At 72.4% G+C, this 113,028-nt stretch carries 104 protein-coding genes, 2 tRNA genes and 1 pseudogene (2 of these 107 running past the window's edge); 49 read left to right on the top strand and 58 right to left on the bottom strand.

Annotated elements, in window-relative coordinates; all coding sequences use genetic code 11:
- The 3 genes from ACFYXS_RS30060 to ACFYXS_RS30050 form a co-directional block, all read right to left on the bottom strand.
- Positions 1-305, bottom strand: the 5' end (the start) of a protein-coding gene (locus ACFYXS_RS30060) for a helical backbone metal receptor (protein WP_389253798.1). It extends 430 nt beyond the left edge of the window; the window shows 305 of its 735 coding nt (coding positions 1-305); its start codon is at positions 303-305; its stop codon lies off the left edge, out of view.
- A 132-nt stretch (positions 306-437) separates the two neighbouring features.
- The gene (locus ACFYXS_RS30055) at positions 438-2,240 is read right to left on the bottom strand and encodes an ABC transporter permease/substrate binding protein (protein WP_389253796.1); all 1,803 of its coding nucleotides are present in this window, start codon (positions 2,238-2,240) and stop codon (positions 438-440) included.
- The gene (locus ACFYXS_RS30050) at positions 2,233-3,369 is read right to left on the bottom strand and encodes a glycine betaine/L-proline ABC transporter ATP-binding protein (RefSeq protein WP_389253794.1); all 1,137 of its coding nucleotides are present in this window, start codon (positions 3,367-3,369) and stop codon (positions 2,233-2,235) included. The genes ACFYXS_RS30055 and ACFYXS_RS30050 overlap by 8 nt, the downstream gene beginning before the upstream one ends.
- 184 nt (positions 3,370-3,553) lie before the next feature.
- On the opposite strand from ACFYXS_RS30050, the gene ACFYXS_RS30045 reads away from it, so the two are divergent.
- The gene (locus ACFYXS_RS30045) at positions 3,554-4,471 is read left to right on the top strand and encodes a 5'-3' exonuclease H3TH domain-containing protein (protein WP_389253934.1); all 918 of its coding nucleotides are present in this window, start codon (positions 3,554-3,556) and stop codon (positions 4,469-4,471) included.
- A gap of 102 nt (positions 4,472-4,573) precedes the next feature.
- The gene (locus ACFYXS_RS30040) at positions 4,574-5,428 is read left to right on the top strand and encodes a siderophore-interacting protein (protein ID WP_389253792.1); all 855 of its coding nucleotides are present in this window, start codon (positions 4,574-4,576) and stop codon (positions 5,426-5,428) included.
- Between the two features lie 85 nt (positions 5,429-5,513).
- Here the strand turns inward: ACFYXS_RS30040 and ACFYXS_RS30035 are convergent, their stop codons facing one another.
- The 3 genes from ACFYXS_RS30035 to ACFYXS_RS30025 form a co-directional block, all read right to left on the bottom strand.
- The gene (locus ACFYXS_RS30035) at positions 5,514-6,362 is read right to left on the bottom strand and encodes an ABC transporter permease (protein ID WP_389253790.1); all 849 of its coding nucleotides are present in this window, start codon (positions 6,360-6,362) and stop codon (positions 5,514-5,516) included.
- Positions 6,359-7,390, bottom strand: a complete 1,032-nt coding sequence (locus ACFYXS_RS30030; protein WP_389253788.1) for an ATP-binding cassette domain-containing protein — start codon at positions 7,388-7,390, stop codon at positions 6,359-6,361. Before ACFYXS_RS30030 ends, ACFYXS_RS30035 begins: the two co-directional genes overlap by 4 nt.
- Before the next feature lie 232 nt (positions 7,391-7,622).
- Positions 7,623-8,318 (bottom strand): PadR family transcriptional regulator, encoded by a 696-nt coding sequence (locus ACFYXS_RS30025; protein WP_389253786.1) that lies wholly within the window; start codon positions 8,316-8,318, stop codon positions 7,623-7,625.
- Positions 8,319-8,489: 171 nt separating this feature from the next.
- Between ACFYXS_RS30025 and ACFYXS_RS30020 the strand changes: the two genes are divergently transcribed.
- From ACFYXS_RS30020 to ACFYXS_RS30010, 3 genes are all read left to right on the top strand, one after another.
- Positions 8,490-8,714, top strand: coding sequence for a DUF397 domain-containing protein (locus ACFYXS_RS30020; protein WP_389253784.1), 225 nt, complete (start codon positions 8,490-8,492; stop codon positions 8,712-8,714).
- 486 nt (positions 8,715-9,200) lie between these two features.
- Complete coding sequence (locus tag ACFYXS_RS30015) at positions 9,201-9,530, top strand: hypothetical protein (RefSeq protein WP_389253783.1); 330 nt, start codon at positions 9,201-9,203, stop codon at positions 9,528-9,530.
- A gap of 41 nt (positions 9,531-9,571) precedes the next feature.
- Complete coding sequence (locus tag ACFYXS_RS30010; protein WP_389253932.1) at positions 9,572-10,543, top strand: ADP-ribosylglycohydrolase family protein; 972 nt, start codon at positions 9,572-9,574, stop codon at positions 10,541-10,543.
- Here ACFYXS_RS30010 and ACFYXS_RS30005 read toward each other — a convergent pair.
- Both ACFYXS_RS30005 and ACFYXS_RS30000 read right to left on the bottom strand, forming a co-directional pair.
- Positions 10,497-11,174, bottom strand: coding sequence for a TetR/AcrR family transcriptional regulator (locus tag ACFYXS_RS30005; RefSeq protein WP_389253781.1), 678 nt, complete (start codon positions 11,172-11,174; stop codon positions 10,497-10,499). The two genes, ACFYXS_RS30010 and ACFYXS_RS30005, sit on opposite strands and share 47 nt — an antisense overlap.
- A gap of 121 nt (positions 11,175-11,295) precedes the next feature.
- Entirely contained in the window at positions 11,296-14,130 is a 2,835-nt protein-coding gene (locus tag ACFYXS_RS30000) for a DEAD/DEAH box helicase (RefSeq protein WP_389253779.1), read from the bottom strand.
- Between the two features lie 159 nt (positions 14,131-14,289).
- Here ACFYXS_RS30000 and ACFYXS_RS29995 point away from each other — a divergent pair, with 159 nt between their 5' ends.
- Positions 14,290-16,065, top strand: a complete 1,776-nt coding sequence (locus tag ACFYXS_RS29995) for an MOSC domain-containing protein (protein WP_389253777.1) — start codon at positions 14,290-14,292, stop codon at positions 16,063-16,065.
- A 19-nt stretch (positions 16,066-16,084) separates the two neighbouring features.
- Here the strand turns inward: ACFYXS_RS29995 and ACFYXS_RS29990 are convergent, their stop codons facing one another.
- The 11 genes from ACFYXS_RS29990 to ACFYXS_RS29940 form a co-directional block, all read right to left on the bottom strand.
- Entirely contained in the window at positions 16,085-16,978 is an 894-nt protein-coding gene (locus ACFYXS_RS29990; RefSeq protein ID WP_389253775.1) for a diacylglycerol kinase, read from the bottom strand.
- A 31-nt stretch (positions 16,979-17,009) separates the two neighbouring features.
- Positions 17,010-17,957, bottom strand: coding sequence for a twin-arginine translocase subunit TatC (tatC, locus tag ACFYXS_RS29985; protein WP_389253773.1), 948 nt, complete (start codon positions 17,955-17,957; stop codon positions 17,010-17,012).
- 65 nt (positions 17,958-18,022) lie between these two features.
- Positions 18,023-18,310 carry a Sec-independent protein translocase subunit TatA gene (gene tatA / locus ACFYXS_RS29980; protein WP_389253771.1) on the bottom strand — a complete coding sequence of 96 codons (288 nt, stop codon included), beginning with the start codon at positions 18,308-18,310 and terminating at the stop codon, positions 18,023-18,025.
- A 243-nt stretch (positions 18,311-18,553) separates the two neighbouring features.
- Positions 18,554-18,757 (bottom strand): hypothetical protein, encoded by a 204-nt coding sequence (locus tag ACFYXS_RS29975; RefSeq protein WP_389253769.1) that lies wholly within the window; start codon positions 18,755-18,757, stop codon positions 18,554-18,556.
- Positions 18,758-18,776: 19 nt separating this feature from the next.
- Positions 18,777-19,091, bottom strand: a complete 315-nt coding sequence (locus ACFYXS_RS29970) for a hypothetical protein (protein ID WP_389253767.1) — start codon at positions 19,089-19,091, stop codon at positions 18,777-18,779.
- A 12-nt stretch (positions 19,092-19,103) separates the two neighbouring features.
- Complete coding sequence (locus tag ACFYXS_RS29965) at positions 19,104-20,051, bottom strand: helix-turn-helix transcriptional regulator (RefSeq protein ID WP_389253765.1); 948 nt, start codon at positions 20,049-20,051, stop codon at positions 19,104-19,106.
- Positions 20,052-20,069: 18 nt separating this feature from the next.
- On the bottom strand, positions 20,070-21,056 hold the full coding sequence (locus ACFYXS_RS29960) for a helix-turn-helix transcriptional regulator (RefSeq protein WP_389253763.1): 987 nt from the start codon (positions 21,054-21,056) through the stop codon (positions 20,070-20,072).
- A 189-nt stretch (positions 21,057-21,245) separates the two neighbouring features.
- Positions 21,246-21,617, bottom strand: coding sequence for an FKBP-type peptidyl-prolyl cis-trans isomerase (locus ACFYXS_RS29955; protein WP_319662005.1), 372 nt, complete (start codon positions 21,615-21,617; stop codon positions 21,246-21,248).
- Positions 21,618-21,657: 40 nt separating this feature from the next.
- The gene (locus ACFYXS_RS29950; protein WP_389253761.1) at positions 21,658-22,647 is read right to left on the bottom strand and encodes an FKBP-type peptidyl-prolyl cis-trans isomerase; all 990 of its coding nucleotides are present in this window, start codon (positions 22,645-22,647) and stop codon (positions 21,658-21,660) included.
- Positions 22,648-22,760: 113 nt separating this feature from the next.
- The gene (gene pafA / locus ACFYXS_RS29945) at positions 22,761-24,122 is read right to left on the bottom strand and encodes a Pup--protein ligase (protein ID WP_319662002.1); all 1,362 of its coding nucleotides are present in this window, start codon (positions 24,120-24,122) and stop codon (positions 22,761-22,763) included.
- 9 nt (positions 24,123-24,131) lie between these two features.
- Positions 24,132-25,379, bottom strand: coding sequence for an MFS transporter (locus ACFYXS_RS29940; RefSeq protein ID WP_389253759.1), 1,248 nt, complete (start codon positions 25,377-25,379; stop codon positions 24,132-24,134).
- 123 nt (positions 25,380-25,502) lie between these two features.
- Here ACFYXS_RS29940 and ACFYXS_RS29935 point away from each other — a divergent pair, with 123 nt between their 5' ends.
- Entirely contained in the window at positions 25,503-26,510 is a 1,008-nt protein-coding gene (locus tag ACFYXS_RS29935; protein ID WP_389253757.1) for a LacI family DNA-binding transcriptional regulator, read from the top strand.
- Positions 26,511-26,583: 73 nt separating this feature from the next.
- On the opposite strand, the gene prcA is transcribed toward ACFYXS_RS29935, so the two are convergent.
- The 6 genes from prcA to arc form a co-directional block, all read right to left on the bottom strand.
- Positions 26,584-27,378: a proteasome subunit alpha gene (gene prcA / locus ACFYXS_RS29930; RefSeq protein ID WP_389253755.1), complete on the bottom strand. Its 795-nt coding sequence runs from the start codon at positions 27,376-27,378 to the stop codon at positions 26,584-26,586.
- Between the two features lie 52 nt (positions 27,379-27,430).
- Positions 27,431-28,276, bottom strand: coding sequence for a proteasome subunit beta (gene prcB, locus ACFYXS_RS29925; protein WP_389253753.1), 846 nt, complete (start codon positions 28,274-28,276; stop codon positions 27,431-27,433).
- Positions 28,228-28,740 (bottom strand): endonuclease VII domain-containing protein, encoded by a 513-nt coding sequence (locus ACFYXS_RS29920; protein WP_389253930.1) that lies wholly within the window; start codon positions 28,738-28,740, stop codon positions 28,228-28,230. Before ACFYXS_RS29920 ends, prcB begins: the two co-directional genes overlap by 49 nt.
- A gap of 88 nt (positions 28,741-28,828) precedes the next feature.
- Positions 28,829-29,047 carry a ubiquitin-like protein Pup gene (locus ACFYXS_RS29915; protein ID WP_389253751.1) on the bottom strand — a complete coding sequence of 73 codons (219 nt, stop codon included), beginning with the start codon at positions 29,045-29,047 and terminating at the stop codon, positions 28,829-28,831.
- Positions 29,048-29,182: 135 nt separating this feature from the next.
- The gene (dop, locus tag ACFYXS_RS29910) at positions 29,183-30,694 is read right to left on the bottom strand and encodes a depupylase/deamidase Dop (RefSeq protein ID WP_389253749.1); all 1,512 of its coding nucleotides are present in this window, start codon (positions 30,692-30,694) and stop codon (positions 29,183-29,185) included.
- A 205-nt stretch (positions 30,695-30,899) separates the two neighbouring features.
- Entirely contained in the window at positions 30,900-32,666 is a 1,767-nt protein-coding gene (arc, locus tag ACFYXS_RS29905; protein WP_389253747.1) for a proteasome ATPase, read from the bottom strand.
- A 234-nt stretch (positions 32,667-32,900) separates the two neighbouring features.
- On the opposite strand from arc, the gene ACFYXS_RS29900 reads away from it, so the two are divergent.
- The gene (locus ACFYXS_RS29900; protein WP_389253928.1) at positions 32,901-33,197 is read left to right on the top strand and encodes a ferredoxin; all 297 of its coding nucleotides are present in this window, start codon (positions 32,901-32,903) and stop codon (positions 33,195-33,197) included.
- Positions 33,198-33,201: 4 nt separating this feature from the next.
- Here the strand turns inward: ACFYXS_RS29900 and ACFYXS_RS29895 are convergent, their stop codons facing one another.
- The 3 genes from ACFYXS_RS29895 to ACFYXS_RS29885 all read right to left on the bottom strand — a co-directional run bounded on the left by ACFYXS_RS29895 (position 33,202) and on the right by ACFYXS_RS29885 (position 36,263).
- Positions 33,202-33,783, bottom strand: coding sequence for a hypothetical protein (locus ACFYXS_RS29895; protein WP_389253744.1), 582 nt, complete (start codon positions 33,781-33,783; stop codon positions 33,202-33,204).
- Positions 33,784-33,981: 198 nt separating this feature from the next.
- Positions 33,982-34,965: a tRNA (adenine-N1)-methyltransferase gene (locus ACFYXS_RS29890; protein WP_389253742.1), complete on the bottom strand. Its 984-nt coding sequence runs from the start codon at positions 34,963-34,965 to the stop codon at positions 33,982-33,984.
- Between the two features lie 59 nt (positions 34,966-35,024).
- Entirely contained in the window at positions 35,025-36,263 is a 1,239-nt protein-coding gene (locus ACFYXS_RS29885) for a site-2 protease family protein (RefSeq protein WP_389253740.1), read from the bottom strand.
- A 97-nt stretch (positions 36,264-36,360) separates the two neighbouring features.
- Here ACFYXS_RS29885 and ACFYXS_RS29880 point away from each other — a divergent pair, with 97 nt between their 5' ends.
- Both ACFYXS_RS29880 and ACFYXS_RS29875 read left to right on the top strand, forming a co-directional pair.
- Entirely contained in the window at positions 36,361-37,230 is an 870-nt protein-coding gene (locus ACFYXS_RS29880) for a RecB family exonuclease (RefSeq protein WP_389253738.1), read from the top strand.
- A gap of 14 nt (positions 37,231-37,244) precedes the next feature.
- Positions 37,245-37,916: a response regulator transcription factor gene (locus ACFYXS_RS29875; protein ID WP_319661988.1), complete on the top strand. Its 672-nt coding sequence runs from the start codon at positions 37,245-37,247 to the stop codon at positions 37,914-37,916.
- Between the two features lie 60 nt (positions 37,917-37,976).
- Here the strand turns inward: ACFYXS_RS29875 and ACFYXS_RS29870 are convergent, their stop codons facing one another.
- From ACFYXS_RS29870 to metH, 4 genes are all read right to left on the bottom strand, one after another.
- On the bottom strand, positions 37,977-39,569 hold the full coding sequence (locus ACFYXS_RS29870; RefSeq protein ID WP_389253736.1) for an ABC transporter substrate-binding protein: 1,593 nt from the start codon (positions 39,567-39,569) through the stop codon (positions 37,977-37,979).
- An 83-nt stretch (positions 39,570-39,652) separates the two neighbouring features.
- Positions 39,653-41,245 (bottom strand): ABC transporter substrate-binding protein, encoded by a 1,593-nt coding sequence (locus ACFYXS_RS29865; protein ID WP_389253734.1) that lies wholly within the window; start codon positions 41,243-41,245, stop codon positions 39,653-39,655.
- Between the two features lie 385 nt (positions 41,246-41,630).
- A complete protein-coding gene (locus ACFYXS_RS29860; RefSeq protein WP_389253731.1) occupies positions 41,631-42,332 on the bottom strand; it encodes an HAD family hydrolase in 702 nt (233 codons plus the stop codon).
- A gap of 121 nt (positions 42,333-42,453) precedes the next feature.
- A complete protein-coding gene (gene metH, locus ACFYXS_RS29855) occupies positions 42,454-45,987 on the bottom strand; it encodes a methionine synthase (RefSeq protein WP_389253729.1) in 3,534 nt (1,177 codons plus the stop codon).
- Between the two features lie 220 nt (positions 45,988-46,207).
- Between metH and ACFYXS_RS29850 the strand changes: the two genes are divergently transcribed.
- The 15 genes from ACFYXS_RS29850 to ACFYXS_RS29780 all read left to right on the top strand — a co-directional run bounded on the left by ACFYXS_RS29850 (position 46,208) and on the right by ACFYXS_RS29780 (position 60,455).
- A complete protein-coding gene (locus tag ACFYXS_RS29850; protein WP_389253727.1) occupies positions 46,208-46,975 on the top strand; it encodes an IclR family transcriptional regulator in 768 nt (255 codons plus the stop codon).
- Positions 46,976-47,194: 219 nt separating this feature from the next.
- Positions 47,195-48,004 carry an MIP/aquaporin family protein gene (locus ACFYXS_RS29845; RefSeq protein WP_389253725.1) on the top strand — a complete coding sequence of 270 codons (810 nt, stop codon included), beginning with the start codon at positions 47,195-47,197 and terminating at the stop codon, positions 48,002-48,004.
- A 47-nt stretch (positions 48,005-48,051) separates the two neighbouring features.
- Positions 48,052-49,578: a glycerol kinase GlpK gene (gene glpK / locus ACFYXS_RS29840; protein ID WP_389253723.1), complete on the top strand. Its 1,527-nt coding sequence runs from the start codon at positions 48,052-48,054 to the stop codon at positions 49,576-49,578.
- A 7-nt stretch (positions 49,579-49,585) separates the two neighbouring features.
- Entirely contained in the window at positions 49,586-51,196 is a 1,611-nt protein-coding gene (locus ACFYXS_RS29835) for an FAD-dependent oxidoreductase (RefSeq protein WP_389253721.1), read from the top strand.
- A 195-nt stretch (positions 51,197-51,391) separates the two neighbouring features.
- The gene (locus tag ACFYXS_RS29830) at positions 51,392-51,778 is read left to right on the top strand and encodes a GntR family transcriptional regulator (protein ID WP_319661978.1); all 387 of its coding nucleotides are present in this window, start codon (positions 51,392-51,394) and stop codon (positions 51,776-51,778) included.
- Complete coding sequence (locus ACFYXS_RS29825; RefSeq protein WP_389253718.1) at positions 51,775-52,683, top strand: ABC transporter ATP-binding protein; 909 nt, start codon at positions 51,775-51,777, stop codon at positions 52,681-52,683. The genes ACFYXS_RS29830 and ACFYXS_RS29825 overlap by 4 nt, the downstream gene beginning before the upstream one ends.
- A complete protein-coding gene (locus tag ACFYXS_RS29820; protein WP_389253716.1) occupies positions 52,680-53,603 on the top strand; it encodes an ABC transporter permease in 924 nt (307 codons plus the stop codon). The genes ACFYXS_RS29825 and ACFYXS_RS29820 overlap by 4 nt, the downstream gene beginning before the upstream one ends.
- A gap of 60 nt (positions 53,604-53,663) precedes the next feature.
- On the top strand, positions 53,664-54,431 hold the full coding sequence (locus ACFYXS_RS29815) for a nucleoside phosphorylase (protein ID WP_389253714.1): 768 nt from the start codon (positions 53,664-53,666) through the stop codon (positions 54,429-54,431).
- Positions 54,428-55,747: an amidohydrolase gene (locus tag ACFYXS_RS29810; RefSeq protein WP_389253712.1), complete on the top strand. Its 1,320-nt coding sequence runs from the start codon at positions 54,428-54,430 to the stop codon at positions 55,745-55,747. The genes ACFYXS_RS29815 and ACFYXS_RS29810 overlap by 4 nt, the downstream gene beginning before the upstream one ends.
- 8 nt (positions 55,748-55,755) lie before the next feature.
- Positions 55,756-56,367 carry a sulfite oxidase-like oxidoreductase gene (locus ACFYXS_RS29805; RefSeq protein WP_389253926.1) on the top strand — a complete coding sequence of 204 codons (612 nt, stop codon included), beginning with the start codon at positions 55,756-55,758 and terminating at the stop codon, positions 56,365-56,367.
- Positions 56,360-57,109, top strand: coding sequence for a ferredoxin reductase (locus ACFYXS_RS29800; protein ID WP_389253710.1), 750 nt, complete (start codon positions 56,360-56,362; stop codon positions 57,107-57,109). The genes ACFYXS_RS29805 and ACFYXS_RS29800 overlap by 8 nt, the downstream gene beginning before the upstream one ends.
- 66 nt (positions 57,110-57,175) lie before the next feature.
- Positions 57,176-57,249 (top strand) — tRNA-Pro (locus ACFYXS_RS29795).
- Positions 57,250-57,464: 215 nt separating this feature from the next.
- A complete protein-coding gene (locus ACFYXS_RS29790; RefSeq protein WP_389253708.1) occupies positions 57,465-58,136 on the top strand; it encodes a FadR/GntR family transcriptional regulator in 672 nt (223 codons plus the stop codon).
- Positions 58,137-58,215: 79 nt separating this feature from the next.
- Entirely contained in the window at positions 58,216-59,343 is a 1,128-nt protein-coding gene (locus ACFYXS_RS29785) for a hypothetical protein (protein WP_389253706.1), read from the top strand.
- A gap of 83 nt (positions 59,344-59,426) precedes the next feature.
- Positions 59,427-60,455, top strand: a complete 1,029-nt coding sequence (locus tag ACFYXS_RS29780) for a PAC2 family protein (RefSeq protein ID WP_389253705.1) — start codon at positions 59,427-59,429, stop codon at positions 60,453-60,455.
- Between the two features lie 80 nt (positions 60,456-60,535).
- On the opposite strand, the gene mshC is transcribed toward ACFYXS_RS29780, so the two are convergent.
- The 4 genes from mshC to ACFYXS_RS29760 form a co-directional block, all read right to left on the bottom strand.
- Positions 60,536-61,765, bottom strand: coding sequence for a cysteine--1-D-myo-inosityl 2-amino-2-deoxy-alpha-D-glucopyranoside ligase (mshC, locus tag ACFYXS_RS29775; RefSeq protein ID WP_389253704.1), 1,230 nt, complete (start codon positions 61,763-61,765; stop codon positions 60,536-60,538).
- A 103-nt stretch (positions 61,766-61,868) separates the two neighbouring features.
- The gene (locus ACFYXS_RS29770) at positions 61,869-62,747 is read right to left on the bottom strand and encodes an SCO1664 family protein (protein WP_389253702.1); all 879 of its coding nucleotides are present in this window, start codon (positions 62,745-62,747) and stop codon (positions 61,869-61,871) included.
- The gene (locus ACFYXS_RS29765) at positions 62,705-63,301 is read right to left on the bottom strand and encodes a DUF3090 domain-containing protein (protein ID WP_389253700.1); all 597 of its coding nucleotides are present in this window, start codon (positions 63,299-63,301) and stop codon (positions 62,705-62,707) included. Before ACFYXS_RS29765 ends, ACFYXS_RS29770 begins: the two co-directional genes overlap by 43 nt.
- 58 nt (positions 63,302-63,359) lie before the next feature.
- Positions 63,360-64,058 (bottom strand): histidine phosphatase family protein, encoded by a 699-nt coding sequence (locus ACFYXS_RS29760; protein ID WP_389253698.1) that lies wholly within the window; start codon positions 64,056-64,058, stop codon positions 63,360-63,362.
- A 64-nt stretch (positions 64,059-64,122) separates the two neighbouring features.
- Between ACFYXS_RS29760 and ACFYXS_RS29755 the strand changes: the two genes are divergently transcribed.
- Positions 64,123-65,124: a magnesium and cobalt transport protein CorA gene (locus tag ACFYXS_RS29755; protein WP_389253696.1), complete on the top strand. Its 1,002-nt coding sequence runs from the start codon at positions 64,123-64,125 to the stop codon at positions 65,122-65,124.
- Positions 65,125-65,162: 38 nt separating this feature from the next.
- Here ACFYXS_RS29755 and ACFYXS_RS29750 read toward each other — a convergent pair whose 3' ends face one another.
- On the bottom strand, positions 65,163-65,951 hold the full coding sequence (locus ACFYXS_RS29750) for a ferritin-like domain-containing protein (protein WP_389253694.1): 789 nt from the start codon (positions 65,949-65,951) through the stop codon (positions 65,163-65,165).
- Positions 65,952-66,255: 304 nt separating this feature from the next.
- Between ACFYXS_RS29750 and ACFYXS_RS29745 the strand changes: the two genes are divergently transcribed.
- Positions 66,256-66,861 (top strand): hypothetical protein, encoded by a 606-nt coding sequence (locus ACFYXS_RS29745; RefSeq protein WP_389253692.1) that lies wholly within the window; start codon positions 66,256-66,258, stop codon positions 66,859-66,861.
- Positions 66,862-66,913: 52 nt separating this feature from the next.
- Here the strand turns inward: ACFYXS_RS29745 and ACFYXS_RS29740 are convergent, their stop codons facing one another.
- Entirely contained in the window at positions 66,914-67,966 is a 1,053-nt protein-coding gene (locus ACFYXS_RS29740) for an LLM class F420-dependent oxidoreductase (protein WP_389253690.1), read from the bottom strand.
- 126 nt (positions 67,967-68,092) lie between these two features.
- Here ACFYXS_RS29740 and ACFYXS_RS29735 point away from each other — a divergent pair, with 126 nt between their 5' ends.
- Positions 68,093-69,073 carry an aldo/keto reductase gene (locus ACFYXS_RS29735; RefSeq protein ID WP_389253688.1) on the top strand — a complete coding sequence of 327 codons (981 nt, stop codon included), beginning with the start codon at positions 68,093-68,095 and terminating at the stop codon, positions 69,071-69,073.
- 40 nt (positions 69,074-69,113) lie between these two features.
- Positions 69,114-71,198, top strand: a complete 2,085-nt coding sequence (locus ACFYXS_RS29730) for a helix-hairpin-helix domain-containing protein (RefSeq protein ID WP_389253686.1) — start codon at positions 69,114-69,116, stop codon at positions 71,196-71,198.
- Positions 71,199-71,244: 46 nt separating this feature from the next.
- Here the strand turns inward: ACFYXS_RS29730 and ACFYXS_RS29725 are convergent, their stop codons facing one another.
- Positions 71,245-71,862, bottom strand: coding sequence for a hypothetical protein (locus ACFYXS_RS29725; protein ID WP_389253684.1), 618 nt, complete (start codon positions 71,860-71,862; stop codon positions 71,245-71,247).
- Between the two features lie 47 nt (positions 71,863-71,909).
- On the opposite strand from ACFYXS_RS29725, the gene ACFYXS_RS29720 reads away from it, so the two are divergent.
- Positions 71,910-72,098 carry a DUF5703 family protein gene (locus ACFYXS_RS29720; protein WP_319661956.1) on the top strand — a complete coding sequence of 63 codons (189 nt, stop codon included), beginning with the start codon at positions 71,910-71,912 and terminating at the stop codon, positions 72,096-72,098.
- Between the two features lie 79 nt (positions 72,099-72,177).
- Here ACFYXS_RS29720 and ACFYXS_RS29715 read toward each other — a convergent pair whose 3' ends face one another.
- The 4 genes and pseudogenes from ACFYXS_RS29715 to ACFYXS_RS29700 form a co-directional block, all read right to left on the bottom strand.
- Positions 72,178-73,071: a chaplin gene (locus ACFYXS_RS29715; protein ID WP_389253682.1), complete on the bottom strand. Its 894-nt coding sequence runs from the start codon at positions 73,069-73,071 to the stop codon at positions 72,178-72,180.
- 273 nt (positions 73,072-73,344) lie between these two features.
- A pseudogene (locus ACFYXS_RS29710) lies at positions 73,345-73,596 on the bottom strand (chaplin); the annotation flags it as partial.
- A 177-nt stretch (positions 73,597-73,773) separates the two neighbouring features.
- Positions 73,774-74,007, bottom strand: a complete 234-nt coding sequence (locus ACFYXS_RS29705; protein WP_389253680.1) for a chaplin — start codon at positions 74,005-74,007, stop codon at positions 73,774-73,776.
- Positions 74,008-74,148: 141 nt separating this feature from the next.
- Positions 74,149-75,507: a M20/M25/M40 family metallo-hydrolase gene (locus tag ACFYXS_RS29700; protein WP_389253678.1), complete on the bottom strand. Its 1,359-nt coding sequence runs from the start codon at positions 75,505-75,507 to the stop codon at positions 74,149-74,151.
- Positions 75,508-75,659: 152 nt separating this feature from the next.
- Here ACFYXS_RS29700 and ACFYXS_RS29695 point away from each other — a divergent pair.
- From ACFYXS_RS29695 to ACFYXS_RS29680, 4 genes are all read left to right on the top strand, one after another.
- Positions 75,660-75,747, top strand: a tRNA-Leu gene (locus ACFYXS_RS29695).
- A 150-nt stretch (positions 75,748-75,897) separates the two neighbouring features.
- Positions 75,898-76,302: a hypothetical protein gene (locus ACFYXS_RS29690; protein ID WP_389253676.1), complete on the top strand. Its 405-nt coding sequence runs from the start codon at positions 75,898-75,900 to the stop codon at positions 76,300-76,302.
- A 107-nt stretch (positions 76,303-76,409) separates the two neighbouring features.
- A complete protein-coding gene (locus ACFYXS_RS29685) occupies positions 76,410-76,763 on the top strand; it encodes a hypothetical protein (protein WP_389253674.1) in 354 nt (117 codons plus the stop codon).
- 22 nt (positions 76,764-76,785) lie between these two features.
- Complete coding sequence (locus tag ACFYXS_RS29680) at positions 76,786-78,210, top strand: DUF2252 domain-containing protein (RefSeq protein ID WP_389253924.1); 1,425 nt, start codon at positions 76,786-76,788, stop codon at positions 78,208-78,210.
- On the opposite strand, the gene ACFYXS_RS29675 is transcribed toward ACFYXS_RS29680, so the two are convergent.
- Entirely contained in the window at positions 78,191-79,507 is a 1,317-nt protein-coding gene (locus tag ACFYXS_RS29675; RefSeq protein ID WP_389253922.1) for a chloride channel protein, read from the bottom strand. The two genes, ACFYXS_RS29680 and ACFYXS_RS29675, sit on opposite strands and share 20 nt — an antisense overlap.
- A gap of 199 nt (positions 79,508-79,706) precedes the next feature.
- Here ACFYXS_RS29675 and fahA point away from each other — a divergent pair, with 199 nt between their 5' ends.
- The 3 genes from fahA to ACFYXS_RS29660 all read left to right on the top strand — a co-directional run bounded on the left by fahA (position 79,707) and on the right by ACFYXS_RS29660 (position 83,962).
- Positions 79,707-80,957 carry a fumarylacetoacetase gene (fahA, locus tag ACFYXS_RS29670; protein ID WP_389253672.1) on the top strand — a complete coding sequence of 417 codons (1,251 nt, stop codon included), beginning with the start codon at positions 79,707-79,709 and terminating at the stop codon, positions 80,955-80,957.
- Positions 80,958-81,069: 112 nt separating this feature from the next.
- Positions 81,070-82,494: an MFS transporter gene (locus tag ACFYXS_RS29665; protein WP_389253670.1), complete on the top strand. Its 1,425-nt coding sequence runs from the start codon at positions 81,070-81,072 to the stop codon at positions 82,492-82,494.
- A complete protein-coding gene (locus ACFYXS_RS29660) occupies positions 82,484-83,962 on the top strand; it encodes a pyridoxal phosphate-dependent decarboxylase family protein (RefSeq protein WP_389253668.1) in 1,479 nt (492 codons plus the stop codon). Before ACFYXS_RS29665 ends, ACFYXS_RS29660 begins: the two co-directional genes overlap by 11 nt.
- Positions 83,963-84,648: 686 nt before the next feature.
- On the opposite strand, the gene ACFYXS_RS29655 is transcribed toward ACFYXS_RS29660, so the two are convergent.
- The 4 genes from ACFYXS_RS29655 to ACFYXS_RS29640 form a co-directional block, all read right to left on the bottom strand.
- Positions 84,649-85,620, bottom strand: a complete 972-nt coding sequence (locus ACFYXS_RS29655; RefSeq protein WP_389253666.1) for a pirin family protein — start codon at positions 85,618-85,620, stop codon at positions 84,649-84,651.
- Positions 85,621-85,627: 7 nt separating this feature from the next.
- Positions 85,628-87,388 (bottom strand): acyclic terpene utilization AtuA family protein, encoded by a 1,761-nt coding sequence (locus ACFYXS_RS29650; RefSeq protein ID WP_389253664.1) that lies wholly within the window; start codon positions 87,386-87,388, stop codon positions 85,628-85,630.
- A gap of 92 nt (positions 87,389-87,480) precedes the next feature.
- Entirely contained in the window at positions 87,481-88,842 is a 1,362-nt protein-coding gene (locus ACFYXS_RS29645) for an NAD(P)/FAD-dependent oxidoreductase (protein ID WP_389253662.1), read from the bottom strand.
- Positions 88,843-89,040: 198 nt separating this feature from the next.
- A complete protein-coding gene (locus tag ACFYXS_RS29640; RefSeq protein WP_389253660.1) occupies positions 89,041-89,598 on the bottom strand; it encodes an NUDIX domain-containing protein in 558 nt (185 codons plus the stop codon).
- Between the two features lie 129 nt (positions 89,599-89,727).
- Between ACFYXS_RS29640 and ACFYXS_RS29635 the strand changes: the two genes are divergently transcribed.
- The 3 genes from ACFYXS_RS29635 to ACFYXS_RS29625 all read left to right on the top strand — a co-directional run bounded on the left by ACFYXS_RS29635 (position 89,728) and on the right by ACFYXS_RS29625 (position 91,010).
- A complete protein-coding gene (locus ACFYXS_RS29635) occupies positions 89,728-90,132 on the top strand; it encodes a YidH family protein (protein ID WP_389253658.1) in 405 nt (134 codons plus the stop codon).
- On the top strand, positions 90,132-90,455 hold the full coding sequence (locus ACFYXS_RS29630) for a DUF202 domain-containing protein (protein ID WP_389253656.1): 324 nt from the start codon (positions 90,132-90,134) through the stop codon (positions 90,453-90,455). Before ACFYXS_RS29635 ends, ACFYXS_RS29630 begins: the two co-directional genes overlap by 1 nt.
- An 81-nt stretch (positions 90,456-90,536) precedes the next feature.
- Positions 90,537-91,010 (top strand): MarR family winged helix-turn-helix transcriptional regulator, encoded by a 474-nt coding sequence (locus ACFYXS_RS29625; RefSeq protein ID WP_389253654.1) that lies wholly within the window; start codon positions 90,537-90,539, stop codon positions 91,008-91,010.
- Here ACFYXS_RS29625 and ACFYXS_RS29620 read toward each other — a convergent pair.
- Complete coding sequence (locus ACFYXS_RS29620) at positions 90,956-91,900, bottom strand: hypothetical protein (protein WP_389253652.1); 945 nt, start codon at positions 91,898-91,900, stop codon at positions 90,956-90,958. The genes ACFYXS_RS29625 and ACFYXS_RS29620 overlap by 55 nt on opposite strands.
- A gap of 180 nt (positions 91,901-92,080) precedes the next feature.
- Here ACFYXS_RS29620 and ACFYXS_RS29615 point away from each other — a divergent pair, with 180 nt between their 5' ends.
- Positions 92,081-92,635 (top strand): AAA family ATPase, encoded by a 555-nt coding sequence (locus ACFYXS_RS29615; protein ID WP_389253649.1) that lies wholly within the window; start codon positions 92,081-92,083, stop codon positions 92,633-92,635.
- Positions 92,636-92,660: 25 nt separating this feature from the next.
- Here ACFYXS_RS29615 and ACFYXS_RS29610 read toward each other — a convergent pair whose 3' ends face one another.
- Complete coding sequence (locus ACFYXS_RS29610; protein ID WP_389253646.1) at positions 92,661-93,368, bottom strand: FadR/GntR family transcriptional regulator; 708 nt, start codon at positions 93,366-93,368, stop codon at positions 92,661-92,663.
- 112 nt (positions 93,369-93,480) lie between these two features.
- Here ACFYXS_RS29610 and ACFYXS_RS29605 point away from each other — a divergent pair, with 112 nt between their 5' ends.
- From ACFYXS_RS29605 to ACFYXS_RS29595, 3 genes are all read left to right on the top strand, one after another.
- The gene (locus ACFYXS_RS29605) at positions 93,481-94,002 is read left to right on the top strand and encodes a gluconokinase (RefSeq protein ID WP_389253644.1); all 522 of its coding nucleotides are present in this window, start codon (positions 93,481-93,483) and stop codon (positions 94,000-94,002) included.
- Positions 94,003-94,055: 53 nt separating this feature from the next.
- On the top strand, positions 94,056-95,459 hold the full coding sequence (locus ACFYXS_RS29600; RefSeq protein ID WP_389253642.1) for a gluconate:H+ symporter: 1,404 nt from the start codon (positions 94,056-94,058) through the stop codon (positions 95,457-95,459).
- Positions 95,460-95,545: 86 nt separating this feature from the next.
- The gene (locus ACFYXS_RS29595; RefSeq protein WP_389253640.1) at positions 95,546-96,469 is read left to right on the top strand and encodes an MBL fold metallo-hydrolase; all 924 of its coding nucleotides are present in this window, start codon (positions 95,546-95,548) and stop codon (positions 96,467-96,469) included.
- Between the two features lie 9 nt (positions 96,470-96,478).
- Here ACFYXS_RS29595 and ACFYXS_RS29590 read toward each other — a convergent pair whose 3' ends face one another.
- A complete protein-coding gene (locus ACFYXS_RS29590) occupies positions 96,479-97,777 on the bottom strand; it encodes a glucarate dehydratase family protein (RefSeq protein WP_389253638.1) in 1,299 nt (432 codons plus the stop codon).
- Between the two features lie 80 nt (positions 97,778-97,857).
- The gene (locus ACFYXS_RS29585) at positions 97,858-98,841 is read right to left on the bottom strand and encodes an ADP-ribosylglycohydrolase family protein (protein WP_389253635.1); all 984 of its coding nucleotides are present in this window, start codon (positions 98,839-98,841) and stop codon (positions 97,858-97,860) included.
- Positions 98,842-98,973: 132 nt separating this feature from the next.
- Between ACFYXS_RS29585 and ACFYXS_RS29580 the strand changes: the two genes are divergently transcribed.
- From ACFYXS_RS29580 to ACFYXS_RS29570, 3 genes are all read left to right on the top strand, one after another.
- A complete protein-coding gene (locus ACFYXS_RS29580) occupies positions 98,974-99,999 on the top strand; it encodes a phosphotransferase family protein (protein ID WP_389253634.1) in 1,026 nt (341 codons plus the stop codon).
- Positions 100,000-100,001: 2 nt separating this feature from the next.
- Positions 100,002-101,228 carry an acyl-CoA dehydrogenase family protein gene (locus ACFYXS_RS29575; RefSeq protein WP_389253632.1) on the top strand — a complete coding sequence of 409 codons (1,227 nt, stop codon included), beginning with the start codon at positions 100,002-100,004 and terminating at the stop codon, positions 101,226-101,228.
- 160 nt (positions 101,229-101,388) lie between these two features.
- Positions 101,389-102,207 (top strand): SDR family oxidoreductase, encoded by an 819-nt coding sequence (locus ACFYXS_RS29570; RefSeq protein WP_389253629.1) that lies wholly within the window; start codon positions 101,389-101,391, stop codon positions 102,205-102,207.
- Positions 102,208-102,235: 28 nt separating this feature from the next.
- Here the strand turns inward: ACFYXS_RS29570 and ACFYXS_RS29565 are convergent, their stop codons facing one another.
- The 6 genes from ACFYXS_RS29565 to ACFYXS_RS29540 form a co-directional block, all read right to left on the bottom strand.
- The gene (locus tag ACFYXS_RS29565) at positions 102,236-103,510 is read right to left on the bottom strand and encodes a glycosyltransferase 87 family protein (RefSeq protein ID WP_389253627.1); all 1,275 of its coding nucleotides are present in this window, start codon (positions 103,508-103,510) and stop codon (positions 102,236-102,238) included.
- 80 nt (positions 103,511-103,590) lie between these two features.
- The gene (locus ACFYXS_RS29560; protein ID WP_389253625.1) at positions 103,591-104,577 is read right to left on the bottom strand and encodes an NADPH:quinone oxidoreductase family protein; all 987 of its coding nucleotides are present in this window, start codon (positions 104,575-104,577) and stop codon (positions 103,591-103,593) included.
- A gap of 22 nt (positions 104,578-104,599) precedes the next feature.
- A complete protein-coding gene (locus ACFYXS_RS29555) occupies positions 104,600-105,205 on the bottom strand; it encodes a TetR/AcrR family transcriptional regulator (protein ID WP_389253623.1) in 606 nt (201 codons plus the stop codon).
- A gap of 54 nt (positions 105,206-105,259) precedes the next feature.
- Positions 105,260-106,915 (bottom strand): long-chain fatty acid--CoA ligase, encoded by a 1,656-nt coding sequence (locus tag ACFYXS_RS29550; protein ID WP_389253621.1) that lies wholly within the window; start codon positions 106,913-106,915, stop codon positions 105,260-105,262.
- Positions 106,912-107,679, bottom strand: a complete 768-nt coding sequence (locus ACFYXS_RS29545) for an SDR family oxidoreductase (protein WP_389253619.1) — start codon at positions 107,677-107,679, stop codon at positions 106,912-106,914. Before ACFYXS_RS29545 ends, ACFYXS_RS29550 begins: the two co-directional genes overlap by 4 nt.
- 140 nt (positions 107,680-107,819) lie before the next feature.
- Complete coding sequence (locus ACFYXS_RS29540; RefSeq protein ID WP_389253617.1) at positions 107,820-110,585, bottom strand: penicillin acylase family protein; 2,766 nt, start codon at positions 110,583-110,585, stop codon at positions 107,820-107,822.
- A 186-nt stretch (positions 110,586-110,771) separates the two neighbouring features.
- Here ACFYXS_RS29540 and ACFYXS_RS29535 point away from each other — a divergent pair, with 186 nt between their 5' ends.
- Both ACFYXS_RS29535 and ACFYXS_RS29530 read left to right on the top strand, forming a co-directional pair.
- Entirely contained in the window at positions 110,772-111,374 is a 603-nt protein-coding gene (locus ACFYXS_RS29535) for a hypothetical protein (RefSeq protein ID WP_389253615.1), read from the top strand.
- An 878-nt stretch (positions 111,375-112,252) separates the two neighbouring features.
- Positions 112,253-113,028 carry the 5' portion of an amidase gene (locus ACFYXS_RS29530; RefSeq protein ID WP_389253613.1) on the top strand. Its footprint extends 670 nt past the window's final position, so only the first 776 of its 1,446 coding nucleotides appear in the window; the start codon lies at positions 112,253-112,255; the stop codon falls past the right edge of the window.

The following is a 113,028-nucleotide window of genomic DNA, read 5'->3' as shown; positions in this document are numbered from 1 at the left end:
AAGGCCTGCGGAAGGCTGCGCACCTCCGTGACCAGCACGTCGAGCCCGGCGGACCGGAGCGCGCCCAGGTCGGGCGCGCGGTTCTCCTCCTCATTGGCGATCACCAGGTCCGGGGCGAGCCGGACGATCTCCTCGATGTCGGGGTTCTTGGTCCCCCGGACCCGGGTGACGCGCAGGTCGGGCGGGTGGCTGCACCAGTCGGTCGCGCCCACCAGCAGCGCGGGCGCCGTGGTCGCCACCGCCTCGGTGAGCGAGGGCACGAGGGAGACCACACGCCGTGCCGGGCCGGAGTCGCGACGGGTCATATGCCCACCGTATCGAGCCCCGGCGGGCGAGGACGGCCGGACGGCGCGGCCGCCGGAACTGAGGGAGGGGGATCCGGGTGCCGCGCCGTCCGGGGCGCGTGGGGTCTGCCGTGCGGGGCGGGCCGGGCGGGGTCAGCCGACCGGGGCGAGCCGGTTCTCGGCCGACGGGTTCCTGGCGAGCCAGTCGCGGACGCCGTCCTGCTCGTGGCCCTGGCCGGCGCCGTGGACGGCGGCCTCCAGCCCGTTGAGCTCCTTCTCGCTGAGCTTGAAGTCCTTCAGCCAGCGGGCCACGGCGGGCTCCTTCGCGGCGAAGCCGTCGCGGGCCAGCGTGTGGATGCCGTCGCCCGAGCCCCAGGCGTCGAGCGGGTCCTTCAGCTTCTTCAGGGGGAACTCGCTGTAGGCCCAGTGCGGGGACCACAGGGTGACGACGACGGGCTCCTTGGCCTTGATGGAGCGGTCGAGCTGGGCCAGCATGCTCGCGGTCGAGCCGGTGGTGACCTTGTACTCGCCCTGCAGCCCGTACTTGGCCAGCACGGAGTCGTTGAGCATCTTCATCATCCCGGCGCCGGGCTCGATGCCGATGATCCGTCCGCCGAACCGCTTGCCCTGCCCCTTGAGGTCGGCGAGCGAGTCGACGCCCTTGACGTAGGAGGGGACGGTGAGCTCCAGGGAGGTGGGGCCGTACCAGGAGCCGTAGTCGTCCAGCTGGTTCTTGTACTTCTCCCAGTACGACTGGTGCGTGACGGGCAGCCAGGAGTCGGTCTCGAAGTCGACCCGCCCGGCGGACATGCCCGTGTAGAGCGCGCCGACGTCGTACTGGGTGGCCTTCGGCCGGTAGCCGCGGCGCTCCAGCAGTTCCTTCCACAGGAAGGTGGAGGCGACGCCCTCGTCCCAGGGGATGTAGCCCAGGTCGACCTGCCGGCCCTTGCCGACGTTCTTCGCCCCGGAGACGGCGGGCGTGTCGTCCTCGCCGCCGCCGAGGATGTTCATGCCGCCGGCGACGAGGGCGAGGACGACGACACCGACGACAGCCACGGAGGTGTGCGGACGGTAGGTCCACAGCCGGGACCGGCGCGGGGCGGCGGCCGCGGCGAGCGCGCGCCGGCCGAGCGGCGAGACGCGGCTGCCGAGCGCGCCGGTGACGCGGTCGAGGTACATGGCGAGGATGACCACCGACAGGCCCGCCTCGAAGCCGAGGCCGATGTCGACCTGGCTGATGGCGGTGAAGACGGAGGCGCCCAGCCCGCCGCCGCCGACCATGCCGGAGATGACGACCATGGACAGCGCCAGCATGATCACCTGGTTGACGCCCGCCATGATCGTGGGGAGCGCCAGCGGCAGCTGCACCCGCACCAGGGTGTTGCGCGGGGTGGTGCCGAACGCCTCGGCGGCCTCGACGAGTTCACCGTCGACCTGGCGGATGCCGAGCTCGGTCATCCGCACGCCCGGAGGCAGCGAGAAGACGATGGTGGCGATGATGCCGGGCACCTGGCCGACACCGAAGAAGAAGATGCCGGGGATCAGGTAGACAAAGGCGGGCATCGTCTGCATGAAGTCCAGCACCGGCCGGAGCGCGGCGGAGACGGTGCGGTTGCGCGCCGACCAGATGCCGAGCGGCACGGCCAGCACGATCGTGATGACGGTGGCGACGAGCACCAGGGACAGGGTGTCCATGGCCTCGTCCCACTGCTGGACCGAGACCACGAGAGCCAGGCCCGCGAAGGACAGCACCCCCGCGGTCACGCCGCGCAGCCACAGCGCCAGGACGGCGAGGATGCCGGCGAGCAGCAGCGGCGCGGGGGCCTGCAGGACGGCGTCCAGGCCGTCGTACATGCCGGAGACGACCGCGCTGATGAGGTCGAAGAGCGGACCGAAGTGGTCGCGCAGGAAGGTGACGGCGCTGTCCGTCCAGTCGCCGAGCGGCAGTCTAGGCACGCGCCGCCTCCTTAGGGGCCTGCCCCGGCACTTCGGGCGCGGCTGCTGCGGGTACCACGGGGACCGCCCCGCCGGGCTCCGCCTCGTCGGTGCAGGCCGCGGGCGGGCCGTCGTACGAACCGAGGCAGGCGAGCAGCCGCTCCTGGGCGATCACCCCCACGACGTCGCCGCTGCTGCCGCGCACGGTGACGGGGTGCGGCGTGCGGGCGCTGACCGGGAGCACGTCGACGAGCGGGGTCCGCGGGTCGACGCTCTCGCAGCGGCAGTCGCCGGTGTCCGTGCCGGACGGCGGTTCCATGACGGTGCCCGCGGTCAGCACGCGGGAGCGGTCGACGTCGTGCACGAAGGAGGCGACGTAGTCGTCGGCGGGACGCAGCAGGATGTCCTCCGGCGTGCCGATCTGCACGATGCGGCCGTCGCGCATGACGGCGACGCGGTCGCCGAGGCGCATGGCCTCGTTGAGGTCGTGGGTGATGAAGACGATGGTCTTCTTCAGGGCGCGCTGCAGTTCCAGGAGCTGGTCCTGCATGTCGCGGCGGATGAGCGGGTCGAGGGCGCTGAAGGACTCGTCCATCAGCAGCACGTCGGCGTCGGTGGCCAGCGCGCGGGCCAGACCGACGCGCTGCTGCATGCCGCCGGACAGTTCGTCGGGCCACGACGCGCCCCAGCCGGCCAGCCCGGTCAGCTCCAGCGCCTGCGCGGCGCGCTCCTCGCGCTCCTTGCGGCCGACGCCCTGCACCTCCAGGCCGTAGGCGGCGTTCTCCAGCACGTTGCGGTGCGGGAAGAGCGCGAAGTGCTGGAAGACCATGCTGATGCCGTGCGAGCGCACGCGGCGCAGTTCGCGCGGAGAGAGTGCGGTGAGGTCGCGGCCGTCGAAGAGCACCCGCCCCGAGGTCGGGGGGAGCAGCCCGTTGAGCGTGCGCAGCAGGGTGGACTTCCCGGAGCCCGACAGACCCATGACGACGAAGATCTCACCCTCGTGGACGTCGAAGCCCGCGTCGATCACCGCCGCGGTCGTGCCGCTCTCGCGCAGCTCGTCGCGTCCGGCGCCGTCCCGCAGACGGCGTACGCCGTCCTCCGGGTCGGGACCGAACACCTTGTACAGATGCTCTGCCTGCAGCCTGTACACATACACCTCTCGGGTCGTGCGGAGAACGACCTGCTGCCCCCGCACCCAGGTCGTGGAGCGTTCCTGGCCCGCTCCGGGACGGCGGGTGCCCCGACACAAGCGGAGCAAACCGTTCCGTGACGGAGGTCACGGTGTCTCCGGTGTCCGAGGTCTGCGGCATCATCGGCGTGTGACTCGACGCCTGATGCTCCTCGACACCGCCAGCCTCTACTTCCGCGCGTACTTCGGGGTGCCCGACTCGGTGCGCGCCCCGGACGGCACGCCGGTCAACGCCGTGCGCGGGCTGCTGGACTTCATCGCCCGCCTGGTCGCCGACCACTCCCCCGGCGACCTGGTGGCGTGCATGGACGCCGACTGGCGCCCGCAGTGGCGGGTGGACCTGATCCCCTCGTACAAGGCGCACCGCGTCGCCGAGGCGGTCCCGCAGGGCTCGGACATCGAGGAGGTGCCGGACACGCTGTCGCCGCAGGTGCCGGTGATCGAGGCGGTGCTGGACGCGCTCGGCATCGCCCGGGTCGGTGTCGCGGGGTACGAGGCCGACGACGTGATCGGGACCCTGGCGGGGGCGGCGGCCGGACCGGTGGACATCGTCACCGGCGACCGCGACCTGTTCCAGCTCGTGGACGACGCGCGCGGGGTGCGCGTGCTGTACCCGGTGAAGGGCGTGGGCGCGCTGGACGTGGTCGACGAGGCGTGGCTGCGCGCCAAGTACGGGGTGGACGGCCCCGGTTACGCCGACCTCGCGACGCTGCGCGGCGACCCGAGCGACGGCCTGCCGGGCGTGCCGGGCATCGGCGAGAAGACCGCGGCCAAGCTGCTGGACGCGTACGGCGACCTGGCGGGCATCATGGCCGCCGCCCACGACCCCGCCTCGAGGATCACCCCGGCGCAGCGCAAGCGCCTTCAGGAGGCGGCGGACTACGTCGCCGTCGCGCCCAAGGTCGTCCATGTCGCCGGCGACGTGCCGATGCCCGCCTTCGACCCGCGGCTCCCGCGCGAGCCGCGCCACCCGCAGGAGCTGTCGGCGCTGGCCGGGCGCTGGGGCCTGGGCGGCGCGCTCCAGCGGCTGCTCACGGTGCTGGGGGCCGCGCAGGCCGGCTGAGGCGGGGCGGGCGCCCGCCGGAACGCATGACGTTTCCCGGAGTCATCGCATTCCGGGGGCACAATCGGTTAGCCTTGCCTAACCATCGTGAGGAGTGTGTTCATGGCAGACCGTCCGGTGCGCAGGAAGCCGCAGCTCAACCGCGCGCAGGTGCAGCACGTGGAACGGCTGACCCCGCACATGATCCGCGTGGTGCTCGGCGGCGGTTCGCTCCAGGGCTTTCCCGTGGGCGAATGCAGCGACCACTACATCAAGCTGCTCTTCCCGGCCGAGGGTGTGACCTACCCGGAACCCTTCGACATCCAGGCGATCCGCGCGGAGTTCCCGCGCGAGCACTGGCCGCGCACCCGGACGTACACCGTGCGCCACTGGGACGCCGAGTCGTGCGAGCTGACCGTCGACTTCGTCCTGCACGGCGACGAGGGCCTGGCCGGCCCGTGGGCCGCCCGCGTCCAGCCCGGCGAGGAGATCCTCTTCCTCGGCCCCGGCGGCGCCTATGCCCCGGACGCGGCCGCCGACTGGCATCTGCTGGTGGGCGACGAGAGCGCGCTGCCCGCCATCGCCGCGTCGCTGGAACGGCTGCCCGAGGGCGCCCGCGCCCATGTGTTCGTGGAGGTCGCGGGGCCCGAGGAGGAGCAGAAGCTCCCCACCGCCGGTGACGCCGAGATCACCTGGGTGCACCGCGGCAGCGGCCGGGTCGGCGAGGCCCTGCTCCGCGCGGTGCACGCGCTGGAGTTCCCCGCCGGGGACCTGCAGGCCTTCGTCCACGGCGAGGCCGGATTCGTCAAGCAGCTGCGCCGGCTGCTGCGCGTCGAGCACGGGGTGCCGCGCGAGCGGCTGTCGATCTCCGGCTACTGGCGCGCCGGCCACGACGAGGACGGCTGGCAGGCCTCCAAGGCGGACTGGAACCGCCGGGTGGAGGAGGAGCAGGAAGCCCCCAGGGCCCTGGCCTCCTGACGCCGCCGGCCACCTGCCCGCGTACGGAACGCACGAGGCGTGACCCCTTGGCGGGATCACGCCTCGCTGTCGTCCCGGTGCGGGCTCAGACCGACTTCTGGTACGAGCGGAAGGTGCGGGTCGACAGCCACACCGCGGCGACCGCGACGACGACCAGCGCGCCGCCCCGGCTGAGCACGCCGCCCCAGTCCGGGGTGTCGGCCATCGCCGAACGCCCGGCGACCAGCGCCCAGTTCACCGGGTTGAAGTCCGCGACGTGCCGCATCCAGGGCGGCATCAGCGCGGGCGCCATGAAGGCGGACGACAGGAACGTCAGCGGCAGCAGCAGGAAGGTGTTGATGCCGATGATGCTCTCGCGCTGCCGCACCAGCATCCCCATGGCGTTGGAGAACGCCCCCACCAGGGTGCCCAGCAGCACCGACGCCACGAACAGCACCAGCAGTCCGACGACCCCGCCGGGGTAGTCGGCGCCGCCCAGCCTGCCCAGCGCCACGATGACGACCGACTGCAGGGCGGTGCTCAGCCCCTGCGAGACCACGTTGCCGTTGATCAGGGCCGCCCGGCTGACCGGCGTGGTCAGGAAGCGGTTGAGGGTGCCGCGCTCGATCTCCTCCAACGTGCCCATCCCGGCCCACATGTTGGAGGACAGCGCGCTCATCACGACCACGCCGGGCACGAGGTAGTCCAGGTACGAGGCCCCGCCGAATCCGGGCAGCTCCACGACGCGGCGGAAGAGCCCGCCGAAGAGGAAGAGCCAGATCACCGGCTGCACCAGGGTGATGAGCAGGTAGGCGGGCTGGCGCCAGACCGCCATCAACTGACGTTGCGTCATGTACCAGGTCTGGGTGAGGGCGGCGCCCGGCGCGGCCGGCGCGGCCTTCACGGTTGCCCCGGCAGTCCCGGTTGTCCCGGTCTTCGGGCTGATCGCGCTCATCGCGCACCCCCGGCGTTCGCGTGGACGGTGGTGGTGCCGGTGGCCGCGGAGGAGCCGGCGTCGGCATCCGCGAAGCGACGTCCGGCATAGCGCAGATACACGTCGTCCAGGGACGGGCGGGCGACGGTGACGGAGGCGACGGAGGCGCCCTCGCGCTCCAGGACCGCGAGCACCTGCGGCACCGCGGCGCCCCCGTCGTCGGCACGGGCGCTGAGCCGGCGCCCGTCGAGCACCGCCTCCCGCACGCCCGCGAACTCGGTGAGCGCGGTCTCCAGCAGATGCGCGTCGACCGGATGGGCCGGCTCGCGCAGCTCCACGTGCACGGCGTCGCCGCGCAGTTCGCCCTTGAGCCCGTCGGGCGTGCCCTCCGCCACCACCCGGCCGCGGTCGACGATCGCGATGCGCTCGGCGAGCCGGTCGGCCTCCTCCAGGTAATGAGTGGTGAGCAGAATGGTCAGCCCGTCGTCGCCGGCGAGCCGGGTGATCTCCTCCCACATGGCGGTGCGCGCCTCCGGGTCGAGGCCGGTGGTCGGCTCGTCGAGGAAGAGCACCTCGGGACGGTGGACCAGGCCGAGCGCGACGTCCAGACGCCGCTGCATCCCCCCGGAGTAGGTCTTGACCTGGCGCTTGGCGGCGTCGACGAGGTCGAAGCGGGCGAGGAGTTCGGCGACCCGCCCGGTGAGGGCGGCGCCTCGCAGGCCGTACAGCCGGCCCTGCAGCAGCAGGTTCTCCGCGCCGGTGGCGACCGGGTCGGCGCCGGACTTCTGGGCGACGACGCCGATGGCGCGCCGCACCCGGTCCGGGTGGCGCTGCGCGTCGTGACCGGCCACGACGGCGGTCCCCGAGTCGGGCCGGGCCAGCGTGGTCAGGATCTTGACGGTGGTGGACTTGCCGGCGCCGTTGGGGCCCAGCAGTCCGAAGACGGTGCCGGGCTCCACGGTGATGCCCATGCCGTCCAAGGCCCGGACGTCGCCGGGATAGGTCTTGACGAGGTCGTGCGCCACGATCGCGGGCGCGCGGGTACTCATGACAGATTCCTCCGCCTGTCTGTGTCGATATGTCGATGTGCCGAATGCGCTCGGAGTACTGACTGCACCGAGGCGCGTCGGCGTGCTGCGACGGACCGATCGACAGGAGGAGTGCCGGGCTACTCTGGGTGTGCCGCACCTCGAGCGCCAGGCATCCGTTCCCGCGGGTGTCCGGTCCGGGGTTCCGCCCCCGGTGGGCCGCTGTTCCCGCAGCGGCCCACCGGGGGTTCTCTCATGTCGGGGGTGTGAGCTTGTCCAGTTCCTCCCTGAAGTGGCGGGCGGCCGCGCCGTCGCGGGTGAGCTCGTCGATCCCGGTCCAGGTGTCCGGCATCTCGCCGGTCGCCTGCCACCGCCGCCACTCGGCGGCGCCGGAGACGGCACCCTTGTCGAGGTCGTCCAGGAAGCCGCGGATCCAGGCCGCCTCGGCCTCGATCATGTGCACCTGGTACTCGGTCTCCAGCAGGAACACCCGGGGCAGGTCGCGGCGGAGCCGGGCGAGCACGCCGTGGACGGCGGCCGCCTGGACCTCCAGCTTGGCCACCCGCTCCGTGAGCAGCCCGACCACCTCGTCGGCGGGGAGCACGAGCAGCAGCGACAGGGCGGCCTCGAACGACGGGTACTCGCGGACGGGGACGGCGACCAGGTCGGACAGCCAGTCGTGCATCTCCTCGCGACCGGCGTCGGTGAGGCCGTACAGCGTGCGCTCGGGGCGGTTGCCCTGTCGCTGAACGCCGGTGACCTCGACGAATCCATGTTTCTCCAGGTTCTGCACCACGGTGTAGAGCGAGCCGTAATTGATCTTGATGCTCTGCTCCTTGCCCCGCTGCCGGAGCACCTGGGCGATCTCGTACGGGTGCATGGGCCGCTCGCCGAGCGTCGCCATCACCGCCAGTGCCAGCGGATTGCCGAGCTTGCGCCGCGTCGCCATGTCCGTACACCTCGCTCCCGTATATCCGTAGCCGAACATATCGCGAGTGTCCCGTCTCCACAAGCGCGATACATCGCGAATTTCGGTACCCATCCGCCAGTTGCGAAGGGGGACGTACAGGACAAGGGTGAGAAAGGGGAAGATCCGATCGAATCTCGAACGGAGTTTCTGATGGAAGCGCGAAAGAGCGACCTGTACGCACGCGACCTGACGGAAGCGCGCTGGACCAAGAGCAGCAAGAGCCCCTACCGCGAGACCTGCGTCGAGGTGGCGGACCTCGGCGGCGGAGCCGTCGCGCTCCGCGACTCGAACAACACCGACCTGCCGCCGCTGCGGTTCACCGCGGGAGAGTGGGAAGCGTTCCGGGACGGCGTGCGCGAGGGTGAGTTCGGCTAGGACCCTCACGCGCCACCCCGCGCTTGGCGGGCCCGCCCACGAATCGACTGAAACGGTCCGCGGGCGGGCCCCCGAGTACCGCGACTGCCCCCCCATGTTGACGTACCGACAGAAGGCCTCTGGAGACACGTCCAGGGGCCGTTCCATGCCCGCCCGGAGCACGGGAGGCTCCACGCCCCGGCCCGCGCCGCCCGACGCGGTGCCCGGCGACGGTCCGCGGGGTCGGGCTCCGAGCGGCCCGGAGCCACAACCCACCTGCCCCACCAGTCAATTCGCCCACAAGTGGACACATCACACCCGTCTCGCTACGGTCGAAGAACGGACAGCACCGAGGGTGACCCGGCCACGCAGAGCACGGCTCCGGCACGGCTCCTGACGATGGCGCACCTCGGCTTCTCCACCGCGTCCGCCCGGCCGGCCGCCGCATCGGCCGCCTCGCCAGGACGGCGCGTCGACTGCGCGTTCCGGCTTCCGGAAGGGGACATCATGCGCGCACAGCAGTTTTTGGCCCTGCTCGTTGCCCCGGTGGCGGCAGGCGCCGTGGCGTTCCTGCCTGCGGCGGCGTCACAGGCGGCCGCGGCCGCACCGACGGCCGCCGTCGCGACACCGTCCTCCGGCACCGTCGCCCCCCAGTCGTCACGCGACCGGTACCAGCGGGGCTTCAGGGACGGCTACGACGACGGGCGTTACGACTCCCGCCACTCCCGGCCGCGCTGCCGCGACTACCGGGACTCCTACGATCCCCGGCGCGACGACCGTGACTACCGGCAGGGTTACCGCGACGGGTACCGCGCGGGCTGGAACCGCTACTGCTGAACGGAATACCCCGCCCCGACGACCCGTAGCCTGACGACGTGATGGAACGCGACGCAAGAGCGGCCGGCGCCGTCGTGGGTTCGGCGGTCGGTGACGCACTGGGCGCGCCCTTCGAGTTCGGTCCGGAGGGCGCGTTCGGCGCGCGCTTCCCGCGGGCGGGCGGCGGGGGCGAGATGTGCGGGGGCGGCGGCTGGGACCCCGGCGAGGCCACGGACGACACGCAGATGGCCGTGCTGGTCGCGGACTCGCTGCTGGAACGGGGAACCCTCGACCTGCCCGACCTCTTCGCACGGTTCCGGCGCTGGTCGGCCGCGGACCCCAAGGACATCGGGCTGCAGACCGAGGCCGTCCTCACCTCGGGCGATCCCTGGGACCTGGCCGCCGCCCTGCATTTCCAGACGCATACCCGGGCGGCCGGCAACGGCGCCCTGATGCGCGCCGCCCCCGCCGCCGTCCACTTCGCCGGGCACGGACGGGCGGCCTCGCTCGACGCGGCCCGCCGGATCGCCGCCCTCACCCACGGCGACCGTGCCGCCTGGGAGGGCAGCGCGATCCTGCACGACCTCGTGCGCGTCGCCCTCGACGGCGGGGACCCCGTCGCCCCCGCGGTGGTGGCCGACGCCCTGGCACAGGTGGCGGAGCCCTTCCGGGAACGGTGGTCCGCCGTGCTCGCGCCGGACTGGCACCCGAGCCTGGCCACGGAGTTCAACGGCGCCGTCTGGCCCTGCCTCGGCTCCGCGCTCTGGGCGGTGCGGACGACCGGCTCCTACGAGGACGCGGTGCGCGCCGCGATCGACCTCGGCGGCGACACCGACACGGTCGCCGCGGTCACCGGCACCCTGGCCGGCGCGGTGCACGGACTCGGCGCCGTCCCGCCGCGGTGGACCGAACCCCTGCACGTGCCGATGCCCGGGTGGCCGGGACGGGTGCTGCGCCTGGCGGACCTGGTGGACCTGGCCGCGCGGCTCACGGGGACAGCAGCGCCTCGCCCTCCCGGTGCAGCCGGGCCATGACGTCCTCGGGGCAGCCTGCCACCCGCAGCGCGGCGTCGGCGGTGGCGCGGGCGAAGGCCGGGGCGTCGGGGATCGCCGCCTCACGGCGGATCAGGATCACGCCCTCGATGAGGCCGAACACGAGGTCGGCGCGGACGGCGAACGCCGCGGGCGGCAGTCGCGCACCGGCCGCCGTGGCGGCCAGCAGCGCGGCGTAGGCGGCCTTGAGCTCGTCCCGTACCGCGCGGAACCCGGCGAAGCGCTCGGCCCGCACCTCGGGAAGCAGATAGAGCACGCCCAGATTGTGCGGGCCGCCGCAGAGCAGTGCCACGTCCGCACGGCACAGCGCCCACAGCCGTACCTCGCCCGGCACGTCGTCCCGGCGGGTCAGCGCGCCGGCCAGTTCGAGGGAGGGGCGTACGGTGCCCTCCAGCAGCGCGGCCAGCAGGTCCTCCTTGCCGGCGAAGTAGTGGTACATCGAGGCCTGCCGCATACCGGCGAGGTCCGCGACCGCGCGGGTCGTGGTGGCCGCGTAGCCCCGCGTGGTGAACAGCTCGGCCGCCGCTCCCAGCAGTTCCTCGCGGGTGGACAGCCCGGTCTCCGGCCGCACCTGCGCCCGCGGCCGCCCGACCCGCCGTCCCGTGCCGCTCATCCTCCGATCCTCGCACAGCGCTCCCGGCCCCGCCCGGAGCCGGCGGGGACCCGGCGAACTCCTCGCGCCGGGCGCCCGCTTGCCCCGTACGACCGGAATCGCCGCCGGGTCCGGGAGGGGCTCAGCCCACCGAGGAGTAGGCCACGACGCCGCGCAGCAGCCCGTCGACCGCCTTGCGGGCGTTGCGCCGCACCTGGCCGCCCTCCGGGGCCGCGCCGGCGATCTGGCCGAGCACGTCGATGAGTTGCTTGGTCCACCGCACGAAGTCACCGGCCGGCATCTCCGCGTCGCGCAGCACCGCGTCGAGGCCGTGGCCGGAGGCCCAGCGGTAGGCGGACCAGGCGAAGCCGAGGTCGGGCTCGCGCTGGCCGACGCCCTCGGCCTGGTTGATGCGGTGCTCCTCCTCCAGCGCGTCCAGCCGGCCCCAGATGCGGACCATCTCGCCGAGCGCCTCCTTGGCATTGCCGGAGGGCAGCCGCGGCGGCAGCGCGTCGTCGGCGGACCGCGACTCGTAGACCAGGGCCGAGGCACAGGCGGCGAGTTCGGCGGGGTCGAGGCCCTCCCACACGCCGTCGCGCAGGCATTCGCTGGCGAGCAGGTCGAGTTCGCCGTAGAGCCGGCCGAGCCGGCGTCCGTCGGGGGTGACCTGGTCGCCCTCCAGGTAGCCCAGGTCGGTCAGCAGAGCGCAGATGCGGTCGAAGGTGCGGGCGATGGTGTTCGTACGCCCCTCGATGCGCCGCTCCAACTGCTTGGTGTCGCGCGCGAGTCGCTGGTAGCGCTCGGACCAGCGGGCGTGGTCCTCACGCTCGTCGCAGCCGTGGCAGGGGTGCGCGCGAATGGCGGTGCGCAGCCGGGCGATCTCGGTGTCGTCCGCGGCGGCGGAGCGCTCGCGGCGCGGCCGCTGCGGCGCGATGCCGGCCGTTCCTGCCTTGGAGCGCATGGCGGACGCGAGGTCGCGCCGGGACTGCGGGCTGCGCGGGTTGAAGGACTTCGGGATGCGCATCCGCTCCAGCGGTTCGACCGGCACCGGGAAGTCCATCTGCGCGAGCCGTTTGACCTGGCGTTCGGCGGTCAGCACCAGCGGGCGCGGCCCGTCCTGGTGGAAATGGTCGTGCCGGTCGTGGTGGCCGGGGCTGCGGCCGGCCGGCACCCCGGGGTCCAGCACGAGGGCCAGGCCCGCGAACTTGCCGGACGGGACGTGGATGATGTCGCCGGGCTTGAGCTTCTCCAGCGCCTCCGCGGCGGCCGCCCGGCGCTGGTTGGCCCCGTGGCGGGAGATTTCGGCCTCGCGGTCCTTCAGCTGCCGGCGCAGCGACATGTACTCGTCGAAGTCGCCGAGGTGGCAGGTCATGGAGGCCTTGTAGCCCTCCAGTCCCTCCTCGTTGCGCTGCACCTGCCGGGAGATGCCGACCACCGAGCGGTCCGCCTGGAACTGCGCGAAGGAGGTCTCCAGCAGCTCCCGCGAGCGGTGCCGCCCGAACTGGCCGACCAGGTTGACGGCCATGTTGTAGGAGGGCTTGAAGGACGACCGCAGCGGATACGTGCGCGTGCCGGCGAGCCCCGCCAGGTGCGCCGGGTCGAAGGCGCGCTGCCACAGCACGACGGCGTGGCCCTCGACATCGATGCCGCGCCGCCCGGCGCGTCCGGTGAGCTGGGTGTACTCGCCGGGGGTGATGTCGGCGTGGGTCTCGCCGTTCCACTTGACGAGCTTCTCCATGACGACGGAACGGGCGGGCATGTTGATGCCCAGCGCGAGCGTCTCGGTGGCGAAGACCGCCTTGACCAGCCCCTTGACGAAGAGTTCCTCGACGACCTCCTTGAAGGTCGGCAGCATGCCCGCGTGGTGCGCGGCGATGCCCCGCTCCAGGCCCTCCAGCCACTCGAAGTAGCCGAGGACGTGCAGGTCCTCGTCGGGGATGGACTTCGTGCGCTCCTCGACGATGGCCCGGACCCTGGCCCGGTTCTCCTCGCTGTTGAGCCGGAGCCCGGCGTACAGGCACTGCTGGACGGCGGATTCGCAGCCGGCCCGGCTGAAGATGAACGTGATCGCGGGGAGCAGCCCCTCGGCGTCCAGCCGCTCGATGACCTCGACCCGGCTGGGCGTCCAGACCCGGCGCTGCTGGCGCCGGTCCCGCTCGCGGTCGGCCTCGCGCACCTTGCCGCCGCGGCGGTCGCGGCCGTTGAAGGAGCGCTGGTTCTCCATGCGGGCCAGGCGCACCAGGTCCGGGTTGACCGCGCGCTGGGGGGCCGGGCCGGCGGCGTCCTGCCGTTCCTCGAAGAGGTCGTACATCTGGCGGCCGGCCAGTACGTGCTGCCACAGCGGCACAGGACGGTGCTCGGAGACGATGACCTCGGTGTCGCCGCGCACGGTGTCCAGCCAGTCGCCGAACTCCTCGGCGTTGGAGACGGTGGCGGAGAGCGACACCAGCGTCACGGACTGCGGGAGGTGGATGATGACCTCCTCCCAGACCGCGCCGCGGAAGCGGTCGGAGAGGTAGTGCACCTCGTCCATGACCACGTAGCCGAGGCCGTCGAGCGCCTGGGAGCCCGCGTACAGCATGTTGCGGAGCACCTCGGTGGTCATGACCACGATCGGCGCATCGCCGTTGACGCTGTTGTCACCGGTGAGCAGGCCGACGCGCTCGGCGCCGTAGCGCTTGACCATGTCGGTGAACTTCTGGTTCGACAGCGCCTTGATGGGCGTGGTGTAGAAGCACTTGCGGCCCTCGCGCAGGGCCAGGTGGACCGCGAACTCGCCCACGATGGTCTTGCCCGAGCCGGTGGGCGCCGCCACCAGCACGCCCTTGCCCTCCTCCAGCGCCCGGCAGGCGTCGATCTGGAAGGGGTCCAGGGCGAAGTCGTACAGCTCGCGGAAGCCCGCGAGTGCGGTGGCCTGCTCGGCGGCCCGGACCTTGGCCGCCGCGTAGCGCTCGGCGGGAGACATCTCGTCGTTCATCTTGAAAACGAGACTACCCGGCGGCACTGACAGTCGACTGATCTTTTACCGCTCGCACACCCGGACCGCCGCACCGGGCCGCCTCGTGTCCGGTTTGCGAAGAATCCGGCCGCCACTAGCGTGGCAGGGACGTATCCCCGCCCCGGCAAGGAAGAGGACATGGCCACCCTGGTCTCCGTGAACGTCGGACTGCCCAAGGACGTCGAGTGGCGCGGCCGGATCACGCACACCGGCGTCTGGAAGCGGCCCGTCACGGGCCGGCGCAGGGTGCGGCGGCTCAATCTGGACGGCGACGGCCAGGGCGACCTCGCCGGGCACGGCGGCGAGCAGCGGGCGGTGCTGGTCTACCAGCTCGACTCCTACCGGCACTGGCAGGAGCAGCTGAAGCGGGACGACTTGTCCTACGGGCAGTTCGGCGAGAACTTCACCGTGGACGGACTGCCGGACGACGAGGTGTGCATCGGCGACCGCTACCGCATCGGCAGCGCGGAGTTCGAGGTGACCCAGCCCCGGGTGACCTGCTACCGGGTGGGCCTGCGGATGGAGGAGCCGCGGATGGCGGCGCTGCTGGTCTCGCACGCCCGGCCCGGCTTCTACTTCCGTGTGCTGACCGAGGGCGAGGTGGCGGCGGGCGACGAGATCGTCAAGATCGCCTCGGGCCCCGAGGCGATGACCGTCGCGGAGATCGACGCGGTGCTCTACCTGCCGGGCCACGAGCGCACCCAGGTGGAACGGGCCCTGCGCATCCCGGCGCTCAGCCCCGGCTGGCAGGGCTCGATGCGGGCGCTGCTCTCGGCCGGGGAGGACGTGACGGAGGGGGCCGGGGGCAACGCCGGGCTGACCGCGGGAAGCGTCGGCCCGCCGCCCGCGTGGCCCGGCTTCCGCTCGCTGCGGGTGGCGGCCATCGCCCCGGAGAGCGACGGCATCTTCTCCGTGACGCTGGCCGCGCCCGACGGCCGGCCGGTACCGGCGGGGCTGCCCGGCCAGTTCCTCACCGTGCGGATGCGCCCCCGTCCGGACGTGCCGCCGGTGATCCGCAGCTACTCGCTGTCGGGCCGGCCGGGCGCGGAGGCGTACCGGATCAGCGTGAAGCAGGAACCGCACGGCGTGGCGAGCACCTATGTGCACGAGCACCTGAGGGTGGACGACGTGCTCGAAGTGGCCGCGCCCCGCGGCGCCTTCACCCTGGCCGAGGGCGGGACGCCGGTCCTGCTGGTGTCCGCGGGCGTGGGGGCGACGCCGGTGCTGGCGATGCTGCACGCGCTGGCCGACGCGGACACCTCGCGGCCGGTGTGGTGGGTGCACGGCGCCCGGGACGGGCTCCACCATCCCTTCGCGGCCGAGGCGCGCGACCTGCTGGCCGAGCTGCCCGGCAGCCGCGCGTTCATCGCCTACAGCAGGCCGCGCGCGCAGGACCGCCCGGGGGCCGACTACACCGTGGCGGGACGGCTGACGGCGGACGTGCTGCGCGGACTGGCCCCGCCGGCCGACGCCGAGGCCTACATCTGCGGCCCCGACACCTTCATGGCGGACATGACCGAGGCCCTGCGCGCCTGCGGGCTCGCCGCCGGAAGCATCCGCACGGAGGCCTTCGGCGCGCAGTCCGCGATCACCCCGGGCATCGCTCAGGGACCGGCGAAGGCCCCGCACCAGCCCGCACGGCCGCCCGGCCCGGCCACCGGGCCCACGGTGTCCTTCGCCCGCAGCGGCCTCGACGTGCCGTGGGACCCCGGCTACGGGACGCTCCTGGAGCTCGCCGAGGCCTGCGACGTGCCCACGCGCTGGTCGTGCCGCACCGGTGTCTGCCACACCTGCGAGACCGCGCTGCTGTCGGGGCGCGTCGTCTACGAGCCCGACCCGGTCGACGCGCCCGGCGACGGCAACGTCCTCATCTGCTGCTCGCAGCCGCCCGACGACCTCGTCCTGGACCTGTGATGCGACCGGCCGGAAGGGCCTACGCCCCGGTGAGCAGGCGTGCCGCGCCGGGCACCGTGACCGCGGTCAGCGGCAGCGGCCCGAGGCGCTCCCCGTCCGCGTAGCCCGTCAGGTCCGCGGCGGCGAGCGTCACCTTGGCGGCGCGGTGCACGGTGACCACGGGGTGCGTGGTGTGGGTGCCCCGGAAGACCCGGGGGAAGACCCGCAGCAGCGTGCCGCGGGAGCAGGGGCCCACCACGCAGATGTCGAAGAGGCCGTCGTCCATGGCGGCCTCCGGGCAGATCCGCATGCCGCCGCCGTACGAGGAGCCGTTGCCCACCGCTATCAGCGTCGCCTCGATCTCCTGCTCCGGGCCGTCGTCGAGAGCGATCCGGTACCGGATGGGCCGCAGGGTCGCCAACTCGGCGAGCATCGCCACGTCGTAGCGCAGCCGGCCCGCCGGGTAGCGCATGCGGTTGCCCCGGTCGTTGACGCGGGAGTCGAAGCCGGAGGCCAGGACCGTGCCGAACCACCGCTCGCCCACCTGTCCGAGGTCGATCTCCCGGGTCCGCCCCTCCGCCAGCGCCCGCGCGATCAGCCGCCCGGCCGCCGCGGGGTCGCCCAGCGGCAGCCCGGCCGCGCGCGCGAAGTCGTTGCCGGTGCCCGCGGGGACCACGCCGATGGGGGTGCCGGTCCCGGCCACCGCACGCAGCGCCAGGGACACCATGCCGTCGCCACCGGCGGCGACCAGGGCGCCGGTGCCGCCCTCCACCGCCTTGCGGGCCTTGAGCAGGGCGTCCGCGGCGTCGGCGCCGGTCACCGTGCGGACGGTGTGGCCGGCGTCCCGCAACGCGCGGACGGCCGGCGACGCGGCGTGCGCGCCCCGGCCGCGGCCCGCGGTGGGATTGACGATGAGGGTGATCTCGCTGGTCACGCGCGGACCCTACCGCGCGTGACCGTCCCTGTCAGGTGGCGTCGTCGAACCCGCGTCCGCTCGGCCGGATGTCGTCGTCGACCGGCGACGCCTGCTCGGGCACCGGAGCCCCGACGGGCTCGGGCGTGAGGTCGAGCTCGGACGCCTCGTCGTCGTCCAGGTCGGCGTCGGGGTTCGCCCGGCGCTTGCGCCGGTCGTTGAGGAGCGAGACCGCGACCGCGAGGAAGTACAGCACCCAGATCGGGCCCGCCAGCGCCATCATCGTCAGCGGGTCGGTGCTGGGGGTGGCGACCGCCGCGAAGACGGTGATGCCGACGATCATCGCGCGCCACCAACTGAGCATCCGCCGCCCGGTGATCACGCCACCGAAGTTCAGCAGCACCAGCAGCAGCGGCATCTCGAAGGCGAGGCCGAAGACGATGACCATCCGCGTGACGAGGTCGAGCAGGTCGTCCAGGGGAAGCAGGTTGTCGACGCCGCCCGGCGTGAAGTCGATCAGCACCCGGGCGGTGGTGGGCAGCACCTTGTAGGCGAAGAAGCCGCCGCCGAGGAAGAGCGGGAAACCCGCGCCGACGAAGGAGAGCGCGTACTTCTTCTCGTGCCGGTGCAGGCCGGGCGCCAGGAACGCCCAGAGCTGGTACAGCCAGATCGGCGAGGCAAGCACCACGCCCGCCATCAGCGAGACCTTCAGTGCCAGGGTGAACGGCGTCAGCAGACCGTTGATGGTGATCCGGGCACAGGTGCCCTGCGTCTGCTTGGCCAGCTCGGTGAACGAGCTGGCGCAGCCGACCGACTCCAGCACCGGCTTGGTGAAGAACTCGATGATCTCGTTGTAGAAGAAGGCCGCGACGACCGTGACGACGATGATCGCGAGCAGCGCCTTGGAGAGCCTGTTGCGCAGTTCACGCAGGTGCTCCACAAGGGGCATGCGCCCCTCGGGGTCCCTCTCCTGCTCCTGCTTGCGGGCGGACTTGAGCAACCCACGTCCTCAATTCGGGCGGTCGCCGCCGTCGCGGTCGGCTTCCGCATACCTGTGCCGTGCGGTCAGCTCTGGGTGTGCTGCGTCTGCTGCTGCGGCGTCTCGTTCACCGGGCGGGCGCTGGAGACGTCGCCGGGTGCCGCCTGGATCGTACGCGGCGCGGCCTGCGGGGCGTCCGCCGGCTGCTCGGCGGGGGGCGCGTCGTCGTTCTTCATCGCCTTGGCCTCGCTCTTGAGGATGCGCATCGACTTGCCGAGGCCGCGCGCCATGTCCGGCAGCCGCTTGGCGCCGAAGAGCAGCAGGATGACGACGAGAATGAGAATGATCTCGGTGGGGCCGAGCCGTCCGAACATGTGCGTCTACCTTCTCACCGAGGCGGCATGGGTACCTGTCTGTGACCTGCGGGCGCAATACGCCCGCCGACCACTCTGCCAGCGATCGTAACGTGCGGGAGTAAACGTGTGGCAATCACCCGGCATCCGTACAGTTGCTGCCCCCGCCGCGCTCTTGTGGGGCCGCGATCTGCAGCGTACCTCCCGGGACCGCTGAGAACGAGAGCCCGTCGGAGGGGGTACTGCCCGGCGACCGCCCGGAGTTCACGGCCGGGAGAGCTCCCCGGCGTCCCTGGCCAGCGGATCGGCCGCACGCTGCAACTCGTCGGCGGCGCGCGTCAGATCGGCGCTGCTGCGCCCCACCTGACGGGCGAGGCCGACCACCTCGGCGTACACACGGATGCCGAGGACGCCGAGCACGAGGATGCCGGCGGTCGCGAGGCCGACGTAGAGGTAGAGCCACCACATGGCAGCCGAGCGTAGCGCTTCAGCCCAGGTGGAGCCGCATCGTGCGCACGCCGCCGTCGGTGAGCAGCTCCACTATGCGGTCGCCCGCGGGCTTGCGCACCGAGATGCCGCAGTCGGGGCAGATGAAGGAGTAGAAGGTCGTCCGGTGGCTGCCGCCGATGGCCAGCCGCAGGTCGCCCGCGGTGAGCTCGAAGCTCGCCCGGCACTCGGTGCAGGAGGCCCGGAAGACCGCCTCTGGCGCCGGATCGCCGTCGGGGACGGGATCGTCCGCGCCGGAGGTGCCGGGTGCGTCCGCCCGGTCCGCCCGGTCGGCCGTGTCCGCGGTGTCCGTCATCGGTGCTCCCCGTCACTCACCGTAGGCCGCGAGGGCCTGGGAGGCCGCGTCCCGGGCGCTGGTGACCAGGTCGGCCGGGGAGACGATACGGCCGTCCCGGCCGAGCCGCAGCGCCAGCCGGCGCAGCGAACCCGGGTCGGGGGTGCGCAGGGTGATCCTCAGGCCGCCGTCGGGCAGTTCCTCGGCACGGTCGTGCGGGTAGTACTCGGCGACCCAGCGGCCGCCGGGCCCGACCTCGGCCACGACCTCCGGGTCGTCGCCCGCCGGCTGCACCAGACCCTGGGACAGGTCCCGGGGCTCGATGCGCGGCGGGTCGCTGGCCTCGTCCAGCAGCCGGATCTCGGCGACCCGGTCCAGCCGAAAAGTGCGCCGGTCCTCCGACAGGCGGCACCAGCCCTCGAAGTAGGTGTGGCCCACGGCGAAGAGCCGGATCGGGTCGACCTCGCGCTCGGTGAGCTCGTCCCGGGCCGGCGAGTAGTAGCGGATCCACAGCCTGCGGCGCTCGGCGATGGCCCGGTCGACGTCGGCGAAGACGCTGCCCTCGGACTCGAAGGTCACCGAGAGCCGTGACGAGGCACCGGCGGCCTCGCCCGCCGCTCCCTCGATCTTGGCGGTGGCACGCAGCAGCGCCTGCCGGTCGCTCTCGCGCAGCCCGGGCAGGTTGGCGACGGCGCGGGCGGCCACCAGCAGCGCGGCGGCCTCGTCGGCGGCCAGCCGCAGCGGCTGGGCGACGTCGTCCACGTTGTGCCACCAGATGCGCTCGCCGTCGGTGTCGATGTCGAGCAGGTCCCCGCCCCGGAAGCTGGTCCCGCACAGCGGGAGCACGTTGAGGTCGCCGATCAGCTCGGCCTCGGTGACCCCGAACGCACGGGCCACGTCGCTCACCCGGGCGCCGGGGCGCTCGCGCAGATACGTGACCAGGGACAGCATCCGGCGCGTCTGGTCGATCGCGTTCGCCATCTCGTCCTTCTCCCCCGCTCAGCCCTTGGCGACGGCGCGCAGCCGGTCCACCACGTCGGCCCGCAGCTCGGCGGGCTCCAGTACGACCACGTCCGGGCCGAACTCCACCAGCCAGGCGTCCAGTCCGTGTCCGTACGGGATCTCCAGCTCGTCCCAGTCCGCGTCCACCGGCAGCGTCTCCACCGCACGGGCCCGCAGCGGGTAGCCCGAGTCGCGGCGCAGCCGGATCCGGGCGGTCGCGGTCGCGCCCTCGCCGGCCCAGCTGGCCACGGCGGCCCGCACGTCCACGTGGTCGGGCACCTCGGCGGTGAAGGTACCGCTGCGGGTGCGCACCCGGCCGGTGATCCGGGAGAGCCGGAACACCCGGACGTCGCTGCGGTCGCGGTCCCAGCCGGCCAGGTACCAGTGGCCGCGCCAGCACTCCAGCGCCCAGGGCTCGACCTGGCGGGGCTCGGGGCGGACCGCGTTGGCCTTGCGGTAGTCGAAGGCGACCGGGCGGCGGTCGCGGGTGGCCAGCATCAGCGGCTCGAACGCCGGCTCGGGGGCCGGGATGCGCGGCTCCAGGGCGCTGTGCCCGGAGACGGCGGGATCGCGCGAGCCGGCGGCCGCGTCGGCGTCGGTGTCGTCGAAGGGCACTCCGGCGGCGCGCAGCTTCTGCAGGGCGCCACTGGCGGCCTCCGCGAGCCGGGCCTGCTGCCACACCTTGGCGGCCAGGCTCAGCGCGGCGGCCTCCTCGGCGTCCAGGGCGATCTCCGGAAGGCGGTTGCGGTCCCTGCGGGCGAGGTAGCCGATCTCGCCGTCGACGCTCTCCACGGTCTCGATGACCATGCCGAGTTCACGCAGGTCGTCCTTGTCCCGCTCGAACATGCGGTTGAACGCCTCGTCGGAACCGATCTCGTGATAGGCCTCGATGGAAGCGCGCAGCTCCCGCTTGCTGACCGGGCGCCGGGTGTTCATCAGGCACAGCGCCAGGTTCATCAGCCGCTCGGCCTTGGCAATGGCCACTCGACGCAACCTTCTTCCTGTTCGGCTCTCGATCGAGACCGTACCGCGACGGCGCCGCCCGGCAAAAGCGAATGCGGCCTGCTCGCCGGGGGTCCCGGGGGAACGGACGGGGACACGGCGGAGCCCCCGCGGCACCGGCAGTGCCGGCGCGGCGGGGGCTCCACTGCGCGAAGGACGCCCTACGGTCCGTCAGACGGAGAGCAGGTCCACGACGAAGATCAGGGTCTCGCCCGGCTTGATGGCCGGCGTCGGGCTCTGGTTGCCGTAGGCGAGGTGCGCCGGGATCGTCAGCTGACGACGGCCGCCGACCTTCATGCCCTGCACGCCCTGGTCCCAGCCCTTGATGACGCGGCCGCCACCGAGGGGGAAGGTGAAGGGCGAGTTGCGGTTCCAGCTGGCGTCGAACTCCTCGCCGGTGCTGAAGGCGACGCCCACGTAGTGGACCGTGACGTTCTGTCCGGACTTGGCCTCGGCGCCGTCGCCCTCCCAGATGTCCTTGATCTCCAGGTCGGCCGGGGGCTCGCCGCCCGGGAAGTCGATCTCGGGCTTGTCGATGCTCACGTACGTGCTCCTCTTGATATTGCGGACAACCTGCACAGTCTTACACCACGGCGAGGATGTCGACCGCGAAGACCAGCGTGGAGTTGGCGGGAATCCCGCTCTGCGCCTTGTTGCCGTACCCCAGGTCCGGCGGCACGACGAGCAGCACGCGGCTGCCGGTCTTCTTGCCGACCAGGCCCTGCTGCCAGCCCTTGATGACCTGCTGGAGCGAGAACGAGGCGAGCTGGCTGCGGGAGTACGTGGAGTCGAACTCCTTGCCGCCGTCCCACAGGACGCCCTTGTACTGCACGAGCAGGTTGTCGGCGGCCTTCACCGCGGGGCCGGTGCCCTCGATGACGTAGTCGGACACCAGCTTGGCCGGCGCGGCGCCCTTGGGGACGTCGATCGACGGCGCCTGGCCGTCGGTGTTGGTTCCGACCTTCGGCAGCGCGGCGTCGCTCTGCGGCACGGCCTTGCCCTGCGCGGAGCTCTTGGCGCCGAAGGTGTTCACCACGTCGACGACGAAGACGAGGGTGTCGGTGCCCTTGATGCCGGCCTGGGAGTTGCCCTGGGCGCCGTAGCCGAGGGCCGGCGGGATGGCCAGCTCGACGCGGTCGCCGACCTTCTTGCCCACCAGGGCCTTGTCCCAGCCGGGGATGACCTGCCCGACGCCGATCGGGAAGACGGCCGGCGCGCCGCGGTCGTAGGAGTTGTCGAAGACCTTGGCGGTGCTCCAGATCTGGCCGAGATAGTTCGCCTGGAGGTAGTCGCCGCTGGCGACCACGGCGCCGGTGCCCTGGATGACGGTCTTGACCGCCAGGTCGCTGCTCGGGTTGCCGGACCCCTTGGCGACGGTCGGCTTCTCGCCGAACTTCGTGCCGGCGGTGATGTCCGGCACCGGACCGCTGACGATCTTGACGTCCGCCGCGGGGGCCGAGGCGGAACCCGATGGGGAGGCGCCGGGCTTGACCTTGTCGGACTTGTCGTCACCGCAGCCCGCGAGCGTGAGCAGGCCGGCGGGCACGGCGAGGAGGAGAGAACGTCGGCGCACAGGGATCCCCATCAGGTCGATCTTGTGTATCTGGCGTGCGCGCCACTCTACGGCGTGCGTGGGGCCCCGTACGAACACCGACGGGGCCCCGCGCCTGCCTTCACGCTCTTGTGCTACATCCCGGCGATCAGCTTCTCCACCCGGTCGTCGACGGACCGGAAGGGGTCCTTGCACAGCACCGTGCGCTGCGCCTGGTCGTTGAGCTTCAGGTGCACCCAGTCGACCGTGAAGTCGCGCCGCTGCTCCTGGGCGCGGCGGATGAAGTCGCCGCGCAGCCGGGCCCGGGTGGTCTGCGGGGGCACCGACTTGGCCTCGAAGATCTTGAGGTCGTTGCAGATCCGCTTGGCCTGACCCCGCTTCTCCAGCAGGTAGTAGAGCCCGCGGCGACGGTGGATGTCGTGGTAGGCGAGGTCTATCTGCGCGATGCGCGGATGCGACATGGTGATGTTGTCGCGGGCCCGGTACCGCTCGATCAGGCGGTACTTCATCACCCAGTCGATCTCGGTGCCGATCCGGTCCAGATCACCGCTGCCGATCGACTCCAGGGCGCGTCCCCACAGTTCGAGGACCTGCTCGATGACGCCGCTGCGGATGCCGCGACGCTCGCAGAAGTCCACCGCCTTGGAGTAGTACTCCTCCTGGATCTCCAGGGCGGAGGCCTCCCGGCCGGAGGCGAGGCGCACCTTGCGCTGTCCCGTTATGTCGTGGGAGACCTCGCGGATCGCCCGGATCGGGTTCTCCAGCGTGAGGTCCCGCATGACGGTGCCCGCCTCGATCATGCGCAGCACCAGGTCGGTCGCGCCGACCTTGAGCAGCATGGTCGTCTCGGACATGTTGGAGTCGCCGACGATGACGTGCAGGCGCCGGTAGCGCTCGGCGTCGGCGTGCGGCTCGTCCCGGGTGTTGATGATGGGCCGGGAGCGCGTGGTGGCGGAGCTGACGCCCTCCCAGATGTGCTCGGCGCGCTGGCTGACGCAGAAGACCGCGCCGCGCGGGGTCTGCAGCACCTTGCCGGCGCCGCAGATCAGCTGCCGGGTGACCAGGAAGGGGATGAGGATGTCCGCGAGGCGGGAGAACTCCCCGTGGCGGGCGACGAGATAGTTCTCGTGGCAGCCGTAGGAGTTGCCGGCGGAGTCGGTGTTGTTCTTGAAGAGGTAGACATCGCCCGCGATGCCCTCCTCGTGCAGGCGCCGTTCGGCGTCCACGAGGAGCCCTTCGAGAATGCGCTCACCCGCCTTGTCGTGGGTGACCAGTTCCGTCACGTTGTCACACTCGGGAGTGGCGTACTCCGGGTGGGACCCCACGTCGAGGTAGAGGCGGGCGCCATTGCGGAGGAAGACGTTGCTGCTGCGACCCCATGACACGACACGGCGGAAGAGGTACCGCGCCACCTCGTCCGGGGACAGACGCCGCTGTCCCCGGAACGTGCACGTGACGCCGTACTCGTTCTCCAGCCCGAAAATGCGGCGGTCCATGCTGAGACCTTACGCCTGATGCGTGGAGCTCAAACCGTCTTGGGCCGCGGCGATTCGATCTTTTTCTGTCCCGCTTGCCGGGTTTGGAAGGCGCAACGGGCGGCCGCCGGCCAGCAGGACCGCCAGCGCGGCCAGTCCGCCCGCCCCCGCGACCGTGAACGCCGCCACGGCTCCGCCGTACTGGGCGGCCGGTCCCGAGGCTGCGGTGCCGACCGCCGCGCCGACACCGAACGCGGTGACGATCCATGAGAACGCCTCGGTGACGGTGCCCGCCGGGGCGTGCCGGTCCACGACCACGAACGCACAGGCCAGCGAGGGCGCCAGGAACAGTCCGGACAGCGCCGCGAGGGCGGTCAGCGAAGCCACCCCGGGCACCAGGGCGAGCGGCAGGTAGCCGACCGCCAGGCCCGCCATCAGCAGCCGCAGCCTGCGCTCGGGCACCCCCGGCCACTGCCGGGCGCCGTACACGACGCCACCCACCAGGGCACCGAATCCGGTGCCGGACAGCACATAGCTGGAGACCATCCCGCCGCCGTGGTCGTCGGCGTAGGCGACGGCGGCCACCGCGATGGAACCGAGCGCCAGGCCGACGAAGAAGAAGGAGGCGACCAGCACGACGATGCCGCGCGAGCGCAACGGCCCGAGCCAGTCCGGGACCCGCGGCTGCGAGCGCCACGCCCGCGAGGGCGGCGAGACGACCACGCTGACCGCCCCCGCCACACCCACGGCCGCGATCCACAACAGCGCGGCCGCCTCGGAGAAGCCGGCCACCAGCAGGGTCACCAGCAGCGGCCCGACCGCGAACATGACCTCCTGCGCGGCGGCGTCGAGGGCGTAGGCCGCGTGGACCCGGTCGGGCCGCTCGAGCACCCCGGGCCACAGCGCCCGCAGTCCGCCCTCCAGCGGCGGGGTGAAGAAGCCGGCGACGAGCATGGCGACGTAGGCCAGGGGCAGCGGGCGGAGCCCGGCCAGCGCGAAGACGGCCATCCCGGCGGCCGAGGCGAGCGCGGCGGGCAGCATCACGCGGGGCTGACCGAGCCGGTCGACGGCCCTGCCCAGCAGCGGCTGGCCGACGGCGTTGGCGATTCCGTAGACCGCGGACAGCGCGCCGGCGAGGGCGAAGTCAGCGCCCTGGGACCGGGTGAGGAGCACGATCCCCAGCGCGGCCGTGGCGTTGGGCAGGCGGCCGACGAGGGTACCGGCCAGCAGCCGCATCGCGTGCGGCGCGCGCAGCAGGTCCGCGTAACCCGTCGCCATGGGCGCCCCCTCGTCTAGTTGTACGTATAACGTCCTGGGTCATACGTACCATGGCCGCAGTCCGCGGGTCCAGCCGTGGCACCGGTCGAGCAAGGCGAGCAAAGAACGAGAGGGGCCCCCACGGTGACCGACACAGCGCGTCCGACCTCCCGGGACGTCGCGCGGGCCGCGGGGGTCTCACAGGCCACGGTCTCCCTCGTACTCGGCGGCAAATGGCGCGGCCGGGTCTCCGAGCGCACCGCCGACACCGTCCGCGCGCACGCCCGCGAGCTCGGCTACCGGCCCAACATCGCCGCGCGCAACCTGCGCCTGGGCCGGACCCGGACCGCCCTGCTGGTCGTGCCCTCGATCACCAACGAGTACTTCGCGCGGATCTACACCGGCGCCGCCCGCGTGGCCGAGGAGAACGGCTTCGGCGTCGTGCTCTACCCCTCCCCCGAGGGCGTCGGCCCGGCCCGGGACCCCTTCGGCTCGGCCCAGGCCGCGCTGGACGGCATCATCGCCTCCTCCATGGCCGCCGACGCGCTCGCCGCGATCGGGGAGGGCGGACTGCCCCTGGTCATGCTGGACGCGGACCCCGCGGAACCCGGGCCCGCCGCCACCGTCAACCTCGCCATCGCCGACGGGATGCGGCAGATCGCCCACCACGTAAGGGCCCTCGGCCACCGCCCGGAACGGGTCGCCCACCTCGCCGCCGCGATCGACACCTGGACCTTCCGGGTCCGTGCCCAGGCCCTCGCCGAAGTCCTCGGGACCACTCCCGCCACCGAGCACTCCGCCCTGGACCCCGAGGCCGCCCGGCAGGCCACCGAGCGCCTGCTCGCCCGCCCCGGCGCCCCTCCGACCATGGTGGTCTGCGACGACGACGTCCTCGCGGTCGGCGCCTGCAAGGCCCTGCGGCGCCTCGGGCTGCGGGTCCCCGACGACGTCTCGGTGACCGGCTACGACGACTTCGCGCTGGCCACCGCGATCGAACCGGAACTCACCACGGTCCGGCTGCCCGCCGAGGCGGTCGGCGCCGGCGGTATGACCGCCCTGCTGGACGCCCTGGCGGGCCGCCCGGCCACCGGCGCCGAACTCCCCGTCCGGTTGGTCGTCCGCGGGTCCACCGCCCCTCCACGGGACGCCTGAGGGCGCGCACGCGAACGCCCCGGCCACCGCTGGGCGGCCGGGGCGTTCGGCGAGGCGCGGGGACGTACGGACTTCACACGTCCTCGTCGAGCTCCGGAAGGTCGTCGTCATCGTCGGTCGTGGTGGCGGGCGCGGCCTTGTCGGACGTGCCGGCCGTACCGCTTGCGCCGTCCTCCTCCAGCAACCGCGACAGCTGCCGGCCGAGGATGCGCTTGAACTTGCGCTGCTGCGGCCGCGTGCGGTCCAGCACCGCCACTTCCAGCTGCTCCGCCGTGAGCTGCCGGTCGCTGCCGTTGTTGTCCCGGCTCAGGGACTCCACCGCCAGCTTCAGCGCCTCCGCGAGGGTCATGCCGTCACGGTGCCGCTGGTCGAGATAGGTGCCGATCTGGTCGGAGTTGCCGCCGACCGCCACGGCACCGTGCTCGTCGACGATCGAGCCGTCGTGCGGCAGCCGGTAGATCTGGTCCTCGGAGGGGTCGGAACCCACCTCCGCGACGATCAGCTCCACCTCGTACGGCTTCTCGCCGACGCTGGAGAAGATGGTGCCCAGGGTCTGGGCGTACACGTTCGCCAGGCCGCGGGCGGTCACGTCGTCACGGTCGTAGGTGTAACCGCGCAGATCGGCGTAGCGCACCCCGCCGATCCGCAGGTTCTCGAACTCGTTGTACTTGCCCACCGCGGCGAAGGCGATGCGGTCGTAGATCTCGCTGACCTTGTGCAGTGCGCGGGACGGGTTCTCGGCGATGAAGACGATGCCGTCGGTGTACTGCAGAACGACGACGCTGCGCCCGCGCGCGATGCCCTTGCGGGCGAACTCGGCGCGGTCGGCCATGGCCTGCTGGGGTGAGACATAGAACGGCGTCGACACCGGCTATCCGTCCCTTTCTGTCGAGTGCGGGTGCATCTGAGGACGTCCGGGCTCAGAGCAGCTCGGCGCGCGGGCCGTCGGGCTGCTCCATCCGCCGCTCATGGACGGCGCGGACGATCTCCTGGCTCTCGGAGTCGGTGAGCCTGCGGAAGCCGTCCTCGGTGATGACCGTGACGATCGGGTAGATGCGGCGTGCCAGATCGGGACCACCGGTCGCCGAGTCGTCGTCCGCCGCGTCGTAGAGCGCCTGGACGACCAGGGTGGTGGCCTGGTCGGCGGTGAGGTCGGACTTGTAGAGCTTCTTCAGCGCACCGCGGGCGAAGACCGAGCCGGAACCGGTGGCGGCGAAGCCGTGCTCCTCGGAGCGGCCGCCGGTCACGTCGTAGGAGAAGATCCGGCCCTTCTCGCGGTCGGTGTCGTACCCGGCGAAGAGCGGCACCACGGCCAGGCCCTGGAGCGCCATGCCGAGGTTGCTCCGGATCATGGTCGACAGGCGGTTCGCCTTGCCCTCCAGGGAGAGGACGTCGCCCTCGATCTTCTCGTAGTGCTCCAGCTCGAGCTGGAAGAGCTTGACCATCTCCACGGCCAGGCCCGCCGTGCCCGCGATGCCCACCGCCGAGTACTCGTCGGCGGGGAACACCTTCTCGATGTCGCGCTGCGCGATGATGTTGCCCATGGTGGCGCGCCGGTCACCGGCGAGCACCACGCCGCCGGCGAACGTCGCCGCGACGATCGTGGTGCCGTGCGGCAGCTCGATGGCTCCCTGCACGGGCGGCAGCGGACGGTTGCCCGGGAGCAGCGCCGGCGAGTGCGCGTCCAGGAAATCCACGAACGACGACGAACCGGGCGTCAGGAAGGCAGCTGGTAGACGCCCGGTGCTACGAGTGTTGGCTTCCACACGTTTCCTTCCACGTAGGCGGCCGCCCGCCGTATGACGTCGGGCCGATCCTTCAACTGCCCCAGCGCGGCATTGCAGCTGAAGCACAGTACGCCACGGACCCTACCCGTCCCGTGGTCGTGATCCACATGTTCCGCCGGGGCATCCAGACAAATACAGCAGATCCCGAACTGCTCGACGACCATGGCGTCCCGCTCTGCCTCGGTCATCCCGTACTTTTTCCTGAGGTGCCGCACTCGACCCTCCGCCGCACGGCATGTCTTGCAGTAAGTGGTCAAACCGTCGGCGGCGCTGCTGTTGCGCGTCCATTCCGAATGCGGCTTGGCCTCCTCGCACCGGGGACAACGCTTGTGGCCCAGCGGCACCTTGTGTTTCTCGCGAACAGTGCGACCCCGGGCCTCCTGGCGCTGCCGGTAGTACTCCGCTGAGCACTCCCGGCAGTACGCCTGGAGCCCGTCCCGCATGGACCTATTGCCGGCAAAGGCGTCCCTCGACAATATCCGCTTGCACCGCGAGCACTTTTTCGCCTGATGCAATTCGGACATTTAAGGACTACTCGCCACCCTTCTGAACAAAGCTCCGCACGAAATCCTCGGCATTCTCTTCGAGCACATCATCGATTTCGTCGAGCACGGAGTCCACGTCGTCCGACAGCTTCTCCTGCCGGTCCTTGAGGTCGGAGGTGCCCTGCGCGTCCTGCGCGGTCTCCTCGACCTCCTCGGTCGAACGCGTGGCCTTCTGCTGTCCGCCGCCGGTGTCCTTGGTAGCCATGTGTCCCTCACCCCGCTCGGTTCCATGTCCTACAAGATCAGACCCTACAAGGAGGGCCTGACATCGGCCCCTGGTATTGGGCAACGTCCGGGGGCCACCCCGATGATTCCCGGTTCGGGAGGATTTCAGCCCTGCTCAGCCGCCCGACAGGATCCGCACCAGCTCCTCCGCCGTGCGGCAGCGGTCCAGCAGTTCCTTGACGTGGTTGCGCGTGCCGCGCAGCGGCTCCAGGGTGGGCACCCGCTGCAGGGAGTCACGACCGGGCAGGTCGAAGATCACCGAGTCCCAGGAGGCCGCGGCGACGTCGTCCGCGTACTGTTCGAGGCAGCGCCCGCGGAAGTAGGCCCGTGTGTCCTCCGGGGGCTTGCCCACGGCCCGGTCGACCTCTTCGTCGGTCAGCAGCCGCTGGATGCGTCCGCGCGCGGCCAGACGGTTGTACAGGCCCTTCTCGGGGCGCACGTCCGCGTACTGCAGGTCGACCAGGTGCAGGCGCGCCGCGTCCCACTCCAGGTTGTCCCGGCGGCGGTAGCCCTCCATGAGTTCCCGCTTGGCGACCCAGTCCAGCTCGCGGGACAGGCTCATCGGGTCGCTCTCGAGCCGGTTGAGCACGTCCTCCCACCGGCCGAGGACGTCCTTGGTCTGCTCGTCGGCGTCCGTGCCGAAGCGGTCCTCGACGTACTTGCGGGCGAGCTCGCAGTACTCCATCTGGAGCTGGACCGCGGTGAGGGTGCGGCCGCTGCGCAGCGTGACCAGCCGGCGCAGCGTGGGGTCGTGGCTGACCTGGTGCAGGGTGCGGACCGGCTGGTCGACGGCGAGGTCGACGTTGATGAAGCCGTCCTCGATCATCGACAGCACCAGGGCGGTGGTGCCGAGCTTGAGGTAGGTCGAGAGCTCCGCGAGGTTGGCGTCGCCGATGATCACGTGGAGCCGGCGGTACTTCTCGGCGTCGGCGTGCGGCTCGTCCCGGGTGTTGATGATCGGCCGTTTGAGGGTGGTCTCCAGGCCGACCTCGACCTCGAAGTAGTCCGCGCGCTGGCTGATCTGGAAGCCGTGGTCGTGGCCGTCCTGTCCGATGCCGACCCGTCCGGCGCCGGTGACCACCTGGCGCGAGACGAAGAAGGGCGTCAGGTGGCGCACGATGTCCGAGAAGGGGGTCTCCCGCTTCATCAGGTAGTTCTCGTGCGTGCCGTAGGACGCGCCCTTGTTGTCGGTGTTGTTCTTGTACAGATGGATGGGCTGGGCGCCGGGAAGCTGGGCGGCCCGCTCGGCGGCCTCGGCCATGATGCGCTCGCCGGCCTTGTCCCACAGCACCGCGTCGCGGGGGTTGGTGACCTCCGGCGAGCTGTACTCCGGGTGGGCGTGGTCGACGTAGAGCCGGGCACCGTTGGTGAGGATCACATTGGCCAGGCCGATGTCCTCGTCGGTGAGCTGGCTGGAGTCCGCGGCCTCGCGGGCAAGGTCGAAGCCGCGGGCGTCCCGCAGTGGATTCTCCTCCTCGAAGTCCCAGCGGGCGCGGCGCGCCCGGTGCATCGCCGCCGCGTAGGCGTTGACGACCTGGGACGAGGTGAGCATGGCATTGGCGTTCGGGTGGCCCGGGACGGAGATCCCGTACTCCGTCTCGATGCCCATTACTCGCCGTACGGTCATGCGGCCCTCCTTGCCCGGCTCCGGGCCGTGCCGGCCCGGTCGCTCAAGTACCGCCCCGCACATGGCCCTCGGGCGGTACCGATGAGCCTAGAACGCGATGACGGTGGTGGGGAGATCATTACGCGCTTTCTTGGGTTATGCCGGGGTGAAACACTCCGGCTGCGGGTGCCCCTGCGTGGGCACCCGCAGCCGGAGGGTGGTCGCGTTACAGGTACTGACCCGTATTGGCGACGGTGTCGATGGAGCGACCGGTGTCGGCGCCCTGCTTGCCGGTGACGAGCGTGCGGATGAAGACGATCCGCTCGCCCTTCTTTCCGGAGATGCGGGCCCAGTCGTCCGGGTTGGTGGTGTTGGGCAGGTCCTCGTTCTCCTTGAACTCGTCCACGCAGGCGGCGAGCAGGTGGGAGACGCGCAGGCCCCGCTGGTTGTGGTCGAGGAAGGCCTTGATCGCCATCTTCTTGGCCCGGTCCACGATGTTCTGGATCATGGCGCCGGAGTTGAAGTCCTTGAAGTACAGGACCTCCTTGTCACCGTTGGCGTAGGTGACCTCCAGGAAGCGGTTCTCCTCGGACTCCGAGTACATCCGCTCCACCACCGACTGGATCATGGCGTCGACGGTGGCCTCGGCGGACTCGCCGTGCTCCGACAGGTCCTCCCCGTGCAGCGGCAGGGTCGCGACCAGGTACTTGGAGAAGATGTCCTTGGCCGCCTCGGCGTCCGGCCGCTCGATCTTGATCTTCACGTCCAGGCGGCCGGGCCGCAGGATCGCGGGGTCGATCATGTCCTCGCGGTTGGAGGCGCCGATGACGATGACGTTCTCCAGCCCCTCGACGCCGTCGATCTCGGCGAGCAGCTGCGGGACGATGGTGTTCTCCACGTCCGAGCTGACACCGGACCCACGGGTCCGGAACAGCGACTCCATCTCGTCGAAGAAGACGATGACGGGGGTGCCCTCGCTGGCCTTCTCCCTCGCACGCTGGAAGACCAGGCGGATCTGCCGCTCGGTCTCGCCGACGTACTTGTTCAGCAGCTCGGGGCCCTTGATGTTCAGGAAGTAGCTCTTGCCCTGGGGCTGCCCGGTGACCTCGGCGACCTTCTTGGCAAGGGAGTTGGCGACCGCCTTGGCGATCAGGGTCTTCCCGCAGCCGGGGGGGCCGTAGAGGAGCACGCCCTTGGGCGGGCGGAGCTCGTACTCCTTGAACAGCTCGGCGTGCAGGTAGGGCAGTTCGACCGCGTCCCGGATCTGCTCGATCTGGTTCCGCAGGCCGCCGATCTGGCGGTAGTCGATGTCGGGGACCTCTTCGAGGACGAGCTCCTCGACCTCGCTCTTGGGCACCCGCTCGTAGACGTATCCCGAGCGCGGTTCGAGCAGCAGGGCGTCGCCGGCCCGCAGGGCGCCGTCGAGCAGCGGCTCGGCGAGCCGCACCACCCGCTCCTCGTCCGTGTGCCCGATGACCAGGGCCCGCTCGCCGTCCTCGAGGATCTCCTTGAGGGTGACGATGTCTCCGACGCGCTCGAACTCCATGGCCTCGACCACGTTGAGCGCCTCGTTGAGCATGAGTTCCTGGCCGCGCCGGAGGTCCTCCAGCTCGACCGACGGACTGACGTTCACCCGCAGCTTGCGGCCGCCGGTGAAGATGTCCGCCGTCCCGTCGTCGTTCGCCTGCAGGAACACGCCGAATCCGGCGGGGGGCTGTGCCAGCCGGTCCACCTCTTCCTTGAGGGCCACGATCTGGTCGCGGGCCTCGCGGAGGGTGTTGGCCAGCCGCTCGTTCTGAGCGGAGACACCCGCAAGATTGGTCTGCAGCTCGACGATCCGCTCCTCGAGAATCCTCGTGTGCCGCGGAGAGTCGGCGAGCTTACGTCGCAGGACGGCGATCTCCTGCTCAAGAAAGGCGACCTGGCTCATGGGGTCTTCCGATCCACGAGCGGGTCGGCCGCCACGGTTGATGTCGTCGTCGTGGGCCGCCACGGTCCTCACCTCCTCCAAGGGGAGCTGGACGCTTCCAGACCCTACCTGGGCCAGTAGGGGTTGAAACCCCTAGATCACAAAGACGTCCGGAGTGTGTCCGATCTTCACCCTTGCGCACGTCCTCGTGCCAGGGAGATACCCAGCCATCACCATCCGAAAGCGGCCGGTTGTATCGTCGGTTCGGTCAACGCCCGTCAGGGGCGGTCCCTTCCCGAACGATGAACGGCAGGCGAGATACCCGTGAGCGACGAAGTCGTCGAGGCGCTTGAGGTCTGGATCGATCAGGACCTGTGCACCGGTGACGGCATCTGTGTGCAGTACGCGCCCGAGGTCTTCGAGCTGGACATCGACGGGCTCGCCTACGTCAAGGGTGATGACAACGAGCTGCGTCAGGCCCCTGGGGCCTCCGCCCCGGTGCCCCTGCCGTTGCTGACCGATGTGGTGGATTCGGCCAGGGAATGTCCTGGCGAATGTATTCATGTACGTCGGGTTTCGGACAGTGTAGAGCTGTACGGACCCGCCGCGGAGTGATCTGTCACACGCTGTTCGCCGGCGGTCCCGGGACCTCGTAGTAGGTGCCGGACCGCCACTCCCAGCTGTAGTCCCGCGTCTGGTCGGGGCAGCAGCGCGGGATGTCGTCCGAGGAGTAGCCGAGGACCGTGGCGCGAACCTTTCGGCCCTCGATCCGCAGGTCCTTGAAGGACCGCTGCTCCTTGGGGTCGACCAGGGTCTCCACGATCCGCGGCGCGGCACCGGCCGCGGCGTCCGGCCCGAGCACGTACAGACCGCTGGGCGGCGTACCCGTCTCGGAGTGGCAGCGCGCGACCGCGACCGTCTCCGGGCGCCCGTCCCCGTCCAGGTCGCCGGAGGCCCGGCCGACCACGTCCACCGGCGCGCCCGCGCAGTTCATCGGGTAATGGGCGGCCTTCGGGTCGGGCGGGAGCACGGTCGCGACGCCGGCCTTGGCACCGACGACCGGCCGCTTCGCGGTGGAGGCCCCGGCGGGCTGCACCACCGCGGCGCTGCCTATGACGGCGGCGATGACCGCGGCCGTGGTGATCCAGTGCACCGAACGGGCCCGGGTGTGCGGAAGGGCCTGCCCTGCGGTTGGCTGCACGCGCCTGTCTCCTGTGGAGTTGGTCGAGCGGGGTGGCCAGCATGCTGCCACAGCGCACACGGCGCCGGTACGACCGGGTCCCGTGTGTCGCGGATCTCTTATCGGTACGTCATATGACGTATGTGACAGGAGACAACAGCGGGGACACGAAAAGCGCCGCCGCCGGAATCCCGGCGGCGGCGCTCTCGTGGTGTGCGGTCACTCTGTCGTGTCGGCTGCCTCGGCTGTCTCGGCTGCCTGGCCCGGCTCGACGGCCTCGGTCGCCTCAGCGGCCTTGGCGGCGCGGCCCGCCGCGCGCCCGGCGCCCGGGCCGGTGTAGTCCTCGCCGTACGCGCCCGGCGCGGGGCGCCTGCGCCGGAGCGGGGGCTCCACTCCGTCCGCCAGCCGGCGGGCGGTCAGCAGGAACCCGGTGTGCCCGATCATCCGGTGGTCCGGACGCACCGCGAGGCCCTCGACGTGCCAGGTGCGCACCATCGTCTCCCAGGCGGACGGCTCGTTGAACGTGCCGTGCTCGCGGATCGCCTCGACGGTGCGGGCCAGCTGCGTGGTCGTCGCGACGTAGGCGCACAGGATGCCGCCGGGCACCAGGGCCTTGGAGACGGCCTCGAGGCACTCCCAGGGAGCGAGCATGTCCAGGATGACGCGGTCGACGTCGACGTCGCTGAGGTTGTCCTGCAGATCGCCGACGGTGAGCTGCCACGCGGGGTGCGGGCCGCCGAAGTAGCGCTCCACGTTCTGCGTCGCGATCTCGGCGAAGTCGGCGCGGCGCTCGTACGAGTGCAGCATCCCCTCGTCACCGACGGCCCGCAGCAGGAACATGCTGAGCGAGCCGGAGCCCACGCCGGCCTCCACGACGCGCGCGCCGGTGAAGATGTCGGCCATGGACAGGATCTGCCCCGCGTCCTTGGGGTAGACCACGGCGGCGCCGCGGGGCATGGACAGGACGTAGTCGGGGAGCAGGGGGCGCAGCGCGAGGTAGGCGACGTTTCCCGTGGTTCGGACCACACTGCCCTCGGGGGCGCCGATCAGCTCGTCGTGCGGGAACGACCCCTTGTGGGTGTGGAAGTTCTTCCCGGCTTCGAGCGTGAACGTGTAGTGGCGTCCCTTGGGATCGGTGAGCTGGACCTGGTCCCCGACCTTGAAGGGCCCGCGACGGCGGGCGGCACCGGTCGGTTCGGACATGCGCCCCAGCCTACCGGTCTTTTCCGGGGGCTCCGTTCGCCTCCGCGGCGCCCCGTGCCTCAGGCCGACGCGGTGGGCCGGGCCATGGCGGCGAGGAACGCCTTCTCGACGTCCGCGGTGGACAGCACGCCGTAGATCTCACCGGAGTTCTCCACCACCAGGTACTCCGTGGCCGGCGTCGCCCTCAGTGTGTCCAGCAGGTCCTCCCCCGCGAGTTCCGCGGAAACCTTCATGCCCGGCTTGATGTCCTGCGCGAGCCCCGAGACGGCGACCCAGGGGCGCCGGTGCTCGGGCACGCCGACGATCGCGGCCTCGCGGACCACGGCGGTGGGGGTGCCGTGGCCGTCCACGACGACGAGCGCGCGGGCCCCGGCCTCGTTGGCACGTCGCAGGGCTTCGGAGAGCGGGGTGTCGGAGGCCACGGGCAGGGCGCGCCGGGTGAGCGTCCGCGCCTGGAGCTCGGGGAGGTGCTCGCGCAGCCGGGCCATGCGCAGGGCGTTGCCCGCGCCGGTCCAGATGATCGCGGCGAGGATGGCGGCGAGCAGCGCGTCGGTGAGGGAGTCGAACCCGGTGGCGTCGCCGGTGCCGTCGCTGAGGCCGCCCGCGTACGACAGCAGGGGCAGCCCGACCAGGACCGCGAGGGCGAGGAAGCGCCCGATCCACGCGGCGGCGACGGTGCCGGTCATGGGCTTGCCGGTGATCTTCCAGACCACCGCGCGCAGCATGCGTCCGCCGTCCAGCGGGAGCCCCGGCAGCAGGTTGAACGCCGCGACGAGGAGGTTGCTGATCATCAGCCCGGCGAGCAGCACGCCCGGCACCGTGCCCGGGTCCACGCCCTGCATGCCGAGGTAGAACACCCCGGCCAGGACGAGCGAGAGCAGCGGCCCGATGAAGGCGAGGACGAACTCCCGCCCCGGGGTGTCGGACTCCTTCTCGATCTCCGAGACGCCGCCGAAGAACTGGAGCTGGATGCGGCGCACCGGCAGTCCGAAGCGGAGCGCCGCGACGGTGTGGGCGAGTTCGTGCACCAGGACGGAGGCGTAGAAGGCCACCGCGAAGAAGAGCGAGACGAGGTAGCGGACGGCGCCGAGTTCGGGCAGGACGCGGTCGAGTTGACCGCCGAAGACCCAGGTGATCAGGGCCGCGACCAGGAACCAGCTCGGGGCGACGTACACGGGCACACCGAAGATGCGGCCCATGAGGATGCCGCCGCCGGGGCCGGCGGGGCGTTTGCCGGTGCCGCCGTCGGCTCCGGGAGTCTGCTCGCCGCCGTCAGGCGGCTGCTGGCTCTCGCTCACTGGTTCCCCTCGTTTTGCTGTCGGTCCGACGTCGATGGTATTGCCCGGCTGCCCGGAGCCGACACCGGCTGTCGGTGCGACCCCATAGGGTCCTGCCATGGGCACCAGCATCGAACCCGTTCCGCCGACGCCGCCGAGGCCGCCGGCCGCTCCTTCGTCGTTGTCGCCGTCGCGCGCCGCCGACTTCATGCGGTGCCCCCTGCTGTACCGGCTGCGCGTGATCGACAAGCTGCCGGAGAAGCCGAGTCCGGCCGCCGCGCGGGGCACGGTGGTGCACGCGGTGCTGGAGCGGCTCTTCGACACACCGGCCCCCGAGCGCACGGCCGAGCGGGCGCGGGCGATGGTGCCCGGGCAGTGGCAGCGGCTGCTGGAGGAGCGCCCCGAGCTGTCGGAGCTGTTCTCCGCCGAGGAGGAGCAGCAGCTGGCGGAGTGGCTGGAGGGGGCCGCCGGGCTGGTGGAGCGCTGGTTCTCGCTGGAGGACCCGACGCGGCTGGAGCCCGCCGAGCGCGAGCTGTACGTGGAGACCGAGCTGGAGTCGGGGCTGACGCTGCGCGGCTACATCGACCGGCTCGACGTGGCCCCGGCCTCCGGCGACCTGCGGGTGGTGGACTACAAGACCGGCAAGGCCCCGCGCCCGGAGTACGCGGACGAGGCGCTGTTCCAGATGAAGTTCTACGCGCTGGTGCTGTGGCGGCTGCGCGGGGTGGTGCCGCGCCGGCTGCAGCTGGTGTACCTCGGCAGCGGCGAGGTGATGACGTACGACCCGTCGGAGGAGGACCTGCTGGCGGTGGGGCGCAAGCTGGAGGCGCTGTGGCAGGCGATCCGGCGGGCCACCGAGTCCGGCGACTGGCGTCCGCGTCCGAGCCGGCTGTGCGACTGGTGCGACCACCAGGCGATCTGCCCGTCGTTCGGCGGCACTCCCCCGCCGTACCCGCTGGCGGTGGTGGGGAAGAATGGGGATTCCTGAGCTGAGGAGATCACGTGGCCATTCGCGTTCTGCTGGTCGATGACCAGCCGCTGCTGCGCACCGGTTTCCGGATGATCCTGGAGGCGGAGCCGGAACTCGCGGTGGTGGGCGAGGCGGGGGACGGGCAGCAGGCGCTGGAGCAGGTGCGGGCACTGCAGCCGGACGTCGTGCTGATGGACATCCGCATGCCGCGGATGGACGGGGTGGAGGCCACCCGCCAGATCACCGGACCCGGCCGGGACGGCCCGGCGAAGGTGCTGGTGCTGACCACCTTCGACCTGGACGAGTACGTGGTCGAGGCGCTGCGCGCGGGTGCCAGCGGCTTTCTGCTGAAGGACGCCCCGGCGCACGAACTGGTGCAGGCGATCCGGGTCGTCGCGGCGGGCGAGGCGATGCTCGCGCCGAGTATCACGCGGCGGCTGCTGGACAAGTACGCGGGCCGGCTGCCGTCGGGCGAGGAGCCTGTGCCGCAGGCGCTGCACACGCTGACCGACCGTGAGGTCGAGGTGCTGAAGCTGGTCGCGCGGGGGCTGTCGAACGCCGAGATCGCGGCGGAGCTGTTCGTGAGCGAGACGACGGTCAAGACCCATGTGGGCCACGTGCTGACGAAGCTGGCGCTGCGCGACCGGGTGCAGGCGGCGGTGTACGCGTACGAAAGCGGTCTGGTGCGCCCCGGGGCGCAGTAGTCGTCCCCCGGATGGGGCGGGGGACGTCCGGTCTGTCGGGGACCGGAGGTGCCGGACGGGTCAGCCGGCCTGCGCGACCTTCTGGATCTCCCAGAAGCGGAAGACGGTGGACGGGTCGAGCGTCCACTCCAGGCCGTTCACGGTGTCCTTCGCGGCCACGTACTGCTTGCCCTGCCACAGCGGGATGATCGGCACGTCGTCGGCGACCGTGTCCTGCAGCTCTTCGAAGTCCGTGGTGGTGGAGGCGCGGGCGGCCTCGGCAGCGGTGCGCGGGATGAGTTGGCCGCTGATCCGCTCGTTCACGTAGTTGTTGGACAGCACGTTGCCGTCGCCGAAGAAGGGGGCGGTGAAGTTGTCGGGGTCCGGGTAGTCGGGGACCCAGCCGCGGACGTAGACCGCGTACTTGCCCTCGGCGATGTCCTTGGCGTACTGGTCGGCGTCGGTGGTCTTGACGTCGACGTCGAACAGGCCGCTGGAGTTGAGCTGTTGGGCGATCTCGGTCAGCTCGGGCACGGTGCCGGGTCCGTAGCGGACGGGCGTGCCCCAGAGGGTGAAGCGGACCTTGTCCGTGATGCCGGCCCCGGTGAGCGCGGCCTGGGCGGCGGCCTTGTCGTCGCCCTCGCCGTAGCGGTCGAAGAACGCGGTGTTGTGGCCGGTGATGCCCTGCGGCACGATCGAGTACAGCGGGCTGGCGGTGCGGTCGTAGACGTCGCGGATGATGGCCTTGCGGTCGATCAGGGCGGCCACGGCGCGGCGGACCGCCTTGCTGGCGACGACGGGGTCCTTGACGTTGAAGACCAGGTGCTGGACCTCGGCGCCGGTGCCCTCGACGACCTTCATGCCGCTGTCCCCGGAGGCGGCCTTCTGCTGCAGGGCGGCGATGTCCTTGGCCGCCAGACCGCGGTAGGCGAGGTCGACGCTGCCGCTCTCGAGGGCCTGCTTCAGGCCGTTCTCCTCCGCGAAGAACTTCATGGTCATACCGGAGTTGCGGACCTCCGCGGTGCCCTGGTACCGGTCGTTGACCGAGAAGACGGCCCGGTCCCCGGGGGCGTACGTGTCCAGCCGGTACGGGCCGCTGCCTGTCGCCTTGTCGTCCTCGCGGAGCTTGTCCGCCGGGTACTCGCGGTGGTCCACGATGGAGCCGGCGCCGGAGGCGATCTTCATGGGGAAGGTCGCGTCGGAGTACTTCAGGTGGAAGACGACGCGGGCGGCGGAGGGGGTGTCGATCGTCTTGATCGAGTCGAGGAGGACGGCGGGGCCGTTCTCGTCGTTGATCTTGAGGGTGCGCTCGAAGGAGTACTTGACGTCCTGCGAGGTGAGATCGTCGCCGTTGCTGAACTTCAGCCCCGACCGCAGGGTGCAGTCGAAGGTCCGGCTGGCCGAGTCCGTGAACGTGCAGTTCTCGGCGGCCTCGGGTTCGGGCTTGGTGGCGCCCTTGGGGAAGCTCATCAGGGACTGGAAGACGTTGTTGAAGACGATCCAGGAACCGACGTCGTAACCGGAGGCGGGATCAACGGCGGTGACCTTGTCCGTGATCCCCATCGTGACGGGTTTTCCCCCGCCACCTCCGTCGCCGCCGCCGCTTCCGCAGCCGGCGGCCAGGATCGCGGTCGCGGAGAGTGGGAGAGCCAGTATCTGGACTCGTTTCCTCACGGGTACCTCAAAGCGTCGTGGTGCGGATGGGCCCGGCTGCTACGGATCCGGGCGTTGTGCCCGGATCCGTACCAGCCGGCGGCTCATCCTGCCACGCCGCGCCCGAGCTCCCAGAACTGGGCCGTGGAGGAGGAATTCAGCAGCCACTCGGCGCCGGTGATGTTGTCACGCGTGGTGACGTACTGCTTGTCCTGGTACAGCGGGATCACCGGCAGGTCCCGGGCCAGGATGTCCTGCATCTGGAGGAAGTCCTTGTCCGTCTGACCGCGGTCGGCGGTCTGACGGGTGCTGGGCAGCAGCGAGTTCTTGATGTCGCCGCCGGGGTAGTTGAGGTTGAGGAAGCCCTCGGCGAAGAACGGCGCGATGTAGGTGTCCGGGTCCGGGAAGTCGGGGAGCCAGCTCAGGTCGTACATCGCCCACTGGCCCTTGACCGCGCCCGGAAGGAACTTCTTCCACGGCATGCCCTTGAGGGTCACGTCGAACAGGCCGCTGCCGTTGAGCTGCTTCTGCAGGGCCACCGCCTCTTCCTTGTTCGGCGTGGCCGGCCGGTCCGTGGGGTACGAGAACGTCAGCTTGACCGGGGTGCTGATACCGGCGGCGGACAGGGCCCCGGCGGCCTTGTCGCGGCTGGGCTGCCCGTAGGTGTTGAAGTACGCGTTGCTGTGCCCGACGATGCCGGTGGGCACCGCGCCGAACAGCGGCGTCGCGGTGCGGTGGGTCACGTCCCGGGTGAGCGCGTCACGGTCGACGAGGCGGGCTATCGCCTCACGCACGGCCTTGTCCTTCACCGTCGGGTCGTCGACGTTGAAGAACATGTAGCGCACGGAGGGGCTGGAGGCCTCCGTCAGCTTGATGTTCGGCTCCTTGCCCTGCTGGATGCCGGCGATCTGGTCGGAGGTGAAGGTGCGGTTCACCATGTCGATGCCGCCGTCGGCGAGCGCCTTCTCCATGTCGGCCGCGGTCTCGAAGAAACGGACCTCGACCTTGCTGTTGTTGAGCTTGCCGACCAGGCCCTTGTAGTTCGGGTTGGCGCTCAGCACGGCCTTGTCGCCGTCCCACGAGTCCAGCTTGTAGGGGCCGGAGCCGACCATCTGCAGGCCGTCCAGCGGCTTGTCGGCGGGGTACACCTCGCTGTCGACGATGGCCGCGGCCGGGGTCGCCAGCTTGTACGGGAAGGTGGCGTCGGAGGCCTTGAGGTGGAAGACGACGGTCTTGTCGTCCGGGGCCTCGACGGACTGGATGTTCGACAGGAGGCTGACCGGGCCGTAGTCGCTCTTGATCTTGATGACGCGGTCGATGGAGAACTTGACGTCCTCGGAGGTCAGCGCGTGCCCGTTGGAGAACGTCAGCCCGTCGCGCAGCGTGCAGCGGTAGGTCTCGGACTTGGTGTCGGAGAACTCGCAGGACTTCGCCGCGTCCGGGGACGGGATGGTCGCGCTGCGCTCGTAACCCAGCAGCATCTGGAAGGTGTTGTTGAAGAAGGTGTACGTGCCACCGTCGTACGAGGTGGCCGGGTCCACGGGAGAGGGCAGTTCCTTGGACACCGCTATGTGGTCGGTGGTGCCGATGACGATCGAGTCGCCGCCACCGCTTCCCGCGTTCGAGTCACCGCATCCGGCGAGTACGGGCGCGGCGAGGCCCATCACGGCCGGCAGCACCAGCAGCTTGCGATTCATCCTCGTTGTTCTCCCTCTTCCGGCCCTCGGCCGCGCAGTCTCGAGCGGGGCGACGATACCCGGAATTGCCGGTGCCCGGCATTCCGGCCGACCGCCCCCTGACACGGAGAAGTTGAGCCCGCGTCACAGGCGGATAACAGGGAGTGGTGCACCGATATCCGGACAGCGGAACGAACAGCCCTCCACGTCCCAATACGGACACAACAGCACTACGCGTACCGTCAATTGACGGGCCGAAGCACGCCCGGACGGTGTTGTCGACGCCCGTCGACGTGAAAAGTATCACGCCGACCGAGGGCCGCCGGTAAAGAATTCGGCACCCGCGAAACGTCACGGAAAATGAGCGGACGGGCGCCCAGAGTTTCCGCTCTATTTATGGCGACGCTCAGTGAACGGCCGTAATCAGAGAGCGCAGAAATGGCACGTCGACCGCTTCGAGGGAGGCGACGACGGCCCGCCCGGGCCCGGGCTCGATCGGGGCGATCGAGGGCACCGCCACCACCTGGCACCCGGCCGCCTCCGCGGCGCGGACCCCGGTCGGGGTGTCCTCGACGACCACGCAGCGCGCCGGGTCGGCGCCCAGGCGCGCGGCGGCGTGCAGATAGGACTCGGGGTGCGGCTTGCCCTGGACCACTTCGTCCCCGGCGACGGAGAACGCGAAGTGCTCGGGCCCGATGGAGAGCATGACGGCGTCGATGATGCGGCGGTGGGAGGCGGAGACCAGGGCGGCGGGCACACCGTGCGCCGCCAGCTCGGTGAGCAGGCGCCGCGCGCCCGGCATGAGCGGTACTCCCCGGCCGATGAGCTCGACGAAACGCAGATTGATCAGCGCGGACAGCTCGGCGAGCGTGGCATCCGTCCCGGTGACCGAGATCAGGTGTCCCAGGCTGCGGGCCATCGGGCCGCCGACGACCACCTCGCGGTGCGTGTCGTCCAGGACGTGACCGAGCTGCGCGAAGACCTCGACCTCGGCGTTCCACCAGAAGCCTTCGGTGTCGACCAGCGTGCCGTCCATGTCCAGGAGGACGGCCTGCAGGCCTGCGTCCCGGGCCGGCCGGGTCTCGGTGACGGGAATACCGCTGGTCATGCGCCCCACATCCTTCACAGTCCAGGGGGCACAAAGGCCGGTCGCCTCGCGCCCCATGGTGGTGGGGGCGTGGGACCGGCCAGGTGCCGTTCGGATCGTCCAGTGTACGACGTATGACCCGTTACCGCGCGTTGAAGTACTTCGCCTCCGGATGATGGATGACGATGGCGTCGGTCGACTGCTCCGGGTGGAGCTGGAACTCCTCCGACAGCCGCACGCCGATCCGCTCGGGCTCCAGCAGCTGCGCGATCTTGGCCCGGTCCTCCAGGTCGGGGCAGGCCCCGTAGCCGAGGGAGAAGCGGGCACCGCGGTACTTCAGCGCGAACATGTCCTCCATGGCCCCCGGGTCCTCACCGGAGAAGCCCAGCTCGGCGCGGACCCGCGCGTGCCAGTACTCGGCGAGCGCCTCGGCGAGCTGGACGGACAGGCCGTGCAGCTCCAGGTAGTCGCGGTAGGCGTCGGCGGCGAAGAGCTCGTTGGCGGCCTCGGAGACCCGGTTGCCGACCGTGACCACCTGGAGGCCGACCACGTCGGTCTCGCCGGACTCCTCCGGGCGGAAGAAGTCGGCGAGGCACAGCCGGCGGCCGCGGCGCTGGCGCGGGAAGGTGAAGCGGGTCCGCTCCGCGCCGTCCTCGCCGAGGATGATCAGGTCGTCGCCCTTGGAGACGCAGCGGAAGTAGCCGTAGACGACCGCCGCCTCCAGCAGGCCCTCGCTCTGCATGCGGTCCAGCAGGCCGCGCAGCCGCGGCCGGCCCTCGGTCTCCACCAGTTCCTCGTAGTCGGGACCACCGGCGCGGGACTGCTTCAGGCCCCACTGGCCCTTGAACAGCGCGCCCTCGTCGAGCCAGGACGCGTAGTCCTTGAGCGGGATGCCCTTGACGATCCGCGAGCCCCAGAACGGCGGGGCGGGGACGGGGTTGTCGGTGGCCACGTCCGAGCGGATCTGGCCGCGGTTCTCCTCGGCCTCCTGCGCCGCGTTGTCGCCCGTCTGCCCCTCGCGGCGGGCCACGCGGCGCTGCCGGAGTTCGGGGAGCGTGGCGCCGGGGACGCCGCGCTTGACGGCGATGAGCGCGTCCATCAGCCGCAGGCCCTCGAAGGCGTCCCGGGCGTAGCGGACTTCGCCCTCGTAGATCTCGTGGAGGTCCTGCTCGACATACGCGCGGGTCAGGGCCGCGCCGCCGAGGATGACCGGGAACCGGGCGGCCAGGCCGCGCTGGTTGAGCTCCTCCAGGTTCTCCTTCATGATCACCGTGGACTTCACCAGCAGGCCCGACATGCCGATGACGTCCGCCGCGTGCTCCTGGGCGGCGTCGAGGATCGCCGAGACCGGCTGCTTGATGCCCAGGTTGACCACGTTGTAGCCGTTGTTGGACAGGATGATGTCCACGAGGTTCTTGCCGATGTCGTGCACGTCGCCGCGGACGGTGGCCAACACGATGGTGCCCTTGCCGGAGGCGTCGGACTTCTCCATGTGCGGCTCGAGGTGGGCGACGGCGGTCTTCATCACCTCGGCGGACTGCAGGACGAAGGGCAACTGCATCTGGCCGGAGCCGAAGAGCTCGCCGACGACCTTCATGCCCTCCAGCAGGGTCTCGTTGACGATGTCGAGGGCCGGACGTGCCCTCAGCGCCTCGTCGAGGTCCGCCTCCAGGCCGTTCTTCTCGCCGTCGATGATGCGCCGTTGCAGCCGCTCGTCCAGCGGCAGCGCGGCGAGTTCCTCGGCGCGGCCGGCCCTGACGGACTTGGTGTCGACGCCCTCGAACAGCTCCAGGAAACGCTGCAGCGGGTCGTAGCCCTCGCGGCGGCGGTCGTGGACGAGGTCGAGGGCGACCTCGCGCTGCTCCTCCGGGATGCGGGCGATGGGCACGATCTTGGAGGCGTGCACGATCGCCGAGTCCAGGCCGGCTTCCACGCACTCGTGCAGGAAGACCGAGTTGAGCACGATGCGGGCGGCCGGGTTGAGGCCGAAGGAGATGTTGGACAGGCCGAGCGTGGTCTGCACGGCCGGGTGGCGGCGCTTGAGTTCGCGGATCGCCTCGATGGTGGCGACACCGTCCCCGCGCGACTCCTCCTGGCCGGTGGCGATGGTGAACGTCAGGCAGTCGACGATGATGTCGCTCTCGGCGATGCCCCAGTTGCCGGTCAGGTCCGCGATGAGGCGCTCGGCGACCGCGACCTTGGCCTCCGGCGTGCGGGCCTGGCCCTCCTCGTCGATGGTGAGGGCGATCAGGGCCGCGCCGTGCTCCACGGCGAGCCGGGTGGTGCGGGCGAAGCGGGATTCGGGACCGTCGCCGTCCTCGTAGTTGACCGAGTTGATCACCGCGCGTCCGCCGAGCTTCTCCAGGCCCGCCCGGAGCACCTCGGGCTCGGTGGAGTCCAGCACGATCGGCAGGGTGGACGCGGTGGCGAGCCGGCCGGCGATCTCGTTCATGTCGGCGACGCCGTCGCGGCCGACGTAGTCGACGCACAGGTCCAGGAAGTGGGCGCCCTCGCGGATCTGCTCGCGGGCCATCTCCACGCAGTCGTCCCAGCGGCCGTCCAGCATGGCCTCGCGGAACTTCTTGGAGCCGTTGGCGTTGGTGCGCTCGCCGATGGCGAGGTAGGCGGTGTCCTGGCGGAAGGGGACCGTCTGGTACAGCGAGGACGCGCCCGGCTCGGGGCGCGGCTGCCGGGCGGCGACCTCGTGCCCGCGCACCCGCTCGACGACCTGCCGCAGGTGCTCGGGGGTGGTGCCGCAGCAGCCGCCGACCAGGGACAGCCCGTACTCGCGGACGAAGACCTCCTGCGCGTCGGCGAGTTCACCGGGGGTCAGCGGGTAGTGCGCGCCGTCCTTGCCGAGGATGGGCAGGCCCGCGTTGGGCATGCAGGACAGCTGGATGCCGGCGTGCCGGGCGAGGTAGCGCAGGTGCTCGCTCATCTCGGCGGGGCCGGTGGCGCAGTTGAGGCCGATCATGTCGATGCCGAGCGGCTCCAGCGCGGTGAGCGCGGCGCCGATCTCGGAGCCCAGCAGCATGGTGCCGGTGGTCTCGACGGTGACGGAGCAGATGAGCGGCGCGACGGAGTGGGCCGCGTCCAGGGCCCGCCGGGCGCCGATCAGGGCGGCCTTGGTCTGCAGCAGGTCCTGGGTGGTCTCCACGATCACCGCGTCGGCGCCGCCGGCGAGCAGGCCCGCGGCGCTCTGCTCGTAGGCGTCGCGCAGCGTCCCGTACGCGACATGGCCGAGGGTGGGGAGCTTGGTGCCAGGGCCCATGGAACCGAGCACCCAGCGGGGGCGGTCGGGGGTGGCGTAGGCGTCGGCGACCTCGCGGGCGACCCGGGCGCCGGCCTCGGCGACCTCGTGGACGCGCTCCTCGATGCCGTACTCCAGGAGGCCGGCGTAGTTGGCGCTGAAGGTGTTGGTCTCCACACAGTCGACGCCGGCGTCGAAGTAGGCCTCGTGCACCGCGCGCACGATGTCGGGGCGGGAGATGTTGAGGATGTCGTTCAGGCCCTCGTGGCCCTGGAAGTCGTCCATCGTCGGATTCTTCGACTGGAGCATGGTGCCCATGGCCCCGTCGGCGACCACGACCCGTTGGGCGAGGGACTCCCGGAGCGCCGCTGCGCGGGCGTGTGCCGGGGAGGTCCCCTTGGAGGAATGCGAGGACGGCTGGGCCATGGATGTGCTCCCTGAGTGCGACGGCTGTCGGCTTGGTGCGCACCCGCTCTCGCTGGTACGCACCAGGCCAGCGTAGCCGGGAGAGCGGAATCCGCCTCCGGCATTCCGAAGGGCGGACCGTGGTGCCACACTCATCTCTGGGATGATGATGGTCGGCATGGTCTGACAGCGTTCAGCATTGTCGACTCGTTCATGATCGTTCCTGACAGAGGGGTTGTTCATGCCAGGTCCCATCCAGTCGCTCAGCCGCGCGGCTGCGATCCTGCGGCTGCTGGCCGGCGGGGAGCGCAGGCTCGGCCTGTCGGACGTGGCCTCCTCGCTGGGCCTGGCCAAGGGAACCGCGCACGGCATCCTGCGCACGCTGCAGCAGGAGGGCTTCGTCGAGCAGGACCCGGTCTCCGGCCGCTACCAGCTGGGGGCGGAACTGCTGCGGCTCGGCAACAGCTACCTGGACGTGCACGAACTGCGCGCCCGCGCCCTGGTGTGGACCGACGACCTGGCGCGCTCCAGCGGCGAGGCCGTCTACCTGGGCGTCCTCCACCAGCAGGGCGTGCTCATCGTCCACCACGTCTTCCGCCCCGACGACAGCCGCCAGGTGCTCGAGGTCGGCGCCATGCACCCGCTGCACAGCAGCGCGCTGGGCAAGGTGCTGTCCGCGTACGACCCGGTCGCGCACGGCGAGGTGACCGAGATGGAGCGTGAGGCGCTGACCCCGCGCACGGTCACCGGGGCCGCGGAGTTCGAGGGAGTGCTCGATCTCACACGGGCCCGCGGCTGGGGGGCCGACCTGGAGGAGACCTGGGACGGCGTGGCCTCGATCGCGGCGCCCATCCACGACCGGCACCGCATGCCGGTCGGCGCGGTCGCCGTCACCGGCGCGGTGGAGCGGGTCTGCGACGACGACGGCGGCATCAGGGCCCAACTGGTCGCCGCGGTGCGGGACTGCGCCCGCGCGGTCTCCCGCGACCTGGGCGCCGGCCGGTTCTGAGCGGGCTCGGCGAACCGTTCAGAACCTGTCGAACTCTTGACGCATCCGGTCACGCAGGAGAACACTCTCGTTCGGCGGTCGACATTGTCGAACGGAAGCCGACGGAGTCGGTACGGTGTAGCTGGCCGTGGGACCGCCGGGGGGCCTGGTGACAGGCCCGCGAACCCATGACGGGACGAGGGTTCGCCTTCCCCTGGACGAAGGACAAAGGAGTCGCACGTGTCCAGTGAGCACATCTTTCTCGGCGAGACCATCGGTACCGCCATATTGATCCTCCTCGGCGGCGGCGTCTGCGCGGCCGTCACGCTCAAGAGCTCCAAGGCCCGCAACGCCGGCTGGCTCGCCATCACCTTCGGCTGGGGCTTCGCGGTCCTGACCGGTGCCTACATCTCGGGCAGCCTCTCCGGCGCCCACCTGAACCCGGCCGTGACCATCGGCCTCGCCGTCGACAGCGGCGAGTGGAGCAAGGTCCCGGTCTACCTGGCCGGCCAGATGCTCGGCGCGATGATCGGCGCCGCCCTCGTGTGGGCCGCCTACGCGGGACAGTTCCAGGCCCACCTGACCGACAGCGAGATCACCGGCGCCATCGAGGGCCCCCACGCCGCTGCCACCGACGGCACCGACGCCACCGCCCCCGGACAGCGGCGGGCCTCCGCACCCGGCCCGGTGCTGGGCATCTTCTCCACCGGTCCCGAGATCCGCAACGTCGTGCAGAACCTGGCCACCGAGATCATCGGCACCTTCGTCCTCGTGCTGTTCATCCTGACCCTCGGCCTCACCAAGGGCCTCAGCGTCTCCGGCACCGGCACCCTGATGGTGGCCCTGGTCGTCGTCGGCATAGGCCTCTCGCTCGGTGGCCCGACCGGTTACGCCATCAACCCCGCGCGCGACCTCGGCCCGCGCATCGTGCACGCGCTCCTGCCGCTGCCGAACAAGGGCGGATCGGACTGGAGCTACGCCTGGATACCGGTTGTCGGCCCGATCGTGGGCGCGGTCCTCGCAGCCGGCCTCCACAGGATCGCATTCTGAGCAGTAGCACCGACGACCCACCGGACTTTGGACTTGAGGAGCACACCGTGACCAACGCCCACACCGAAGGCCCCTTCATCGCGGCGATCGACCAGGGCACCACGTCGTCGCGCTGCATCATCTTCGACAGGGACGGCCGCATCGTCTCGGTCGGGCAGAAGGAGCACGAGCAGATCTTCCCGAAGCCGGGATGGGTCGAGCACAATGCCGCGGAGATCTGGACCAACGTCCAGGAGGTCGTCGCCGAGGCCGTCTCCAAGGCGGGCATCACCGCCGCCGACGTCAAGGCGATCGGCATCACCAACCAGCGCGAGACCACACTGCTGTGGGACAAGGCGACCGGCGAGCCGGTGCACAACGCCCTCGTCTGGCAGGACACCCGCACCGACGCCCTGTGCCGTGAGCTCGGCCGCAACGTCGGCCAGGACCGCTTCCGCCGTGAGACCGGACTGCCGCTGGCCTCCTACTTCTCCGGCCCGAAGATCCGCTGGCTGCTGGACAACGTCGAGGGCCTGCGCGAGCGCGCCGAGGCCGGCGAGATCCTCTTCGGCACCATGGACAGCTGGGTGATCTGGAACCTCACCGGCGGAGTCAACGGCGGACGGCACGTCACCGACGTCACCAACGCCTCGCGCACGCTGCTGATGAACCTGCACACCCTGGACTGGGACGACAAGATCGTCTCGTCCCTCGGCATCCCGGCCGCGATCCTCCCGGAGATCCGCTCCTCCGCCGAGGTGTACGGCGAGGCGGCCTCCGGCGCCCTGGCGGGCGTGCCGGTCGCCTCCGCGCTCGGCGACCAGCAGGCCGCCCTGTTCGGCCAGACGTGCTACTCCGAGGGCGAGGCCAAGTCCACCTACGGCACGGGCACCTTCCTGCTGATGAACACCGGCGACAAGCCGATCAACAGCTACAACGGCCTGATCACCACCGTCGGCTACCGCATCGGCGACCAGAAGCCGGTGTACGCCCTGGAGGGCTCGATCGCCGTCACCGGTTCGCTGGTGCAGTGGATGCGCGACCAGATGGGCCTGATCAAGACGGCGGCCGAGATCGAGACGCTGGCCATGTCGGTCGAGGACAACGGCGGCGCCTACTTCGTGCCGGCCTTCTCCGGTCTGTTCGCACCGTACTGGCGCTCCGACGCCCGCGGTGTGATCGCCGGCCTCACCCGGTACGTGACCAAGGCGCACATCGCCCGCGCCGTGCTGGAGGCGACCGCCTGGCAGACCCGCGAGATCGTCGACGCGATGACCAAGGACTCGGGCGTGGAGCTCACCGCGCTCAAGGTCGACGGCGGCATGACCGCCAACAACCTGCTGATGCAGACCCTCGCCGACTTCCTGGACGCGCCCGTCGTGCGCCCCCTGGTCGCCGAGACCACCTGCCTGGGCGCGGCCTACGCCGCCGGTCTGGCGGTGGGCTTCTGGTCGGACACCGACGAGCTGCGCGCCAACTGGCGCCGCGCCGCCGAATGGACCCCGCGGATGGACGCCGACGTCCGCGACCGCGAGTACAAGAGCTGGCTCAAGGCCGTCGAGCGGACCATGGGCTGGATCGAAGAGGAGAAGTGAACCGATCATGACCACCCTGCAGCACGTCCCGGGCCTCGGGACGCATCCGATCGCCGGCCGGAACCCGGGCCGCGCCGAGACCCGGGAACTGCTGAGCCGCGCCGGCTACGACCTGCTGGTCATCGGCGGCGGCATCCTGGGCACCTCCGTGGCCTGGCACGCCGCGCAGTCGGGGCTGCGGGTGGCGATGGTGGACGCCGGTGACTTCGCCGGCGCCACCAGTTCGGCCTCCTCCAAGCTCGTCCACGGCGGTCTGCGCTACCTGCAGACCGGCGCGGTCAAGCTGGTGGCGGAGAACCACATGGAGCGCCGGGTGCTGGCCAAGGACGTGGCCCCGCACCTGGTGAACCCGCTCACCTTCTACCTGCCGGTCTACAAGGGCGGCCCGGTCGGGGCCGCCAAGCTCGGTGCGGGCGTCTTCGCCTACTCGGCGCTGTCCGCCTTCGGCGACGGGGTGGGCAGGATCATCTCCCCGTCCCGGGCGGCTGCCGCCAACCCCGCGCTGCGCACGGACGACCTGAAGGCGGTGGCCGTCTACTACGACCACCAGATGAACGACTCCCGGATGGCGGTCATGACGGTGCGCGCGGCCGTCGAGGCGGGCGCGGTCGTCCTCAACCACGCGGAGGTCACCGGGCTGCGCTTCACCCACGGCCGGGTCACCGGCGCCGACCTCAAGGACCGTCTGGACGGTACCGAGTTCGGTGTCGACGCCCGGCTGGTGCTCAACGCCACCGGCCCGTGGGTCGACCACCTGCGGCAGATGGAGGACAAGGGCGCCGCGCCCAGCATCCGGCTGTCCAAGGGTGCCCACATCGTCCTGAAGCGCAAGGCGCCGTGGCGGGCGGCCATGGCGACGCCGATCGACAAGTACCGCATCACCTTCGCGCTGCCGTGGGAGGACCAGTTGCTGCTGGGCACCACGGACGAGGAGTACACCGGGGACCCGGCCGACGTACGGGCGACCGAGGCCGACACCCGGCAGATCCTGGACGAGGCCGCCCACTCCGTGCGGGACGAGCACCTGTCCCCCGACCTGATCACCTACGCCTTCGCGGGCCTGCGGGTGCTGCCGGGCGGCCCCGGCGGCGTGGAGAAGGCGAAGCGCGAGACGGTGGTGTCCGAGGGCAGCGGCGGCATGCTGTCGGTCGCGGGCGGCAAGTGGACCACGTACCGGCACATCGGGCGCACCGTCATGGCCAAACTCGCCAAGCTGCCCGGCACCCCGCTGAACGAGGACATGGAGCCGCTGGACCAGCTGCCGCGCCGGGTGCCGCTGCCGGGGGTCGCCAACCCGAACGCGGTCGCCCACCGGCTGCTCGTGGACCGCGACCCGGGCCACCGCATCGATCCGCTGACGGCCCGTCACCTGGCCACGCACTACGGCGCGCTGGCCTTCGACATCGCCCGCATGGTGAACGAGGACCCCGCGCTCGGCGAGCGCATCCACCCCGGCGGCCCGGAGATATGGGCCCAGGTCGTCTACGCCCGTGACCACGAGTGGGCGCGGACCGCGGACGACGTGCTGCGCCGGCGCACCACCTTGACGGTGCGGGGACTGGACACCGCGGAGGTCCGTACGCGCGTGGAGGCGGTGCTGGCCGACCGGCGCGACTGACCCTCTCGCCACGGGCCCGGGTGGGCTGTGCGACCGAGCCGAACGGCTGGTCCGCACAGCCCACCCGGGCCTTTCGCGTTCCCGCGCCACGGTCCGACAACCCGCCCCGCGACAGGACGGGTTGGCGCCGGGTTGACATCGGCGCCTTCCTGAAACACTCTTTAACTACTTGATTAGTTAAAGGGGGGTTGTCGCATGGTCGAGTTCCGCATCGACCGGCGCAGTGGGGTCGCCACCTACCTGCAGATCGTCCATCAGACCAAGCAGGCCCTGCGGCTCGGGCTGCTCCGGCCCGGCGACCAGCTGCCCACCGCCCGCCAAGTGGTCGAGACGGCCGTCGTCAATCCGAACACCGTGCTGAAGGCCTACCGCGAACTGGAGCGGGAGGGGCTGGTGGTGGCCCGCCGCGGCCTCGGCACCTTCGTGCAGAAGTCGCTCGGCGCCGCGCCCGCGGACTCTCCGCTCGCCGCGGAACTGGCCGCGTGGATGCGCCGGGCACGCGAGGGCGGACTCGACCGTGAGGACGCCTCCGCGCTGTTCACCTCCGTGCTTGACCAGGAGTTCTCCGAGGGGGAGAAATGAACGAGGAAACGGCCGCCGTCGAGGCGTCCGGGCTCACCGTGGGATATCCGTGGCGCCGCGAGCCCGTCCTGCGGGACTGCGCCTTCCGGCTGCCCGCGGGCCGGATCTGCGCACTCGTCGGGCCCAACGGCACCGGCAAGTCGACGCTGCTCGCAGTGGCCGCGGGACTGCTCCGGCCCGCCGAAGGCGAGCTGCGGGTGCTGGGCACGGCGCCGGCCGCGGCACGCGCCCGCGTCGCGTACGTCGCCCAGGACAAACCCCTGTACCCGCACCTCACCGTCGCCGCGACGCTGCGCCTCGGCGCCGAACTGAACCCGGACCGCTGGCACCACGAGGCGGCGACGCGCATCGTGGAGGCCGGCGGCCTGTCCCCGAAGACGCGGATCCGCTCGCTGTCCGGCGGCCAGCGCACCCGCGTCGCCCTCGCCCTGGCGCTCGGCAAACGGCCCGACCTGCTCCTGCTCGACGAGCCGATGTCCGGGCTCGACCCGCAGGCCCGGCACGAACTGACCGGCGCGCTCCTGGCCGAGGCGGTGGAGCACGGCACGACCGTCGTGATGAGCTCCCACATCGTCTCGGAACTGGAGGACTCCTGCGACCACCTGCTGCTGCTCGGCGGCGGCCAGGTCCGGCTGGCGGGCGGGATCGAGGAACTGCTGGCGGCCCACTGCCTGCTCACCGGTGTCGGCGAGGACCACGGAACCCACACCGTCGTCGAGGAGCGCGCCTCGGGCCGGGGACGCACGGCGCTGGTCCGGCCCGGCGGGGCCATCGACGGCGACCGCTGGCTGGTGGAGAACCCCGGTCTGGAAGAGCTGGTCCTCGCCCACCTGCGCAATCCCGGGGCACCCGCCCTCGTCATCGACAGCAGCGTTCCCACGTCCCGGCAGGAGGCCACCGCATGACCGCCCTGACGCTCCCCCCGCGCCGCCTGCGCGATCCGCACGGCCTGACCTGGTCGGTGCTGCGGGTGCACCGTACGGCCCTGTGGGTCTGGGCCGCCGTCGTGGCCGCCGGGGTCGGCGGACTCCTGTGGTCGTACCGGCAGGCCACGGGGAACGCCGGGGACGGCCTCCCCCTCGACGACTTCGCCGGCCTCCGCCTGGCCGGCAGCGCGATCCTCCTCCTGCCGCCGGTCGTCGCCGCCTTCGCGGGCGGCGCGCTGATCGGCCGTGAGCTCGAGAACGGCACCGCCGCACTCGCCTGGACCCAGTCGGTCAGCCCGGCCCGCTGGCTCGCCGCCAAACTCGCCGTGCCCGCCGTGGCGCTCACGGCGGGCATGACCGTCCTGACGCTGCTCTTCCGCTGGGTCTGGACGTCCGGTACGAGCGGCGCGGCACCCGGTTGGTACGAGAAGGACGTCTTCTTCGCCGGCGGCCCGGTCGGGCTCGCGTACGTCCTGCTCGGGCTGGCACTGGGCGCGCTGAGCGGCCTGCTGATGCGGCGGACGCTCAGCGGTCTCGGCTTCGCCTCCTTCGCGACCGTCCTCGTCCACTTCACCCTCGTCACGTTCCGGTCCCGTCTGTGGCCGACGACCCGGTGGACCGGCTTCGAGGCGGCCCGGCTGCCCGCCAGTGCCGACCGGATCGAGGTCGGCCTCGTCACGGCCGCCGGGAAACCCCTGTCCGGGACCCAGTGCAATATGGACGCGCCGAGGGAGTTCGAGCAGTGCCTGCGGGACATGGGCGCCGCGGACGCCTACGCCGTGGTCCACCCCGCCTCGCACTACTGGCCGCTCCAGTTCGTCGAGTCGGGGATCGTCCTGGCCCTGGCCGCCCTCGCCTGCGTCGCGGCCTTCGCGCTGCTGCGCCGCAGGGCCGCCTGAGGCGGGCGGGCGCGTCCGTGTAGCGTCCGGGACCATCACCGACCCGTGCCTGGAGGCCCGATGACCACCGATCCGCAGCCCATCACCCGCGTCCCCCGCTCGGGGCTGCCCGCGCACGCGGTCGTGGTGGGGGACCCGGCGCGGGCGGCGGAGGTCGCCGGGATGCTGGCGCAGGCGCGGGAGGTGGCGCACCACCGCGAGTACCGCACGTTCACGGGGACGTGGAAGGGCACGGACGTGGTGGTGGCCTCGCACGGCGTGGGCGCCCCGGGGGCGCTGCTGCTGTTCCAGGAGCTGGCGGACGCCGGGGTGCGCACGATCCTGCGGCTGGGCACCGCCGGGGCGATCGCGGCCGGGATCGGCGACGGCGACCTGGTGATCGCCGAGGCGGCCGTGCGCGACGACGGGGTCACGCAGCAGCTTCTGCCGCCGGAGTACCCGGCGTTCGCCACGCCTGAGGCGGTCCTGGCCCTGCAGCGCGCGGCCCGGGCGCTGGACGCGCCGCACCACCGCGGGGTGGTCTGGACGCGGGCCGCCTTCCAGCCGGGCTTCCTGCCGCTGCCGGGCGAGGCGTACACGGCGGCCGGGATCGCGGCCATCGAGATGGAGCTGTCGGCGCTGCTGGTGCTCGCCTCCACCCGGGGCCTGGTCGCGGGCGGCGCGCTGGTCGTGGACGGGGCGAACGCGGACGAGCTGGTCGACGTCGAGGCGACCGGCGGCTACGACCCGCACCGGGCGGTGGTCGCCGAGGGAGTGGCCCGCGGCAGCCGGGTAACGTTGGACGCCTTGCATCTGCTGGCCACCGATGACGAAAGCGACGTGGAGTGAGCGTTCAGGACGCCGATCTGCTGGTGCACGGCGGCGCTGTGCTGACCGTCGACGCGACGGGCACCGTCGTGCCGGACGGCGCGGTCGCGGTGCGCGGCGGCGCGATCGTGGCCGTCGGCCCGGCGGCGGAGGTCCGCGCCGCGTACCGGGCCGCCGAGGAGATCGACGCGACGGGCTGCCTGGTGCTGCCCGGCCTGATCAACACGCACACCCACCTGGCGATGACCCTGCTGCGGGGCTGCGCCGACGACGTGGACCTGCAGGAGTTCCTGGCCCGGGTGATCCCCCGCGAGGCGGAACTGCTCTCGCCGCCTGCGGTGGCGGCCGGGGTGCGGGTCGCGGTGGCGGAGAGCGTGCGCGCGGGCGTCACCACCGGACTGGACATGTACTGGTTCCACGAGGCCGCCGAGGAGGCCGCCCGGGAGGCGGGCTGGCGGCTGCTGGCCGGCCCGACCTTCATGGACGTCCCCGGCCCGCCGGACGGCCGCGCCTACGGGGACCGCATGCCCTGGGCCGCCGCCGACCTGGCGGCACGCGCGTCCCACGCGCCGGGCACCCGCCCCGTGCTCTTCGCGCACAGCGCGTACACCCTGGACCCCGACCAGCTGGTGGCGATCAGCGCCCTCGCCCGCGAGCACGGCGCGCTGCTGCACGTCCACGCGGCGGAGAACGCCGCCGAGGTCGCCATGGTCGTCGAACGCCACGGCAAGCGCCCGGTGGAACTGCTGGACTCGCTCGGGGTGCTCGGCCCCGACGTGCTCCTCGCGCACGCGGTGGATCTGTCGGACGGCGAGATCGCCGCGCTGGCCAGGACCGGCACGGCGGTCGCGCACTGCCCGGTCTCCAATCTGAAGCTGGGCTGCGGCATCGCCCGTGTCCCGGACCTGCTGGCCGCCGGTGTGACCGTCGGCCTCGGCACCGACGGCGTGGTCAGCTCCAACACCCTCGACGTGCTCGGCGCGGTGCGCGCCGCCGCGCTGGTCCACAAGGCGGGCGGCGACCCCACCGCCGTGAGCGCCGAGCAGGCGGTGCGGATGGCGACGATCGAGTCCGCCCGCGCGCTGGGCCTGGACGCCCACCTCGGCTCCCTGGAGCCCGGCAAGCGCGCCGACCTCGTCGTCCTCGACCTGGGCGGGCCGCACCTGGCCCCGCGTCACGACCCGTGGTCGATGCTCGCGTACGCCGCCGCGGCCGCCGACGTGCGCGACACCGTCGTGGACGGCCGCGTCCTGATGCGCGACCGCGCCCTGCTCACCCTGGACGAACCGGCCGCGCTGCGCGCGCTGGAGGCGCTGGAGCAGGAGCACCCGGCATGACCTCCGCGCTGGAAACCACCCGCGGTTTCACCGGCCGCGCCCGGGCCGCCGACCGCGACCCGCGGCTGCCGCCCGGTCAGTACGACGCGCGCGACGAGTGGCCGGTGCTTTCCGCCGAGGTCACCCCGCGGCTCACCGCGGCGCAGTGGACGTTCCGCGTCGACGGCCTGGTGACGGCGCCGCGCACCTGGACCTGGGACGAGGCGGCGGCCCTGCCCCGGTCCTCCTACCGCGGTGACATCCACTGCGTGACCGGGTGGTCCAAGTTCGGCGTGCACTTCGGCGGGGTGTCACTGGACGCCTTCCTGGAAGCGGTGCGCCCCTCCCCCGCCGCGACGCACGTCGTGGCGTACGCGCACACCGGCTACGCCGCGGGCCTGCCGCTCGCGGACGTCACCGGCGGCCGGGCCTGGATCGCCTTCGAGCACGACGGCGCGCCGCTCACCCCCGAGCACGGCGGCCCGGCCCGGCTGGTCGTGCCGCACCTGTACTTCTGGAAGAGCACCAAGTGGATCGCGGGCATCCGGCTGCTCGACCACGACGAGGCCGGCTTCTGGGAGCAGAACGGCTACCACCCCCGCGGCAACCCGTGGCAGGAACAGCGTTACGCCCATGACTGACCTGGCCGCACCCGCCTTCGTCCCGCCGACCCGCTTCGCCGTGCCCGGCCGCGTCGCGGTGAGCGGGGCCGCCGCCGCGGTGTGGCGGCGCGCCACGCTCACCGAGGTCCGCCGCGAGACCCCGCGCGCCGCCACGTTCCGGTTCGCGGTGCCCGGCTGGGCCGGGCACCAGCCGGGCCAGTACCTCACACTGCGGCTGACGGCGGCCGACGGCTACACGGCCCAGCGCAACTACTCCCTCGCCTCCGCGCCGGACGACTCCGGCCACATCGAGCTCACCCTCGACCACGTCCCGGACGGCGAGGTCTCCGGGCATCTGCACACCGTCGCGGGGCCCGGCGACGCCTTCGAGGTGCGCGGCCCGCACAGCGGCTTCTTCGCCTGGTCCGGCGACCGGCCCGCGCTGCTGCTCGGCGCCGGTTCCGGGGTCGTGCCGCTGATGTCGATGATCCGCCACCGCCGGCTGCGCGGGCTGGACGTGCCGTTGCGCCTGATCGTCTCCGCCCGTACGCCCGAGGACCTGATCTACGCCCGCGAGTACGGCGCGGAGACCACCGTCGTCCTCACCCGCTCCCAGGGCCGGCTCACCGCCGCGCATCTGGCCCCCTACCTGGGCGATCCGCCGCAGGGCGGCTGGGAGGCGTACGTGTGCGGCGGCAACGGCTTCGCGGAGCACGCCTCCCGCCTCCTGGTGGACGGCGGGCAGCCGGTCGGCCGGATCCGTATCGAGCGATTCGGCTGATCAGCGACCTTCGGGTATCCTCCTCTTTACGTGATCTTCCGGGGCAGCGCTCCGGCCGATCCGCACCGGGACGTGGCGCAGCTTGGTAGCGCACTTGACTGGGGGTCAAGGGGTCGCAGGTTCAAATCCTGTCGTCCCGACAGCGTGACGAACGTTGTCGCAGTTCAGGGGCCGTTTCTCGAATCCGGGAGACGGCCTTTGGCGTGTCCGGGCGCGCTCCGCCGCGGTGCCCGGGACGCCGCCGCCGGACCTTCGGCGCACACCCGGGAGATCGCGGCCGACGGCAGGGCTCCCGAATCGCCGTCGCACGGCATAATGGCCCGATACATCGGATGTCCTGGAGGCGAGGGCGGTCATGGCGGTCACCGACGAGGCGATCGAGAAGATCAAGGGGATGATCGTCTCCGGTGCGCTGCGCCCGGGCGACCGGCTCCCCAAGGAGAGCGAACTGGCGGCCGACCTCGGTCTGTCGCGCAACTCGCTGCGCGAGGCGGTGCGCGCGCTCTCGCTGATCCGCATCCTGGACGTGCGGCAGGGCGACGGCACGTACGTCACCAGCCTCGACCCCCAACTCCTGCTGGAGGCAATGAGTTTCGTCGTGGACTTCCACCGCGACGACACCGTACTGGAGTTCCTGGCCGTACGGCGCATACTGGAGCCCGCCGCGACCGCGATGGCCGCCGCGATCATCCCCGAGACGCAGCTGGACGCCCTGGAGGCCCAGTTGGCGGCGCTGGGGACGGAGCCTTCGGTCGAGGAACTGGTCGCGTGCGACCTGGAGTTCCACCGCGGCATCGTGCAGGCGGCCGGCAACTCCGTGCTGTGCTCGCTGCTCGACGGGCTGTCCGGGCCCACCACGCGGGCGCGGATCTGGCGCGGGCTGACCCAGGAGGACGCGGTCAGCCGCACCCTGCACGAGCACCGGGCGATCATCGGCGCGCTGCGCGATCGCGACGCGGAGGCGGCACGGTCGTGGGCGACGGTGCATGTCGCCAGCGTGGAGCAGTGGCTGCGCTCGACCCTCTGAACCGCCGGCCCGCGGGCGAACCGGGCACGGCGTCCCGTGCGTCCGATCTCTCGAAGAAGTGATCGAGAAAAGGGATCGGATGAATTCACGCCCAGACCCACGGCGCCGTCGCCTGTTCCGCTTCCGCCGCCCCTCCGCCCGTACGCTGCGGCGCGGCGCCCTCGCGGTCGCCCTCGTCGTCCTGCTGCCGGTGCTGGCGGCCGGCGTCGCCCTGCGCCTGGAGTACGTGGGCGACCCCTCCGGCGCGGGCGCCGACCGCGGCCGGAACGCGGTCTGGCTGGGCCACGCCTGGGTAGACGGCCGCCGGGACGCGGCCGATCTGGCCGGGCTCGGCCGGGAGCTGCGCGGCAGCGGCACCCGGGACCTGTACGTGCACACCGGCCCGATGGAGTTCGACGGCAGTCTCGATCCGGCGCTGTACCCCGCCGCCGCGTCGCTGCTGCGGGAGGCGCACCGCGCGCTGCCCGGGGTGCGCGTGCAGGCGTGGCTGGGGCAGGTGGTCTCGCACCACGGCGACGAGGGCCTGCACCTGGACGACCCGGCGACGCGGTCCCGGATCGCGGCGAGCGCCGGGCAGGCGCTGGCGGCGGGTTTCGACGGCGTGCACCTGGACCTGGAGCCGATGTACTCCGGCGACCGCGGTTTCCTGGACGTCCTGGACTCCGTCCACGCGCTGACGGCCGGGCGCGGCGCGGTCCTCTCCGTCGCGACGCACCAGATCGATCCGCTGCCGTCGCTGCACGTACCGGCGGGCGCGCTGTTCCACCATCCCAAGTGGTGGTCGCAGGCCTACTTCGGGGACGTCGCCCGGCGCGTCGACCAGGTCGCGGTGATGGCCTACGACACGGCTCAGCCGCTGGAGAGCCTGTTCGGCGGCTACGTCGCCCAGCAGACCGCGCTGGCCCTGGAGGTGACCCCGCCGGGTACGGACCTGCTGATGGGGCTGCCCGGATACCACACGAACAACCTGGGCCACCACGCGTGGGCGGAGACCGTCGCCGCCGCCGCCCGCGGGGCCCGGCTGGGGCTCGCCCGGACCGATCCCGGCCGCGAGCGCTTCGGGCTCGCCCTCTACGTCGACTTCCACGCCACCGCGCAGGACTGGGCCGCGTACCGCTCCGCGTGGGGGCCGGTGGACGACGGGACGCGTACGTCCCGTGACGCTGGGGATCATCCCCCTACGAAGGCGGCGGCACCCGCCCCGTGAAGCCGTAGGCTGGTGCCGCACGCGAAGGAACGGCAGCCGGCGGGGGTGACACCATCCCCCTTCCGGCCGGAAGGAGGCGCTGGGTGATCGAGCTCGAGGGAGTTCCCGAGCTGATCGACCCGGTCATGGTGGCCGCGTTCGAGGGCTGGAACGACGCCGGGGACGCCGCCTCCGCCGCGGTCGGGCATCTGGACCGGGAGTTCAAGGGCGAGGTGTTCGCGGCGCTCGACGCCGAGGACTACTACGACTTCCAGGTCAACCGTCCCACGGTGTGGATGGACGGCGGCGTACGCCAGATCACCTGGCCCACGACCCGGCTGTCCGTCGTCCGCATCGAGACCCCCAAGCCGCGCGACCTGGTCCTGATCCGGGGCATCGAACCCAGCATGCGCTGGCGCTCGTTCTGCAACGAGATCCTGGGCTTCGCCCACGAGCTCGGCGTCGAGATGGTCGTGGTCATGGGGGCGCTGCTCGGCGACACGCCGCACACCCGTCCCGTCCCGGTCACCGCGGTGACCTCGGACCCGGATCTGGCGACCGCGCTCAGCCTGGAGGAGTCCCGCTACGAGGGCCCGACCGGCATCGTGGGCATCCTGCAGGAGGCCTGCACGCACGCGGGGATCCCGGCGGTGAGCCTGTGGGCCGCCGTGCCGCACTACGTGTCGCAGCCGCCCAACCCTAAGGCCACCCTGGCCCTGCTCAACCGGCTGGAGGACCTGCTGGACCTGCGCATCCCGCTCGGCGAGCTCCCCGAGGACGCCCGCGCGTGGCAGGTCGGGGTGGACGAGCTCGCGGCCGAGGACAGCGAGGTCTCCGAGTACGTGCAGACCCTGGAGGAGGCACGCGACACGGCCGAGCTGCCGGAGGCCTCCGGCGAGGCCATCGCCCGCGAGTTCGAGCGCTATCTGCGGCGCCGCGACCCGCAGGCGGGCGACCAGGACGCGAGCCCCTACCTGCGGGACACGTCCCCGAAGCCGGAGACCGGCACCGCGGGGCAGGGCAACGTGGCCAGGCCCGACAAGGACGCGCCGGAGCAGGACGGCACCGCCGACACCGACACCGACGGCGCGGAGAGCACCGAGAACACCGAGAACACCGACAAGGACGAATGAGCCGCTGACGGACGGCCAGGGCCGCGCCCCCCCGCGGGGGGCAGCGGCCTTCGCCGTCCGTCAGCCCAGGTCGGGCCGGCTCAGAGCGCCACGCCGAGCAGCGCGTTCACCGCGCGCGACACCAGCCCGGGGGCCCCGGTGTCGGTACCGCCCTCGGCGGCCTGGAGGGCCGCCCAGCGGTCCACCGCTGCGAGCGCCGCGGGCGCGTCGAGGTCGTCGGCCAGCGCCTCGCGGATCTCCTCGACCAGGGCTTCGGCGGGCGGTCCGTCCGGCCGCGACACGGCCGCGCGCCAGCTGCCGAGCCGCTCCACGGCCCGCTCCAGCACGGCGTCCGTCCACTCCCAGTCGGAGCGGTAGTGGTGGGCCAGCAGGCTGAGCCGTATGGCCGCAGGGTCGACGCCGTCCCGGCGCAGCTGCGAGACGAAGACCAGGTTGCCCTTCGACTTGGACATCTTCTCGCCGTGCAGCGCCACCATGCCCGCGTGCACGTAGGCCTTGGCCATCGGGAACTCGCCGGTCAGCACCTGGGCGTGCGAGGCGCCCATCTCGTGGTGCGGGAAGGCGAGGTCGGAGCCGCCGCCCTGGACGTCGAAGCCCATGCCGAGGTGGTCCAGCGCGATCGCGACACACTCGATGTGCCACCCGGGCCGTCCCGGGCCGAGGCTGCCGCCGTCCCAGCTGGGCTCGCCCTCGCGGGCCGAGAGCCACAGGATCGGGTCGAGGGGGTTCTTCTTGCCGGGGCGCTCCGGGTCGCCGCCGCGCTCGGCGGACAGCACGCGCATGGCGACCGCGTCGAGGTGGGAGACGCTGCCGAAGTGCGGGTCGGCGTCGACGTGGAAGTAGATGTCGCCGTCGAGCTCGTAGGCGGCGCCCGCCTCGCGCAGCCGCTCGACCAGCGGGACGATCCCGGGGATGGCCTCGACCGCGCCGATGTAGTGGGCGGGCGGCAGCATCCGCAGGGCGGTCATGTCCTCGCGGAACAGCGTGGTCTCGCGCTCGGCGAGGGCCGTCCAGTCCTGGCCGGTGGCCTCGGCCCGCTCCAGCAGCGGGTCGTCGACGTCGGTGACGTTCTGGACGTAGTGGACCTGGCGCTTCGTGTCGAGCCACACGCGCTGCACGAGGTCGAACGCGTTGTAGGTGGCCGCGTGCCCCATGTGGGTGGCGTCGTAGGGGGTGATCCCGCAGACGTAGATGCGGGCGACCGGACCGGGGTCCAGGGTTACGGGTCCACCGGTCGCGGTGTCGTGGAGACGAAGGTCGCGTCCCTTGCCCGGGAGGGCGGGGACGTCGGAAGCGGGCCAGGCATGCATGTCATGAGATTAACCGCCCGCGTGATCGGCAAACGACCGGCGGGGGCCTCCGGGACTGTGCCGTCGCCCACTGCGGGGCCCGCCGGCATGCCGTCCGGAACGCTCAGATCGGGGGCCAGGGGATGGCCGGCCACTCCCCTGACGGCTCCGGGTGCCGCCCCGTGCGCAGCAGGTCCGCCACGCGCTCGCGCAGTGCGGTGAGTTCCGCGACGGTGATGAGCTCGGCCAGCCGAGCCCCGAGGCCACCGTCGCCGAGCTCCGTCCCCAGCTTGCCGAGCACCTCCACGGCCTCCTCGGTCAGCGGCTCCCCCGCCCACCCCCACAGCAGCGTCCGCAGCTTGTTCTCCGCGTTGAACGTCACACCGTGGTCGATGGCGTAGAGATCGCCCCGCGCCGTCGGCAGCAGGTGGCCGCCCTTGCGGTCGGCGTTGTTGATCACGGCGTCGAGCACCGCGAGCCGCCGGAGCCGCTCGTCGTCCGCGTGCACCAGCAGCGCGGTACGGCCCTCGCCGACCTCCGCGAAGCCGACCGCCTTCCAGCCGGGCGCCGGCTCCTCGGCGTCGACCAGGGCGAGCAGGCCGTCGCCGCCGTCCTCCCCCTCCTCGGGGGTGTCGATCCACAGCTGGCACATGCCCTCGCCGTACGGTCCGTCCCGCAGCACGGTGGGCGGCACGAGGCCCCACCCGGTGGTCTCGGACACCAGGTACGCGGCGACCTCGCGCTGGGCGAGCGTGCCGTCGGGGAAGTCCCACAGCGGCCGCTCCCCGGCGACCGGCTTGTAGACGCAGTGGGCGGTGACGCCCTCGTGGGCGATCTCGCAGTAGAGCACGGCGTTCGAGGCGTCGCGCAGCCGTCCGAGCACCGTCAGTTCGCCGTGCGTGAGCAGTTCGGCCCCGGCTATGCCGCCGTCGGCTCCGTCGCGGGCCGGCATGTCGCCGCTCAGGCCGTCGCCGACCGCCGGTACCCGTTCTGACGCGGGCATACGTGTCCTTCCGGGTCCAGGGGCAGACTGCACAGCGGGCACGGGGGCCGGCCGGCGGCCACGACGTCGAGGGCGCGCTTGGCGAAGGTGCGGGCCTGGGCGCCGGTCAGGCGCACCCGCAGCAGGGGCGGGCCGTTCTCGTCGTCCTGGAGGAGCATCTCCTCCGCGGCCTCCAGGTCCTCCTCGTCGTCCGCCTCGATCTCGACGAGGGCCTGCGCCTCGAGGATCATGCGCTCCTCGGCGCCGTCCCAGGCGAGGGCCATGGTGCCGACGCGGAACTCCTCCTCGACCGGGGCCTGCAGGGGGGCGTTGTCCGCCAGCTCGCTGGGGGCCACGGCGGGGACGGGCGCGGAGCCGCCGGTGCGCCGCACGACCTCGTCCAGGAGTTCGTCGATACGTTCCGCCAGCGCCTCCACCTGGGTCTTCTCCAGGGCGACACTGGTGGTCCGGCCGGCCGCGCTGGCCTGCAGGAAGAAGGTGCGTTGTCCTGGCTGGCCAACGGTGCCTGCGACAAAGCGATCGGGCTTGTCGTAGAGGAACACCTGACGAGGCACGTCCTGCTCCGTTTGCTCGGTGTCTTCGAGGTCCGGTCCACCCTACTGCGGAAGCTGATCACGGTGCGCCCGCACCACCACCGACCTCCGCGTCCCCCGACGCGGCCGTGGGCTGCTCACGCGGGCGGAGCCCGTCGAGGCCGCCGGTGTCCCCGAGACGGAGCAGGAAGGGCCGTTCCGGGGTGTAGCGGATGGCCGTCACCGAGCAGGGGTCGACGGCGATGCGCTGGAAGAGGTCGAGGTGCATGCCGAGCGCGTCCGCCACGACCGACTTGATGACGTCGCCGTGCGAGCACATGACCCACAGCGCGTCGGGGCCGTGGGCCTCCTCCATGCGGGCGTTCCACTCGCGCACGGCCTCGACCGCGCGGTTCTGCATGGCGCGCACCGACTCGCCGCCCTCGCCGGGGAAGACGGCACCCGACGGGTAGCGCTGCACGACTCCCCACAACGGCTCGTCGGCGAGCTCGGCGAGCTTGCGGCCGCTCCAGTCGCCGTAGGCGCACTCCGTGATCCGTTCCTCGACGTGCAGGGGCACGTCGGGCAGCACGTCCAGCAGCGGCTGGACCGTCTCGCGGCAGCGCTGCAGCGGGCTGGTGACCACGGCGGCGGGCGGCAGGACGGCGAGCCGCGCGGCGAGGTCCGTGGCCTGGTCGCGGCCGGTCTCGTCGAGGGCGACTCCGGGGAGCCGTCCGGCCAGCACGTTCTCGGTATTGGCGGTGGACCGGCCGTGCCGGACCAGGATCACGGTGGACATGACCGCCACCATACGGCGCGCCCGGGACCGGTGTGTCGGCGGCGATACGCGGAAAGAGACATACGTGATCGTGGACTGTGCCGTGTACCGCGACGGCGAGCGCACGGCGACGCCCACCGACGTGGCCGAGGCACTGGAGGCCGCGCGGGCGGTGGACGGTGCCTTCGTGTGGATCGGGCTGTACGAGCCCACCGAGAAGGAGTTCGACCTCGTCAGCCGGGAGTTCACGCTGCACCCGCTGGCGGTGGAGGACGCCCTCAGCGCCCATCAGCGCCCCAAGCTGGAGGTCTACGAGGGCTCGCTCTTCCTCGTGCTCAAGCCGGTGGCCTACGACGACGCGCGGGACACGGTCACCGCGAGCGAGCTGATGGTCTTCGTCGGGAACGACTTCGTCGTCACCGTGCGCCACGGCGAGGCCATCGCGCCCGGGGAGATCCGGCACCGCCTGGAGGCCGAGCACGAGGTGCTCAAGCACGGCCCGGGCGCCGTGATGTACGCCATCAGCGACACCGTGGTGGACGACTACATCGTGGTGGCGGCCGATCTTCAGGCCGATCTGGAGGAACTGGAGGCGGAGGTGTTCGCCCCCGAGCCGCGGCGTGCGGCCGCCAGGCGCGGCGCGGAGAGCACGGCCAGCCGGATCTACGCGTTCAAGCGCCAGTTGCTGGAGTTCCGCCGGGCGGCCTCGCCCCTGATGCAGCCGATGATCCGGCTGTCCGCGGGCACGGTGCCGCACGTGGCGTCCAGCACCCAGCCGTTCTTCCGGGACGTCGCCGACCACCTCACCCGGGCCAACGAACTGGTGGACGGCCTCGACCGGCTGCTCAGCGACATCCTGGGCGCGCATCTGACCCAGGTCGGCGTGCGGCAGAACGACGACATGCGCAAGATCTCCGCCTGGGCCGCCATGGCCGCCGTGCCGACGATGCTCACCGGCGTGTACGGCATGAACTTCGAGCACATGCCGGAACTGCGCCAGGTCTGGGGCTATCCCGCGGTGCTGGCGGTCATCGTGGTGGCCGAGATCCTGCTGTACCGGACGTTCAAACGGCACGACTGGCTGTAGCCGGCCGTGCCGTCGTGCCGGTGCGCGCCCACCCGTCGCTACACCGCCGCCTCGGCCGCGGTGGCCGGCCCGCCGAGCGCGTCGCGCCGCTGCGGCATCGACAGGCGGACCATGCGCCGCCAGCCGCCCACGCGCTCGTAGACGTACACGGCGTGGATGCCCGCGCGCAGCAGCGCGGACCGGCCCCGCGACCAGCCGAGGACGCGTCCCATGTGCGCCATGACGGCCAGGCTGACGTCGCGGTAGACGCGGACCTCGGCCAGCGCGCACGTGCGCAGGGTGTGCCGGATGGCGCGGCCGTGCCCGGCGGAGGTGAAGCGCAGCAGTTCCTCGTGGCAGTAGGCGAGGTGGTTGTCCTCGTCCTGGGAGATCATGCGGACGGCGCGGCCGATGTCGGGATGGTCCGCGAAGTGCCTGACGAGCAGGGCCATCTGCTCGGAGGCGCGCTGCTCGGTGACCCGGCTGTGGGCGAGGTAGGTGACCACGTCCTGGACGGTCAGCGGCTCGTCGCGGCGGAGCTTGTCGTGGGCCAGGCCGATGCCGCCGCGTTCCAGCAGCATCGTGTAGTCGGTGTCCGGGGGCACGGGGACGGGCTCCAGGCCGCGCTTGCGCAGCAGGGCGTTGAAGATCCGCCCGTGCTTGTCCTCGTCGGCGCCGTGCCGGGCGATCTTGGGGGCGAGGCCGCGCTCCGGCTCGGGGACCAGGGCGGCGATGCGGCCGTTCTCCCAGCCTCCCTGTGCCTCGCCGCTGGCGGCGATCGAGCAGAAGAGCCGGAAGGAGTCGTCGTGGTCGAGGATCTCCTGGAACAGACTCCGGGCGGAGAGCATGTCGGAACCTCCTGCGCGAACCGGATGGACCACCGGATAACTCAATAAATCAGCCGTGCGTAAATGAAGAGTCAAATGCCCCGGAAAGCCCCTGGCAACAGGCCCGCGCGTCAACTCGGCCGAACGGATGAGGACGATCGGGTGAGGGGTGCGTAACCCTTGGCGCTTCCCGGCGTTGAGTTTGGTGACGGCCGTGGCGGGGAAGACCCCCGAGCCCCCACCACGGCCGCGGAAACCGAGGGGTCCTGCGGCCGGCCCGGGCGCTCGTGATTTCATAGCCCCTCGGAGGGGTCACTACCTAGACATGTTCAGCAAGGCGACGCGGAGCCGCTCGACGGTGCGTCCAGCGGGCCCCGCGGGTTCTGACTGGGCTCCTTACGCGCGCCTGGACGACGCGGCCCACGCCTATTTCCTGCACGCCGAGGTGGCCCTGGAGGCGATCGGCGGAGTCATGGGCCGGCGCCGGGTGCGCGGCTTCACCCTCGAACGCGTGGTGGACCTCACGGAGGCCGGGACGTCGGTGTGGCAGGAGGCCGCGGTCTGCGACGGGCGGCGGCTGATCCTCTGGCACAGCGAGGAGGTCGCCGACGAGGACGCCCCCGGCGGCCGCGTCCTGGACTCCTCCGTGCAGGTGCTGCCCCTGGAGACCATCGGCCACGTCGGGATGCGCACCCTGGTGGGCCACGACGAGCAGGGCCGGCGGGTCGACCGCGGGGTGTACGTGGTGCTGGCGACCGCCATGCCGCACGAGTTGAGCGCGGTGCGCGGGGACGCGGAAGGGGCGATCGCCTCGGCCCGGTTCCGGCCGGAGGCCTTCCGGTTCAGCAAGTCCCTGGAGGACGGCGGCCCCGGGCAGATAGCGCGGCTGATCGCCTTCGGACGGCTGCTGGGGCGGCTGGTCCCGGGCTGAGCCGGGACCGGCCGCCGCCGCGCTGTGCGGTGCGGTGCCTTGCGGTGAGGGCCTATTCGGCCAGCCCCGCCCGCTCCAGGGCCTCGGCGCCGGTGCGCAGGGCCGTGATCCGCTCGTCCAGGGTGAAGCCCGCCGGGGAGAGGGTCAGCGTGGTCACGCCGGCCGCGGCGTACGCCTGCATGCGGTCGGCGATGCGCTCCACCGTGCCGAGCAGCGTGGTGGAGTCGATCAGCTCGCGCGGGATCGCGGCCGCGGCGCCGTCCTTGTCGCCGGACAGGTACTTGTCCTGGATCTCGGCGGCCTCCTTCTCGTACCCCATGCGCTGCGCGAGCTTGTTGTAGAAGTTCTGCTTGCGACTGCCCATGCCGCCGACGTACAGGGCGGTGTAGGGACGGAAGAGGTCGGCCAGCGCGTCGACGTCCTCACCGATGGCGATCGGGACGGTCGGGCAGACGTCGAAGCCCTCCATCGTCTTCCCGGCCTTCTCGCGGCCCGCCCGGATGTGGCGGAGCGCGGTCTCCTCCAGGTGCGCGGCGGAGGGGAAGATCAGCAGCGCGCCGTCGGCCAGTTCGCCGGTCTGCTCCAGGTTCTTGGGGCCGATGGCCGCGATGTACAGCGGGATGTACTCGCGCACGGGGTGCACGGTCAGCTTGAGCGCCTTGCCCGGGCCGTCCGGCAGCGGCAGCGTCCAGTGCTCGCCCTCGTGCGTCAGCCGCTCGCGGGACATCGCCTTGCGGACGATCTCCACGTACTCACGGGTGCGGGCCAGCGGCTTGTCGAACCTGACGCCGTACCAGCCCTCGGAGACCTGGGGGCCGGAGACGCCGAGGCCGAGACGGAAGCGGCCGCCCGACAGCGAGTCGAGGGTGGCCGCGGTCATGGCGGTCATCGCGGGCGTGCGGGCCGGGATCTGGAAGATTGCGGAGCCGACGTCGATGCGCTCGGTCTGCGCGGCGACCCAGGACAGGACGGTGGGCGCGTCCGAGCCGTAGGCCTCGGCCGCCCAGCACACCGAGTAGCCGAGGCGGTCCGCCTCCTGCGCGACGGCGAGGTTGTCCGAGTCCATTCCGGCGCCCCAGTAGCCGAGGTTGATCCCGAGCCGCATAGCGCTCCCCTTACCAGTCAGTAACGTCCTTGTTCTGCGGACCATATCGTCCCCACGGCGGCACGGCGCCCGTCTGGTACGTCACACGCGCCCAAATACCGCCGTTGACCAGTAATGTCAGCCGTCATGGAGCAAAGGCACCTCGGCCGTACCGGACTGCGTGTGTCCCGGCTCGGGCTCGGCACGCTGACGTGGGGGCGCGACACCGGCGAACTCGACGCCGCGGACCAGCTCAAGGCGTTCTGGGAGGCCGGTGGAACGCTGGTCGACACGGCCGACGTGTACGGCGACGGCGGCGCGGAGTACCTGCTCGGACGGCTGGTCGAGGACCTGGTGCCGCGCTCGGACCTGGTGATCGCCACCAAGGCCGGCAGCGTGCCCGACCCCGACCGGCGCTTCGACGCCTCCCGCGGCCACCTGCTCGCTGCCCTGGACGCCTCGTTGCAGCGGCTCGGTACCGACTACGTGGACCTGTGGCAGGTGCACGCTTACGACCCCACCACACCGCTCGACGAGACGCTGCAGGCGCTCGACCTCGCCGTCACCTCGGGCCGCGCGCGTTACGTCGGTGTCTCCAACTTCTGCGGCTGGCAGCTCGCCAAGGCCGCCACCTGGCAGCGCGCCGTTCAGACGCGGACGCCGCTGTCCAGTACGCAGATGGAGTACTCGCTGCTGCAGCGCGGCATCGAGCGCGAGGTGCTGCCCGCCGCCCTGGACCTCGGGGTGGGTCTGCTGCCCTCCTCCCCGCTCGGGAGGGGCGTGCTCACCGGCAAGTACCGGCACGGCACCCCGGCCGACTCGCGGGGCGGCTCCGACGACATGGCACCCTTCGTCGCGCCCTACCTCGACGAGACGGCCCGGCTCATCGTGGACGCGCTGGCCATAGCGGCCGACGGGCTGGCCACTTCGCCGCTCCAGGTCGCCCTGGCCTGGGTGCGGGACCGCCCCGGGGTCGCCGCGCCGATCGTCGGGGCGCGCAACGCCCAGCAGCTGGCGGCGGCGTTGTCAGTGGAGGCCCTTAGTCTTCCCGAAGAGATCTGCCAGGCGCTGGACGACGTTTCGGCGCCGCTGCACCGCTATCCGGACCACGACTGGAGCACGCTGTGAGCGTCCTCCGGCAGTAGTCCGCCCTACTACGGAGGCCACCGTGACCGAGGACCGCGACGACCGCGACCGCGAGGACCCCAGCGCAGCCGAGGCGGCGCCCGCTGCGGACGCGGCGCCGGCGCAGTCCGCCGGAGCCGCGGAAGACACCGGCGAGGACACGCCGCCGCCCCGCCGCCCGCGCCCGTCCACCGAAGGCGTCGGCTCGCAGCTGCCCGAGGAACTGACGGACCTGGCGGCCGCGGTGCGGGCGATCGAGCGCGGCGAACGGCCGGCGGCCGTGCCCAGGGGCCGCACCGCCCCGGCACGCCCCGCTCCCGAGCGTCCGTCGGTGCCCGCGCCCTCCCCCGCAGCGGTGGCCCCGGCTCCCGTTCCCGCCCTGCTGAGCGGGGACGCGGTGGCCGCCGCGCGCACGGTGCTCGCCGCGGGCGGCGCGCCGGAGGGGCTCGCGGAGGCGGCCGTCGCGGCGCTCGGCGAGCGGGCCGGCGAGGCGCTGCGGGAGGACCCGTGGCAGGTGCTGTCCGTGCCGGGCGTGCGGGTGGACCAGGCCGACGGCTTCGCGAAGGCGCTGCTGGGCGGCGCGGCCGGTCCGGAGGACGAGCGCCGGGTGCGCGCCCTGGTCGTCCGGCTGCTGGAACAGGCGGCCGAGCAGGGGCACACGGCGGTCGAATGGCCCGTGCTCGCCGCGGCCCTGGGCCGGCACGCGGTCACCGCGGCCGACGACGCGCTCAAGGCGGCCGTCACCGACGGCCTGGCGCTGCTCTTCCACGTCGCCGACGAGAACGCCGGACCCGCGCAGCCCGCGGGCGCCGACGACGACGAGGACGCCGAGCGGCCGGTACGGCTGCTGCTCGGCCTGGACCGGTGGGCGATGGCGGAGGAGAGCCTCGCCGACGGCCTGATGCGGCTGCTCAACACCTTCTCCCCCGACGAGGGACAGGAGGGAGGACCGGACTGGGAGGCCGCGGCCGCCGCGGCGCCCTCCTCGTCCGCCGGGGCCCTCGTGCGCGCGGCCGCGGGAAGCGGTCTCGTCGTCCACCAGGGCGCCGAGGAGGCCCGTGCCGAACCCGCCGCCCTGGTGGCGGCCGCGCGGGCGCTCGGTCTGCGCGCCTACGCCGCCGCGGCCACCGAGGACGGCCGCAGGCGGCTGGCCGCGGCGGGCGCGGGCGAGGACGCGGTGGCCACCGTCGCGGGCCTGCTCGCCGGGCACGAGGGACCGGGACGGGACGAGGACGGGACGCTGGCGCTGGACCTGCTGGCGGTCCTGGACGCGCCGCAGTTGGACGTGGAGGCGGCGGCCACCCTCGTGGAGGCCGTGCCCGACAGCGCGCGCCTGGTCCTTTCCGGCGACCCGATGGCGCTGTGGTCGGCCGGTCCCGGGCGGGTCTTCGCCGACCTGGCGGCCGCCAAGGTGTGCCCGCAGGCCGTCTCGCGCACGCCGGACCCGGGGCCGATCGGTGAACTCGTCTCGGGGATCGGCATCGGCGAGCTCGCGCAGGTGGAGGCGCCGGAGAAGGAGGTCGTGATCGTCCCGGTGCGGGACGCCGGGGAGGCGGTGCACCGCACGGTGCAGCTGGTCGCGGACTCCGTGCCCCGGGTCATCGGGGTGCCCGCCGCGAGCACCCAGGTCATCACCCCGGGCCACGGCGGCGCCGCCGGTACCCGGGTGCTCAACGCGGCGCTCAAGGAACGGCTGAATCCCGGCCCCGGCCGGTTCGGCGGCTTCGACCCCGGGGACCGGGTGCTCCTGACCCCCGCCCCCGGCAGGACCGTGCCGGGCACCGTGACCTCCGGCGGCGACGAGGGCCTGCGCGTGGACTGCGACGGGGCCTCCGTCGTCGTCCCGCCCGAGGCCGTCGCCGGGCAGGTGCGCCACGGCTGGGCGGTCACCGCCCATCAGGCCGCCGGCCGGCGCTGGCCGGCCGCCGTCGTCGTGCTGCCCGGTGACGCGGCGCAGACCCTGACCCGGGCCTGGGTCTACACCGCCTTCGGCCGGGGCGAGCGGCATCTGTCCGTCGTCCAGGGCGTCGACCAGGCGCTGCCCCGCGCCGTCGCGGAGATCCCGGCCAGGGACCGCACCACGCGGCTGCGCGACATCCTCCGCGAGCAGGCGGCGTCGGCGCAGTGACGCACGGAGCGGGGGCCCGGGCGTGCCCGGGCCCCCGCTCGGTACGTCATGCCTCGCTGCGGTCCTCGCCGAGCACGTCGCTCTCCTCGTCGAAGACCGCGCTCACGTCGAACCGGCAGATCAGGTGCCGCGGATCGACCTGCTCGAAGGGGCTGGCCAGCCACTCCCCCGGCTCGGCAGGCTCCACCGCGGTCACCCAGACCGTGGAGTCGCCCTCCACCAGGCCGAACTCCTTGTGCCGCTCGGCGATCTCGTCGGGCTCGTACTCCCCGAACAGGACCCCGATCGCGGCCGCGACGTCCGGGCCGCCCTCGGGGCCGGTGTCGGACACGCGTTCCGCCTGCTGCACCAGGCGCTGCGAGTCGCCCACGGTGTAGTCGCGGCGGATCAGGACGCTGACCGCGCTCGGCTGCTCGGGCCCGTCGTACTCGGGCAGCGTGTCCCCGAGCGGCACCTCGAAGGGGGTGACCTCGTCGTAGGTGTCGTAGAGCAGCTCGTCGTAGGCCTCGGCCGCCGAGGCCAGGGCCTCGAAGGCCTGGTAGACCGCGGGATCGTCCTCCCCGGTGCGGTGCTCGACCGCGGCCAGGTGGCGGTCCAGAGCGGCCTTCACCGCCTCGACGGCGGCTCGTACCTCGGCAACAGTGGGCTGCGCGACATCAGACATGCGGAAGACGCTATCCGTACTGGGGCGCTCCCCGCACAATAGATGCGATGCCTGAATACGAATTCAGAGATGTGTACGTGCCACGGGGCGTCTCCCGCAAGGAGGCCCAGCGGCTGCTGACCGACCATGCGGAGTACGGGCACTGGGAGTTGGACCGTCTCCGCCTCTACCCGGACGGCAGTCGCCGGGTTCGGCTGCGCCGAAGAATCATCCGCCAGGTCCGCGCCACATGGTGAGGTACGCCACATGAAGCGGGGCCCCGCGTCGGCGGGGCCCCTTTCCTCACATGCCGCCCCACGGGGGAGACGGAGGCGTTCAGCGACGCGCCGCGCGGGCGCGGCGGAAGAGCACCGCACCGCCGAGCAGCAGTCCGGCGCTGGTGAGCAGCGCGGTGCCGACGTCCTCGGTACCGGTCTGGGCCAGGCTGGGGCCGCCACCGCCCGGGACGCCCGCGGGCTCCGGGTAGTTGTGCTCCGGGTAGTCGTCGTGGCCGCGCGGGATGTTGCGGTGCGGGCGCGGGTGGTGCCCGTGACCCTTGCCGCCGCCGTAGTGGCCGCCGTAGCCGCCGGCGTTCACACAGGTGTTGCCGACCGCCGGGTTGAGCAGGCCGACCACGTTGACCGAGTTGCCACAGGCGTTGACCGGGATGTTCACCGGCGCCTGGATGGCGTTCCCGGACAGGATGCCGGGCGAGCCGACCGCGGCCGCGTGGGCCGAGGCGCCACCGTGGCCGAAGCCGCCGCCGTCGCGGTCACCGCCGAACCCGCCGCCGAAGCCGCGTCCGTGGTCGCCGCCGCCGAAGCCGCGGCCGCCGTCGTTGCCCCGGCTGCCGAAGGCGGAGTCGACGCCGCGGACGGAACGGCCCGGGCCGCCGTCCTTGTCGGCGTAGCCGTCCTTGTCGCGGTAGCCGCCGACGGGCTTGTGGAAGCCCTTCTTGTAGACGCGGACCTCGCGGCGCTCGGGGGAACCGTTGACGCAGGTGTTGCCGGCCGCCGGGTTGAGCAGGCCGATCACGTTGATGGTGTTGCCGCAGACGTTCACCGGGATGTTCACCGGCACCTGGATCGCGTTGCCGGACGCGATGCCCGGCGAGCCGGCGGCGACGCCGGACGCGTTGGAGTCCGCGTAGGCGGCCATACCGCCGGTCACGGCGAGCACGCCGCCGGTCGCGACCGCGGTGAGAAGCCCCTTTTTCGCGACTTGTCGCATGGAATGTCCCTGCCTTGCTTTTCCAGATACGGAAACCGGCGGGCAATGCCCGCCGGGGGAATGGTCGCCCCCCCGGACGTCAGAACCTTTGCCTCCCCCACCGGGGCGGCCCCGGAAGCGCACAGGGCATTTCCGGGGCCGACCGGTTTCAGGCCTCGGAAGAGGCCTGAGAGAACGTCACTTGCCGTCCTTGTCGGCGTAGCCGTCCTTGTCGCGGTATCCACCGATGGGCTTGTGGAAGCCGCCACCCTTCTTGTACACGCGGACCTCGCGGTGACCGAAGGACCCGTTGATGCAGACGTTGCCCGCCGCCGGGTTGAGGAGGCCCACCACGTTGATGGTGTTGCCGCAGAGGTTGATCGGGATGTTGACCGGGACCTGGATCAGGTTCCCGGACAGGACGCCCGGAGATCCGGCGGCGACGCCCGACGCGTGCGAGTCCGCGTGGGCCATGCCGCCGGTGACGACGAGCACGCCGCCGGTCGCGACCGCAGTGAGCAGCGCCTTCTTTGCAACCTGTCGCATTGAGTTTCCTTGCCTTGCTTTTCCGGATACGGAAACCGGCGGGCGATACCCGCCGGGGGAATGGATGACCCCCCGGAATGGAAAACCGGCGCTCCCCCAGCCGGGGCGGCCCCGAAGCCCTCACGGGGCTTCACGGGGCCGGCCAGGATCGGGCCTTCTACGAGGCCCGAAGCGTTGTCAGCTGTTGAAGCAGACGTTGCCGACGGCGGGGTTCAGCAGGCCCACGATGTTGATCGTGTTACCGCACAGGTTGATCGGGATGTTCACCGGAACCTGGATCACGTTGCCCGACAGCACACCCGGGGAACCGACCGCGGCACCCTGGGCGCCGGAGTCGGCGACGGCCACGCCGGCACCCGCAGCCACGAGCCCACCGGTGACCACGGCAGCAGCGACGACCTTCTTGATCATTTTTCCTCCTCGTTGGCAAAACGGCCCCAACTTCGGACCGCACAGGAACCAACGAGTGGACACAAGGCGCGCTACTGCCGCTGGGATTCATTCACTCTTTTCGGCTAAGCGGCAGGAAATGTCGATAATTGGCGAGTCGTTTCAACTGCTCGCGAGGAAGCGGTCGAGCACCCGCACGCCGAACTTCAGACCGTCCACCGGTACCCGCTCGTCGACGCCGTGGAACATCCCGGCGAAATCGAGGTCGGGCGGCAGCTGCAGCGGCGCGAAGCCGAAGCATCGGATGCCCAGGTCGTCGAAGGACTTGGCGTCGGTCCCGCCGGACAGGCAGTACGGCACGGCGCGGGCGATCGGGTCCTCGGCCTTGAGCGCGGCGCGCATGGCCTCGACGAGCGCCCCGTCGAACGTCGTCTCCAGGGCCTTGTCGGAGTGCACGTCCTCGCGCCTGACCCGGGGACCGAGGATGCGGTCCAGGTCGGCCAGGAACTCCTCCTCGTAACCGGGCAGGAAGCGCCCGTCCACGTGCGCGGTGGCCTGGCCGGGGATCACGTTGACCTTGTAGCCGGCGCCCAGCATGGTCGGCGCGGCGGTGTTGCGCAGCGTGGCACCGATGAGCTTGGCGATGCCGCCGAGCTTGGCCAGCGTCGTCTCCATGTCCTCGGGATCGAGATCGGTCCCGAGGGCGTCGCCGAGCTCGTCGAGGAAGCCGCGGACGGACTTGGTGACGCGCACCGGGAACTGGTGCCGTCCGAGCCGGCCGACCGCCTCGCACAGCTCGGTGATCGCGTTGTCGTTGTTGGTCATGGAGCCGTGGCCGGCGGTGCCGTCCACGGTGAGCCGCATCCAGTGCATGCCCTTCTGGGCGGTCTCGATCAGGTAGAGCCGCACGTCCTCGTTGACCGTGAAGGAGAAGCCGCCGACCTCGCCGATCGCCTCCGTGACGCCCTCGAAGAGCTCCGGGTGCTTGTCGACCAGGAAGCGGGCCCCGTAGACGCCGCCGGCCTCCTCGTCGGCGAGGAAGGCGAGCACGATGTCGCGCGGCGGGCGGCGCCCGCTGCGCAGCATGTCGCGCACGACCGCCAGGGTCATGGCGTCCATGTCCTTCATGTCGACCGCGCCGCGGCCCCACACGCAGCCGTCGGCGATCTCGCCGGAGAACGGGTGGTGGGTCCAGTCGTCGGCGTTGGCGGGCACGACGTCGGTGTGGCCGTGGATGAGCAGGGCGGGCCGCGAGGGGTCCTCGCCGGCGATGCGGGCGACGGTGGAGGCCCGGCCCTGGTGCGACTCGAAGATCTGCGGTTCCAGGCCGACCTCGGCGAGCTTCTCGGCGATGTACTCGGCGGCGGCCCGCTCGCCGGGACCCGAGTGGTCGCCGTAGTTGCTGGTGTCGATCCGGATGAGGTCACGGCAGAGGCCGGCGACCTCGTCCTCGCCGGTGGTCGTACGGGCGGCCGAGCTCGACTCGCTCACGCTGTCTCCTTCGTTCGTCGATCTCCCCATCCTCCCCCGCCTCCCCACCGGGCCGCGAGGCCCCCCGCACCCCTTCCTGCGGCCGTTGCGAGGGCCCCGGCGGGCGGGTTGATCGAGGGGCCCCGGATGTTTGCTATTGTTTTCCACGTCGCCGGGCCCACGAGCCGGGTGGCGGACACCTTGTCCGGGTGGCGGAATGGCAGACGCGCTAGCTTGAGGTGCTAGTGCCCTTTATCGGGCGTGGGGGTTCAAGTCCCCCCTCGGACACCATGTGAAGCCTGTGGGCGGTACGGCCGGATTCCGGCGATACCGCCCACAGACGTTTCCCCCCGGAATCCCCGCCCCCGCAGACCCGGCCCGCTCCGCATGCCGTCCACCGCGGACCGTGGCACGCTGGTTCCGAAGAGTAAGGAGCCCACCATGACCACTCCGCGAACGGAAGGCTCCGCGGCTTCCGGATGGATCGTCTTCGCCGCCGTCCTGATGATCTTCGGTGGCATCTCCGCGATCCTCCAGGGCGTCGCCGCGATCGCCAAGGACAGCGTCTTCGTCGTGACCGGCAACTACACCTTCCGGTTCGACCTGAGCGCCTGGGGATGGATCCACCTCGTCCTCGGCGTGCTGGTCGTCCTCGTCGGACTGCTGCTCCTGCGGGGCGCGCTGTGGGCGCGCACGGTGGGCGCGGTGATCGTCGGCCTGTCGATGCTGGCGAACTTCATGTGGCTGCCGTACATCCCCTTCTGGGCCCTGGCGATGATCCTCCTCGACGGCGTCGTCATCTGGGCCCTGTGCACCGCCCCCGGGCGCAGGCCCGCGGCGGTGTAGGACCGCCGCCGATTCAGCCGACTGGTCGCGCTGCGGGTGACAGGGTCCGGCGCACGCGGCAGCGTTGCCCTCAGTACCGGTCCCCCGTACAGACGAGGACGCTCACCATGGCCGCTCTCCGCCGGCCCGGCCTTCACGCCGGCGCCCTGCTCCTGCTCCTCGGCACCGCGGCGTGCTCCGGTATGACCCACCAGGCCGTGGGCAACCTGGTCTACACGACCACGGACGGCAAGCCGCAGCAGATCGACAGCCCCTCGGTCGACGGGTGCCACCCGCTGACGGCCCCCGGGGCGAAGAGCGTCGACAACAACACCGTCAACGACGTGGTCCTCTACACGCAGGAGGACTGCCACAACGCCGCGGGAACCAGCAAGTTCTACCTGCCCTCGCAGACCAGCGACCCGGGTGTGCCCGGCCAGGCCCCCTGGAAGAGCTTCACGGTGGTCGGCGGAAGCCACTAGGGACGGTGCCGCCGTGGCCGCCATGACCGACGAGCAGGACGAGCCGGCGGCGCCCGACCCGCGGGAGCACGTCACGCCGCGGGAACGGGCCGCGCTGGGCAGGGCGGCCCGGCGGACCGCGCCCCGGTCGGACCACGCGCACTGGGCGCCCCCGCCGGACCGGGCCGACCCGGTCGACGTGATCGAGGAGCAGTCCGCGCGCCGGGTGCCCGAGCTGGTGCCGATCCGGTACGGCCGGATGGCCGAGTCGCCGTTCCGCTTCTACCGGGGCGCGGCGGCGGTCATGGCGGCGGACCTCGCGGGCACGCCGGTGACGGGGCTGCGCGCGCAGCTGTGCGGGGACGCGCACATGCTCAACTTCCGCTTGCTGGCCTCGCCCGAGCGGCGGCTGATGTTCGACATCAACGACTTCGACGAGACGCTGCCCGGGCCCTGGGAGTGGGACGTCAAGCGCCTGGCCGCCAGTCTCGTCATCGCGGGCCGGGCGGCCGGTTTCTCCGGCCGGGAGCGTGCGGCGACCGTCCTGGCCGCCGTCGGGGGCTATCGCGAGCACATGCGCCGCTTCGCCCGGATGGGCAATCTCGACGTCTGGTACGCCCACTTCGAGGCGGAGCGGCTGCAGGAGCGGTTCGCCCCCCTGCTCGGCGCGCGGGACCGGGCGCGCTGGGAGCGTTCGCAGGAGCGGGCGCGTTCGCACGACACGCTGCAGGCGTTCGTCAAGCTCACGGATGTCGTGGACGGTGAGCGGCGGATCGTGCCGGATCCGCCGCTGCTGACGCCGCTGCGCGACCTGCCCGAGGCCGCGGACTCCGGGGTGGAGCGCGAACTGGGGCGGCTGATGGAGCGCTACGGCCACACCCTGCAGTCCGACCGCCGCACCCTGCTGGAGCAGTACCGGGTCGCCGACATCGCACGCAAGGTCGTCGGGGTGGGCAGTGTGGGGACCCGCTGCTGGATCGTGCTGCTGCTCGGCAAGGACGACGAGGACCCGCTGTTCCTGCAGGCCAAGGAGGCCGACGAGTCGGTGCTGGCCCGCCATGTGGGCGCCTGCCTGCAACGGACGCAGGGCGAGCGGGTGGTGGCCGGGCAGCGGCTGATGCAGGCCACGAGCGACATCTTCCTGGGCTGGGAACGCGTCCACGGCATCGACGGCCGGCGGCGGGACTTCTACGTGCGCCAGTTGCGCGACTGGAAGGGCATCGTGGTGGCCGAGACGATGTCACCGCAGGTGATGGGCATCTTCGGCCGGATGTGCGGGGCGACGCTGGCCCGTGCGCACGCGCGCTCGGGGGACCGGATCGCGATCGCCGCCTATCTGGGCCGGGGTGATGTCTTCGACCGGGCGCTGGCGGAGTTCGCCGAGCTGTACGCCGACCAGAACGAGCGCGACCACCAGGCGCTCCTGGAGGCCGTACGTACCGGCCGGGTCACCGCGCGGGGGGCCTGACGTCCGGGGCTGCCGCGGACTCCGCTTCCCCGGCGCGGCCGAAGGCGGGGATGCCGGGGCCCTGGGGCAGCAGTTCGGTGGTGACGAAGGCGACCACGGCCGCCAGTACGACCACCGGCACCGTCTCGGCGTTGCCCAGCAGCAGGACGACGAGCAGGACCGTGCTGACCGGCAGCCGCATCGCCGCGGCGCACGAGGCCGCCATCCCCGCGGCCATGGCGGGCACGAGGCCGAAGCCCGGCAGCGGGGCCGCGAGCACACCGCAGGCCCCGCCGAGGAAGAGGGCCGGGAAGATCGGGCCGCCGCGCAGGCTGCCCAGGGACAGGGCGTACGCCAGGGACTTGAAGACCAGTACGGCGACCAGGGCGGTGACCGGCCAGGTGTGCGGGTCGGAGGCGAGCTGGGGCAGGGTGCTCTGCCCGGACAGCGCCGCCTCGGCCGGTGAACGCCCGGTCGCCAGGGCGTAGGCGGCCACGCAGACGCCCGCGGCGACCGCGCAGACGACGGTGTTGCGCAGCGGGCTGCGGGAGACGAGGACCGCCGTGTACCGGCCGCCGACGACGATCCAGTGCACGACGACGCCCACGACCAGGCCCATGAGGACGCCCCACACGACGTCGCCGACGTCGAGGGCGGACGGCCGCGGCAGGCCGATGTCCAGGCCGCCGGTCTTCAGGCCGGTCCAGTGCCCGAACCCGGTGAAGACGATGTCGCCGACCCCGCTGGACAGCAGGGCAGGCAGCATGACGGCGAACAACTGCGGGCCGCCGACGCCCGCGACCTCCATCAGCAGCACCGCCGCCACGAGCGGATTGCCGAAGATCGTCGCGATCGCCGCCGCGGCACCGGCGGCGCCCAGCAGCACGTTGCTGCTGGGGGTGGGGGACGCGCGGACCAGGTTGCGGAAGACCAGCGCGATGCCGCCGCCGAAGGCGATCAGCGGCGCCTCGGGGCCGAGGACGGCACCGAGCGGCAGGCTCGCCACGGCCGCCACGACGACCCCGGGCACCGCCGCGGCGGTGGCACCGCCCGAGTGCAGTCCCGACGCCGGGATGTGGCCGCCGCCGCCCGCGAGGCGCGTGACGACCAGGCCGACGACCAGACCGGCGACGGCCAGCAGCGGGATCGGCCACCACCAGGGCGGCTGAGCGTGCCCCAGGTGCCGCGGCCAGTCCTGCCAGATCAGTCTCTGCAGTTCGTGGATGCCGACGAGGAACCAGAAGGCGAGGAAGGACACGGGGATGCCGAGCACGGCGGAGGCCAACAGCGCCTTACGGTAGTACGGCTGACGCAGCATGTTCCGCAACTGGTCGGCTTCCTGAGGCTGGTTCGCGGTCCCGGAGATCGCCTTCCCCTCTCGTCGCGGCGCACCATTCGCGACAAGTGCGACTTTCGCGACATTACCGACGCGAGCCGTCCGGGGGCCTCAGCCACGCTGGACGCTAGGGTGGGCCGACCGCGCGAGCAGGCGCGGCGCTGACGCGTATGGAGGTGCCATGGCCGCCCCCACCTGGGTCGCCGTGCCGGACGACTCCCCCTTCGGCGTGCACAACCTGCCGTACGGGGTGTTCACCACCGCGGACCGGCCCCACGCGCGGCGGATCGGCGTGGCCGTCGGGGAGTACGTGCTCGACGCCGGAGCCGTGGCGGCGACGGCCGGGGACCTCGCGGCAACCACCGCCGCCCTGCTGTCGGCGCCGACGCTCAACCCGCTGCTGGCGGCGGGGCGGCCGGTGTGGACTGCGGTCCGCGCGCTGCTCACCGCCTGGCTCACCGACCCGGCGCACCGCCCGGCGGTCGAGCCGCACCTGCTGCCGCGGACGGCGGTCGCACTGCACCTCCCCTTCGAGGTGGCGGACTACGTCGACTTCTACGCCTCCGAGCACCACGCCACCAACGTCGGCCGCATCTTCCGGCCCGACGGCGCGGCGCTGCCGCCCAACTGGAAGCACCTGCCGATCGGTTACCACGGCCGCAGCGGCACGGTGGTGGTCTCGGGCACACCCGTGGTGCGGCCGAGCGGGCAGCGCCGGGCGCCGGGCGAGGCCGCCCCGGACTTCGGGCCGTCGCGACGGCTGGACATCGAGGCGGAGATCGGTTTCGTCGTCGGCGGCCCCACCGCGCAGGGCACGCCCGTGCCGCTCGCCGACGCGGAGGACCACGTCTTCGGCGTCTGCCTGGTCAACGACTGGTCGGCCCGCGACATCCAGGCCTGGGAGTACGTGCCGCTGGGCCCGTTCCTCGGCAAGTCCTTCGCGACCTCGGTCTCGCCCTGGGTGGTCCCCCTCGACGCGCTCGACGCGGCCCGTGTCGCCCCGCCGGCCCGCGACGCGGCGCTGCTGCCGTACCTCGACGACCAGGACGGCTCCGCCCCGCCGCGCGGCCTGGACATCGCGCTGGAGATGCGGCTGCGCGGCGAGGTGGTCTCGCGGCCGCCGTTCGCCACGATGTACTGGACGTACGCGCAGATGCTCGCCCACATGACCGTGAACGGCGCCTCGTTGCGGGCCGGGGACCTCTTCGCCTCCGGCACGGTCAGCGGCCCGGAACGGGCGCAGCGCGGTGCGCTCATCGAGCTGACCTGGAACGGCGAGGAGCCGCTGGTGCTCGCCGACGGGACGCGGCGGTCGTACCTGGAGGACGGCGACGAGGTCGTGATCACGGCGACCGCGCCCGGCCCGGACGGCACGCGGATCGGCTTCGGCGAGGTCGCGGGCCGGGTGGTGGCCGCACGCGCGCAGGCGTGAGCCGCCGCGGTACGCACGGGAATCGGGCCGTTCCCGGATCTGTCGGTGCGCCGCGCCGTTGTGATCTCCTGATCCTGTCGCTCCGCCGTCCGCCCCGGCCCGCAGGGAACCCATGCCCGAGACGCTGCCCTCCGCCCCTCCCGGGGACCCCGGCCGCGCGCCCGCCGCGCCGCTGCCGCGCGCGGTGCGGATCGGGTACGGCCTGGGGTCGCTGGGCACGGGCGCGTTCGGCACGGTGCCGGGGCTGATCCTGCTCTACTACCTGACGAACGTGCTGGCCGTACCGGCGGCCGTCGCGGGCGCGGCGGTCTTCCTGCCCAAGGCGTGGGACGTGCTGATCAACCCTCTGGTGGGGGCGGCCGCCGACCGCAGCCGGCTGCAAGGGGGTTCGCGGCGGCCGTTCCTGCTGGCCGGGGCGCTGACCCTGCCGCCGCTGTTCGCGCTGGTCTTCGCGGCGCCGCCGCTGCGGGGCGCGGCCGCGGCCGGCTACGTGGCCGTGTTCTTCCTGCTCGCCGCGACCGCCTACGCGGTCTTCCAGGTCCCGTACGTGACGATGCCCGCCGAGATGACCGAGGACACCGGCGAACGGGCCCGCGTACTGGGCTGGCGGGTGGGGTTCCTGGGGGTGGCGATCCTGCTGTCGGGCGCGCTGGCCCCCGCGATCGCGCACGAGAGGGGCGACACCCCCGGGAGCTACCGGCAGATGGGCGTCGTCGTGGCGCTGATCCTCCTGGCCGGGACACTCGGGGCCTGGCACTTCACCCGGCGGGCCCCGTCGGTCGCCCGCAGCGAGTCCGAGCCGTCCCTGCGGGCGCAGTTGGCCGCCGCCCGGGAGAACCCGGCCTTCCTCTTCCTGGTGGCCATGTGGGGGCTGCAGGCCCTCGCCGTCGGGATCATGCTGGCCGGGGTGCAGTACTTCGCCACGTACACCCTCGGCGCGGCGGGAGCGGTCACCCCGCTGTTCGCCTGCATGATCGGCCCGTTGGTGCTGGTGATGCCGCTGTGGAACCGGCTGGCCCGGACGCGCGGCCCCAAGTACGCGCAGTGGTGCGCCTCGTCGCTGTTCGTCGCGGCTGCCGCGCTGCTCGGGCTCACGCCGTTCGCGGGGGCCGCGCTCGGCTACCCGGCCGTGGCGGCCGTCGGGATCGCCTACGCGGGGCTGCAGTTGCTGCCGCTGACGATGCTCGCCGACACCCTGGCCGCCGACGCGGTACGGACCGGGCGGCGCCGGGCGGCGACCTTCACCGGGCTGTGGACCGCCGCCGAGACCCTGGCGCTCGCGCTGGGCGCCGGGGTCTTCGCCCTGGTCCTGGCCGTGACCGGGTTCCGTTCCTCGGACGCCGCGCACCATGTCGACCAGCCCGGCGCCGCCCTGACCGGCATCGCGTCCGGCATGAGCCTGCTGCCCGCCGTGCTCGCCGCGGCGAGCCTGTGGCTGCTGCACCGCTACCGGGAGGACGTCCCGGTCCCGGCGGCGGCCGCACCCGACCCCGAAGCCACCGACCCATCCGAGGACACGAACGACCATGCCCACTGAGCCCGTTCCCTCCCCCGCACTCCCCCACGGCCGGCCGGCCGAGGAGGTGCTGTCCGAGCTGCGGGCCCTGCGCGCGCAGGACGCCCCGACCCGCGGCGGGCGCACCTTCGCCTACGTCTACGACTCCGGGCTCGCCGGGGTGGACGAGCTGGCCACCGCCGCGTACACGGAGTTCGCCGCCGTCAACGGCCTGGACATGACCGTCTTCCCCAGCGTGGCCCGCCTGGAGAACGACGTCGTGGCCGCGGCCGTGGCGCTGCTGGGCGCGCCCGGAGCGCAGGGCACCTTCACCAGCGGGGGCACCGAGTCGATCCTGCTCGCCGTGAAGACCGCCCGCGACCACGCCCGCGCGGTGCGCGGGGTGACGGAGCCCCAGCTCCTGCTGCCCTCGACCGCGCACGCCGCGTTCCACAAGGCGGCCTCCTACCTGGGCCTGGAGACGGTGACCGTTGCGGTGGACCGGGAGAGCCTGCGGGCGGACGCGGCCGCCATGGCGGCCGCGATCACCGGCCGTACCGCGCTCGTCGTCGCCTCCGCGCCCTCGTACGCGCACGGGGTGATCGACCCGGTGACGGAGATCGCCGCCGCGGCGGCCGCGCGCGGGGTGCTCTGCCACGTGGACGCCTGCATCGGCGGCTGGCTCCTGCCCCATCTGCGGCAGGCGGGGCGGGACGTACCGCCGTTCGACCTGTCGGTGCCCGGGGTGACCTCGCTGTCGGTGGACCTCCACAAGTACGGCTACGCCGACAAGGGCGCCTCCGTGGTGCTGTACCGGGACGCGGAGCTCCGCCGCCACCAGTACTTCGCGCACGCGGGCTGGCCGGGCTACCCGGTGGTCAACCCGACCGTGCAGGGCACCAAGTCGGCCGGGCTGCTGGCCCAGGCGTGGGCGGTGCAGCGCCACATCGGCGAGGACGGCTACCGCGAACTCGCCGAGCGGACCGCCGGGGCGGCCGACCGGCTGCTGGCGGGGCTGCGCGCCGTGGAGGGCGTACGCGTGCTGGGCGACCCGGGGGCCGGACTGGTCGCGTTCACACTGCTCGGGACGGACGGCGCGCCGGATCTGAGCCTGCTGCTGCACCTGGCCGACGAGATGCGCGAACGCGGCTGGTACCTCCAGCCCCAGCTGTCCTTCGACGGGCTCCCGCCGAATCTGCACCTCACCCTGACCCCCGCGTCGGCCGGGCTGGTCGACGCCCTGCTCGCCGACCTGGACGCGTCCCTGAAGGCCGCGCGGACCCTGGCGCCGGTCACCGTCGACCCCGCGCTCGCGCAGTTCGCCGCCGGGCTCGACCCCGACACCCTGGGGCCGGAGGAGGTCGCGGGGGTGCTGGCCTTCGCGGGCCTCGGCGGCGGATCGGAACTGCCGCGCCGGATGGCCCCCGTACTGACGCTGCTCGACGCCCTGCCGGGCCGCCTCAAGGAAGGCCTGCTGACGGAGTTCGTCGGCTCGGTCTTCCGGGTCTGAGGCCCCGCGGGGGCGGGGGCGGGTGCGGGGCCCGTCGGTCGCGGCGGTGCGGGCACCTGTTGGACGGTGACGCCGTCGAGGGCGAACGACGTCGCGTGCGGGGATTTCCCGGCCGTGCGGCCCGGCGGCTCGACGGCCCTACGCGGAGTGCAGCGCCGAGTCGTCCCGCGTCGCCGGCCCCCCGCACCCGGCCGCTCCGCGAACGTAAGCCGGGTCAGCCTTCGCGGGCCCGGCACTTGAGCGCGGAGACGGGTGACTCCCTGGGGGGCGATGGCGCTCGCCGTCCTACCCGTGCACCGAGCGGAAACGCCTCCGGCGGTGCGCGGCCGGGCGGACCCGCGATCCTGTGGCCCCGCGGTCGGTGACGGGCAACACCAGGGCAAGCTGCCGTCCTGGTCAGGGACCGAGCGCACATGCCCGCCGGACGACCCGACCGCACCGGCAACAACGCGCACTCCGCGCCGGGGGACGCACCCGACAAGCCCCCGGCATTTGAGGCTCGCCCTCTCAGCCGCCCACCGCGCAGAAACGCCTCCGGCGCTGCCCGGCCGGGCGAGCCCGCCGCCCCGGGTTCCTCGCATGGTGAGGGGCAATACGCGGCGAGGCACCGGACGCCGTCCGCGTCGCGGACCGCGCAGGCAAGCCCGGCGACCGGCGACCGCCCATCCGACGAGCCGCCGGCGGGCTCAGCGTTCGCGGCCCCGGGGCTTGAGCGCCGTCGCGGGCAGGTCCGGGGCCAGGAGCCGGGCGCCGGCGTAGCCGTGGACCGTGCCGAAGGCGGTGCCGGTGTTCCATTCCTCGCGGGCCCGGGCGATCTCCTCGCCCGAACGGGCCACGAAGTTCCACCACATGACGAGCTTCTCCTCGAACGGCTCGCCGCCCAGCAGCATGACCGAGCCGTCGCTGTCCGCCCGCAGCGGCAACTCGGTGCGCCCGCAGCCCAGATAGAGCATCGAGCCCGGCTCGACGGGCACCCCGTCGACGTCGATCCGGCCGGCCATGGCCAGTACGGCGTACTCGAAGTCGCGCTCAAGCGGCAGCGAGACGTCCGTGCCCTCGGTGAGGGCCAGGTCCGCGCCGACGAGGGGGGTGAAGGTGGAGCCGGGCGAGACGGCGGTGTCGAGGGCCCCGAGCAGGACGGTGGCGCGCAGCCCGCCGTGCCCGCCGGTGACGAGCGGGAGGTCGGCGTAGTGCTCGAAGGACGGCTCGCGGTGCCGCTGCGTGTCGGGAAGGGCCACCCACAACTGCGCGCCGTGCAGCAGGCGGGCGTGGTCGCGGGGGGACTCCTCGGAGTGCGCGATCGCGCGGCCGGAGGTCATGAGGCCGAGTTCGCGGGGCCGCACCGTCCGCAGGCTGCCCAGGCTGTCGCGGTGCAGCACCTCGCCCTCGTGCAGCCAGCTGACGGTCTGCAGGCCGATGTGCGGGTGCGGTGGCACCTGCATGCCGGGCTCGTCCGCGATGTCGTCGGGTCCGTAGTGGTCGACGAAGCACCAGGCGCCGACCATGCGGCGGCCCAGGTTGGGCAGCAGCCGGCGCACCTGACTGCTCTCGCCCAGGGGCACGACGCGGCCGGTCAGCAGGTCGCGCACGGGCGCGGCGGACACGTCCTCCCGTCCGCCGCACGCGGTGGGCCGGGGACGCACGTCGAGATTGCTCATGGGGTGGTCACACCTCGGTGCGCGGGGCAGGGAGCAGGGCGGCGGGGATGTCGGCCTCCAGCCCGCGCAACTGCTCCCCGAGCCCCTTGGCCTGCGGGTCGGGACGGGTGGACGCGGCCACGCCCTCGCCGAGCAGGCCGTGCACGACGAAGTTGAGGGCGCGCAGGTTGGCGAGTTCGTAGCGGCTCACGCGGAGCTTGGCTGCCTCCGGTACGAGCGCGCGCAGCCGTTCGACGTCCAGCCAGTCCCGCAGCCAGGCGTACGCGGCGTCGCTGCGGGCCCACAGGCCGACGTTGGCGTCGCCGCCCTTGTCACCGGACCGGGCGCCGACGACCAGGCCCAGCGGGGCGCGCACGGTGGGCCCGCCCGGCGCGGGCGCAGTGGACTCGGGGACGGACGCGGGGACGGGCGCCTCGGCGGCCGCCGGTGCACGCGGCACGGGCACGCGGGTGCCGTCGTGGAGCACGACCTCGTGCCGGACCACCTCGGCCGGGACCAGGGCGGGCCAGTGCACGCCGTACTCGGTGGCCTTCGGCGAGAAGTGCTCCATGTGCAGGCCGGGTGCCGTCGACAGGCCCGTGCCGACCACGGCGGAGAACAGGGCGCGGCCGGCCTTGTCCTTGTCGGCGTCCTTGACGGTGAGGGTGAGCCGGGCACCGGACGCGGTCGGCTCCAGGTGGACGTCGTACGTCCCGAACCGCCCGGGCCCGCCGGTGGCGTCCAGCAGGGACGCCTCGGCGAACCGGGCCTTGGCCTCGATGTCGGGACCGGTCAGCACGAAGGTCGCCGTGTTGCGGTAGCCGCCGTGGTGGTTGAGGCACACCTTGAGGGTGTCGGGGGCGGGCTCGCCGCGGGCGCCGCTGACCAGGACCCGGTCGGGGCCGAGTTGTTCGAGGGTGACGGTGTCGAAGCGGGTGACGACGTCCGGGTTGAGGTAGGCGGGCCGGTCGATCTCGTAAAGAAGTTGGGCGGTGACGGTCTCGACGGTGACCGCGCCGGCGGTGCCGTCGTGCTTGGTGATGACGGCGGACCCGTCGGGGTGCATCTCCGCGAGGGGGAAGCCGGGGTGCACGGGGCGCTCGATCTCGGTGAAGAAGGAGTAGTTGCCGCCGGTCGCCTGGGCGCCGCACTCGATGATGTGCCCCGCGGTGACGGCCCCGGCCAGACGGTCCCAGTCGTCCGGCGCCCAGTCGAAGGCCCACGCCGCGGGGCCGACCACCAGGGAGGCGTCCGTGACGCGCCCGCAGATCACCACGTCGGCGCCGGCGCGCAGCGCCCGCGTGATCCCCCACGCGCCGAGGTAGGCGTTGGCGGTGACGGGCCGCACGTCGGCGTCGGCGAGGGTGCGGCCGGTCGCGAGGTGCGCGAAGTGGTGCCCCTGCGCCTGGAGTTCGGGGAGCCGCTCGATGAGGTCGTCGCCCTCGACGTACGCCACCGACGGGCTCAGCCCGGCGAGGGCCGCCAGTTCGCCGAGTTTGGCGGCCAGTCCGGCCGGGTTGAGGCCGCCGGCGTTGACGACGACCTTGATGCCGCGTTCCAGGCACGTACCGAGCACGTCGCCCATCTGGGCGAGGAACGAGACCGCGTACCCCGCGCCCGGGTCCCGTTGCCGGGCCTTCCACAGCAGCAGCATGGTGAGCTCGGCGAGGTAGTCGCCGGTCAGCACGTCGATGGGGCCGCCCTCGACCATCTCGCGGGCGGCCGAGAGGCGGTCCCCGTAGAAGCCTGAGCAGTTGGCGATCCGCAGGGTGTCTCGTCGCTGGGTCATGTCCCTCGCCGTCGGCGGTGTCGGTCTTCAGCTGTGGTGGTGCGGTGAAGCCGTGGTGCGGTGTGGTGCGGTGTGGTGCGGGCCGCCCGGTGTCAGACGGAGGTCGCGCGCAGGGAGTCCACGTGGCGGCGGATCTCCTCCGGCGAGAGGTAGATGTCGGTGACCTCGAAGTCCTTGAGGGCGGCCGGCCTGCGTGCCTGGAACCCGGTGCGCACGAAGTCGTCGCCCGCGACGGCGTTGAGGAACCAGCCCGCCGCCGCCCGGAAGCGCGCGGGGAAGGTGCGCAGCGCGCCGAGGTGGTAGCCGCGGGCCACGATCTGCGCGGGCAGGCCGCTGAGCGGGATGCCGAGCGGCTTGGAGACCGCCTCGACGCCGCCGAGGTCCACGACCAGCCCCAGGTCCTTGTGCCGGTACTCCTCCAACGGGCGGCCGCGCAGGGCGGCGACCACGTTCTCGGCGACGGCCTTGCCCTGCCGCATGGCGTGCTGGGCGGTGGGCGGGCACACGGCGCCGCCACCGGTCGCGAGGTCCGGGACCGCGGCGGAGTCGCCGAGCGCGAACACCCCGTCGGCGCCGGGGATGCGCATCTCGGCGTCGGTGACGAGACGGCCCTTGACGGTCTCGGTGCCGAGCGTGGTCACCAGCGGGCTGGAGACGACACCGGCGGTCCAGATCAGGGTCCGGCAGGGCAGCTTGCGGCCGTCGGTGAACGTGACGGTGTCGGGGGTGACCTCGGCGACGGAGACGCCGAGCGACACGTCGACGCCGCGTTCCCGCATGATCTGCAGCGCCTTCAGGCCGAGCTTCTCGCCGAGTTCCGGCATGAGGCGGGGCGCGATGTCGATCAGGTGCCACTTGATCAGCGCCGGGTCCAGCCGCGGGTAGCGCTTGGCGGCGGCCGTGGTCAGCCGTTGCAGGACGGCGGCGGTCTCGGTGCCGGCGTAGCCGCCGCCCACGACCACGAACTGCAGCCGGGACTCGCGCTCGGCCTGGTCGGTGGTGGCGGAGGCCAGGTCCAGCTGCGCGATGACGTGGTCGCGGATGTACGCCGCCTCGGCGAGGGTCTTCATGCCCCGGCCGTACTCGGTGAGTCCGGGGATGTCGAAGGTGCGGGTGACGCTGCCGGGGGCCAGGACGAGGTAGTCGTACTCCTCGACCTGCTCCTCGTCGGTGATCTTCCTGACGACCACCGCCTTGGCCGCCGGGTCCACGCCGATCGCCCGACCGGGTATCACCGCGGTGCGGTGCAGCATGCGGCGCAGCGGGACCGCGACGGCCTGCGGGGTGAGGACACCGGCGGCGACGTGCGGCAGCAGGGGCAGATAGAGCTGGTGGCTCCAGGGCGTCACCAGGCTGATGTCGGCCTCGTCCGGCGCCAGCCGGCGCTCAAGGCGGTGCGCGCACTCCATGCCCGCGAAGCCACCGCCGACGACCAGGATCCTGGGTCGGTTCATCACTCGCCTCCCGTGGGACCGTTCGGGCCCGATTCCCTACCCGCGGCGTGTGCGGATACGCCTCCGGCCACGCTCGCACAGGCCCCGTCGCGGCGCGAACGGAACACCGGGGCGCGCGAGCGGCACGCTACCGGCCGTGCCCCGCCGAGCAGAAGAGCCGGGACGGGGGCCGGACGGCACGTGCCCGCGCGGCGGTGGTCAGCGCGCGGTGCGGCGCCGGGCGAGCAGCCGGTGGTAGGCCTCCAGTCCGTCGGGGACCCACGCGCGGCGCGGGAGCTCGTCCTCCAGCTCCCGCTCGGTGAGGAAGGCGTGCCAGGCCACTTCCTCCGCCTGCGGCGCGACCGGCAGGTCGCAGCGCACCTCGTAGACCCGCGACCACCAGGTGTGGCCGGCGGCCGCGCCGGTCCCCTCGTACAGGAAGCCGAACAGCGGGGTGGGCTGCGGCAGCCCGCTGACGCCGAGTTCCTCCTCGGCCTCGCGCAGGGCGGCGGCGTCGTACGCCTCGCCCGCGCCTACGACACCGCCGACGAACATGTCGTACAGGGAGGGGAAGACCAGTTTCCCGGCCGTCCTGCGGTGCACGAAGACCCGGCCGTCGGCGTCCCTGGCCAGGATGAACACGCACCGGTGCCGCAGTCCGCGGGCGGTCGCCTCGCCGCGGCGGGCCTGGCCGACGACCCGGTCCTGCTCGTCCACGATGTCCAGCAGCTCGTCCGCCGGGCGTGCCGCCCCGTCCGTGCCGTCCATGCCGTCCATGCCGCGCCTCCGCCGTCCGGTCGCCGGTGATCCCCGTACGGTGCCACGGCCGCGGGCGTCACGCACCTCTCCCCCGGGCGGCAGCCGGTGGACGCCGGGGGTTGTCCTGGCGTGGGTAGGGTGAACCGTGTGATCGACGCTGTCCGGAACACCGCGCGGGCGGTCGGCCTGTGGTTCGCCCCGGAACGGGTGCGGACGGAGGGCACGACACCCGACTACCGCTTCTCGCTGGCGAACGAGCGGACGTTCCTGGCCTGGCTGCGCACGGCGCTGGCGCTGGTGGGCGGCGGTTTCGCCGTGGACCAGTTCCTGCGGGACCTGCAACGTCCGGTCCGGGTGACGCTGGCGGTCGTGCTGGTCGTGGGCGGGGCGATGTGCGCGGTGCGGGCGGTCAACCACTGGGTGCGCTGCGAGCGGGCGATGCGCCGCGGGGAGGACCTGCCGGTCTCGCGGTTCCCGGCGCTGCTGGCGGTGGTGGTGGCCGCGATGGCGGTGGTGCTGCTGCTCACCGCCGTGCTGGGGCGGGCCGGCTGATGGACGCCGGCGGGACCCCGCCGCGCGATCCCGGGCTGCAGCCGGAACGGACCCGGCTGGCGTGGCGGCGGACGACCCTGTCCTTCGCGGTGGCGGCGCTGCTGGCCGGGCGCGAGGCGCTGCTGCAGGGGGTGTCGGCGGTCGCGATCTGCGCGGTGGCCGTGTGCGCGCTGGTGTGGCTGGCCTTCACGGCGGTCGCGCAGCGCAGGATCGCCGTGCTGGACGACGTCCGGCCGCCGGTGCTGACCGGGCCGTGGGCGGCCGGGGCCGTGCTGTGCGTCCTGGCCCTGGTCCTCCTCGGGTCGGCGCTGCTGTTCCTGTGACCCCGGGCCCCCGCGCCCGTGGAAACTTGGGCACATCAAGCAAATGGTTCACAATGTCAAGTACCTGAGTACACTCGCAGCATGAGCGCCCGGAACGCCCCGACCGCCCCGGCTTCGCCGGCCGTCGCACCGCCCTCCAAGATCCAGCTGCTGGAGCTGCTCGCCGCCATCGGCACCGCCCAGTGGCAGGACTTCGCCGCCGCGGCGGCACGGCACGGGCTGACGTCCATGCAGGCCAAGGTGCTCTCCCAGTTGCACGGACCGGTCCCCATGCGCGGTCTCGCGGAGCGGCTGGTGTGCGACGCGTCCAACATCACCGGCATCGTGGACCGTCTCGAGGCCCACGGCTTTGTGCGCCGCGAGGTGAGCCCGGCCGACCGCAGGGTGAAGAACGTGGTCGCCACCGATCTGGGCCGCGAGACGATGGGCCGGGTGCGCGACGAGATGCAGGCCACCCACGGCGCGCTCGACGTCCTCGACGCCGAGGAGCGCGAGGCGCTCTACGGCCTGCTGGAGCGGCTGCGCCCGGTCATGGAGGACCGCACCCGCGGCTGACGCCGCAGGGGCGCGACGAGCGCCCGGACGTTCCGGTCGGCGAAGCCGGGCTCGGCGCCGATGACGCGGATCAGCTGCTCGCGCACGGCGCGACCGCGGCCCGCCCGAACCACCTCCAGCGACTCGGCCAGGGCCGTCGGCAGCCCCGGGCGGTGCCAGGGCTCGGCGGCCCACTCGTCGAACCACCGGCGGGGCGGGAACGAGGGCTGCAGTTTGTCCTGGTCGTTGCCGAGGTAGGCCCACACCCGGACGTCCAGTGACACGCTCGCGGCGTGCCCGGCCGGAAGGCCGCGGGCCCAGTCGCCCTCGGTGTGCTGCTGCCAGCGCCAGGTGTTCGGGCTGGTCCGTTCCCGGATCGTCACGCCGACGAAGCGCAGCTTGCGGCGGATCACCGGCCAGGGCTCGCGGCTCTCGGCCGCCCAGCCGGACAGCGCGCGGTGCAGCACGTCGTAGGTCGTACCCCCGTCCACCACGTCGACCAGCGCGACCGGCCGTGCGCGGCGGGCCAGGTCGTACGGTGCGAGCCCGGCGGCCGCCAGGTGCTCCCGCAGCCGGCGGGCCTGCGCCGCGTCCAGCCCCGCGCCGCCCGCCCGCAGCGAGAGCGGCAGGCGCAGCAGCCGCCCCTCCCAGGAGGAACCCTCGAAGGCGCCGCTGAGCAGGTCGTACATGCTGTCCAGGGAACGTCCCACGAAGCACAGGTCGGCCCCGCCGGAACGGGCGAGCACCTTGCCCGCGCAGGTCGTCAGCTCCGGCAGGAACCAGAGCCGGGGCGGCTCGGCCCCGTCAGTGAGCGCGCCGAGGCGGTCCGGGCGACGCCCGTCGCCGGCGCGCGACAGCGTCCAGCGGTAGGGCTGCGGCGGGGCGGGGCGCGCGCCCGGTGGAGAGGTCATGGCCACCAGTCGACCATTCCGGGGCCCGGCCGGTCACCCGGTTTCCAGTCGTCCGTCACCAAGGATTCCGCTGGCTGCACGTTCGACCTTAGATTCGCCCCTGACACGCCGATTTCCCTGAGAGGAGGGCCTTGTGACGATCCGTCACCGGTTCCGCGACAGACGGCGGCGGTGCGAGGCATGTTCCTGATCACCGGCATTCCGGCGTCGGGCAAGTCCACCGTGGCGCAGGAACTGGCCGAGCGGCTGCCGAGGTCGGCGCACGTCCGCGGGAACGTCTTCCGCCGGATGATCGTGGGCGGCCGTGCCGAGCCCGCTCCCGGCCACCCCGGCGAGCACCCCGGCGGTGAGCACGACGACGGCCCCGACGAGGAGGCGCTGCGGCAGATGCGGCTGCGGTACGCCCTCGCCGCGGCGAGCGCCGACGCGTACGCCGCCGCCGGCTTCACCCCCGTGCTGCAGGACGTGATCCTCGGCGACGAACTGCCCCGCACGATCGCGCTGCTGCGCACCAGGCCGCTGCACGTCGTCGTCCTCGTCCCGCCTCCCCGGGCGGTCGCCGCGCGGGAGGCAGGGCGCGCCAAGCGGGTCTACGACGCCGTTGTGACGCCCGCACGTCTCGACCACGCGCTGCGCTCGAGTACGCCCCGGATCGGACTGTGGCTGGACACCGGCGAGCAGACCCCGCAGGAGACCGTCGACACGATCCTGCGCCACGCCGGGCCCACCGGCTGAGCGCGGTCCCGGCGGCGGGGCGGCGTCAGGGCGCCAGGATGTCCAGTTCGCGCATGGCGCCCACGCAGATCTCCCGCATGAGCCGCTCGGCGGCCTCGGCGTCGCGGGACCGCACGGCCTCGGCGACCCGGACGTGGAGGGTGACCGCCTCCGGGTCGGGGGCGCTGAACATCAGGTGGTGCTCGGTGCGGCCGGTCAGGACCTCGGCGACCACGTCGCCGAGCCGGGCGAACATCTCGTTGCCCGAGGCCCGGAGCATCAGGCGGTGGAACGCGACGTCGTGGACCAGGTACGCGGCCAGGTCCGCCGCCCGTCCGGCCGCCGCCATCTCGGCGGCGAGGACGGTGAGTTCGCGGCACTGGGCCGGCGTGGCGGCCGCCGCCGCGAGCCCGGCGGCGACCGGCTCGACAGCGGTGCGCAGCATGGTCAGCGAGCGCAGCTGGCGGGGCCGGTCGGCGCCGGCCAGGCGCCAGCGGATGACGGCGGGGTCGAAGACGTTCCACTCCTCGGTGCGGCGCACCGTGATGCCGACCCGGCGCCGGGACTCGACCAGGTGCATGGCCTCCAGCACGCGGACGGCCTCGCGGACGACGGTGCGGGAGACGCCGAAGTCGCGCTCGAGTTCGTCGATGCGCAGCACCGTGCCGGGCGGGTGGACGCCGGAGGCGATGGCGGGGCCGAGTTCCGCCAGGACCCGGGCGTGCAGGCCGCCGTTCTCTCCCTGCCGATCCATGGCGACAGCCTATGCGGGAATGATTCGTATGACGATTTGATTTCGACCCCTTGAATAAGTAGTACCTATGACGTTTCCTGAGGGCCGTCACCCGGACGAGGAGGTACCAGCGATGACGGACAACGGCCCGGACGGCCCGCGTCTCCCCCTGGTGGTGGTCATGGGGGTCTCCGGATCCGGCAAGTCCACCGTCGGCGGACTGCTCGCCGAGCGGCTGGGCGTCCCGTACGCCGAGGCCGACGACTTCCACCCGCCGGCCAACATCGCCAAGATGTCGGCCGGGCACCCGCTGAACGACCGGGACCGCGCCCCCTGGCTGGACGCGATCGCGGCCTGGATCACCGAACGCGGCGGGCGCGGCGGCGTGGTCAGCTGCTCGGCCCTGCGCCGCCGCTACCGCGACCGGCTCCGCAGGGACGCGCCCGGCCTGTTCTTCCTGCACCTCGACGGCCGCGAGGAACTGATCGCCGCCCGTCTCGCGGCGCGGATGGAGCACTTCATGCCGGCCGGGCTGCTGCACTCGCAGTTCGAGGCGCTGGAACCGCTCGACCCGGACGAGGCCGGGGCGGTCGTCACGATCGACGGCGGCCCGCAGCAGATCACCGAACGCGCCCTGGCGGCTCTCCCCCACTGAGCCCTCCAGCACTCCCCCCAACACCCTCCCCCCACTGACAACGGAGTACGAACGTGTCTGCACTCAGCGCCGAGTTGCTGGCCGCGACGCCGGCCGCGACGGAGCCGATCACCAGCGCCGGCGACACCCGGCTCGGCGTCGCCGCGCTCGTCGGTATCGCGGTGATCGTCCTGCTGATCACCCGCTGGAAGATGCACGCCTTCCTGGCCCTGACCATCGGCACCGGCGTCCTCGGTGCCGTCGCCGGGGCGCCACTGGCCAAGACCATCACCAGCTTCACCACCGGGCTCGGCACCACCGTCGCGGGCGTCGGCGTGCTCATCGCGCTCGGCGCGATCCTCGGCAAGCTGCTGGCCGACTCCGGCGGCGCGGACCAGATCGTCGACACGATCCTGGCGAGGACCAGCGAGCGCCGGCTGCCCTGGGCGATGGCCCTGATCGCCGGGCTGATCGGCCTGCCGCTGTTCTTCGAGGTCGGCATCGTGCTGCTGATCCCGGTCGTGCTCCTGGTGGCCCGCCGCGGCAACCACTCCCTGATGCGGATCGGCATCCCGGCGCTGGCCGGCCTGTCGGTCATGCACGGTCTCGTCCCGCCGCACCCCGGCCCGCTCGCCGCGATCGACGCCATCCACGCCGACCTCGGCACCACCCTCGCGCTCGGTGTCCTCGTCGCGCTGCCGACCGTGGCGATAGCCGGACCGCTCTTCGGCCGCTTCGTGGACCGCTGGGTGCAGGTCACCCCGCCCGAGCACCTCACCCCGAGCCGCGCCTCGGACGAGCTGGAGAAGCGGCCCGGCTTCGCCCCCACCGTGGCCACCATGCTGCTGCCGGTCGTGCTCATGCTCGGCAAGGCACTGGTGGACGTCCTCGTCGACGACCAGGGCAGCCCGGTCTTCCGGATCTTCGACGTCATCGGCTCGCCGCTGATCGCCCTGCTGGCGGCCGTCGTGGTCGGCATGTTCACCCTCGGCCGGGCGGCCGGCTTCACCAAGGAGCGGATCTCCACCACCGTCGAGAAGTCCCTCGGCCCGATCGCGGGCATCCTGCTGATCGTCGGCGCGGGCGGCGGCTTCAAGCAGACCCTCATCGACGCCGGCATCGGCAACATGATCCTGAACTGGTCGGACGGCTGGCACATCTCGCCGCTGCTGCTGGCCTGGCTGATCGCCGTCCTGATCCGGGTGGCCACCGGCTCCGCGACCGTGGCGACGATCTCCGCCGCCGGCCTGGTCGCCCCGCTCGCCGAGGGCATGACCTCGACCCACACCGCGCTGCTGGTGCTGGCCGTCGGCGCCGGGTCGCTGTTCTTCTCGCACGTCAACGACGCCGGGTTCTGGCTGGTCAAGGAGTACTTCGGGATGAGCGTCCCGAAGACCCTCAAGTCCTGGTCGGCGATGGAGACCGTCATCTCGGTGGTCGCGATCGTCTTCGTCCTGCTGCTGTCGCTGATCCTGTAGCCGGTCCGCCGCGGGCGGCCCCACCCCGCCTGGCCTGCGCCCTTCCCTGTTAGGTTCTTCGCGGTCCACCAGGGAAGGGCGCAGCCATGTCGTCTCCGTCGTACACCGAAGCTCCGTACACCTCCCGGCTCACGCCGGGCGTCCACGCCTACGTCCAGCCGGACGGCGGCTGGTGCCTGAACAACGCCGGGTTCGTCAGCGACGGCCGCACGACGCTGCTGGTGGACACTGCCGCCACCGAGCGGCGCGCCCTGCTGCTGCGCGACGCGCTGACCGCCGCCGGGGTGCCGCAGCCCTCGTACGTGGTCAACACCCACCACCACGGCGACCACACCAACGGCAACAGCGTCTTCACCCCCGGTGCCCGGATCGTCGGCCACACGGCGTGCGTCAAGGAGCAGCTGGCCGCGGGGCACCAGCTGCAGGCCATCTGGCCGGACGTGGACTACGGCGAGGTGCCCGTCATCCCCGCCACGGTCACCTACGAGGAGCAGCTGACCCTGCACGTCGGCGACGAGGAGGTGCGGCTGCTGCACCCCGGGGTCGCGCACACGCTCGGCGACACCGTGGTGTGGCTGCCCGGTTCGCGGGTGGTCTTCACCGGCGACCTGGTGTTCAACGGTGGCGCGCCCTTCGTCCTGATGGGCTCCCTGGCGGGGTCGCTGCAGGCGCTGGAGACGCTGCGCTCGCTGGACGCCGAGGTGGTCGTGCCGGGCCACGGGCAGGTCTGCGACCCGTCGGCGTACGACACGACGGAGGCCTATCTGCGCTTCGTGACCGAGCTCGCGGCGGACGGCCACAGGGCGGGGCGGGAGCCGCTGGAGGTCGCCAGGACCGCCGACGCCGGCGAGTTCGCGGCGCTGCGCGAGCCGGAGCGGCTGGTCGCCAATCTGCACCGCGCGTACGCGGAGCTGGACGGGCTGCCGCCCGGCTCGCCGCTCGACCTGGTGCGGATCATCACCGACATGGCGGTGCTGAACGGCGGCCGGGTCCCGGAGTGCCTGGCCTGAGGCCCGGGTTCACCAGCGCGGCACGGAGGGGCTGACCCAGCCGGGCTCGGCGCGGCGCATGGCCTTGGCGTCGTCGCGGTCGCGCAGGCCACCGTCGTCGTCGAGCCAGCGGCGGTGCAGGGCCTCCAGGGCCGTCCGGTCCAGCTCCACGCCGAGGCCGGGGGCGTCGGACACGGCCAGCCGGCCGCCGCGGAACTCGTGGCGGCGGGTGATGACGTCCTCGGTCTGCCAGGGGTAGTGCGAGTCGCAGGCGTGGTGCAGGTTCGGCACCGTGGCGGCGACGTGGGTCATCGCGGCGAGGCTGATGCCGAGGTGGGTGTTGGAGTGCATGGACACCCCCACCCCGAAGGTGCGGCAGAGCGCGGCGAGTTCACGGGTGTTGCGCAGCCCGCCCCAGTAGTGGTGGTCGGAGAGCACGACCTGGACGGCTTCCTGGGCGAACGCCTCGGGGATCTCCTCGAACGTGGTGACGCACATGTTGGTGGCCAGCGGCAGGTCGGTGCCGGCGGCGACCTCGGCCATGCGGGCGGTGGTGGAGGCGGGGTCCTCCAGGTACTCCAGGACGTCGCCGAGCTCGTCCGCGACGCGCAGCGAGGTCTCCACGGACCAGGCGCCGTTGGGGTCCAGGCGTAGCGGCATGCCGGGGAAGGCCGCGGCCAGCGCCCGCACCGCGGCGATCTCCTCGTCGGGCGGGAAGACCCCGCCCTTGAGCTTGAACGAGGTGAAGCCGTACTCGCGGACGAAGCGCCGGGCCTGCGCGACGACGCCCTCCGGGTCGAGCGCCGCGCCCCAGTCGTCCTTGAGGCCCTGCCCGTCCGGGTGCTCCGCCCAGCGGTAGAAGAGGTAGGCGCTGTAGTCGACGGTGTCGCGCACCTTGCCGCCGAGCAGCGCGTGCACCGGGAGTCCGAGCGCCTTGCCGAGCGCGTCGAGGCACGCCACCTCGAAACCGGAGACCACCGACAGCAGCACCTTGTCGGCGGTCTGGACGCCGCGCAGCCCGCCGGCGTCCACCGCGTCCGAGGTCTCCTGCGGCGGTGCGCAGACCAGGCCGGCGAGCGGCACCAGGTTGTTCAGGTCGCTGACCTCGCACCCGGGCAGCGCGTCGGCGAGCTGCCGGGCCGGCTCCAGGTACCGGGCGTCGCCGTAGGTCTCGCCGACGCCCGTGATCCCGGTCTCGGTGGTCACCTCGATGATCAACCGGGGGGTGAACGGCTGGTGAACGCCTTGGGTGTTGAGGAGCGGCGGGTCGGAGATCAGGACGGGGGTGAGTCGTACGTCCGTGATCGTCAGGTCCCTGCGGTGTGTCATCAACGCCCACCCTCGTTGTTCACATACATGATTGAGATGCGTCTATCAGAATCGGACCCTAGGTCCCCTCCCCAAACTCGTCAAGAACGCACAGGTCCGGACACGGATCGCGACCCGGCCGTGCCGGGCGGCCGGGGCACCCAGCCGGGCAGGGGTTCGGCCGCGCCGTGCCACGCGGGCGGCAGGCCCGCGACGCCGGTACGGGCGACATGGACGCCACCCGCCATCGCACAGGTGGTGTCCATGTCGCCCTGTCCGGCCACCGCGCTCCACAGCCCGCCTGCCAGGTCGTCAAGGTGCATGGCGGCGCACCACAGGGCGAAGGGCACGGTGTCGGGTGCGGAGACGCCGTAGCCCGAGCCCAGCACGTCGGCGGCGTGCCGGACGGGGGTGCCCTCCGGGAAGCGGCTCGCGACCCGCAGGCCGCCGCGCACATCGCCGGCCGGGACCCGGTCGCCGACCGTCCGCAGCAGGTCGGCCGGGGGCGGCCCACCGCGGCTGCGGGCGGCCAGCGCGGCGGCCAGGGCCACGGCGACGGCCCCGGCGGCGGCCTCCGGGTGGTGGTGCGAGACGGCCGCCTGCCGAGCGGCGGCGTCGGCGACGGCGTCCAGGCCGGCACCAGGGCCGGGCCCGGGCCCGGGGTCCGCGTCGGCGAGCCAGGCGCCCAGCGGGGCGACGCGCATGGCGGCCCCGTTCCCGTACGAGCCCTGGCCGCCGAACTGGGCGCCGACGACCCGCCGCCACGGCTCCCCGGCGCCGATGCGGCGCAGCACGTCGTGCATCGCGGGGCCGTACTTGCGGTGCGGGTCGGCGGCGTAGGCGTCGGCGAACGCGCGGGCCAGTCCGTCCTGGTCGACGGCGCCGCCGAAGGCGTCGAGGTGGGAGCAGAGGGCGAGCGCCTGCGCGGTGACGTCGGTCCACGGCCAGGGGCCGGCGCCCACGTCGAGGACCCTCCGCGCCATCGCGTCCTCCCGCTCCGCGTACGGCACCCGGTACCAGCGGCCGCCGAAGGCGTCACCGCGGGCCAGGCCGTAGAGGCAGTCGAGCGCGGCGGGCGGGATCATGGCTGCAAGTCTTGCAGCGCCGCCGGGCGCGGGCACTTCGGTGCGCGGCCGCCGGTTCACGCGGCGGACTGGACGACATACCGACTGGTCGGCATGATGTCGGGGACAGGATCGGCAGGGGCGAGGAGCATGATGAGCGGTACGGAGAACCCACCGGGGCTCGACCTGGACCGGCTGCGACGGTACCTGGACGCGCAGCGGCCCGGCCTGCTGCACGGCGCGCTCGACGGCGAGCTGATCGAGGGCGGGCGGTCCAACCTGACGTACGCCGTGACCGACGGCACCGCCCGCTGGGTGGTCCGCCGGCCGCCGCTGGGCCACGTCCTGGCGACCGCGCACGACATGGGCCGCGAGCACCGCGTCATCAGCGCCCTGCGCGACACCCCCGTGCCCGTCCCCGGCGCCGTGCTCCTGTGCGACGACACCGAGGTCCTGGGCGCGCCCTTCTACGTCATGGACTTCGTCGAGGGCACGCCCTACCGCACCGAGAAGCAGCTCACCGAGCTCGGCCCCGAGCGCACCCGCTCCATCGTGCTCGGCCTGGTGGACACGCTGGTCGCGCTGCACGCCGTCGATCCCGCCGCGGCCGGGCTCGCCGGCTTCGGCCGTCCCGACGGCTTCCTGGAGCGCCAGCTGCGCCGCTGGGGCAAGCAGCTCGACGCCTCGCGCAGCCGCGACCTGCCCGGCATCGACGAGCTCGCGGCCGCCCTGGGCACCCGGCTGCCCGCCTCCGGCCCCGCGGCGGTCGTGCACGGCGACTACCGGCTCGACAACGTGCTGGTCGGCTCCGACGACACCATCAGGGCCGTCCTGGACTGGGAGATGTCCACGCTCGGCGACCCGCTCACCGACCTCGGCCTGCTGCTGATGTACGGCGAGCTGCGCCCGACCCCCGGCACGCCGGTGTCCGTCACCGGCGGCGCCCCGGGTCACCCCTCGGCCGCCGAGCTGGTCGGGCGCTACGCCACCGGCTCGGGGCGCGACGTGTCCGCGGTGGCCTGGTACACGGCCTTCGCGTACTTCAAGCTCGCGGTGATCCTGGAGGGCATCCACTACCGCTTCACCCTCGGCCAGACCGTCGGCGCCGGCTTCGACCGGATCGGCGCCATCGTCCCGGCCTTCATCGACAACGGCCTGCGCACACTTCAGGAAGGCTGACCATGGATTTCGCGTACGACGCCAGGACCGAGGAACTGCGCGAGCGGCTGCTCGCCTTCATGGACGAGCACGTGTACCCCGCCGAGCCGGTCTTCCACCGGCAGCGCGAGGAGGCCGAGGGCGACGCGGTCTGGTCGGCGCCGCCGGTCGTGGAGGAACTGAAGGCGAAGGCACGGGAGCTGGGCCTGTGGAACCTCTTCCTGCCCGGTGAGCGCGGCGCGGGCCTGACCAACCTCCAGTACGCGCCGCTCGCCGAGATCACCGGCCGCAGCCCGCACTTGGCCCCGCCGGCCCTGAACTGCGCCGCCCCGGACACCGGGAACATGGAGGTGCTGAACGAGTTCGGCACCGACGGGCAGCGCAAGACCTGGCTGGAGCCGCTGCTCGCCGGGGAGATCCGCTCGGCCTTCGCGATGACCGAGCCGGACGTGGCCTCCTCGGACGCGACGAACATCGAGACCCGGATCGTGCGCGACGGCGGCGACTACGTCGTCAACGGCCGCAAGTGGTACATCTCCGGCGCGATGAACCCCAAGTGCGCGATCTTCATCGTCATGGGCAAGACCGATCCCACCGCGGACCGGCACCGCCAGCAGAGCATGATCCTCGTGCCGCGTGACACGCCCGGCCTCGAAGTCCGGCGCGGGATGCGGGTGTTCGGCTACGACGACGGGGACCACGGCGGCCACGCCGAGGTGGTCTTCCACGACGTGCGGGTGCCCGCGGAGAACCTGGTCGGCGAGGAGGGCGGCGGCTTCGCCATCGCCCAGGCCCGGTTGGGCCCCGGCCGCATCCACCACTGCATGCGGCTGATCGGCATGGCCGAGCGCGCGGTGGAGCTGATGTGCCGGCGCGCCTCCGGGCGGGTCGCGTTCGGCAAGCCGCTGGCCGCACAGGGCGTCGTCCAGGAGTGGATCGCCGAGGCCCGCGTGGAGATCGAGCAACTGCGGTTGCTGGTGCTGAAGACCGCGTGGTTGATGGACACCGTCGGCAACCGCGGGGCGCACACCGAGATCCAGTCCATCAAGATCGCCACCCCGGCGAAGGTGGGCCTCATCCTCGACCGCGCCATCCAGGTGCACGGCGCGGGTGGCGTCAGCCAGGACTTCCCGCTCGCCGAGCTGTACGCGGCGGCCCGCACGCTGCGCCTGGCCGACGGGCCCGACGAGGTCCACAAGCGGTCCCTCGCCCGGCGCGAACTGAAGCGGTACGCAGCCCAGGAGAGCTGAGCGGCAGACACGCGAGAGGCGCCCCCGGGTCCCCCGACCCGGGGGCGCCCTCGTGTGCGCGAGCGGTGCGCCGCCGGTGCGCGGCCGGTCAGCGCCGAGCGCGATGGTGTTCCCACGGACGGGCCGCAGGGGCCCGGCACCGCGGACCGGGGAGCCCGACATGAACGCATCGACCACTGCCACCGCTTCTGCCGTTTCCACCGCTTCGACCGCACTGGCCGGGAGGACGGCACTGGTGACCGGCGGTTCGCGCGGCATCGGCCGCGCCGTGGCACGCCGGCTGGCGGCCGACGGCGCCCTGGTCGCCGTCCACTACGGCAGCCGCAAGGAGGCCGCCGACGAGACGGTGGCGCTGATCAACGAGGCCGGGGGCAGGGCCTTCCCGATCGGGGCCGACTTCGCGTCCCCCGACGCGGCGGACCGCCTCTTCGAGGGACTGGAGACCGGACTCGGCGGGCGCGGGCTGGACATCCTGGTCGGCAACGCGGGCATCGCGTCCACCAGTCCGATCGCCGCCGTCACCGAGGAGGAGTTCGACCGCATCCTCACGGTCAACCTCCGCACCCCGTTCCTGGTGACCCGGCGCGCCGTCCCGCTGCTCAACGACGGCGGCCGCATCGTCACCATCGCCTCCACGGCCACCCGCGTCGCGGTCTCCACCCAGATCGCCTACACCATGACCAAGGCGGCCCTGGAGAGCATGACCCCGTCGCTGGCGAACGAGCTCGGCGGGCGGGGCATCACCGTGAACACCGTGGCGCCCGGCGTGATCCGCACCGACATGACCGCGGGGCACACCGCCGTCCCGGGGGCCGCCGCCCAGCTCGCCGCGATCACCGCGCTGGGCCGGCTCGGCGACCCCGAGGACGTGGCCCGCGCGGTGGCCTTCCTGGCGGGCCCGGACGGCGCCTACGTCACCGGTCAGCGCATCGACGTCTGCGGGGGGCTGTGGCTCGGCCCGATCGTCCCGGGCCGGTGAGGTCGCGGCGCCGCGGCGGCCGGCCCGGTCACGCGGCCCGGCTGCCCGCGCCGACCGTTCGCGCGTCCTTCCCGCCCCGCGCCCCGCCGTCCGGGACGAGGTGGACGGCCCCGGGGCCGGTGTCCGCGCGCCGGGTGGCCCGCAGCAGGCGGGTCGCCGAGAGCACGGTGGCGGCCACGAGCAGCAGGTTGCGGGCGGTCAGCACGGCCACGGCCAGGACCGACCCGTCGAGCAGGTCGCGGAAGAGCAGCGGGAAGTCCAGGGTCGTCAGCACGGTCGCGGCGACCAGGAGGGCGGCGACCGGACGCTGCGAGGTGCCGCGGTGCAGCAGGCAGACGGAGGCCAGTCCGATCAGCCAGATCAGGTACTGCGGGCTCAGGACGCGGCTGGTGACGACGAAGAGCAGCACCGCGGTCAGTGCCGCGTCCGGCAGCACCCAGGGCGCCCTGCGGTCGGCCCGCCGCCACCACCACAGCAGCCAGCAGAAGGCCAGGACCGTGCAGGCCTCGCTGACCCAGACCGTCTCGCGGATCCAGGGGCCGACGAACTCCATGGAGCCGTCGCGCGGCATCCACTGCCCCGACCAGCCGAAGTGCCGGGCGATGTGGAACGGCAGCGCCGCCGTCGCCTCGACCTCGATGCCGCGTTCGCGCTGCGCGGCCAGGAAGTCGAAGGCCCCGGGCATGGCGACGGCGAAGCCGAGGGCGACGGCCGCGGCGGTCGCCGCCGCCGTGAGGATCGCGGTACGGGCCCGCGGGCCGGCCCGCAGTCCGCTGAGCAGCAGCAGCGGCCAGGCCTTGATCATGGCGCCGAGCCCGACGAGCACCCCGAAGACGAGGTCGGCCCAGCGGCGCCGGGTGCCCGCCGCGATGAGGGCGCCCATGGCCGTGGCGGTCACGAAGACGTCGAAGCGGCTCCAGGGCAGGGTGATCAGCAGCGGCAGGCCGCCGATCCACATCCACGCGGCCGCCGTGCCCGGCCCCTTGCGGAGCAGCACGGCGGTCACGACGGCGTCGCACAGCGCGCAGCACACGATGAAGGCGTGACCGTAGTCCAGCACCGGCACCAGGCTCGGGGCGAGCAGCGGGAGCGCGGCGCCGGGCGGGTACTGCCAGGTGACGTCGGCCACGGGGAAGACACCGGTGCGCAGCACCGCGTACCAGCCCGTGTAGACCTCCGAGACGGACGGGTCGAGGTCTCCGAGGCCGCTGAACGGGCCGAGGCGCAGCGACGCGCCCACGAGCAGCAGCCGGGTCACCGCCCAGGCCGTCCACTGCCCGCGTGCGTCAAGGCACCACCGCATTGTTCGTTTCTCCCCCTGTTCGGCGGTCCGGCCTTTGGAGAAGAGACGATCCAGGCGACGCACAGGTTGCTCGCGGGTGATCAGCTGTTGACGACCACCAGTCGTCCCGTCGTCGTGCCGTCCGCGACGCGCTGCACGGCGTCGGCGGCGCCGGTGAGCGAGACCCGGTCGCTCACCAGGGGCTTGATCGCGCCCTCGGCGGCCAGCCGGGTCAGTTCGTCGTGGCAGCGCCGGACGGCGGCCGGGTCGTGGGTGTTGTACAGGCCCCAATGGAGGCCGAGAACGGCGTAGTTCTTCACGAGGGCGTGGTTGAGCCCGGGGCTGGGGATGGTGCCGCTGGTGAAACCGACGACGACGATGCGGCCCTCGAAGGCGATGCACTTGGTGGACCGGGTGTAGGCGTCGCCGCCGACCGGGTCGTAGACCACGTCGGCGCCGCGCCCTCCGGTGGCCTCCTTGACGACGGCCACGAAGTCCTCGCTGTGCCGGTCGACGACGACGTCGGCGCCGAGCTCCCGGGCGGCCTTGGCCTTCTCCGGGCCGCCGACGACACCGATGACCGTGGCGCCCGCCGCCTTGCCCAGTTGGACGGCGGCGCTGCCCACGCCGCCCGCCGCGGCGTGCACGAGCAGGGTCTCGCCGGGTCGCAGCGCGGCGCGCCGGTGCAGGCCGAACCAGCCGGTCTGGTAGCCGATGTGGAGGGCGGCGGCCTCCGCGTCGTCCAGCGCCTCCGGCGCGGGCAGCACGCCGGCGGCCGGGACGACGGCCTGCTCGGCGAAGGCACCGCCGGGCAGCGCCGCGGGGGTGATGACGCGGTCGCCGGTGCGGTGTCCCTCGACACCCTCGCCGACGGCGGCGATCTCGCCGCAGAACTCGACGCCGGGGGTGAACGGCAGCGGCGGCCGGACCTGGTAGTGGCCGCGGCACAGCAGCGCGTCGGGGAAGTTGACCGCGGCCGCGCGCACCGTGAGCAGCAGCTCGCCGGGGCCGGGCTGCGGGTCGGGGACGTCGTCGAGGCGCATCGCCTCACGCGGCTCCCCGTTCTCGTGCACTCGCCATGCCTTCATGCGGTCCGCTCCCGGCTCCTGTTCAGGGCTGCCGCACGGAGTGCAGCAGCATGTCGGCGAAATCGGCGGCGACCTGGCCGGCGGACAGCGGTCCGTCCTCGCGGTACCAGGTGCCGAGGTGGTGCACCGCGCCGAAGAAGAAGTCGACGACGAGGTCGGGCCGGGCTTCCGCCCGGAACACCCCCTCGCGCTGTCCCTCCTCCACCAGCGCGCGGAACTTCTCGTGGTAGCGGCGGCGGTCGGCCCGCACCGCCTTCTGCTTCTCCGGGCTCAGCTGGTGGATGGACCGGAAGAAGATCTTGGTGTCGTCGAGGTTCTGGATGCTGGTGACGACGACGTCCGCGGCGGCCTCGACCAGGCGCCGCTGCACGGGCTCGTCCCGGTCGGCGATCGACTCCAGGCGCTCCAGCTGCAGCCGCAGCACCCGGCCGTAGATCTCGTGCAGGAGGTCGTCCTTGCTGCCGAAGTAGTGGTACAGCGCGCCCTTGGTCACTCCGGCGGCCTCGACGATCTCCTGCACGGAGGTCCTGTCGTACCCGCGCTCGGCGAAGAGCCGGGTGGCCTCGGCGAGCAGCCGCTGCGGGACAGCGGTGGCGGCTGCCTTCGGTGGTGTCGTACTCCGTGCCATGGCCTGCCCTCTCTCCGTACCGGTGCGCGGGACAGCGTACCGAGCGGTATGTCGTCAGTCCGCGCGTGCCCGCAACTCCCGGCGCAGGATCTTGCCCGTGGCGGTCTTGGGCAGCTCGGGCAGGACATCGATCACGCGGGGGTACTTGTACGCGGCGAGCCGGTCCTTGCAGTGGGCGATCAGCTCCTCGGGCGACGCGGCGGCGTCCGGTCGCAGGCTGACGTACGCCTTCACGGACTCGCCGCGGTAGGCGTCGGGGACGCCCACGACGGCTGCCTCGCGGACCGCCGGGTGCGTGTAGAGGACGTCCTCGACCTCGCGGGGCCACACCTTGAAGCCGGAGGCGTTGATCATGTCCTTCTTGCGGTCCACGACGTAGACCCAGCCGTCCTCGTCCATGAACCCGATGTCGCCGGTGCGCAGTTCCCCGTCGGGCAGGGCCGCCGCGGAGGCCTCCGGCAGCCGCCAGTAGCCGGGGACGACCATCGGACCGCGCACCACGATCTCGCCGTGCTCGCCGAAGGGCACGTCCGCGCCCTGTTCGTCGACGATGCGCACGAGGGTGTCGGGACCGGGGACGCCCACCGAGAGCGTGCCGGAGACCGGATCCACCGGGGCCTCCAGGTGGGGCGGGGTGCTGGTGGCCGGGGCGGTGCACTCGGTGAGGCCGTAGCCGTTGTGGAGGTAGTGCCCGAAACGCTCCCGGAAGGCCTCCACCAGGGCGGGCGGCAGCGGCGCGCCACCGGAGTACAGCAGCTGGAAGGAGGCGAAGTCCTCGGGCACGGCCTCCGGGTGGGCCATCAGCGCCATGTAGGCGGTGGACGGCCCGACCATGTAGGCGGGGCGGTGCTCGCGGAGCGCGTCCAGGACGACGCCCGTCTCGAAGCGGTAGGCGAGGGCGACCGTCGCGCCCGCGGCGATGCCGGCGGCGAGCTGGCAGACCATGCCGGTGATGTGGAACAGCGGTGCCAGCGCGAAGATCGTCGCGCCGTCGGGGAGCACGCTGTGGGCGCGCTGCCGGTCGGCGTTGAAGCTGATGTTGCCGTGGGTGTTCATCGCGCCCTTGGGCACGCCGCTGGTGCCCGAGGTGTAGCTGATCAGCGCGATGTCCGCGCCCGTGAGCCCGGGGTCGGGCAGGGCGGGTCCCACCGTGCCGGCGTGGGCCGCGGCGAGCAGGTCCTCGGCGTCCTCCGCGGCGATCCGCTGCCCCGGCAGGACGCGGAGGTCGTCCCGGGTCTGCAGGTCGAGCTCGCTGGTGGTCAGCGGGATGCGGACCGGGGAGTCCGCGGCCGTCTTGCGGATGTACCCGTCCCAGGCGCGCTCGGAGCAGACCAGCGCGGCCACGTCGGCGTCGCGCAGGATGTGGCCGAGCTCGTGCTCCTTGTACATCGGGTTGACCGGGACGACGCTGCCGCCGGCCTTCCAGGCGGCGAGCAGGGCGACCGCGAACTGCGGGACGTTCTGCAGCACGATCGCGAGCCGGTCGCCGCTCGCGAAGCCGCGTCCGATGAGGTGGCGGGCGAGCCCGTCGGAGAGTTCGTCGAGCTCGCGGTAGGGGATGCGGGCGTCGAAGTAGGCCAGCGCGGTGCGGTCCGGCACCCTTTCCACGGTGGCGCGGAAGGCGTGCAGCAGCGTCGGCGGCGGGTCGGGGAGGGTGCGCAGCTCCTCCCTGAAGTGCTTGAGCCAGGGCCTGCTCTCGTACGAGGTCATGCCGCTCCCCCCTCCTCCAGCTTGCGCTGCATCCGGTTCATGGCGTCGATCCAGTGGTCGGTGTCGTTGGCCCGGGCCGCGTAGTACCCGGCGGCCTCGGGGTGCGGCAGGATCAGGAAGCGCTCGTCGGCGATGCCCTGGAGCACGGCCTCCACCACGTCCTCCGGCTCGATGGCGCCGGGGGCGAGGACGAGTTCGCCGGCGTGGCCGGCCGCGCGCAGCATGTCGGTGCGGACGCCCTGCGGGCAGACCGCGTGGACGCGGACGCCGCGGTGGCGGTAGGTGACGGCCAGCCACTCGGCGAAGGCCAGCGCTCCGTGCTTGGTGACCGAGTACGGGGCGTCGCCGACCATGGTCAGCAGTCCGGCGGCGGACACGGTGGCCACGAAGCGGCCCTCACCGCGCTCCAGCCACTCCGGGAGCAGTTCGCGCGCCGCCCGGACGTGCGCCATGACGTTGACGTCCCACACGCGCTGCCAGACCTCGTCGTCGGCCTCGGGGCCGGCCATGGAGCCGATGCCGGCGTTGGCGCAGAACAGGTCGATGCGGCCGCCGAGTGCCTCGCGGGCCGGCCCGACCACGCCGGAGGCGTCACCGGGCAGGCAGATACCGCCGATCTCCTCGGCGACGGTCTCTGCGGCGGCCTTGTTCAGGTCGTTGACGACGACACGGGCGCCCTCCGCGGCGAATCGGCGGGCGAGCGCCGCACCGATCCCGCCTCCCGCACCGGTGACGACCACCCGGGCATCGCGCAGCGCTTCCATCGCGTCTCCTTCGACTCGTACGGCTCCCTTCGCATACTAAGCGGTCGGTCACAGAGAGGGAAGGTCATGCCGCGGAGACACGGGCCGGGGCCCGGCCGAAACGGCCGGGCCCCGGATCGCGTACGGGTGGTCGCACCGGGTCAGCGGTGCGCGGCGAACTCCACGACCTGCTGGTAGGTCGGGCGGTTCTGCCAGCTGATCTTGCCGTGCTTGATGCCGCCGAGCGGCCGCTGGATCACGGTGTCGGCACACCACTGGTCGCCGGCCGAGCAGTTCTCGTCGCCCGGGTAGACCTGGGCGGCGGTCGTCGCCGCGGCCTGCTTCAAGGTGGTGACCAGGATGTCCCGGCAGGCGCTCAGCGAGCCGCCGCCGCAGTAGCTCCTGGCCAGGCCGCCCTGGACGGGCTCGCCGAGGACCTGACGGATGTCCTTGTCGACATAGGACCACCAGCCGTACTGGAAGGCGCTCCCGGCGTGGGCGCCGGTCGGACCGTGCCCCGCCGAAGGCGACTCGTCGACGGTCAGGTTGGCGGTGAGCGCCGCGTACAGCCCGCTGCCGAGGCCCGGTTCGAACTCCGCCTTGACCAGCAGCGGCCACCACGCGTCCAGGATGCGCACCGCGTCGGCGTTGGCGTAGGTGTGCGAACCCGCCGAGGTCTCCTTGCGCTTGGTGCCCGCGGTGACCCAGTCGCCCAGCTTCGTGACGGCGGCGGCCGCCGCGGGGTCGGAGACGGCGCTGCTGCGGATCACCTTCAGCAGGTTCGGCAGCACGTCCTCGCCGCGCAGATCCGTCAGCGCCGCGTCGGCCATCGCCCGGGTGAGCTGCGCGCGGGTGACCCCTCCCGCGGCGACGAGCTGCTTCACCCGGTCGTCGAGCAGGTCCCCGCGGTGCACCGAGCCGTTGCCGAAGCCGGCCGCGTCGTACCCCTTGGCCTGCCGGTTGTTCCAGGAGACGTAGTAGTCCTGGTCGACGGACTGCGGGTGCTGGGCGGGCGGCGTGTAGTCGGCGGTGTTGTGCGCGGGGTCGAAGCCCTGCCACTCGTACGCCGTCTCGGCGCGCACCGGGAAGGTCGCGTCGACACCGGCCTGCCGGACGGGGTTGTCACCGCTGTTGTAGTACGCCGTGTGCTGGGAGTCGGCGTAGAACCAGTTGAAGGTGTAGTTGATGTGCTGCACGGCCTCCTCGAAGGAGGCGGGACCGGTGACCGCGGACGGGTCGTTGAGCATCTGGAAGCCGACCACCGAGTCGGCCTCGTGCATGTAGGAGCTGCGCAGGCTGGTGAACGCCACCTTCTTGCCGCCGACGGTCCCGCGGTACTCCACGGTGCCGTACTCGGTCCGGTAGACCTGCATCCGGTACGAGCCGGCGGCCGTGCCGTCGGCGGTGGTCGGCGTCCAGGAGTTGGTGCGTTCCAGCTTCTCCATGGGCGTGCAGGTGCCGTGGTAGAGGTAGTGGACGTCGTCCTGGCACAGTTCGACCGCGTAGGTGTCGGTGATGTCCTGGGCGGAGGTCGTCGCGCTCCACGCGAAGTCCGGACCGCGACCCAGCTCCACGTACATGCTCAAGCCCGCGAAGGAGGCGCCGCGGGCGCTGATCCCGGGTCCCTGGATCTCCTGCAACATGAGCAGCTGCGGCGCGAAGTAGCCGGTCTGCGGGCCGAAGACGGCGACCGGGTGGCCGCTCGCGGTGTGCGCGCCGCTCACCAGCAGGGCGTTGGACATGCCCCTGGTGTTGGCCGACAGGGCCGTACTCGCCGCGCTCTTGGAGGCGGCGGCGGCCTTGGCGGTCGCGCCGGTGCCGGTGCGGTCGTAGACCAGCGGCTCCTCGGCCACCGAGCCGGCGTCGGGCATCGCCGTGCCGCGCGGGGTGTCGGGGCGCACAGCGTACGGGAAGGTCTCGCCGTTGTGGACGGTGAGGGCCGCCTCGGGGTCGTCGCGTTCGCGGAACGACTCCCAGACCTTGGTGCCCTCGGTGACGCCGTACTGCTCCTGGGCCGCCAGCAGCGACAGCGCGTTGGTCACCTCACCGCCCCCGCCCGTGCCGAAGAGGGCGCCGATGACGGAGGCGAGCGCGACCAGGTCGGTGGGCTTGAACTTCTCTATGGTGCCGGCGTTGGTGATCGCGTCCTTGTGGCCGGTCAGCACGTACTCGCCGGGGAAGTAGCGGCCGCTGTCGGAGGCGGCGATGTAGGCGTTGACGCCGTCCACGTACGCGCTGACGTCGGCGTACGCCTGCTGGCCGCGCGCGCCGTTGTGGGAGGCGATCCAGTCGATCTGGGTCTGCAGATCGGCCTCGGTGTACGGGGCGGCGCGCCAGAACTGCTGCTCCAGGCCCTGGTTGGCCAGGGCGCCGCCGGCGAAGGAGGTCAACTGGCCCCGGCCGACGTGCCGGAAGAGGTCCATCATCCACAGGCGGTCCTGCGCCGCGGCGTACCCGGCGCCGAACTCGGTTCCGTAGCGGGTCGTCCCGGAGATGTGCGGGACGCCGGTCTTCTTGTCCCGCGTGATCGTCACGTCGCTGCGGGGCGAGACGGTGGACGCCACCTGGCCGGCGGGGACGCCGAAGGAGGCGTCGTTGAAGAAGTTGTTGATCGTGGCGTTCGTCAGGCTCTGGTACCCGGTGGCCAGGTTGGCGTACGGACCGAGCTGGTCCTCCGCGTGGTCCGGCTGGGTGCCGAAGATCTGGTTGAGCAGGATCTGGGCGAGAGTGGCGTTGCCGTTCTCCCCCGGCGGCAGGATGTCGGAACACTGTCCCTGGCAGTAGTCGTTGGGGGTCGCGGCGGCCGCGGGGGCCGCCAATGGGAGCGGCGCGAGCAGGCTCGCGCCCAGCGCGAGCACCGCCGCGGCGGCACCCGTTTTCAGTCTCGACCTGAACTTTGACCTGAACCTGTCAATCTGCGCACGCATGACCGCTCCTCCCGAAGGCCGGTGTGACGCAGATTACTTCGAAGTTGACCCATGAGTAAGATGAACATGCGTCACTTTTTCAGAACATGAGATCGTCGGAACTCGCCACCCCGGGGATGGATCCGGATCGCCGTCCGTTACGTCCATTGGACAGCGATGCGAACCCGATGACGGAGGTGGCATGCCATGGCCGGATTCCGAAGTCTCGCGAGACAGGTGCGCGACCCGCGGTGGTCCCCCACCCAGCGCCGCACCTACCTGCGGCGATGCCTGGAGCGCTTCGCGCCGTACGGGCACCGCGCCACCTGGGACCACCTGTGCGCCCGCGCCGGGTTCGCCCCCCAGGACCGCGAACCCGACCCGGCCCGACTGCTGTCCGCGCTCGCGGAACTGGAGGAGGCGCGGGCCGTCTGGCTCGCGTACGAACGGGAGTTCGCCGCCCGCCGCAAGGAGGAGAAGTTCTCCGGCATCCGGCAGCCCGGCGCCCTCGACGACTGGCACCGGCGCACCTGGGGCGGCAACGGGGTCGCCTGGTGCGACGATCCGCTCACGCACCCCTCCGACCGGCTCGCGGACGTCCTGCGCCGCATCATCACGGCGATCGACGCGGGGGCGGGGCGCGCGTGCCCCGTCTGCGCGCGGGAGCGGCTCCTGTGGCGCGACCGCCTCAACCACTATCCCGGCGCGGGGCCGGTGTGCGCGCACTGCGGGATCGTGGTCCCGCTCCCCGTCCTGACGGGGGCGGCGGTGGCCGCGGCACGGGGGGAGTTGCTTGTCGCCGCGGGCTGACCTGACGCTCGGCTTGCGGTCCGGGTAGGTTTTGTTCCCCGCCCGCCCTCCCGTGTGCCCTGTGAAGTCAGTGACCCCGGCGCGCGTTTCGGGGTGGACCGGGGTCGGGGCCTCCGGGGCTGGCCATTCTGGACAGCATATTTACGTGCGTGACGGGCACTTGCTCATCCCATCCCTGACCGGATGCCGCACACAAATATGCTCCACAGTCCAGAACGCCCACCCCTCCGACCCCGCCCCCTCCGTAGTGTTCGCGCCTGATCCCCAGTGGGGGTGGAAGGCAGCCATGGCACAGGCCCCTGTTGGTGCGGCGGCACATCAGCCGCCCAGCCCTCACCGCCCACACGCACTGCGCACCGGGCGTCGCGTCGCGCCCAGCCTTCTGCCGGGCGACCGTCACAAGGCGCGTGGTTCACGCCCACATCGCCCCCAGCAGGGGCACCCCGCCACACCCCGTCCCGGTCGGCCGCGCGCCCTGACGGCCGGTGGGGGCAGTATCCAAGCAACCGCGGCCGCCCCGGACTGCCTCCATACCCCCACTGAGGATCAGGCGCTTGCTACTACGGAGGGGGCGGGGTCGTAGGGGTGGGCGTTCTGGACTGTGGAGCATATTCGGGTGCACAACCCGGGGCGCCCAACGCAGAGTGCCCGAGGCACCAAAATGTGCTGTCCAGAATGGCCGGCCCCGGAGGCCCCGCACCCGGCACCCTACGAAACGGGCGCCGGGGTGCCCGGACTTCACAGGGCACACGGGCGGGAGGGCGGGGAAAAGACCTACCCGGACCGCAAGCGCAGCGCAGGGGCTGACACCTACCGGAGGGTAATGCGACGATGCACGTCGCAGGGGTCCAAACGACGTGGGACGGGACGGTACCGGCATGGCCGAACTGCACGATCTGACCGCACTGGAGCAGGGCGCCGCGATCCGGACAGGCGAGGTGTCCCCGGTCGAACTCACCGACCACTACCTGGCCCGCGTCGACCGCCTCAACGACACCGTCGGCGCCTACATCACCGTCACCCCGGAGATCGCCCGCAAGCAGGCCGCCGACGCCGAGTCCGAGGCGCTGGCGGCCCGGCGCGAGGACCGCGTTGCGGATCTGTCGCCACTGCACGGCGTGCCCGTCCCCGTGAAGGACCTCAACTTCGTCGCGGGCGTGCGCTGCACGCTCGGCTCGCGCGCGTACGCGGACCACGTGCCGGACGTCGACGACCACGTCGCCGTGAGGCTGCGCGCCGCCGGGACGGTCCTGCTGGGCAAGACCAACACCCCGGAGTTCGGGCTGCCCTGCTACACCGAGAACGAACTCGCCCCGCCCGCCCGCACACCGTGGGACCTGGCGCGGTCCGCCGGAGGCTCCAGCGGCGGCGCGGCGGCCGCCGTCTCCTCGGGGCTGGCGCCGATCGCCCAGGGCAGCGACGGCGGCGGTTCCATCCGGATCCCCGCGTCCGTCTGCGGTCTGTTCGGCATCAAGCCGAGCCGCGGCCGGGTCAGCGCGGGCCCGGTGCAGCACGACATCAGCGGGCTGAGCACGAGCGGACCGCTCGCCCGTACCGTCGCGGACGCCGCGGCGCTGCTGGACGTGCTGGCCGGCGGAATGCCGGGCGACCCGTACGGCGCGCCGTCGCCGGCGCCGGGTGAGACGTTCGCCTC

It is taken from the genome of Streptomyces sp. NPDC002574 (assembly GCF_042889545.1).
In the GTDB taxonomy this organism is placed as follows: Bacteria; Actinomycetota; Actinomycetes; order Streptomycetales; family Streptomycetaceae; genus Actinacidiphila.
This window is presented reverse-complemented; position numbering and strand designations above follow the sequence as displayed.

Coding starts and splice junctions, on each gene's coding strand:
- ACFYXS_RS29680 (WP_389253924.1), top strand. CDS start 76,786: ATGACCGACGAGCAGGACGAGCCGGCGGCGCCCGACCCGCGGGAGCAC.
- ACFYXS_RS29965 (WP_389253765.1), bottom strand. CDS start 20,051: ATGGCGAACGCGATCGACCAGACGCGCCGGATGCTGTCCCTGGTCACG.
- ACFYXS_RS29770 (WP_389253702.1), bottom strand. CDS start 62,747: ATGCCCGCGTCAGAACGGGTACCGGCGGTCGGCGACGGCCTGAGCGGC.
- ACFYXS_RS29915 (WP_389253751.1), bottom strand. CDS start 29,047: ATGGCTACCAAGGACACCGGCGGCGGACAGCAGAAGGCCACGCGTTCG.
- ACFYXS_RS29580 (WP_389253634.1), top strand. CDS start 98,974: ATGAGCGGTACGGAGAACCCACCGGGGCTCGACCTGGACCGGCTGCGA.
- ACFYXS_RS29865 (WP_389253734.1), bottom strand. CDS start 41,245: ATGAATCGCAAGCTGCTGGTGCTGCCGGCCGTGATGGGCCTCGCCGCG.
- ACFYXS_RS30015 (WP_389253783.1), top strand. CDS start 9,201: ATGCGCGCACAGCAGTTTTTGGCCCTGCTCGTTGCCCCGGTGGCGGCA.
- ACFYXS_RS29735 (WP_389253688.1), top strand. CDS start 68,093: ATGGAGCAAAGGCACCTCGGCCGTACCGGACTGCGTGTGTCCCGGCTC.
- ACFYXS_RS30040 (WP_389253792.1), top strand. CDS start 4,574: ATGGCAGACCGTCCGGTGCGCAGGAAGCCGCAGCTCAACCGCGCGCAG.
- ACFYXS_RS29785 (WP_389253706.1), top strand. CDS start 58,216: ATGAATTCACGCCCAGACCCACGGCGCCGTCGCCTGTTCCGCTTCCGC.
- ACFYXS_RS29590 (WP_389253638.1), bottom strand. CDS start 97,777: ATGACACACCGCAGGGACCTGACGATCACGGACGTACGACTCACCCCC.
- ACFYXS_RS29605 (WP_389253644.1), top strand. CDS start 93,481: ATGACGGACAACGGCCCGGACGGCCCGCGTCTCCCCCTGGTGGTGGTC.
- dop (WP_389253749.1), bottom strand. CDS start 30,694: ATGACCGTACGGCGAGTAATGGGCATCGAGACGGAGTACGGGATCTCC.
- ACFYXS_RS29815 (WP_389253714.1), top strand. CDS start 53,664: ATGACCACCGATCCGCAGCCCATCACCCGCGTCCCCCGCTCGGGGCTG.
- ACFYXS_RS29725 (WP_389253684.1), bottom strand. CDS start 71,862: ATGTCTGATGTCGCGCAGCCCACTGTTGCCGAGGTACGAGCCGCCGTC.
- ACFYXS_RS29685 (WP_389253674.1), top strand. CDS start 76,410: ATGGCCGCTCTCCGCCGGCCCGGCCTTCACGCCGGCGCCCTGCTCCTG.
- ACFYXS_RS30005 (WP_389253781.1), bottom strand. CDS start 11,174: ATGAGCGGCACGGGACGGCGGGTCGGGCGGCCGCGGGCGCAGGTGCGG.
- ACFYXS_RS29850 (WP_389253727.1), top strand. CDS start 46,208: ATGCCAGGTCCCATCCAGTCGCTCAGCCGCGCGGCTGCGATCCTGCGG.
- ACFYXS_RS29620 (WP_389253652.1), bottom strand. CDS start 91,900: ATGACCTCTCCACCGGGCGCGCGCCCCGCCCCGCCGCAGCCCTACCGC.
- ACFYXS_RS29595 (WP_389253640.1), top strand. CDS start 95,546: ATGTCGTCTCCGTCGTACACCGAAGCTCCGTACACCTCCCGGCTCACG.
- ACFYXS_RS29720 (WP_319661956.1), top strand. CDS start 71,910: ATGCCTGAATACGAATTCAGAGATGTGTACGTGCCACGGGGCGTCTCC.
- ACFYXS_RS29750 (WP_389253694.1), bottom strand. CDS start 65,951: ATGCTCTCCGCCCGGAGTCTGTTCCAGGAGATCCTCGACCACGACGAC.
- ACFYXS_RS29740 (WP_389253690.1), bottom strand. CDS start 67,966: ATGCGGCTCGGGATCAACCTCGGCTACTGGGGCGCCGGAATGGACTCG.
- tatA (WP_389253771.1), bottom strand. CDS start 18,310: ATGTTCGGACGGCTCGGCCCCACCGAGATCATTCTCATTCTCGTCGTC.
- ACFYXS_RS29655 (WP_389253666.1), bottom strand. CDS start 85,620: ATGAGCAATCTCGACGTGCGTCCCCGGCCCACCGCGTGCGGCGGACGG.
- mshC (WP_389253704.1), bottom strand. CDS start 61,765: ATGCATGCCTGGCCCGCTTCCGACGTCCCCGCCCTCCCGGGCAAGGGA.
- ACFYXS_RS29890 (WP_389253742.1), bottom strand. CDS start 34,965: ATGTCCGAACCGACCGGTGCCGCCCGCCGTCGCGGGCCCTTCAAGGTC.
- ACFYXS_RS30010 (WP_389253932.1), top strand. CDS start 9,572: ATGGAACGCGACGCAAGAGCGGCCGGCGCCGTCGTGGGTTCGGCGGTC.
- ACFYXS_RS29705 (WP_389253680.1), bottom strand. CDS start 74,007: ATGATCAAGAAGGTCGTCGCTGCTGCCGTGGTCACCGGTGGGCTCGTG.
- ACFYXS_RS30020 (WP_389253784.1), top strand. CDS start 8,490: ATGGAAGCGCGAAAGAGCGACCTGTACGCACGCGACCTGACGGAAGCG.
- ACFYXS_RS29555 (WP_389253623.1), bottom strand. CDS start 105,205: ATGGCACGGAGTACGACACCACCGAAGGCAGCCGCCACCGCTGTCCCG.
- ACFYXS_RS29560 (WP_389253625.1), bottom strand. CDS start 104,577: ATGAAGGCATGGCGAGTGCACGAGAACGGGGAGCCGCGTGAGGCGATG.
- ACFYXS_RS29995 (WP_389253777.1), top strand. CDS start 14,290: ATGGCCACCCTGGTCTCCGTGAACGTCGGACTGCCCAAGGACGTCGAG.
- ACFYXS_RS29825 (WP_389253718.1), top strand. CDS start 51,775: ATGAACGAGGAAACGGCCGCCGTCGAGGCGTCCGGGCTCACCGTGGGA.
- ACFYXS_RS29645 (WP_389253662.1), bottom strand. CDS start 88,842: ATGAACCGACCCAGGATCCTGGTCGTCGGCGGTGGCTTCGCGGGCATG.
- ACFYXS_RS29800 (WP_389253710.1), top strand. CDS start 56,360: ATGACTGACCTGGCCGCACCCGCCTTCGTCCCGCCGACCCGCTTCGCC.
- ACFYXS_RS29745 (WP_389253692.1), top strand. CDS start 66,256: ATGTTCAGCAAGGCGACGCGGAGCCGCTCGACGGTGCGTCCAGCGGGC.
- pafA (WP_319662002.1), bottom strand. CDS start 24,122: ATGGACCGCCGCATTTTCGGGCTGGAGAACGAGTACGGCGTCACGTGC.
- ACFYXS_RS30045 (WP_389253934.1), top strand. CDS start 3,554: ATGCTCCTCGACACCGCCAGCCTCTACTTCCGCGCGTACTTCGGGGTG.
- ACFYXS_RS29650 (WP_389253664.1), bottom strand. CDS start 87,388: ATGACCCAGCGACGAGACACCCTGCGGATCGCCAACTGCTCAGGCTTC.
- ACFYXS_RS29610 (WP_389253646.1), bottom strand. CDS start 93,368: ATGGATCGGCAGGGAGAGAACGGCGGCCTGCACGCCCGGGTCCTGGCG.
- ACFYXS_RS29830 (WP_319661978.1), top strand. CDS start 51,392: ATGGTCGAGTTCCGCATCGACCGGCGCAGTGGGGTCGCCACCTACCTG.
- ACFYXS_RS29540 (WP_389253617.1), bottom strand. CDS start 110,585: ATGCGTGCGCAGATTGACAGGTTCAGGTCAAAGTTCAGGTCGAGACTG.
- ACFYXS_RS29790 (WP_389253708.1), top strand. CDS start 57,465: ATGGCGGTCACCGACGAGGCGATCGAGAAGATCAAGGGGATGATCGTC.
- ACFYXS_RS29760 (WP_389253698.1), bottom strand. CDS start 64,058: ATGTCCACCGTGATCCTGGTCCGGCACGGCCGGTCCACCGCCAATACC.
- ACFYXS_RS29570 (WP_389253629.1), top strand. CDS start 101,389: ATGAACGCATCGACCACTGCCACCGCTTCTGCCGTTTCCACCGCTTCG.
- ACFYXS_RS29565 (WP_389253627.1), bottom strand. CDS start 103,510: ATGCGGTGGTGCCTTGACGCACGCGGGCAGTGGACGGCCTGGGCGGTG.
- ACFYXS_RS29535 (WP_389253615.1), top strand. CDS start 110,772: ATGGCCGGATTCCGAAGTCTCGCGAGACAGGTGCGCGACCCGCGGTGG.
- ACFYXS_RS29715 (WP_389253682.1), bottom strand. CDS start 73,071: ATGCGACAAGTCGCGAAAAAGGGGCTTCTCACCGCGGTCGCGACCGGC.
- ACFYXS_RS30035 (WP_389253790.1), bottom strand. CDS start 6,362: ATGAGCGCGATCAGCCCGAAGACCGGGACAACCGGGACTGCCGGGGCA.
- ACFYXS_RS29675 (WP_389253922.1), bottom strand. CDS start 79,507: ATGCTGCGTCAGCCGTACTACCGTAAGGCGCTGTTGGCCTCCGCCGTG.
- ACFYXS_RS29615 (WP_389253649.1), top strand. CDS start 92,081: ATGTTCCTGATCACCGGCATTCCGGCGTCGGGCAAGTCCACCGTGGCG.
- fahA (WP_389253672.1), top strand. CDS start 79,707: ATGGCCGCCCCCACCTGGGTCGCCGTGCCGGACGACTCCCCCTTCGGC.
- ACFYXS_RS29970 (WP_389253767.1), bottom strand. CDS start 19,091: ATGACGGACACCGCGGACACGGCCGACCGGGCGGACCGGGCGGACGCA.
- ACFYXS_RS29975 (WP_389253769.1), bottom strand. CDS start 18,757: ATGTGGTGGCTCTACCTCTACGTCGGCCTCGCGACCGCCGGCATCCTC.
- ACFYXS_RS29640 (WP_389253660.1), bottom strand. CDS start 89,598: ATGGACGGCATGGACGGCACGGACGGGGCGGCACGCCCGGCGGACGAG.
- ACFYXS_RS29880 (WP_389253738.1), top strand. CDS start 36,361: ATGGGCACCAGCATCGAACCCGTTCCGCCGACGCCGCCGAGGCCGCCG.
- ACFYXS_RS29665 (WP_389253670.1), top strand. CDS start 81,070: ATGCCCGAGACGCTGCCCTCCGCCCCTCCCGGGGACCCCGGCCGCGCG.
- ACFYXS_RS29700 (WP_389253678.1), bottom strand. CDS start 75,507: ATGGGGAGATCGACGAACGAAGGAGACAGCGTGAGCGAGTCGAGCTCG.
- ACFYXS_RS29835 (WP_389253721.1), top strand. CDS start 49,586: ATGACCACCCTGCAGCACGTCCCGGGCCTCGGGACGCATCCGATCGCC.
- ACFYXS_RS29625 (WP_389253654.1), top strand. CDS start 90,537: ATGAGCGCCCGGAACGCCCCGACCGCCCCGGCTTCGCCGGCCGTCGCA.
- ACFYXS_RS30030 (WP_389253788.1), bottom strand. CDS start 7,390: ATGAGTACCCGCGCGCCCGCGATCGTGGCGCACGACCTCGTCAAGACC.
- ACFYXS_RS29660 (WP_389253668.1), top strand. CDS start 82,484: ATGCCCACTGAGCCCGTTCCCTCCCCCGCACTCCCCCACGGCCGGCCG.
- ACFYXS_RS29820 (WP_389253716.1), top strand. CDS start 52,680: ATGACCGCCCTGACGCTCCCCCCGCGCCGCCTGCGCGATCCGCACGGC.
- ACFYXS_RS29940 (WP_389253759.1), bottom strand. CDS start 25,379: ATGGCGACGGGTTACGCGGACCTGCTGCGCGCGCCGCACGCGATGCGG.
- ACFYXS_RS29585 (WP_389253635.1), bottom strand. CDS start 98,841: ATGATCCCGCCCGCCGCGCTCGACTGCCTCTACGGCCTGGCCCGCGGT.
- ACFYXS_RS29860 (WP_389253731.1), bottom strand. CDS start 42,332: ATGACCAGCGGTATTCCCGTCACCGAGACCCGGCCGGCCCGGGACGCA.
- ACFYXS_RS29920 (WP_389253930.1), bottom strand. CDS start 28,740: ATGCGGGACGGGCTCCAGGCGTACTGCCGGGAGTGCTCAGCGGAGTAC.
- ACFYXS_RS29690 (WP_389253676.1), top strand. CDS start 75,898: ATGACCACTCCGCGAACGGAAGGCTCCGCGGCTTCCGGATGGATCGTC.
- ACFYXS_RS29550 (WP_389253621.1), bottom strand. CDS start 106,915: ATGACCTCGTACGAGAGCAGGCCCTGGCTCAAGCACTTCAGGGAGGAG.
- ACFYXS_RS30025 (WP_389253786.1), bottom strand. CDS start 8,318: ATGGCGACGCGGCGCAAGCTCGGCAATCCGCTGGCACTGGCGGTGATG.
- ACFYXS_RS29575 (WP_389253632.1), top strand. CDS start 100,002: ATGGATTTCGCGTACGACGCCAGGACCGAGGAACTGCGCGAGCGGCTG.
- ACFYXS_RS30000 (WP_389253779.1), bottom strand. CDS start 14,130: ATGAACGACGAGATGTCTCCCGCCGAGCGCTACGCGGCGGCCAAGGTC.
- ACFYXS_RS29545 (WP_389253619.1), bottom strand. CDS start 107,679: ATGGAAGCGCTGCGCGATGCCCGGGTGGTCGTCACCGGTGCGGGAGGC.
- metH (WP_389253729.1), bottom strand. CDS start 45,987: ATGGCCCAGCCGTCCTCGCATTCCTCCAAGGGGACCTCCCCGGCACAC.
- ACFYXS_RS29630 (WP_389253656.1), top strand. CDS start 90,132: ATGGACGCCGGCGGGACCCCGCCGCGCGATCCCGGGCTGCAGCCGGAA.